Origin of the sequence: Oceanobacillus sp. AG, assembly GCF_009746545.1 — a bacterium.
In the GTDB taxonomy this organism is placed as follows: Bacteria; Bacillota; Bacilli; order Bacillales; family Amphibacillaceae; genus Oceanobacillus; species Oceanobacillus indicireducens.
In genome coordinates this window covers 1-113,975 of sequence record NZ_WOWT01000011.1, presented here as the reverse complement: position 1 = coordinate 113,975, position 113,975 = coordinate 1, and the positions used below count along the sequence as shown (strand labels likewise).

General features: G+C 40.4%; 127 protein-coding genes, 10 tRNA genes, 1 rRNA gene, 1 riboswitch and 1 other annotated feature (1 of these 140 running past the window's edge). Of the genes, 100 read left to right on the top strand and 38 right to left on the bottom strand.

Annotated elements, in window-relative coordinates; genetic code table 11:
- The 4 genes from GN217_RS07725 to GN217_RS07710 form a co-directional block, all read right to left on the bottom strand.
- Positions 1-387, bottom strand: the beginning of a protein-coding gene (locus GN217_RS07725) for a conserved virulence factor C family protein (protein WP_156856097.1). It extends 759 nt beyond the left edge of the window; only the first 387 of its 1,146 coding nucleotides appear in the window; it begins with the start codon at positions 385-387; the stop codon falls past the left edge of the window.
- Between the two features lie 350 nt (positions 388-737).
- Positions 738-1,181 carry a YueI family protein gene (locus tag GN217_RS07720; protein WP_156856096.1) on the bottom strand — a complete coding sequence of 148 codons (444 nt, stop codon included), beginning with the start codon at positions 1,179-1,181 and terminating at the stop codon, positions 738-740.
- Between the two features lie 138 nt (positions 1,182-1,319).
- Positions 1,320-1,496, bottom strand: a complete 177-nt coding sequence (locus GN217_RS07715; RefSeq protein WP_156856095.1) for a YfhD family protein — start codon at positions 1,494-1,496, stop codon at positions 1,320-1,322.
- 18 nt (positions 1,497-1,514) lie between these two features.
- Complete coding sequence (locus tag GN217_RS07710; RefSeq protein ID WP_370459745.1) at positions 1,515-2,147, bottom strand: spore coat protein; 633 nt, start codon at positions 2,145-2,147, stop codon at positions 1,515-1,517.
- 281 nt (positions 2,148-2,428) lie between these two features.
- On the opposite strand from GN217_RS07710, the gene GN217_RS07705 reads away from it, so the two are divergent.
- The 5 genes from GN217_RS07705 (at position 2,429) to GN217_RS07685 (ending at position 6,442) form a co-directional block, all read left to right on the top strand.
- Positions 2,429-3,376, top strand: a complete 948-nt coding sequence (locus GN217_RS07705) for an MBL fold metallo-hydrolase (protein WP_156856094.1) — start codon at positions 2,429-2,431, stop codon at positions 3,374-3,376.
- A gap of 150 nt (positions 3,377-3,526) precedes the next feature.
- Positions 3,527-4,027 carry a CBO0543 family protein gene (locus GN217_RS07700; protein WP_156856093.1) on the top strand — a complete coding sequence of 167 codons (501 nt, stop codon included), beginning with the start codon at positions 3,527-3,529 and terminating at the stop codon, positions 4,025-4,027.
- A complete protein-coding gene (locus tag GN217_RS07695; RefSeq protein ID WP_156856092.1) occupies positions 4,024-4,806 on the top strand; it encodes a hypothetical protein in 783 nt (260 codons plus the stop codon). Before GN217_RS07700 ends, GN217_RS07695 begins: the two co-directional genes overlap by 4 nt.
- Before the next feature lie 6 nt (positions 4,807-4,812).
- Positions 4,813-5,274, top strand: coding sequence for a hypothetical protein (locus GN217_RS07690; protein ID WP_156856091.1), 462 nt, complete (start codon positions 4,813-4,815; stop codon positions 5,272-5,274).
- Positions 5,275-5,677: 403 nt separating this feature from the next.
- Complete coding sequence (locus GN217_RS07685) at positions 5,678-6,442, top strand: glycosyltransferase family protein (RefSeq protein WP_156856090.1); 765 nt, start codon at positions 5,678-5,680, stop codon at positions 6,440-6,442.
- 56 nt (positions 6,443-6,498) lie between these two features.
- Positions 6,499-6,600, top strand: a riboswitch (purine riboswitch).
- 249 nt (positions 6,601-6,849) lie between these two features.
- Here GN217_RS07685 and GN217_RS07680 read toward each other — a convergent pair.
- Entirely contained in the window at positions 6,850-7,620 is a 771-nt protein-coding gene (locus GN217_RS07680) for an exodeoxyribonuclease III (RefSeq protein WP_156856089.1), read from the bottom strand.
- Between the two features lie 292 nt (positions 7,621-7,912).
- Here GN217_RS07680 and GN217_RS07675 point away from each other — a divergent pair, with 292 nt between their 5' ends.
- From GN217_RS07675 to GN217_RS07660, 4 genes are read left to right on the top strand one after another with little or no spacing between them, the layout of a single operon-like run.
- Complete coding sequence (locus GN217_RS07675) at positions 7,913-8,293, top strand: GntR family transcriptional regulator (RefSeq protein ID WP_156856088.1); 381 nt, start codon at positions 7,913-7,915, stop codon at positions 8,291-8,293.
- Complete coding sequence (locus tag GN217_RS07670) at positions 8,290-8,979, top strand: ABC transporter ATP-binding protein (RefSeq protein WP_156856087.1); 690 nt, start codon at positions 8,290-8,292, stop codon at positions 8,977-8,979. The genes GN217_RS07675 and GN217_RS07670 overlap by 4 nt, the downstream gene beginning before the upstream one ends.
- Entirely contained in the window at positions 8,976-9,818 is an 843-nt protein-coding gene (locus GN217_RS07665; RefSeq protein ID WP_156856086.1) for a hypothetical protein, read from the top strand. The genes GN217_RS07670 and GN217_RS07665 overlap by 4 nt, the downstream gene beginning before the upstream one ends.
- A gap of 12 nt (positions 9,819-9,830) precedes the next feature.
- Positions 9,831-11,084, top strand: a complete 1,254-nt coding sequence (locus tag GN217_RS07660; protein ID WP_156856085.1) for a hypothetical protein — start codon at positions 9,831-9,833, stop codon at positions 11,082-11,084.
- Between the two features lie 20 nt (positions 11,085-11,104).
- On the opposite strand, the gene GN217_RS07655 is transcribed toward GN217_RS07660, so the two are convergent.
- Positions 11,105-11,443 (bottom strand): thioredoxin family protein, encoded by a 339-nt coding sequence (locus tag GN217_RS07655; RefSeq protein ID WP_156856084.1) that lies wholly within the window; start codon positions 11,441-11,443, stop codon positions 11,105-11,107.
- Positions 11,444-11,568: 125 nt separating this feature from the next.
- On the opposite strand from GN217_RS07655, the gene GN217_RS07650 reads away from it, so the two are divergent.
- A complete protein-coding gene (locus tag GN217_RS07650) occupies positions 11,569-11,772 on the top strand; it encodes a hypothetical protein (protein ID WP_156856083.1) in 204 nt (67 codons plus the stop codon).
- Between the two features lie 328 nt (positions 11,773-12,100).
- On the top strand, positions 12,101-12,304 hold the full coding sequence (locus GN217_RS07645) for an SHOCT domain-containing protein (RefSeq protein WP_232334365.1): 204 nt from the start codon (positions 12,101-12,103) through the stop codon (positions 12,302-12,304).
- A 36-nt stretch (positions 12,305-12,340) separates the two neighbouring features.
- On the opposite strand, the gene GN217_RS07640 is transcribed toward GN217_RS07645, so the two are convergent.
- The gene (locus GN217_RS07640) at positions 12,341-12,889 is read right to left on the bottom strand and encodes a nitroreductase family protein (protein WP_156856082.1); all 549 of its coding nucleotides are present in this window, start codon (positions 12,887-12,889) and stop codon (positions 12,341-12,343) included.
- A 167-nt stretch (positions 12,890-13,056) separates the two neighbouring features.
- Between GN217_RS07640 and GN217_RS07635 the strand changes: the two genes are divergently transcribed.
- The 14 genes from GN217_RS07635 to GN217_RS07570 all read left to right on the top strand — a co-directional run bounded on the left by GN217_RS07635 (position 13,057) and on the right by GN217_RS07570 (position 25,019).
- Positions 13,057-13,515, top strand: a complete 459-nt coding sequence (locus tag GN217_RS07635; RefSeq protein ID WP_156856081.1) for a DUF2269 family protein — start codon at positions 13,057-13,059, stop codon at positions 13,513-13,515.
- 253 nt (positions 13,516-13,768) lie between these two features.
- Complete coding sequence (locus tag GN217_RS07630; protein WP_156856080.1) at positions 13,769-15,019, top strand: MFS transporter; 1,251 nt, start codon at positions 13,769-13,771, stop codon at positions 15,017-15,019.
- 243 nt (positions 15,020-15,262) lie between these two features.
- Positions 15,263-15,562: a hypothetical protein gene (locus GN217_RS07625; protein ID WP_232334364.1), complete on the top strand. Its 300-nt coding sequence runs from the start codon at positions 15,263-15,265 to the stop codon at positions 15,560-15,562.
- Between the two features lie 186 nt (positions 15,563-15,748).
- Positions 15,749-16,624, top strand: a complete 876-nt coding sequence (locus tag GN217_RS07620) for a phosphotransferase family protein (protein ID WP_156856079.1) — start codon at positions 15,749-15,751, stop codon at positions 16,622-16,624.
- A 170-nt stretch (positions 16,625-16,794) separates the two neighbouring features.
- A complete protein-coding gene (locus GN217_RS07615) occupies positions 16,795-17,340 on the top strand; it encodes a GNAT family N-acetyltransferase (protein WP_156856078.1) in 546 nt (181 codons plus the stop codon).
- A 131-nt stretch (positions 17,341-17,471) separates the two neighbouring features.
- Entirely contained in the window at positions 17,472-17,909 is a 438-nt protein-coding gene (locus tag GN217_RS07610) for a GNAT family N-acetyltransferase (protein ID WP_156856122.1), read from the top strand.
- Between the two features lie 218 nt (positions 17,910-18,127).
- On the top strand, positions 18,128-18,598 hold the full coding sequence (locus GN217_RS07605) for a DUF1648 domain-containing protein (protein WP_156856077.1): 471 nt from the start codon (positions 18,128-18,130) through the stop codon (positions 18,596-18,598).
- A 67-nt stretch (positions 18,599-18,665) separates the two neighbouring features.
- Positions 18,666-19,550 carry an aminoglycoside 6-adenylyltransferase gene (locus GN217_RS07600; protein WP_156856076.1) on the top strand — a complete coding sequence of 295 codons (885 nt, stop codon included), beginning with the start codon at positions 18,666-18,668 and terminating at the stop codon, positions 19,548-19,550.
- A gap of 233 nt (positions 19,551-19,783) precedes the next feature.
- On the top strand, positions 19,784-20,548 hold the full coding sequence (locus tag GN217_RS07595; RefSeq protein WP_156856075.1) for an ABC transporter ATP-binding protein: 765 nt from the start codon (positions 19,784-19,786) through the stop codon (positions 20,546-20,548).
- The gene (locus GN217_RS07590; RefSeq protein ID WP_156856074.1) at positions 20,538-22,487 is read left to right on the top strand and encodes an FtsX-like permease family protein; all 1,950 of its coding nucleotides are present in this window, start codon (positions 20,538-20,540) and stop codon (positions 22,485-22,487) included. The genes GN217_RS07595 and GN217_RS07590 overlap by 11 nt, the downstream gene beginning before the upstream one ends.
- Positions 22,488-22,593: 106 nt before the next feature.
- Positions 22,594-22,971 carry a VOC family protein gene (locus GN217_RS07585; RefSeq protein ID WP_156856073.1) on the top strand — a complete coding sequence of 126 codons (378 nt, stop codon included), beginning with the start codon at positions 22,594-22,596 and terminating at the stop codon, positions 22,969-22,971.
- Between the two features lie 158 nt (positions 22,972-23,129).
- Positions 23,130-23,591 carry a GNAT family N-acetyltransferase gene (locus GN217_RS07580; protein ID WP_156856072.1) on the top strand — a complete coding sequence of 154 codons (462 nt, stop codon included), beginning with the start codon at positions 23,130-23,132 and terminating at the stop codon, positions 23,589-23,591.
- Positions 23,592-23,988: 397 nt separating this feature from the next.
- Positions 23,989-24,399 (top strand): hypothetical protein, encoded by a 411-nt coding sequence (locus GN217_RS18920; protein WP_232334363.1) that lies wholly within the window; start codon positions 23,989-23,991, stop codon positions 24,397-24,399.
- 92 nt (positions 24,400-24,491) lie between these two features.
- Entirely contained in the window at positions 24,492-25,019 is a 528-nt protein-coding gene (locus GN217_RS07570; RefSeq protein ID WP_156856071.1) for a helicase, read from the top strand.
- On the opposite strand, the gene GN217_RS07565 is transcribed toward GN217_RS07570, so the two are convergent.
- Together GN217_RS07565 and GN217_RS07560 are read right to left on the bottom strand one after the other, a co-directional pair.
- Positions 25,016-25,327: a DUF2442 domain-containing protein gene (locus tag GN217_RS07565; RefSeq protein ID WP_156856070.1), complete on the bottom strand. Its 312-nt coding sequence runs from the start codon at positions 25,325-25,327 to the stop codon at positions 25,016-25,018. The genes GN217_RS07570 and GN217_RS07565 overlap by 4 nt on opposite strands.
- Before the next feature lie 12 nt (positions 25,328-25,339).
- Positions 25,340-25,606, bottom strand: a complete 267-nt coding sequence (locus GN217_RS07560) for a DUF4160 domain-containing protein (RefSeq protein ID WP_156856069.1) — start codon at positions 25,604-25,606, stop codon at positions 25,340-25,342.
- Positions 25,607-26,098: 492 nt separating this feature from the next.
- Between GN217_RS07560 and GN217_RS07555 the strand changes: the two genes are divergently transcribed.
- Positions 26,099-26,830: a hypothetical protein gene (locus tag GN217_RS07555; RefSeq protein ID WP_156856068.1), complete on the top strand. Its 732-nt coding sequence runs from the start codon at positions 26,099-26,101 to the stop codon at positions 26,828-26,830.
- Between the two features lie 78 nt (positions 26,831-26,908).
- Here the strand turns inward: GN217_RS07555 and GN217_RS07550 are convergent, their stop codons facing one another.
- Positions 26,909-27,505, bottom strand: coding sequence for an HAAS signaling domain-containing protein (locus GN217_RS07550; protein ID WP_156856067.1), 597 nt, complete (start codon positions 27,503-27,505; stop codon positions 26,909-26,911).
- Positions 27,506-27,530: 25 nt separating this feature from the next.
- Positions 27,531-27,863, bottom strand: a complete 333-nt coding sequence (locus GN217_RS07545; protein WP_156856066.1) for a PadR family transcriptional regulator — start codon at positions 27,861-27,863, stop codon at positions 27,531-27,533.
- A 422-nt stretch (positions 27,864-28,285) separates the two neighbouring features.
- Here GN217_RS07545 and GN217_RS07540 point away from each other — a divergent pair, with 422 nt between their 5' ends.
- The 4 genes from GN217_RS07540 to GN217_RS07525 all read left to right on the top strand — a co-directional run bounded on the left by GN217_RS07540 (position 28,286) and on the right by GN217_RS07525 (position 30,394).
- Positions 28,286-28,432 carry a hypothetical protein gene (locus tag GN217_RS07540; protein ID WP_198042610.1) on the top strand — a complete coding sequence of 49 codons (147 nt, stop codon included), beginning with the start codon at positions 28,286-28,288 and terminating at the stop codon, positions 28,430-28,432.
- Positions 28,433-28,635: 203 nt separating this feature from the next.
- On the top strand, positions 28,636-29,037 hold the full coding sequence (locus GN217_RS07535) for a VOC family protein (protein ID WP_156856064.1): 402 nt from the start codon (positions 28,636-28,638) through the stop codon (positions 29,035-29,037).
- 290 nt (positions 29,038-29,327) lie between these two features.
- Positions 29,328-29,867 carry an HD domain-containing protein gene (locus GN217_RS07530; protein ID WP_156856063.1) on the top strand — a complete coding sequence of 180 codons (540 nt, stop codon included), beginning with the start codon at positions 29,328-29,330 and terminating at the stop codon, positions 29,865-29,867.
- A 161-nt stretch (positions 29,868-30,028) separates the two neighbouring features.
- Positions 30,029-30,394, top strand: coding sequence for a hypothetical protein (locus GN217_RS07525; protein ID WP_156856062.1), 366 nt, complete (start codon positions 30,029-30,031; stop codon positions 30,392-30,394).
- A gap of 45 nt (positions 30,395-30,439) precedes the next feature.
- On the opposite strand, the gene GN217_RS07520 is transcribed toward GN217_RS07525, so the two are convergent.
- Complete coding sequence (locus tag GN217_RS07520; protein ID WP_156856061.1) at positions 30,440-31,462, bottom strand: D-alanyl-D-alanine carboxypeptidase family protein; 1,023 nt, start codon at positions 31,460-31,462, stop codon at positions 30,440-30,442.
- 184 nt (positions 31,463-31,646) lie between these two features.
- Between GN217_RS07520 and rpiA the strand changes: the two genes are divergently transcribed.
- Entirely contained in the window at positions 31,647-32,327 is a 681-nt protein-coding gene (gene rpiA, locus GN217_RS07515) for a ribose-5-phosphate isomerase RpiA (RefSeq protein WP_156856060.1), read from the top strand.
- Positions 32,328-32,591: 264 nt separating this feature from the next.
- Here the strand turns inward: rpiA and pepT are convergent, their stop codons facing one another.
- Positions 32,592-33,833: a peptidase T gene (pepT, locus tag GN217_RS07510; protein WP_156856059.1), complete on the bottom strand. Its 1,242-nt coding sequence runs from the start codon at positions 33,831-33,833 to the stop codon at positions 32,592-32,594.
- 185 nt (positions 33,834-34,018) lie between these two features.
- On the opposite strand from pepT, the gene GN217_RS07505 reads away from it, so the two are divergent.
- The 4 genes from GN217_RS07505 (at position 34,019) to GN217_RS07490 (ending at position 37,185) form a co-directional block, all read left to right on the top strand.
- Positions 34,019-34,858 (top strand): sulfurtransferase, encoded by an 840-nt coding sequence (locus tag GN217_RS07505; RefSeq protein ID WP_156856058.1) that lies wholly within the window; start codon positions 34,019-34,021, stop codon positions 34,856-34,858.
- A gap of 3 nt (positions 34,859-34,861) precedes the next feature.
- The gene (locus GN217_RS07500; RefSeq protein WP_156856057.1) at positions 34,862-35,434 is read left to right on the top strand and encodes a DNA-3-methyladenine glycosylase I; all 573 of its coding nucleotides are present in this window, start codon (positions 34,862-34,864) and stop codon (positions 35,432-35,434) included.
- A gap of 12 nt (positions 35,435-35,446) precedes the next feature.
- Positions 35,447-35,887, top strand: coding sequence for a MarR family winged helix-turn-helix transcriptional regulator (locus tag GN217_RS07495; protein WP_156856056.1), 441 nt, complete (start codon positions 35,447-35,449; stop codon positions 35,885-35,887).
- A 239-nt stretch (positions 35,888-36,126) separates the two neighbouring features.
- A complete protein-coding gene (locus GN217_RS07490) occupies positions 36,127-37,185 on the top strand; it encodes an LLM class flavin-dependent oxidoreductase (protein WP_156856055.1) in 1,059 nt (352 codons plus the stop codon).
- Between the two features lie 368 nt (positions 37,186-37,553).
- Here the strand turns inward: GN217_RS07490 and GN217_RS07485 are convergent, their stop codons facing one another.
- Positions 37,554-38,093, bottom strand: coding sequence for an HD domain-containing protein (locus GN217_RS07485; protein ID WP_156856054.1), 540 nt, complete (start codon positions 38,091-38,093; stop codon positions 37,554-37,556).
- 175 nt (positions 38,094-38,268) lie between these two features.
- Positions 38,269-38,697 carry a MarR family winged helix-turn-helix transcriptional regulator gene (locus GN217_RS07480; protein WP_156856053.1) on the bottom strand — a complete coding sequence of 143 codons (429 nt, stop codon included), beginning with the start codon at positions 38,695-38,697 and terminating at the stop codon, positions 38,269-38,271.
- Positions 38,698-38,901: 204 nt separating this feature from the next.
- Here GN217_RS07480 and GN217_RS07475 point away from each other — a divergent pair, with 204 nt between their 5' ends.
- The 10 genes from GN217_RS07475 to GN217_RS07430 all read left to right on the top strand — a co-directional run bounded on the left by GN217_RS07475 (position 38,902) and on the right by GN217_RS07430 (position 48,301).
- Positions 38,902-39,405: a CarD family transcriptional regulator gene (locus GN217_RS07475; protein WP_156856052.1), complete on the top strand. Its 504-nt coding sequence runs from the start codon at positions 38,902-38,904 to the stop codon at positions 39,403-39,405.
- A gap of 27 nt (positions 39,406-39,432) precedes the next feature.
- On the top strand, positions 39,433-39,663 hold the full coding sequence (locus tag GN217_RS07470; protein ID WP_156856051.1) for a hypothetical protein: 231 nt from the start codon (positions 39,433-39,435) through the stop codon (positions 39,661-39,663).
- Positions 39,660-40,712 carry a type 2 isopentenyl-diphosphate Delta-isomerase gene (gene fni / locus GN217_RS07465; RefSeq protein ID WP_156856050.1) on the top strand — a complete coding sequence of 351 codons (1,053 nt, stop codon included), beginning with the start codon at positions 39,660-39,662 and terminating at the stop codon, positions 40,710-40,712. The genes GN217_RS07470 and fni overlap by 4 nt, the downstream gene beginning before the upstream one ends.
- Before the next feature lie 59 nt (positions 40,713-40,771).
- Entirely contained in the window at positions 40,772-41,224 is a 453-nt protein-coding gene (locus tag GN217_RS07460; protein ID WP_156856049.1) for a DUF2188 domain-containing protein, read from the top strand.
- A 151-nt stretch (positions 41,225-41,375) separates the two neighbouring features.
- Positions 41,376-42,083 carry a DsbA family oxidoreductase gene (locus GN217_RS07455; RefSeq protein WP_156856048.1) on the top strand — a complete coding sequence of 236 codons (708 nt, stop codon included), beginning with the start codon at positions 41,376-41,378 and terminating at the stop codon, positions 42,081-42,083.
- 1,181 nt (positions 42,084-43,264) lie between these two features.
- Positions 43,265-44,218, top strand: a complete 954-nt coding sequence (locus tag GN217_RS07450) for an ABC transporter permease (RefSeq protein ID WP_156856047.1) — start codon at positions 43,265-43,267, stop codon at positions 44,216-44,218.
- The gene (locus tag GN217_RS07445; protein ID WP_156856046.1) at positions 44,208-45,158 is read left to right on the top strand and encodes an iron chelate uptake ABC transporter family permease subunit; all 951 of its coding nucleotides are present in this window, start codon (positions 44,208-44,210) and stop codon (positions 45,156-45,158) included. Before GN217_RS07450 ends, GN217_RS07445 begins: the two co-directional genes overlap by 11 nt.
- Positions 45,152-45,907 carry an iron ABC transporter ATP-binding protein gene (locus GN217_RS07440; RefSeq protein ID WP_156856045.1) on the top strand — a complete coding sequence of 252 codons (756 nt, stop codon included), beginning with the start codon at positions 45,152-45,154 and terminating at the stop codon, positions 45,905-45,907. Before GN217_RS07445 ends, GN217_RS07440 begins: the two co-directional genes overlap by 7 nt.
- 528 nt (positions 45,908-46,435) lie before the next feature.
- A complete protein-coding gene (locus GN217_RS07435) occupies positions 46,436-47,431 on the top strand; it encodes a siderophore ABC transporter substrate-binding protein (RefSeq protein ID WP_156856044.1) in 996 nt (331 codons plus the stop codon).
- Between the two features lie 156 nt (positions 47,432-47,587).
- The gene (locus tag GN217_RS07430) at positions 47,588-48,301 is read left to right on the top strand and encodes a SurA N-terminal domain-containing protein (protein WP_156856043.1); all 714 of its coding nucleotides are present in this window, start codon (positions 47,588-47,590) and stop codon (positions 48,299-48,301) included.
- A 200-nt stretch (positions 48,302-48,501) separates the two neighbouring features.
- Here GN217_RS07430 and hisC read toward each other — a convergent pair whose 3' ends face one another.
- Genes hisC through hisZ form a run of 8 tightly spaced genes read right to left on the bottom strand, consistent with a single transcriptional unit; the run spans position 48,502 to position 55,423 of the window.
- Positions 48,502-49,563, bottom strand: a complete 1,062-nt coding sequence (gene hisC / locus GN217_RS07425) for a histidinol-phosphate transaminase (protein ID WP_156856042.1) — start codon at positions 49,561-49,563, stop codon at positions 48,502-48,504.
- Positions 49,556-50,197: a bifunctional phosphoribosyl-AMP cyclohydrolase/phosphoribosyl-ATP diphosphatase HisIE gene (hisIE, locus tag GN217_RS07420; RefSeq protein WP_156856041.1), complete on the bottom strand. Its 642-nt coding sequence runs from the start codon at positions 50,195-50,197 to the stop codon at positions 49,556-49,558. The genes hisC and hisIE overlap by 8 nt, the downstream gene beginning before the upstream one ends.
- A 1-nt stretch (position 50,198) precedes the next feature.
- On the bottom strand, positions 50,199-50,963 hold the full coding sequence (hisF, locus tag GN217_RS07415) for an imidazole glycerol phosphate synthase subunit HisF (RefSeq protein ID WP_156856040.1): 765 nt from the start codon (positions 50,961-50,963) through the stop codon (positions 50,199-50,201).
- The gene (hisA, locus tag GN217_RS07410) at positions 50,953-51,681 is read right to left on the bottom strand and encodes a 1-(5-phosphoribosyl)-5-[(5-phosphoribosylamino)methylideneamino]imidazole-4-carboxamide isomerase (RefSeq protein ID WP_156856039.1); all 729 of its coding nucleotides are present in this window, start codon (positions 51,679-51,681) and stop codon (positions 50,953-50,955) included. The genes hisF and hisA overlap by 11 nt, the downstream gene beginning before the upstream one ends.
- A 17-nt stretch (positions 51,682-51,698) precedes the next feature.
- Complete coding sequence (hisB, locus tag GN217_RS07405; RefSeq protein WP_156856120.1) at positions 51,699-52,283, bottom strand: imidazoleglycerol-phosphate dehydratase HisB; 585 nt, start codon at positions 52,281-52,283, stop codon at positions 51,699-51,701.
- Positions 52,283-53,563, bottom strand: a complete 1,281-nt coding sequence (hisD, locus tag GN217_RS07400; RefSeq protein ID WP_156856038.1) for a histidinol dehydrogenase — start codon at positions 53,561-53,563, stop codon at positions 52,283-52,285. Before hisD ends, hisB begins: the two co-directional genes overlap by 1 nt.
- Entirely contained in the window at positions 53,560-54,195 is a 636-nt protein-coding gene (gene hisG / locus GN217_RS07395; protein ID WP_156856037.1) for an ATP phosphoribosyltransferase, read from the bottom strand. The genes hisD and hisG overlap by 4 nt, the downstream gene beginning before the upstream one ends.
- A gap of 1 nt (position 54,196) precedes the next feature.
- The gene (hisZ, locus tag GN217_RS07390; protein WP_156856036.1) at positions 54,197-55,423 is read right to left on the bottom strand and encodes an ATP phosphoribosyltransferase regulatory subunit; all 1,227 of its coding nucleotides are present in this window, start codon (positions 55,421-55,423) and stop codon (positions 54,197-54,199) included.
- Positions 55,424-55,651: 228 nt separating this feature from the next.
- Here hisZ and GN217_RS07385 point away from each other — a divergent pair, with 228 nt between their 5' ends.
- Positions 55,652-56,449, top strand: a complete 798-nt coding sequence (locus GN217_RS07385) for a histidinol-phosphatase HisJ family protein (RefSeq protein ID WP_156856035.1) — start codon at positions 55,652-55,654, stop codon at positions 56,447-56,449.
- Between the two features lie 255 nt (positions 56,450-56,704).
- The gene (murB, locus tag GN217_RS07380; protein ID WP_156856034.1) at positions 56,705-57,619 is read left to right on the top strand and encodes a UDP-N-acetylmuramate dehydrogenase; all 915 of its coding nucleotides are present in this window, start codon (positions 56,705-56,707) and stop codon (positions 57,617-57,619) included.
- 69 nt (positions 57,620-57,688) lie between these two features.
- Here the strand turns inward: murB and ehuA are convergent, their stop codons facing one another.
- The 4 genes from ehuA to ehuB form a co-directional block, all read right to left on the bottom strand.
- The gene (gene ehuA / locus GN217_RS07375) at positions 57,689-58,459 is read right to left on the bottom strand and encodes an ectoine/hydroxyectoine ABC transporter ATP-binding protein EhuA (protein ID WP_156856033.1); all 771 of its coding nucleotides are present in this window, start codon (positions 58,457-58,459) and stop codon (positions 57,689-57,691) included.
- Positions 58,460-58,477: 18 nt separating this feature from the next.
- Positions 58,478-59,179, bottom strand: coding sequence for an ectoine/hydroxyectoine ABC transporter permease subunit EhuD (ehuD, locus tag GN217_RS07370; RefSeq protein WP_156856032.1), 702 nt, complete (start codon positions 59,177-59,179; stop codon positions 58,478-58,480).
- A complete protein-coding gene (locus GN217_RS07365; protein ID WP_156856119.1) occupies positions 59,176-59,838 on the bottom strand; it encodes an amino acid ABC transporter permease in 663 nt (220 codons plus the stop codon). The genes ehuD and GN217_RS07365 overlap by 4 nt, the downstream gene beginning before the upstream one ends.
- Before the next feature lie 139 nt (positions 59,839-59,977).
- Complete coding sequence (gene ehuB / locus GN217_RS07360) at positions 59,978-60,853, bottom strand: ectoine/hydroxyectoine ABC transporter substrate-binding protein EhuB (RefSeq protein WP_156856031.1); 876 nt, start codon at positions 60,851-60,853, stop codon at positions 59,978-59,980.
- A gap of 596 nt (positions 60,854-61,449) precedes the next feature.
- Between ehuB and GN217_RS07355 the strand changes: the two genes are divergently transcribed.
- The 8 genes from GN217_RS07355 (at position 61,450) to GN217_RS07320 (ending at position 68,543) form a co-directional block, all read left to right on the top strand.
- Positions 61,450-61,932, top strand: coding sequence for a DUF456 domain-containing protein (locus tag GN217_RS07355; RefSeq protein WP_156856030.1), 483 nt, complete (start codon positions 61,450-61,452; stop codon positions 61,930-61,932).
- Positions 61,933-61,978: 46 nt separating this feature from the next.
- Entirely contained in the window at positions 61,979-62,812 is an 834-nt protein-coding gene (gene thiD, locus GN217_RS07350; protein ID WP_156856029.1) for a bifunctional hydroxymethylpyrimidine kinase/phosphomethylpyrimidine kinase, read from the top strand.
- 55 nt (positions 62,813-62,867) lie between these two features.
- Positions 62,868-63,094, top strand: a binding site (T-box leader).
- A gap of 340 nt (positions 63,095-63,434) precedes the next feature.
- The gene (gene proS / locus GN217_RS07345; RefSeq protein WP_156856028.1) at positions 63,435-64,874 is read left to right on the top strand and encodes a proline--tRNA ligase; all 1,440 of its coding nucleotides are present in this window, start codon (positions 63,435-63,437) and stop codon (positions 64,872-64,874) included.
- Positions 64,875-65,347: 473 nt separating this feature from the next.
- Positions 65,348-65,932 (top strand): hypothetical protein, encoded by a 585-nt coding sequence (locus tag GN217_RS07340; RefSeq protein ID WP_156856027.1) that lies wholly within the window; start codon positions 65,348-65,350, stop codon positions 65,930-65,932.
- Positions 65,933-66,089: 157 nt separating this feature from the next.
- Positions 66,090-66,341, top strand: coding sequence for an AbrB/MazE/SpoVT family DNA-binding domain-containing protein (locus tag GN217_RS07335; RefSeq protein ID WP_229782670.1), 252 nt, complete (start codon positions 66,090-66,092; stop codon positions 66,339-66,341).
- Complete coding sequence (locus GN217_RS07330; protein ID WP_156856025.1) at positions 66,342-66,734, top strand: type II toxin-antitoxin system death-on-curing family toxin; 393 nt, start codon at positions 66,342-66,344, stop codon at positions 66,732-66,734.
- Positions 66,735-67,124: 390 nt separating this feature from the next.
- Entirely contained in the window at positions 67,125-68,225 is a 1,101-nt protein-coding gene (ddlA, locus tag GN217_RS07325; RefSeq protein WP_156856024.1) for a D-alanine--D-alanine ligase, read from the top strand.
- A 132-nt stretch (positions 68,226-68,357) separates the two neighbouring features.
- Complete coding sequence (locus tag GN217_RS07320; protein WP_156856023.1) at positions 68,358-68,543, top strand: DUF6366 family protein; 186 nt, start codon at positions 68,358-68,360, stop codon at positions 68,541-68,543.
- 96 nt (positions 68,544-68,639) lie between these two features.
- Here GN217_RS07320 and GN217_RS07315 read toward each other — a convergent pair whose 3' ends face one another.
- Complete coding sequence (locus GN217_RS07315) at positions 68,640-69,119, bottom strand: glutathione peroxidase (protein ID WP_156856022.1); 480 nt, start codon at positions 69,117-69,119, stop codon at positions 68,640-68,642.
- Positions 69,120-69,288: 169 nt separating this feature from the next.
- Between GN217_RS07315 and GN217_RS07310 the strand changes: the two genes are divergently transcribed.
- The 4 genes from GN217_RS07310 to GN217_RS07295 all read left to right on the top strand — a co-directional run bounded on the left by GN217_RS07310 (position 69,289) and on the right by GN217_RS07295 (position 73,055).
- On the top strand, positions 69,289-70,896 hold the full coding sequence (locus tag GN217_RS07310) for a long-chain fatty acid--CoA ligase (protein ID WP_156856021.1): 1,608 nt from the start codon (positions 69,289-69,291) through the stop codon (positions 70,894-70,896).
- A 146-nt stretch (positions 70,897-71,042) separates the two neighbouring features.
- Positions 71,043-72,008 (top strand): oxygen-dependent tRNA uridine(34) hydroxylase TrhO, encoded by a 966-nt coding sequence (gene trhO, locus GN217_RS07305; protein WP_156856020.1) that lies wholly within the window; start codon positions 71,043-71,045, stop codon positions 72,006-72,008.
- A gap of 333 nt (positions 72,009-72,341) precedes the next feature.
- Positions 72,342-72,539, top strand: coding sequence for a cold shock domain-containing protein (locus tag GN217_RS07300; protein ID WP_156856019.1), 198 nt, complete (start codon positions 72,342-72,344; stop codon positions 72,537-72,539).
- Between the two features lie 216 nt (positions 72,540-72,755).
- Positions 72,756-73,055, top strand: a complete 300-nt coding sequence (locus GN217_RS07295; RefSeq protein ID WP_156856118.1) for a hypothetical protein — start codon at positions 72,756-72,758, stop codon at positions 73,053-73,055.
- A gap of 56 nt (positions 73,056-73,111) precedes the next feature.
- On the opposite strand, the gene GN217_RS07290 is transcribed toward GN217_RS07295, so the two are convergent.
- Positions 73,112-73,987: an NAD(P)-dependent oxidoreductase gene (locus GN217_RS07290; protein WP_156856018.1), complete on the bottom strand. Its 876-nt coding sequence runs from the start codon at positions 73,985-73,987 to the stop codon at positions 73,112-73,114.
- 144 nt (positions 73,988-74,131) lie between these two features.
- On the opposite strand from GN217_RS07290, the gene GN217_RS07285 reads away from it, so the two are divergent.
- Positions 74,132-74,821, top strand: a complete 690-nt coding sequence (locus tag GN217_RS07285) for a TraR/DksA C4-type zinc finger protein (RefSeq protein ID WP_232334361.1) — start codon at positions 74,132-74,134, stop codon at positions 74,819-74,821.
- 117 nt (positions 74,822-74,938) lie between these two features.
- Here GN217_RS07285 and GN217_RS07280 read toward each other — a convergent pair whose 3' ends face one another.
- Positions 74,939-76,306: a S1C family serine protease gene (locus tag GN217_RS07280; protein ID WP_156856017.1), complete on the bottom strand. Its 1,368-nt coding sequence runs from the start codon at positions 76,304-76,306 to the stop codon at positions 74,939-74,941.
- A 346-nt stretch (positions 76,307-76,652) separates the two neighbouring features.
- Between GN217_RS07280 and GN217_RS07275 the strand changes: the two genes are divergently transcribed.
- The 3 genes from GN217_RS07275 (at position 76,653) to typA (ending at position 80,852) form a co-directional block, all read left to right on the top strand.
- Complete coding sequence (locus GN217_RS07275) at positions 76,653-77,339, top strand: response regulator transcription factor (protein ID WP_156856016.1); 687 nt, start codon at positions 76,653-76,655, stop codon at positions 77,337-77,339.
- A 3-nt stretch (positions 77,340-77,342) separates the two neighbouring features.
- The gene (locus tag GN217_RS07270) at positions 77,343-78,701 is read left to right on the top strand and encodes a sensor histidine kinase (protein WP_156856015.1); all 1,359 of its coding nucleotides are present in this window, start codon (positions 77,343-77,345) and stop codon (positions 78,699-78,701) included.
- A gap of 336 nt (positions 78,702-79,037) precedes the next feature.
- Entirely contained in the window at positions 79,038-80,852 is a 1,815-nt protein-coding gene (typA, locus tag GN217_RS07265; RefSeq protein ID WP_156856014.1) for a translational GTPase TypA, read from the top strand.
- Positions 80,853-81,558: 706 nt separating this feature from the next.
- Here typA and GN217_RS07260 read toward each other — a convergent pair.
- Positions 81,559-81,792, bottom strand: a complete 234-nt coding sequence (locus GN217_RS07260; RefSeq protein ID WP_232334360.1) for a hypothetical protein — start codon at positions 81,790-81,792, stop codon at positions 81,559-81,561.
- A 319-nt stretch (positions 81,793-82,111) separates the two neighbouring features.
- Here GN217_RS07260 and GN217_RS07255 point away from each other — a divergent pair, with 319 nt between their 5' ends.
- From GN217_RS07255 to GN217_RS07245, 3 genes are all read left to right on the top strand, one after another.
- Positions 82,112-83,299: a CapA family protein gene (locus GN217_RS07255; RefSeq protein WP_156856013.1), complete on the top strand. Its 1,188-nt coding sequence runs from the start codon at positions 82,112-82,114 to the stop codon at positions 83,297-83,299.
- Positions 83,300-83,410: 111 nt separating this feature from the next.
- Positions 83,411-84,223, top strand: coding sequence for a DUF368 domain-containing protein (locus tag GN217_RS07250; RefSeq protein ID WP_156856012.1), 813 nt, complete (start codon positions 83,411-83,413; stop codon positions 84,221-84,223).
- A 48-nt stretch (positions 84,224-84,271) separates the two neighbouring features.
- On the top strand, positions 84,272-84,592 hold the full coding sequence (locus GN217_RS07245; RefSeq protein ID WP_156856011.1) for a thioredoxin family protein: 321 nt from the start codon (positions 84,272-84,274) through the stop codon (positions 84,590-84,592).
- A 278-nt stretch (positions 84,593-84,870) separates the two neighbouring features.
- On the opposite strand, the gene GN217_RS07240 is transcribed toward GN217_RS07245, so the two are convergent.
- Positions 84,871-85,500 carry a VOC family protein gene (locus GN217_RS07240; protein ID WP_156856010.1) on the bottom strand — a complete coding sequence of 210 codons (630 nt, stop codon included), beginning with the start codon at positions 85,498-85,500 and terminating at the stop codon, positions 84,871-84,873.
- A gap of 101 nt (positions 85,501-85,601) precedes the next feature.
- Between GN217_RS07240 and GN217_RS07235 the strand changes: the two genes are divergently transcribed.
- The 7 genes from GN217_RS07235 (at position 85,602) to GN217_RS07205 (ending at position 90,616) form a co-directional block, all read left to right on the top strand.
- A complete protein-coding gene (locus GN217_RS07235) occupies positions 85,602-86,294 on the top strand; it encodes a response regulator transcription factor (RefSeq protein WP_156856009.1) in 693 nt (230 codons plus the stop codon).
- Complete coding sequence (locus GN217_RS07230) at positions 86,291-87,655, top strand: sensor histidine kinase (RefSeq protein WP_156856008.1); 1,365 nt, start codon at positions 86,291-86,293, stop codon at positions 87,653-87,655. Before GN217_RS07235 ends, GN217_RS07230 begins: the two co-directional genes overlap by 4 nt.
- 108 nt (positions 87,656-87,763) lie before the next feature.
- A complete protein-coding gene (locus GN217_RS07225) occupies positions 87,764-88,147 on the top strand; it encodes a PepSY domain-containing protein (RefSeq protein WP_198042609.1) in 384 nt (127 codons plus the stop codon).
- Between the two features lie 25 nt (positions 88,148-88,172).
- On the top strand, positions 88,173-88,910 hold the full coding sequence (locus GN217_RS07220) for a PepSY domain-containing protein (RefSeq protein ID WP_156856006.1): 738 nt from the start codon (positions 88,173-88,175) through the stop codon (positions 88,908-88,910).
- A gap of 246 nt (positions 88,911-89,156) precedes the next feature.
- On the top strand, positions 89,157-89,408 hold the full coding sequence (locus GN217_RS07215; protein ID WP_156856005.1) for a glutaredoxin family protein: 252 nt from the start codon (positions 89,157-89,159) through the stop codon (positions 89,406-89,408).
- Between the two features lie 84 nt (positions 89,409-89,492).
- The gene (locus GN217_RS07210) at positions 89,493-89,852 is read left to right on the top strand and encodes a YppG family protein (RefSeq protein ID WP_198042608.1); all 360 of its coding nucleotides are present in this window, start codon (positions 89,493-89,495) and stop codon (positions 89,850-89,852) included.
- A 71-nt stretch (positions 89,853-89,923) separates the two neighbouring features.
- On the top strand, positions 89,924-90,616 hold the full coding sequence (locus tag GN217_RS07205; RefSeq protein ID WP_156856115.1) for an alpha/beta hydrolase: 693 nt from the start codon (positions 89,924-89,926) through the stop codon (positions 90,614-90,616).
- Positions 90,617-90,746: 130 nt separating this feature from the next.
- On the opposite strand, the gene GN217_RS07200 is transcribed toward GN217_RS07205, so the two are convergent.
- Together GN217_RS07200 and GN217_RS07195 are read right to left on the bottom strand one after the other, a co-directional pair.
- On the bottom strand, positions 90,747-91,610 hold the full coding sequence (locus tag GN217_RS07200; RefSeq protein WP_156856003.1) for a DegV family protein: 864 nt from the start codon (positions 91,608-91,610) through the stop codon (positions 90,747-90,749).
- A 20-nt stretch (positions 91,611-91,630) separates the two neighbouring features.
- Entirely contained in the window at positions 91,631-92,539 is a 909-nt protein-coding gene (locus GN217_RS07195) for a DMT family transporter (protein WP_156856002.1), read from the bottom strand.
- 499 nt (positions 92,540-93,038) lie between these two features.
- On the opposite strand from GN217_RS07195, the gene cshA reads away from it, so the two are divergent.
- A complete protein-coding gene (gene cshA / locus GN217_RS07190) occupies positions 93,039-94,472 on the top strand; it encodes a degradosome RNA helicase CshA (protein ID WP_156856001.1) in 1,434 nt (477 codons plus the stop codon).
- 59 nt (positions 94,473-94,531) lie between these two features.
- Here the strand turns inward: cshA and GN217_RS07185 are convergent, their stop codons facing one another.
- The 3 genes from GN217_RS07185 to GN217_RS07175 form a co-directional block, all read right to left on the bottom strand.
- Positions 94,532-95,953, bottom strand: coding sequence for a PH domain-containing protein (locus GN217_RS07185; protein ID WP_198042607.1), 1,422 nt, complete (start codon positions 95,951-95,953; stop codon positions 94,532-94,534).
- Positions 95,943-96,422 carry a PH domain-containing protein gene (locus GN217_RS07180; protein WP_156855999.1) on the bottom strand — a complete coding sequence of 160 codons (480 nt, stop codon included), beginning with the start codon at positions 96,420-96,422 and terminating at the stop codon, positions 95,943-95,945. Before GN217_RS07180 ends, GN217_RS07185 begins: the two co-directional genes overlap by 11 nt.
- A gap of 87 nt (positions 96,423-96,509) precedes the next feature.
- Positions 96,510-97,283, bottom strand: a complete 774-nt coding sequence (locus GN217_RS07175) for a rhomboid family intramembrane serine protease (RefSeq protein WP_156855998.1) — start codon at positions 97,281-97,283, stop codon at positions 96,510-96,512.
- 121 nt (positions 97,284-97,404) lie between these two features.
- Here GN217_RS07175 and acpS point away from each other — a divergent pair, with 121 nt between their 5' ends.
- From acpS to GN217_RS07105, 14 genes are all read left to right on the top strand, one after another.
- Positions 97,405-97,767 (top strand): holo-ACP synthase, encoded by a 363-nt coding sequence (gene acpS, locus GN217_RS07170; RefSeq protein ID WP_156855997.1) that lies wholly within the window; start codon positions 97,405-97,407, stop codon positions 97,765-97,767.
- 63 nt (positions 97,768-97,830) lie between these two features.
- A complete protein-coding gene (locus GN217_RS07165) occupies positions 97,831-99,345 on the top strand; it encodes an NAD(P)H-hydrate dehydratase (RefSeq protein ID WP_156855996.1) in 1,515 nt (504 codons plus the stop codon).
- 48 nt (positions 99,346-99,393) lie between these two features.
- On the top strand, positions 99,394-100,404 hold the full coding sequence (locus GN217_RS07160) for a LolA family protein (RefSeq protein ID WP_156855995.1): 1,011 nt from the start codon (positions 99,394-99,396) through the stop codon (positions 100,402-100,404).
- An 824-nt stretch (positions 100,405-101,228) separates the two neighbouring features.
- On the top strand, positions 101,229-101,513 hold the full coding sequence (locus GN217_RS07155; RefSeq protein WP_156855994.1) for a CopG family ribbon-helix-helix protein: 285 nt from the start codon (positions 101,229-101,231) through the stop codon (positions 101,511-101,513).
- A 3-nt stretch (positions 101,514-101,516) separates the two neighbouring features.
- Positions 101,517-101,876 (top strand): type II toxin-antitoxin system PemK/MazF family toxin, encoded by a 360-nt coding sequence (locus GN217_RS07150; RefSeq protein ID WP_156855993.1) that lies wholly within the window; start codon positions 101,517-101,519, stop codon positions 101,874-101,876.
- Between the two features lie 572 nt (positions 101,877-102,448).
- On the top strand, positions 102,449-103,318 hold the full coding sequence (locus GN217_RS07145) for an RsbT co-antagonist protein RsbRA (protein WP_156855992.1): 870 nt from the start codon (positions 102,449-102,451) through the stop codon (positions 103,316-103,318).
- Between the two features lie 15 nt (positions 103,319-103,333).
- Positions 103,334-103,690, top strand: coding sequence for an STAS domain-containing protein (locus GN217_RS07140; RefSeq protein ID WP_156855991.1), 357 nt, complete (start codon positions 103,334-103,336; stop codon positions 103,688-103,690).
- Between the two features lie 3 nt (positions 103,691-103,693).
- Entirely contained in the window at positions 103,694-104,095 is a 402-nt protein-coding gene (locus GN217_RS07135) for an anti-sigma regulatory factor (RefSeq protein WP_156855990.1), read from the top strand.
- A gap of 112 nt (positions 104,096-104,207) precedes the next feature.
- A complete protein-coding gene (locus GN217_RS07130; protein WP_156855989.1) occupies positions 104,208-105,221 on the top strand; it encodes a PP2C family protein-serine/threonine phosphatase in 1,014 nt (337 codons plus the stop codon).
- A gap of 87 nt (positions 105,222-105,308) precedes the next feature.
- Entirely contained in the window at positions 105,309-105,641 is a 333-nt protein-coding gene (locus GN217_RS07125) for an STAS domain-containing protein (protein WP_156855988.1), read from the top strand.
- Positions 105,641-106,117 (top strand): anti-sigma B factor RsbW, encoded by a 477-nt coding sequence (gene rsbW, locus GN217_RS07120; RefSeq protein ID WP_156855987.1) that lies wholly within the window; start codon positions 105,641-105,643, stop codon positions 106,115-106,117. Before GN217_RS07125 ends, rsbW begins: the two co-directional genes overlap by 1 nt.
- Positions 106,089-106,880 carry an RNA polymerase sigma factor SigB gene (gene sigB, locus GN217_RS07115; RefSeq protein ID WP_156855986.1) on the top strand — a complete coding sequence of 264 codons (792 nt, stop codon included), beginning with the start codon at positions 106,089-106,091 and terminating at the stop codon, positions 106,878-106,880. Before rsbW ends, sigB begins: the two co-directional genes overlap by 29 nt.
- A gap of 1 nt (position 106,881) precedes the next feature.
- Positions 106,882-107,472: a SpoIIE family protein phosphatase gene (locus GN217_RS07110; protein ID WP_156855985.1), complete on the top strand. Its 591-nt coding sequence runs from the start codon at positions 106,882-106,884 to the stop codon at positions 107,470-107,472.
- A 104-nt stretch (positions 107,473-107,576) separates the two neighbouring features.
- Positions 107,577-109,736, top strand: a complete 2,160-nt coding sequence (locus GN217_RS07105) for a Tex family protein (RefSeq protein WP_370459742.1) — start codon at positions 107,577-107,579, stop codon at positions 109,734-109,736.
- A 232-nt stretch (positions 109,737-109,968) separates the two neighbouring features.
- On the opposite strand, the gene GN217_RS07100 is transcribed toward GN217_RS07105, so the two are convergent.
- On the bottom strand, positions 109,969-111,459 hold the full coding sequence (locus GN217_RS07100; RefSeq protein ID WP_156855983.1) for a catalase: 1,491 nt from the start codon (positions 111,457-111,459) through the stop codon (positions 109,969-109,971).
- A gap of 405 nt (positions 111,460-111,864) precedes the next feature.
- Here GN217_RS07100 and GN217_RS07095 point away from each other — a divergent pair, with 405 nt between their 5' ends.
- From GN217_RS07095 to GN217_RS07040, 12 genes are all read left to right on the top strand, one after another.
- The gene (locus GN217_RS07095) at positions 111,865-112,311 is read left to right on the top strand and encodes a SprT family protein (protein ID WP_156855982.1); all 447 of its coding nucleotides are present in this window, start codon (positions 111,865-111,867) and stop codon (positions 112,309-112,311) included.
- 224 nt (positions 112,312-112,535) lie between these two features.
- Positions 112,536-112,610: transfer RNA gene (locus GN217_RS07090), tRNA-Asn, on the top strand.
- Positions 112,611-112,613: 3 nt separating this feature from the next.
- A tRNA-Ser gene (locus GN217_RS07085) sits at positions 112,614-112,705 on the top strand.
- Positions 112,706-112,716: 11 nt separating this feature from the next.
- Positions 112,717-112,788 (top strand) — tRNA-Glu (locus GN217_RS07080).
- 155 nt (positions 112,789-112,943) lie between these two features.
- Positions 112,944-113,020 (top strand) — tRNA-Asp (locus GN217_RS07075).
- A gap of 8 nt (positions 113,021-113,028) precedes the next feature.
- Positions 113,029-113,103, top strand: a tRNA-Gln gene (locus GN217_RS07070).
- Between the two features lie 114 nt (positions 113,104-113,217).
- A tRNA-Leu gene (locus GN217_RS07065) sits at positions 113,218-113,302 on the top strand.
- Between the two features lie 39 nt (positions 113,303-113,341).
- Positions 113,342-113,415: transfer RNA gene (locus GN217_RS07060), tRNA-Arg, on the top strand.
- 8 nt (positions 113,416-113,423) lie between these two features.
- Positions 113,424-113,500 (top strand) — tRNA-Pro (locus tag GN217_RS07055).
- A gap of 10 nt (positions 113,501-113,510) precedes the next feature.
- Positions 113,511-113,584 (top strand) — tRNA-Gly (locus GN217_RS07050).
- A 7-nt stretch (positions 113,585-113,591) separates the two neighbouring features.
- A tRNA-Ile gene (locus tag GN217_RS07045) sits at positions 113,592-113,665 on the top strand.
- Positions 113,666-113,915: 250 nt separating this feature from the next.
- Positions 113,916-113,975: ribosomal RNA gene (locus GN217_RS07040) — 16S ribosomal RNA — on the top strand; the annotation flags it as partial.

Sequence of the window (113,975 nt, the reverse complement as noted above, 5' to 3'; positions counted from 1 at the left end):
ATCATCGCCTTCTTCTAGCTTTACTTGGATTGGAATACCACGGAAAAATTGGACGAACACGTTTATTTCCCCGAAATCTTGTGTCGGTTCGCTTGCATCTTCCATATGTAAGTCCTCGACAGTTTCTTCCGACCCAAGCACTTCACGCACTTGAGGAAGGAGTTCTTCCCAAGGAACTTTCGGAGCTCGTGCTAGTGCAATGAAATCAACGACACGATAAATATTTTTAACACCTTCAATTTGAAAGAGCTCTTTCACATATTCAGGAGCATTTGTTAAGTCATCACCAGCTTTATAATTATAATTTTCACCAGCTGGAAGTTCCTCACTCACATTGATTTTCATGGAGTGGGGGCTTGGCGTCGGTTCAATTGAAGTAATTCTCACCGTAAAAAACCTCCTAAGACTTCTCGTTGTATAAGAAACTATAAAATAAAAATGCTATGGCAACTTAGGTATCTAGGGCTAGCCGCGTCCGGCTCAAGCGCCCAGCAACTATCAAACTTCACACTCCTCCAATCGATAAGTCAACATCAACTCAAAGAGAAAAGGAAGGCCGACTAAGAACGGGCCAAGGCCCAACATCGGCATACCCCTAAAGGGGCATGTTTCCTTTATCTCATTCCGGAGTGCTCCAGTTTGTACGTTGCTACGACGCACAGGATGTGCTAGTACAGGCGTTGCGACAGGACGTCGCGTACTTAGCCTGTAAGGGCGCTTACGCCTTTGCTTCCCGTTTACCGGAACCAGTTTTTTATTTTTGAACGCAGGGTTTCTTCTTTTTTCTCTTCCTCGTTTTCTTCTTCTGGTTCTTCTTCTTTTATGAAGATTTCTTCTTTATCGATGGCGTAATCATACGTTAAAACAGCGCCAATATCGGTAGCATTTTCTTCGTTGGTGATTGTAGTATAAGGGATGTTGTACTTTGTGGCGAGTGCTTTTTCCTCTGTTAGAAATCGGTAGGCAACATGTCCATTCATAATGAGCCTAGTACCGGGATGTTGCTGCATCGCCTCTTCTAATTTTTCGAGTCCGGAGTCACTCATGACCTGACCGATTGTAAGGGCAATGACAACCCGTTCGCGCAAGGTACCGAGAAACCGGATTCTTTCATCTTCTTTTGGAAGACGGACACCGTGTATCCCTTCTGTTATATAGTCATCTACATTTTTTTTGCTCATTGTTAATCATCCTTTAGAAGATGTTTTCTTACTTTAAATGTACGTGAATCATGGCTAAAAATCAACTAAAGGCAGTTCTACCTGCAATCTTTTCCAAATGAAAAATCAGGTCTCCACCATGTGAAGACCTGAAGTTTGTCATTTATTCTTAATTCTTCGGATGGCTGCTCGATCCCTTGCTTGAGCTTCCCAGTCGTCCGCGTCGGCAAACTCATCGGAAAATTCGACATCCATTCCGTCACTATATTTTAATTGGTGCTTCGGTGTTTGACCTAATGCGGCATTCTTCCTTCTCTTGTGTTCATCTCTACCCATGATAAGTCTCCTTTACGTTTAATGAGGCATTTGCCCTTGGACTTTACCAAAGCTGTTTATATAATTTTGCATGTCTTCTTGCTTCAATTGTGGTACCTGATAATATTTATTTTTGTTTTGGTAAAGGAAAATTTCGTATGCCATTTCAATGAGGTTCGGGATACTGTCAGCAAATACACGGCGCAGGACTGGATTTGTTGCTTCCAGTGCTGTCGTTGTGAAGTGGGACGCACAGCCCTTTAAATGTCCCATCATAAAACTGGAGTAACAAGCGTCATTGATTTCATTCATCGATTGGGCAGGAGTCTTCGGTTGGCTTGGTTCCATGCCATAGGTTGTATCATTTCCATATGGCATATTATACGTTTGTGTTTTTACAGCTGGCTCCTGACCGGTTTGCAGGGCATCTATAATCGTATTGTACATTTGAGTCAAATACGATTTCTGTCTGGAAAGAAGTTGCTTTAATTCTGGGTCTTGAATATGCTGTTCGTATATAACAGAATGTTCAAGCGCGCCGACTAAGCCATCAATCGCCTCATGAGAATCAAAAAGCTCATGTCCTCCATGACTTACTTGGGCCGGCATTTGGGATGATTCGTTAAAATTTTGATTTTGTTGTTGATTGAACAATTGGATGACCTCCTTCATATGATCGGTATTATTTTCTTCTGATTGAGGAATGTTATGCATGATAAATTTTATCCAAGCGATTTGTGTTCGATTTTTCACGGGAATCATTTGTAATTCCCCCGCCTAAAAAAGAAGTAATCTTTTTTAAGCAGGAGCTAACGGACGCTAACCCCCTGATTGATCCAACTAACATTCCGTGAGAAAAGTACAAAGCTTCAATAAAATGAGTTTTGTTTTATACAGCTTATTGGAATTTTGATATGATGGGGATAGTTGAAGAATAAGGGGGAAGATGTACCGTGAAGGAAAAGCAACCGATCCAGTTGGATGAACGGATTTCGTTGATTGATGGGTTTGATATGGACATACCAAGCAGGACAGGTACATATGTCATTCAGGAAGAGGAATTGACATTGATTGAGGTGGGGCCGAGTCCGTCGGTGAAATATATTAAGCGCGGGCTTGAAAACTTAAGTAGATCGCTTGCGGAAGTGAGGTATATTATTGTTACCCATGTTCACCTTGATCATGCGGGTGGCGCAGGCTTTTTACTTCAGCAATGTCCAAATGCGACGTTGATTGTCCATCCACGCGGCGGGAGACATTTGATCGATCCGACGAAGCTTGCGGCAGGTGCGCGGGCGATTTATGGTGAAAGTTTCTCGGAAATTTATGATCCGATTGTTCCGGTTCCGGCGGATAAAGTAGTTGAGAAATCTGAAGGTGACACGCTTGATATTGGACCGAATTGCACATTGGAATTTTGGGACACACCGGGACATGCGAAACACCACTTCAGCATTTTTGATCCGGTAAGTAATGGAATTTTCACAGGGGATACAGCGGGAGTCCGTTATGAATTATTACTGCAAGATGGGGTGGAGTTATACTTACCAACGACATCACCAAACCATTTCAATCCGAATGATATGCATGCATCAATTAATCGCTTTGCGGAAAAAGATGTCGACCGAATTTACTTCGGCCATTTTGGTATGACGGAAAATCCAAAGGAAGCGTTAAAGCAAGTGGCACAGTGGCTGGATATTTACGTGGAAATCGCGGAAGAAGTTGTAGACGAAGGCGGCGACTATAATGAAATCGCTCGCAGAATTATGAAAAGGGTAAAGGAACATTTAAGAGGTCTAGGCATCCAGGATGATCATGAGGTGTACATTATTATTAACTTGGATGTACAGATTAGTGCGCTAGGGATGATTGATTATTTTCAGAAGATAAAACAGTGAGGATAAGTAAGGCAAGCGGGTGGATTGGGACAAGTTCCTGGTTCACCCTTTTTGGGCAGAGGCCCCTTAATTAAAAGTGATCATGGGAGCTCGAATACTCCATGATGAATTAGCAAAGAATAATCTTTAAAGAAAAGGAGATTATTCTTTATGCTTGGACTTATTATTGCCATCATTGTGTTAAACATGGGTGCATTTTTATGGGTGAAGCGACTCGCTAAAAGACATATTGTTCACATCTGTGTTTTTATTATCCTTTTTCACTTATCAGTTGATCTCTTTTTGAGTGTGAAATACGGGGCATATTGGTATTTCGACAGGGGACTTCAATGGTTGGATGTTCTTCCGGTTGCTCTGTTATCCCCGCCAGCTGCTCTTCTATTTTTAAATGGATATCCAACTCAAAGCTCTCGATTCAAGCGCGTACTATATATTCTGCTCTGGTCCCTAATCATTACGGTTTTTGAAGCTTTAACCATGCTGCCTGGACCATGGGGATTCTTTCATCATGGGTGGTGGAAATTGACATATTCCGCTCTCGTTTACCCCGTATTATTCTGCATAATATTGCTTTATTATAAATGGATCCGTGGAATCGACGAGAAAGAGAGCAAGGGGTTTGATCATTTCCCTAAGGAGCCACGAAAATGAACAATTATAATAATGATAATACAGCGAGACGTTATAAAGCGCATGTTAGTTTATATGGCACTACGCAACTTCATCTGAGAAATCCTTATATTATTGCCTGGTGGTCTGCCGCGTTCCCAGGGTGTGGTCATTTACTCTTATCCAAGTACCTGAGAGGGTATTCCTTTTTCTTCTGGGAAATTATCGTGAATAATATGTCTCATTTGAACCTGGCTATTGTGTATTCTTTTACCGGTAACTTTCAGATGGCAAGGGAGGTTCTCGAGCCAAGAGTACTTCTTTTATACTTACCGGTCTATATTTTCGCTATATGGGATAGTTACCGAACAACAGTAGATCTGAATAAGATTTTCATATTAGCTGAACGTGAAAATGCCAGCTTTAATTCTTATGCCATTGGCTCTGTGGGAATTAATTATTTGGATAAAAGAAGTCCATTGATGGCGGTATTATGGTCTATTTTCACCCCGGGATTGGGGCAATTATATATACACCGGGGGTTAACAGCTGCTCTTATGCTAATTTTTTCTATCATTTTTGTTTATTATTCAAATGCACTTATTGCTGTCCATTTCCTTTTCCTAGGAGAAATTAAACAGGCGACAGCATCACTTAACCCGCAATGGTTTTTATTTATTCCTTCGTATTTCTCGTTTGCCGTGTATGATGCTTATGTGAATACAGTGGAAAATAACAAGTTGTTTGAAAGCGAACAACGAAAATTTCTCCAGCAAAATTATCAACAATCTCCGTTTAAAATTCCAGATCTTACGAGGTGAAATAGATTGCAAATTTTTTCTACATTTGAGCATTCAATATATCTTGAACTAGTGATCACCGCAATCGAGGAAATGGGAATACGTAGTGAAAATATTCTTGCGGTACCACTGATAAACCGTATGCAAGAAAGAAAACTACTCGATACACTTCACCGAGCAGATGGTTTTAGTTTATTTGATAAGGCGGCCGCAATTGGAACAGCATTTTCTGTGATTGGAACAAGTATCGGCTTTGCATTGGAGTGGGGCCCGATTTTTTGGGGATTAATTTATGGGGCAATCGGATTTATGATTGGATTTATAATTGATTATATTCTTAATAAGGTTGTATATAAAAGAAAAAGGGTTTCGAGGGGAAAGTATGCTGAAGTAATACTAGTGATTAATTGTCCGGATGACCTAGTGGAGAGAGTTGAAGGGCTGCTATGGGATCACCTTGCTTTAGGGGTGGCTAAATTAAAAATGTGATTTTTACTGAATAACAGTGTGAATTTATAAGGATGAGATCATTGTATGATGATCTTATTTCTTCGTTATTCATTTTTAAGATCATTCAATTTTTGCAGCCTGTAGAAGTAGGGCGAGGGTTAAATCTTAAATCGTCCGTTTGAACCAGATTTGAGGGTTCGGGCAAATTAGGTGCTGTAATCATCCGTTAGAGCTGGATTCGAATTCGTTTGAGTGAATAAAAATGCTCTAATCGCCTGTTTATTCCGGTCTCTAGTTCGTTCGGGATTTATGAAGTCTATCAGTGAAAAAATTGTGTGAAATAACAAATAAAATTTAAGGTATTATGATATTATTTATGAATAGAGTGCAACTAAGAAAGGAACTAGCTCTCCATACAGAATTTAGATGTTAGGGGATATGTATGAAAGGGGGGACAAGAATACTTATTTTTAGGAAGTTAACTACGACTTTTGTTACGACTTCGCTTCTTTCCATTTTTTTCGCTCTTTTCACGATCAATTTTGGCTCTGAAATGGAATATAATCAAGGAAATCAGTTCCTCGGTTGGTTCTATGTTTATACAATGTATATCGGATTAATCATCCTTTTATATGGAAATATTGTATCCGTGGTGATTGAACTTTTACAGAGAAAGTGGTTTCAACAGTATGATTGGTTGTATGTAATGCTTCTTGGCTTATTTGGATTAGCCAATGGTATCCTGTTTCATAATCTATTGGCCGCTTTGTATGGAATGATGGCTGCGATTCTCTATGGGATTATCGATAAATGGTTACAGGGCAGAAGGAAAAAGGCAAAAGGTATGAAAGCCGCCTTCCTTATACCAATCGCTACCATTGTTATTTGCTGGGGTTATTTACAGATTATCTCACCTCCCCTGCCACCATTTACAGAGGAAGATGCCATTCTCGAGGCAACTTCTGATGAAGATTCAATTACGGAAGGCTTCCCTAAGTTTGTTGGAAAGTGGGAAGAAAGAATTGAGGATTATCGCGTTATAAAAGAAACGAGTGTAGAAGAAATTGGCAAAGAAACGTATCTCGTTACCTTCACGGAAACGTGGGAGAAAGGAGAGGAAAGGGATACGTGGTCGTTTGCTTATAAAGTGGATAGGAACAGTTTAAGTGCTCAAGGTCTGCAGGGTGGTTTTAAAGAGGATTTGTGAGAAGATTGACGTAAATTCATTCGATGAATGCTTTGACAAAAATCTGCGTAATGCTTTAGGTTCAAATTACTGTATCAATGTATAAACTTGGGAATATGGCCAAGCGTTTCTATCAAGTGACCTTGAATCACTGAACTACATGATACAGAAGTTGTTAGGTCAGTCTTGAAGTAACCGAGCTTGAATAAGCGTGGAAACAAATTGGCTCAAGTGTCTATGCACCATTTATGAATGTTTTCTCATTGCCCTACTTGTTATCCCTGAAATTCATATAACGAACCGAGGGACTGCCGATATAACGAATTTTGAGTTGATTAAAACGAATATTTATTAAAAAAGCCATTTTGACTAATAAATCAAAATGGCTTTTTTCTTTAGAAATGAATGAGGATAGACACGATTGTTTTTTATTTGTTTAACAAATCCGTGTCCAACTCCAGCATAATCGGACAATGGTCACTCCCCATCACATCCGGATGTGCCACGGACTGAACGAGAGCGTTTTTTAGCCGCTCCGAAACGATGAAGTAATCGATCCGCCAGCCAATGTTCCGCTCCCGAACCGTCTTCATGTACGACCACCAGGTATAGATCCCTTCCGTATCCGGGTGAAAGTATCGCAATGTATCAATGAAACCATTAGACAGGATTCGCGTCATTTTACTCCGTTCCTCTACTGTAAAGCCGGAGTTACCTTTATTCGTCTTAAAGTTTCTAATATCGATTTCTTCATGCGCAACATTTAAATCGCCGCAATAGATGACAGGTTTTGCTGCATCAAGTTCACGCAGGTATTCAAATAGTTTATCTTCCCATTCGAGGCGTTCCTCAAGCCGTGTTAAATCACGTTTTGCATTTGGGGTGTACACATTAACGAGATAGAAATCTTCGTATTCGAGCGTGAGAATGCGACCTTCAATTTCCGAATCCTCACTACCAACTCCGTAACGGACGTTAATTGGTTTAACCTTCGTAAAAACAGCCGTCCCAGAGTAGCCTTTCCGCTCGGCATAGTTCCAATATTGATGATAGCCTTTTAAGTCCAAATCTATTTGACCAGCTTGTACTTTCGATTCCTGAATACAGAAGATGTCTGCATCTATCTCCTCGAAGTAATCCAGGAACCCTTTCCGGACACAAGCACGTATTCCATTTACATTCCATGAGACCAACTTCATTTTATATTAACTCCCTTTAATTCTAATTGTTTCATCTTGCATAAAGCTTATTGTAACATAAACCTCTGTGCCCCATGGGATAGTAGAAAGGGAAATATATTTGAAAAAGGGATTGACAGTTACGTGTATTAAGCATATAATACAGCATATCGGGTGTATTGTGTGCTTAATACGCTCTGTTTACACCTCGTGTACTAACTTCTTAATACACAATTATACCCTCAGTGTATTAAGTGTTTAATACATAAAAGGCCATAAAAGATATTAACTTCAAGAAATGAGGAGGGTTATATTGAAGATTACGTTTAATAAACGGGATCCCGTTTACGTACAGGTCGTGCAGCATTTCAAAGAGCAGATTGCGAGTGGCAAGTATGAGTTGGGACAAGAAATTCCATCCCGTCGTGAGCTGGCGAATCAGTTGAAAATTAATCCGAATACGGCACAACGAGCATATAAGGAAATGGAGGAAGCGGGCTTGATTTTTACCGAGGGAAATAATCCGAGTCGCATTACGAAGGATGAGCAAGTATTACGTGATCTTCGTACAGAGCTAATAGAAGGTGCAGTGGATCGCTTGATTGCGGCTGTGGAACCGGTTAATATTCCGATCGATGAATTGATTGGGCTAATTCAAGAGAAATATGAAGAACAGAGGAGGGGACAGGTTTGATCGAAGTGAAGAATGTGACGAAGAAATTTGGCAGGAAAAAAGTACTGCAAGGAGTCTCTTTCACAGCGAATAAGGGGGAGATCACTTGCCTGATTGGTGTGAATGGGGTCGGGAAAACAACGATTTTAAATGGTATTGTAAACCTCACACCTATGTCGAGTGGTGAAATTTTGATTGATGGAGAAAAGCTTACGAAGGAAACATATGAAAAAGTGGCTTTCATTCCAGATGCGATCACCATGCTCCCTCATATGCGAGTCGAGGAAGCGATGCAATTTATGCAGGACTTTTACAATAGCTGGAACAACGAACGGGCAGAGGAATTATTACAGTTTTTTAAATTGAAAAAGGAAGATCGCATTTCGAGTTTATCGAAAGGGAATGTGGCAAAAGCGAATCTATTACTAGGGCTTGCTCTTGATGTAGATTATTTATTAATGGATGAGCCTTTTTCCGGAATCGATATATTCAGCCGGGAGCAGATTGCTGATGTATTCACGAGCCACTTAGTAGAGGACCGTGGTGTTATCATCACGACCCATGAAATTAACGATATTGAACATCTTATTGATAAAGTTGTTCTTCTTGATGACGGGATTGTGTTTAAGGAATTCGAAACGGAAGAGATGCGGGAAGTGGAAGGAAAATCGGTAGTTGACGTGATGAGGGAGGTTTATCGCGGATGAGTAATTATCTGAAGTTAGTGAATTTCGAGCTTGGCCGGTTTATCAAAGTATATTTCATACTTGCAGGAATTACGATTGCTTCTCAGCTAATCGGTACGGTGCTCGTTGCAAATAATTATATGAAGCTATTTAACGAAGAAATATATACGAACGGTATGACGACAGAGCAGTTCGTTGAGACTCACGGGGAGTTTAGTTTACTTCATGTGCAGTATTCTCAATTGTTTGATTTTCCCATCATTTTTGCTGCGGCAACCTTAATCATTTATTCCTTCCTCATCTGGTATCGGGATTGGTTGGGGAAGAATACGTTCATCTATCGGCTGCTCATGCTGCCGACAGCAAGAATCAATATATATTTAGCGAAGGCGAGTGCTATTTTTCTGATGGTGCTTGGGCTTGTCGCTTTGCAGGTTATTTTATTAAATGTAGAGTCTAATATTTTGAAATGGATGGTTCCCGCTAATTTGCGAGTGGATCTAGGAATTATGGAGTTTATCGGTAATGCAGTCGGTGGGTTTTCAGTGGGATTAATTATTCCGACGAGCTTCATTGAATTTTTAATCCATTATGGGGTTGGCTTTATGGTTGTGTTTATTTTATTTACGGCAATTCTTTTTGAAAGAAGTTACCGGTTTAAAGGAATTGCGTATGGGATTGGTTATGCAATTATAGCGTTCGTTGTCTTTTTTGCGCCGTTTGTCGTGGAGATGATTTTAGGAAAAAGCTATTTATATCCAATCGAATTATTTATTCTTGAGGTTTTATTGTGGGTTGTTGTTACAGGGGTGAGCATTTGGGTCAGCAATTATTTATTGAATAAAAAGGTCACGGTATAGGAGGGGAGCTTTGTGAAGAGGTATTGGAAAATCGTAATTCTGCCACTTTTTATTGTTATAACATTTGGCGTTTTATATGTGCATCACGCAATTGCTAAGGAAAGTTTGCCGCAGATTGAGTTGGTGAATGTTTCAGGTAATGAAGAGAACAGGGAAGATATCATCGTTTACGGTGATTATGTGACATATGAGAGTTCCGTTTGGGAATCGTTTAGACTTAGTACAGATGGGGTTAAATATTCTAGGGATCAAAATTTCTTAGAACAATTTAATGCATTCTTCCAACCACAGGAAATAGAGAAGTTGATGAATGAAGAACGGAATTTTATGAGAGGGAAGGAAGAAGATCCAGCTCTATTTGTTGATGATGGGGAGCGGATAGCATATGCCGGACCATCAAATATTTACTTTGAGTCAAACGAACTTGAGGTGGATGTACTGGATAGAGAAAGTCGGGAAAGAAAATCGTTTAAGGTGGATATACCGGATAATGAAAGAACGGATCACTCGTATGTAGAACAAGTACAGCTCCTTGATGATACACTTTATGTGGCAACTGTTAATTATATTATGGAGGAACAGGAATTACATGTCTATGAAATTTCGCTGAGTGATGAAACAATTGAGGACCAGGGTGCCATTGTGAGTGATTCAGTTCATAGTTATTTTGATGTATTAAATGATGGTTTGGGGATTCAACAACCAGGATATCTCGTTGTTAGAGTTGAGGATATCGAATGGGATGAAGGTATGTATACTTCAGAGTTAGTTGGTGAAGAATACTTTATTTATGATTTAGAGACAAAAGAGAAGCAGGTCATTGAAGTTCCAGAAGAGTTTGCAGCTGCAGAGGAAGAATACAGGACGGCAGAGCAAGACTACATGGAGGAAGAGCAAGAATTGGATGAAGAAGTGATCTATCCGATGAACTATACGAGTATCGGAAAGGAAGAACTTTACTTTATAACCTTCACGTCTGATGGGCTGAAATACTATCCATATCATTTGAAAGAAAATAAGCCTGGTGGGGAAAAGGAAATCAGCTTTGACGAGAACATTTTAAGCGGGCTTTCCGGAGTTTACCCTAAAGGAGATCATCTGTATTTCCATAGTAATACAGGAGAAGATGGGAACCAGAAAAAGTTGTTTAAGGTTGACCTCGAAAGTGGTGAAACCGTCTATGAGGGAGAAATCAAGCTTACCGATGTGCCGAAAGAGACGCATGCTTATAATGTAGAAATCTATTCAATCGAAGAAAAACGGTAAAGAGAAACGTGGCTTTAGCATTAGTCTAGAGCCACGTTTTTATATATTTTATCAAGCTTTTCCTCGAGTAAATCCATATGGACGATTCTTGCTTCCCGAATATATTCTTTCCCTTCCACAAACAATAAGAGAACGGGAATGGTGAAGATGGAAAAGCGCCCAGCCACTGCTTCCACATCATCTGCATTAATGTGAGCGGGATGAATCTGGGGATAGTTCTCCAGCAAGCTTTGCACCTTCGGGAGTAAGGCATGACAGACACTGCAGTTGGTCCGAGAAATATATAGGAAAGATAAGGGATGGCTTTCGATGAAGTCGTCAATTTCTCGAATGGAATGAAGCTCTTGGAATACGCGCATGCTATGACCTCCAAATGTAAGATTTATTTTATTATTATAACAGGGAAGTGTGCTTAAACCACGTTTAATGTTTATGTGGACTTGAAGCGGGAAATGATTAGAAAAAAGAATATGAGGTGAACGTAATGAATGATAAGGATAAAAGTTTTGAAAAAGTCCCAGAAAAGAAGCCGAAATGGAATGAAGAGCGCCGCAATGAGCTTGATGAATTCAAACAACAGCAACATGTTGATGACATCCCTCTCGAAGATTTGAAAATCGAACAAGAAGATGAAAAAGACAAACACAAAACAAAAGACAACTCCCAAAGCGAACAGAAATATAAATAGCGGGACATGGGGTCAGAGCATTTGTCCCATTTTGGGTCATCCGAGTTAAGGCGTAAATTCACATAACCAGTTCCAGTTGGTGCTAGTATTTGTTGAAGAGGGCAGTGATAGTCTGGATAAGTCCCCACAAGCAATAAGCTATTTTCGGAAAAGTTATTGACAAGCTCGCTCACTGCCCTTCAACGAAAAGAACTGATAACAGTCATCACTTCCCCAAATATTAGACACAAAAACGACCACTGACATATGAACATACATGTACTATTCACCGCTCCATTAATACCCGAACAAGTACACTATGTCCTATTGAAACAGGAGGTATACGATTATGCCCGAAGCTATGATTATCCGATTGATTGTTACTGCGGTTGTACTCGTAATCATTGTTGTTATTCTCATCCGCTTTCGAAACGGTAATTCAACGGAGGCGGGTCCTTCTGATTCGCTCGACATCATGAAAAGGCGTTACGAAAAAGGTGAGATTACGAAAGAAGATTATGAAGAAGCAAAAAGGCGTCGAGGGAAAAAATAAACTGGGACAGGGTCTGACCCCATGTCCCAGTTTCATTTACGCTTTGAAGCGGGTGAATTTTTCTTCGAGTGGTGTTCGTTCTTTTGGTGTTGGTTTTTCGTCAAAGTACCCGAGGTGGATAAAGCCGACAATTTTTTCATTATCTTTAACATCAAGAATCTCTTTTACTTTCGGATCGTATATATGCGGATTTGTTTTCCAAACGACGCCAAGCTGTTTCTCCCAGGCGAGCAGCCAGAAATTTTGAATCAGCGTTGCAATCGCTCCGAAGTTTTCATCCCACTGTTTTTCCAGTTCCGGAACATCCATCACAGCGACTAATATTGCATTCGGTTCGTTCAAATAGTTCTCCCGGTTCTCCTGTCTTGCCTCTGGATATGTTGCTGCTACCCGCTTTGCAAATACCGGCAGCTCTTCCTCTCCAACGAAAATAAAGCGCCACGGTTCGCGCATCCCATGAGTCGGTGCCCAGCGCGCATCCTGCAATAATTCCCGCACGATTTCTTCTGTGACCGTTTTATCGTTATACCCTTTCTTAATCGCCCGTCGCTCCCGAATAATATTCGCTAAATATGTCTTCTCCATTTTTTCAGGTCCCCTATTTGTTTAATATATTCTCTCATTGATTGTAGTTCAGGATGAATGATAAAGCAATTCACATGGAAATCAAATAGTTTGTGAGGTTCATCACTGACTTTTCCTAGAAATGCAGATAAAATAGAAGGTAGGTAAAAGAATTGGAGGCTACATAAATGACGCTTTACGACGCACTTGTGTTTATACATATTTTCTCAGCTATTCTCGGGATGGGGCCGGGCATGGTAATGACTGCTGTCGTCACGCTATCGAAACCAGCTACGATGACGGAGTTAAGGCATTCTTTTAAAGTAAGAAATTCGTTACATATATTTACAATGGTAGGCGGAACGTTACTGCTTGTCACCGGATTATGGATGGGCGCTCTGAATCCGTTTTGGTTCAGCCAAGGCTGGTATATTGTTAGTCTTGTACTCTTCCTTGTTGCGCTTGTGATGGGACCGGTCGTGCTCAGTCCACGTTCGAAGCCAATCAAGCAATTGTTTGTCGATGTAGAGGGAGACGAGATCCCTCAGTTGTATTATGATTTATCGAAGGAATTATTCTTTTATGAACGGATTATTAATGTGATTTTCCTTATCATTATAGCGTTGATGATTTTAAAGCCGTTTTAGGAAAATAAAAAACGGCTCTTCCTATTGTGGGAAGTATTTGAAAATAGCTATCTCGCACCGATGAAATATGTTACCCTTTACTTAAAAGGGAATGAGTGTAGTGAGCGTTTCAAGACCCCGATTGATTTTAATATGCTTGCTGCTTCATTATTGACCCTCATTTTATTTACTTACACTAAGTCTTCTTATCTTATTATAATTTTGATTGTCGGTATATTTCATACTTAATAGATAAAATAATTACCTTAAGGGAATGGATAACATAAAAAATCTAAAAAGCTGGAAACATCCTGCACTGCTACTAATAACAATCGGAATATCAAATATCGGAGACTTTATTCATCTTGTTGCGATAAACATCATGGTGTACCAGCTCACTGGTTCCGCAGCGGCAGTGGCTGGTCTCTGGATCATCGCACCGTTAACAAATATCGTTACGAAGTTTTGGACAGGAAGTTTCATTGATTACCGGAGTAAGAGAAAAGTAATGGGAGCCACGTTTATTTTGCGGGGATTGTTCATCTGTTTAATCCCATATGCTCCAAACATGGTAGTAATTTATGGCATTCTCGTAATTTTAAGTGTCGGGAAAGCTTTCTATAATCCTGCATCCATGACGTATGTTGCGATTCTTATACCGACAGAAAAAAGGAAGCGCTTTAACTCTGTTCGGTCATTTGTCGATTCTGGAGCTTTTATTATCGGGCCGGCCATTGGAGGGGCATTGATCCTATCCACCTCAGTTGAAGCTACCTTGTGGATAAACGCAGTATCTTTTATCTTCGCAGCAATCTTATTATTATTCTTACCGGAAAAAGAAGAGATTGATAAAGAAGCTATCCCCGCATTAACTATTTCCCAAGTCGTCCGTGACTTTACGGTTGTGCAAAAGTTCATGAGGGAAAATAAGTATGTAACTTTTATTTATCTCGGATCCATTATCATTATGATCTTTTCTTTTGCGATGGATGCTCAGGAGGTTGTTTTTACGCAGCAGGTCATCGGTCTTTCGGAATTGGAATACAGTTTATTGATTAGTATTACTGGCATTGGATCGCTCGTAGGGGCAATGCTTTTAACGATTTTTTCTAATAAAATGTCATTGCGCCATATGATAGTGATCGGATTGATTATGTGGACGGTCGGTTACGTGATTTATGCATTTTCCTGGTCGTTCGCTTCCATAATTGTTGGCTTTGTCATCTTAGGGTTCTTCAATGTTTTCCTTAATGCAGGAATCATGACCTTTTATCAAAATAACGTTCCGATCGAGGTGATGGGCAGAGTTACAAGTATTTATCAGCTTATTCAAAGTGCGATCCAAGTAATATTTATTTTAGCAATTGGTGTTGTGGCAGATCTTGTTTCCTTACGAATGACGATTGTTACGTTGGCCCTCGTGATGTTAGTTGCATCGATAATTTTTTCCGTTTCTGTATTGAAACCTGACAAGCAAGGGTTTTATCGGGAGGATGACGGGGAGGCGAATTTGGAAATTAAATAAAGATTAAGGAGTTGTTTAAAAGAACCATTAGGAATAGTAATTTTAATCATAGTATCTAAATTGGTTAGGGGGACAGCCGTGCTCAAATTTATCGGAATGGATCTAAAAAAGCATCATAAAGAAGTAGTTGAATTTCGAAAAGATTCATTTAGAGTAAGCTTCGGTGATGCCTCAAACTTTGTTGCAACGGACTATTTAAGATGAATAAAGAAATTGATGTGAATGAATAAAATTTTTGACAAAATGATAATAAGAAATTTCTATTTCATACGAGGGGGAGTATATATGTTATGGGAAGAAGTTCGAAAAGCATATCCTGATAAATGGGTTGTATTTGAAGCAATCGAAGCTCACTCAGATAGTAATTATCGCATAGTAGATGACATAGCCGTAATAGATACTTTTGACGACTCGATGGACGCATTCCGTCGCCACAATGAATTACACAAGCAAAAGCCTAATCGGGAACTATACTTCTTTCGTACATCTAGAGAGGATCTCGATATACATGAGAAAAAATGGACTGGACTTAGAAAAATATGATTAAGATAAAGGAAATATCAGAATTACCATTTATAGAGGTTACAGTTACTTTTCGAGGACGAAGCTTAAAATTAGAAAATGCTTTAATTGTTTGAGTACTATTGTCTTTTCTAACAAATGGGGTAGCTTCATTCAACAAGAGTTTTTGCAATTTTAAATAAAAAGTGACTAAAAGGGTGGGGCTGCATGAAGAATAGCTTTATTGAACACATTCAAAAGGTTTATCCTAACCTCCCAATTGAACAGTTTTATCTTAATGAAATTGGCCAAAATAACGACGTGTTCATTGTAAACGAATCTTTGGTTTTTAGATTTCCGAAATATAAAAATGGAATCCTTCAATTAAAAAGAGAGACGGAAATTTTGAATTACATTAAAGATATCATCTCGACCCCTATTCCGAATCCAATTTATCATTCCTTTGAAGGGTTAGAACCAGGTAAGGTCTTTACTGGTTATAATCTAATAGCTGGTGTTCCTTTGTGGAAGGAAAGTTTAAAAGGTATTAAGAATTATGAATTGGTTAAAGGAGTAGCAAAGCAATTTGTTTCTTTTCTTATAGAATTACATGCGATTTCAGAAGAAAAAGTAAGTCGAGATTTGAAACTAAAGGTTCGTAATCCTCGTATAGAAATGTATAACTTGTATGATAGGATTCAAAAAAAGCTATTTCCTTATTTTGGAAAAGACGCTCAAGAAGAAATAACATACACATCTGAAACGTTCCTAAAAGGGGAAGCGTTCTCAAAAGTAGATATCACACTGATACACGGAGATTTTGGTGCATCTAATATCTTATGGAATCCGGAAACAAGTAGAATTTCGGGGATAATAGATTTTGGTGGGTCTGGATTAGGAGACCCAGCTTATGATTTTGCGGGAATACTCTCCAGCTATGGTAGAGACTTTTTTGATATGTGTATAAGCCTATATCCTAACGGTGACCAGCTATCAGAACGGGTTAAATTCTATAAGCGTACGTTTCCTTTGCAAGAAGCATTGCACGGGATTGAGAATGACGATAAAGAGGCATTTGAAAGTGGAATTAAAGATTTTAGATAGATTCCTGTAAGCTATCTGGTGCATGGTTTGGTTATCGTATTAACAGGACAGGATTGTTTAACAACAGAGAAGTTGTTCTTAGTGATATTTAACAAATAGTTGCTGTGATTTTCTGCTAATACTATCAGTGAATTGAGAAATTTATAAAAGCAATTGCAGGAGGAGAAAATATGTTTGAATATAAGATTGATAATGATGTTTCTTTGAGAATGTTTACGGAGGATGATGCAGAGGAGTATTATCATTTAATAGTTGACTCAAAGCAACATTTAAAACAATGGATCACTTGGGTAGAAGCTGTCGAAAGTCAAAACGATACAAATGAGAGCTTAAAACAAAGAATCGAAGGATTAGTGGAGAACGGTGGATATCCTAAGTGGTTTGCAATTATATATAAAGGAAGAATAGCAGGTACGATTGGATTTAATGAAGTTGATAAATTTAATAATGTAGGGGAATTAGGTTATTGGCTAGGTAGGGGCTTTCAAGGCAAGGGCGTAATATCTAGGGCCTACAAAACGGTGATAGATTATGGATTCAAAGAACTTTCACTCAATCGGATTGAAGTTTATATAGCTGCTGGAAATGAGCGAAGCAGAGCTATACCCGAAAAATTTGGTTTTATTGAAGAAGGTAGAATAAGAAAAACAGAATGGTTAAATGACCATTATGAAGATCAAATAATTTACGGGATTTTGGCGGAAGAGTGGAAGTGAAAATTCACTAACGGGTGCAATCCTGAAAAAGGAGAAGCACCTTTTTTGTCGAATATATTCAATAGGGCATGTTTGTTAAAAAAGGAATAAATTTAACCGAAATCGGATTGAAGGGAGTGAAATACTTTAGAATGGATATTAGAAGACCAAATGGTTCTGAACTTGAAAAGATTATTCAACTATCTCCGCAAGCCTTATTCGATGGCACATTAGGTGAAGTAAGACCCACAAATGAAAAAATTAAAAGTCTTATTGAACCATTATTGGAAAAAGGAAGCTATTATTTAATAGCAATTGAAGAAGGTAAACTAATGGGGTGGATCCTTATAGGGGAAAGTAGAGACCAATTTACTGATAAGATGAATGGTTTTATTTATGAGTTATTTGTTTTGGAAGAATTTAGAGGAAATGGAGTTTCTAAACAATTATTGAGAACTGCTATTGATGAACTAAGAGAAAATGGATACCCTGAGGTTCGTCTAAGTGCATTTGCGGGTAATCAAGCCATTAAACTTTATGAGAAATTGGGCTTTAACCTTAGAACAGTCACCATGACTTTCCCCTTATAGATATGGATTTGCACTAATGGATGGTTACTTCAATATGAAATAATATATTTTTTATTATTTCGCCTAAACTCAAAACCGCACTGTAACAAAGATTATTAAATATTGGATTTTTTGTATACTGGAGGAGAAATTCAGGCAGCAATTTTTGTGAAGTTTGTCAGTGCGAAGATTGGGTTGATAGAGCCTAGGAAAATGTCTAAAACGGGGGTAAAAGTAAAATGAGAAACAAGCGTTTTAAAATAACCCTTTCCACCATCTCCATTTTACTTTTCGGTTATCATATATTCAATTTATTTTATCTCTGGTCAGATATCCCAAGTCAGAACGCCATCCATTTCACTGGTAAGACTCCAGATAATTGGGGTTCCAAATACATTTTATTCGTAATGCCAGTTTTAAGCATCCTCATTTGGTTCCTCATTGGCTTATTAGTCAAAAACCCGGAAAAAATGAACTATGTTAATTTAACAGAAGCGAATAAAGAAATCCAGTTTGCCAGAGTTGGAAAAGTGATGTTGCTTATTCAAAACCTGGGCTTTATAGCCTTTGTTATGGCTAACGAAGCGTTGTTAAGAAATGCAGCAGGACTTGAGTCTGCCTTTCCTTTTGCAGTTTCACTCTTTCTTTTAGCGATTTGCCTTATAGCACCTTTTTATCTTTTGTTCTGGGCATTTTTGTTGAAGTACTGAAGAAGTTAATTGAGGTGTTGGACATTATTATGTAAGTTTATGGAGGTTCTATAGGAGGGAATAACACATGAGAACTGAAAAAGAAATGTTTGACCTAATAATAGATACAGCTCAAAAAGACGAACGCATCCGAGCCGTTTATATGAATGGATCAAGAACCAATCCTAAAGCCCCAAAGGATATCTTCCAGGACTATGATATTGTTTACGTAGTTACAGAAACAGCTTCATTCATAAAAAATGAGAAATGGATCGATATTTTTGGGGATTTAATTATGATTCAAAAACCCGATGAAAACGATAAATGTATAGGGCTAGATGTTGAATTTGAAAAGTCTTATGGATATTTAATGCTTTTTACAGATGGTAATCGAATCGACTTACATATTGAGACAAAAGAAGCTATGATTGAGAACTATACAAAGGAAAAACTTACGATTCCTTTATTGGATAAAGACAGCATCCTTCCTGATATTCCAAAACCTATAGATAAGGATTATTGGGTAAAGAAGCCATCAGAACCTCTCTTCATGAGTTGTTGTAATGACTTTTGGTGGTGTCTGCAGAACGTAGGAAAAGGAATATGGCGTGATGAGTTGCCATATGCAAAACAAATGTTTGAGTTTGTAATAAGGGATAGATTAGATGGAATGGTTTCTTGGTGGATTGGCATAAAATATGATTTCCAAATTTCGGTGGGAAAGATGGGTAAGTATTTTAAACAGTACCTCCCTGATCTCTATTGGGAAATGTATAAAAAGACCTATTCTGACTACAACTATAAGAATTTTTGGAACTCAATTTTTGTAGCTTGCGAATTATTTAGAGTGTTAGCAAAAGATGTTGCAGAACAATTATTATTTACATATCCAATGAATGACGATAAGAAAATGACGGAATTCCTTAAACATATTAGGGAATTACCAGTTGACGCACAAGGTATATTTGAATAATGCGAAATACGATTTGAATTTTACAATAATTTATTATAATCTTGCAAAAAGGAATGGCAGATTTGAAGGTTTTGGAGTTGATTTATGTAGTAAATAATTTAGATAATTACTTTACTTGAGCTTAATGAAGTTGATTATTCAAATCCCATTTTAAAACGAAGGCTAATTTAACTTATAAAGAGATAAACATACCACATAACAGGAATTCAGAGGAAGAAAAGAAGGGAATAGCGATGAAAATTTTAGAAGCTAAAAACATCGTCAAAGTTTATGGGAAAGCCAATGATGAAGGGTCAACGACTGCATTAAATGGTATCAACCTTTCTGTGTCGGAAGGAGAATTCGTTGCGATTATGGGGCCTTCAGGCAGCGGGAAAACAACCTTGCTAAACATATTGAGTGGAATTGATAAGCCAACTTCTGGAGAGATCTTTATAGAAGGTCAAAAGTTGAATGAAATGACCGGAGATGCTTTGGCGCAGTTTCGTCGTAGAAAGTTAGGATTTGTCTTTCAGGACTTCAATCTATTAGAAAGTTTAACGGTAAAAGAAAATATTATACTGCCGATGATACTCGAAAAGAAAAGCGGACCAGAAATGGAAAAGAAGGTACAAGAACTGGCAAGTCTCTTTGATATTGAAGCGATTTTAAATAAATATCCCTACCATATCTCAGGTGGACAACAGCAACGAACAGCCGTTAGCCGTGCATTGGCAAATGAACCACAGATTATATTTGCGGATGAACCGACAGGGAATTTGGATTCCAAGTCTTCTACCGTCATTATGGAATGTTTGAAAAAAGTGGTACAAGAGTTGTCAACCACTGTACTTCTAGTAACACACGATGTTTTCGCTGCAAGCTATTGCGAGAAGGTTATCTTTATAAGGGACGGGTCCGTTCATTCACACCTAGAGAAAAAATCGGATCGGAAAGCTTTTCTAGATGATATCATGAATCATCTCGCTCTCTTAGGGGGGAGGCAGCATGACATTTAACCAAGTCGTCTGGAAAATGGCGAAGTATCATTACAAGAAATATCTTTTTTATCTTGCATGTAATAGCTTGGCTATCCTTTTTTTCTTTATGTTTATGACAGTTTATTTTAATGAACAACTTGTTGCATTGAAGGAAATAGAAGGAATCCAAAGTCTTCTAGCAATACCGGGCGCTGCACTTATTGTGTTTACCGTATTTTTCATTAGCTATGCTCATCAAATTTTCATGAAGAAAAGGCGGAGTGAGTTTGGTCTACTTATGACATTAGGGATGACGAAACGTGATATTAGCAAACTATTGCTAATAGAAAATAGCATAATTGCTGTAATAGCGATCATCATTGGAATTGGAGCAGGGACAATTTTTTCTCAGTTCTTTTTTTGGTTGTTATTGAAAGGAACAGGTATTCAGGAAGTTGCCTTTCATCTTAATGCAGACATGTTCATCTATTCCATCGGTGCTTTCATGCTCGTCTTTATTGTATCGATAGCACAATCCCTTTACTTAACGATGAATAGAGATATTATGGAGAACTTGAAAACGGAAAAAATGACGGAAAATACGGCGTTTAAACATCCGGCTATCGGAGGGATTGGAGTAGCATTTGTCGTTGGTTCAATTATTGGACTTTTTGTTACGTATACCGATCCTGATGGCGGTGAATATCTAATGCTTTGGGCAATGATAACTTTTATCGGTCTGTATATTGCTTTAAAACATTTGACCTCTTTTTTTATCGGACTCATTAAAAAGAATAAGAATCTTTACTATGGTAGGTTGCTTTATTGGACGAGCATTGATCATAAATATAAACAATTTACCTCGATTATGATACTCGTTACTATTATGGTGATGACCACACTTCTATATAGCACAATTGTATTTTACGGCTATACGGAGACTGGAAAAGAAGCCATCGAAAGAAATCCTTATACAATCGCGTTTATTTCGACGGACAGTAAAAATAATTTACCTGCAGATGAAGTTTATGCGATTTTTGATGAATATGAAAATCCTGTAGAGGAGCATTTTACTATCCCAGTCTATTTTAAATTTGAATGGGATGATGATGGTTATCCTTATACGGTTACCTTTATGCCTCTTAGCGCATTCAATGAGGTGACTGCAAGTGGATTTGAATTGCAAGGTAAGGAATTAATCTATCATTTAAATATCAGTACGGAGGATCCTGAAAGTATATCCTATGGTAGGGAATTACGTTTCTCAATTGATGGAGAAGAGATCCTCTATGATTATACTAAAGTAATTGGGGAGAAACGCTTTAATTATTTGGATGAGTTTTTTATTATAAACGATGCGGAACTAGAAACGTTGAAGGGTAATTTAGATGGGCTTGAAGCAACAGCCCATTTCATTAATGTTAAAGATTGGAAGGACTCGGAAGAAGCAGTTTTTACATTGGAACAAGCTTTTAAAAGTTATAACGCCACTACTCCGGATTTGAATGTTGAAAATATTCTTCCGGAAGAGGAGCTTTTTTACGTTGATTCTCTGGTGAGTGATTATGCAAACCGCATGAATTCAGAAGGTATTCATTTTTTCGTGGCGATCTTTTTAAGCGTTTTATTCTTTATCGGTTCCTTTCTTCTACTGTACATTCAATTATTTTCAGAAATTGATAGAGAGGAACTGAGAATCCGTAAGCTGTATCGCATTGGAATTACAAGTAAAGAAGTGAAGGGATTAGTATCCCGGGAAATCACGACCATATTTATGCTGCCGACCTTACTCGGGTTAATGATTGCATTGTTATATCTTATTGCGATGGCAACAGATATAGGAGGAGTGTTAGCAAACCCGGGGATTTTGTTCCAGTTTCTCTTGATTGCCGGAATTTACTTTGTGATTTTAATAATTTTTCTTATTTATGCCAAGCGAAAGATGTTTATGGAGATTGCTGGTTTTAGGGAGGAATGATTCTAATTTTTCAACAAGTGTTATTAAATAAATGAAGCCCATTTTTAGTAACTAACAATATTTTGAGGAAATTTAATTAAATAATTTGAGGAGGAATGAATGAAAAATGAGTATTCTATTTAGGAATGAATTGTACGTAAAGGACATTGAGGAATCCTTAAACTTCTATGAAAACGTTATTGGGTTAGAGTTGTATGGCAGGAGTAAACGGGGTGCACGGTTTAATTATGATTGCTTTTCATTGTTGCTTACTGCTGAAGAGGTGTTGGGAGATAAGCATTACTTTAATAATAAGGCTAAAAGTGAGATTAAAGGAAATGGCTTTGAAATGATTATTGTTGTAGACGAACTGGAAGAAGTGTACCAGCGATGTCTGGACAACAATTACCCAATTGAGGTGGAAGTGGAGAAATATCCGTGGGAGATGAGGGGCTTTAAAGTGGCTGATCCGGATGGGTATTTTATAAGGATTACTTCTAAGTGAGATTTGTGAGATCGTATACTTAAACGAGTAGGATGGAATTGTTCAGTAAAATAACAGGATTGTTGAATAGTTTTTATCATGAAAAGACTGAAGTACAGACGTTCGTGAATGTATGTTCTGTATGTTAAGATATAGAAAAAAAGAGGGGAATACCGACTATGGTTACATTAAAACCTTTTTCAAGTAAGTATGTAGAGGAGTTAAATTCTTTTGAGCTACCTGAAGAACAAGCACAATTCACTGCATTACCAAGTAAGATTTTAGAGGAGATTGAAGGGCAACATCGAATTGTTATACTAGATGAAGATGAACCTGTAGGCTTCTTTTTATTACACGAGACGGAACGTGTAAAGGAGTACTCCGATAATCCTAACGCGATGTTGTTAACTGCATTATCGGTTAACTATGCAAAGCAAGGGAAAGGATATGCTAAACAAGCTATGTTCCTGTTGCGTGATTTTGTTAAAACTGAATTTCCGGATTGTGACGAGATCGTATTAGCGGTTAATCATAAAAATATTCCTGCGCAGAGCCTGTATGCAGGAGTTGGGTTTACAGATACAGGCAGGAGAAAAAACGGTCCTATTGGTGAACAATTTATTTTGAAATTATTGTTGTGAAGTAACTGATTCTTTAGCGGGAGTTATTACTGTCGAAATTATTAGGTCAGTTTAAAAAAATGGGGTATAATATATATAGAAAAGCATAACATGATAGAAACCGTCTGGCGCGCCAACGCCAAACGGTCTAGTGCAATAGCCCTTCAAGGGGGCGACTCAATATACAGTGATAAAATAACTACCTTAAATTAGCTCGTCAGGCTAGGGTGGTTATTTTTTATTTGGAAATGACAGAATAGCTACGATTAGCGCTCTATACTTTTAGATAAAGAAAGAAACAAATTAAATTATCTTGTTGTAAATCCTTTACGGTTAAGTTAAAATTATCAGATTAAGAGTACTATTAATGTTGGTCCAAATTTATGACGGTTTAATAAAATTTATATTGAGGAGAAAAATGAAAAAGGGAATAATCACGCTACTAGTTTTGATAATCGTAACATTAGGGTTTGCAACAGTTAAACTAGCACAAGATGGCATTGATATTCGAGTGGAAAATGAAACGGATGAGAAGGTATCCGATTTATATATCACCTATGGCAATATAAAATCGGATATAAAAATACCGTCGATCGAACCGGGTAAAGCATACAAACTTCATGTGAATCCAAAGGAAAATTCAAATGATGAGTTTGATGAAGCAGCCCTCCTATTAGAGTATGAAGACAACAAAGGTAATTTACACACCGAATATATTATTGGATATTTTGAAAAAGGTTATTCGGGTAAGGCAGTAGTCAATATAACGTCTGTCGATGAAAAAGGGAAGCTTGATGTGGAAATAAAAGAAGACATCTTGTTGTATTAGGGAATAGCACTTATTTTATCGTAGTAGTTTTATGGGAGATTTTAAAATGTCTTTTCTTCTAGAAGAAAACATCTGATAGGAAGTGAGCTATAATGCGAGTCTATCCTGATTGTCATTATATTACTAGAAAAGTTGAGGTTGGTGGGCTTTCAAAATCCCAGCTCATTCAGAAATTGAAGCAACATTTCTTGATGAATGAGTACGCAGAAATCCTACTATCTAATGATAATTTTACTCCATCTGCTACAAAGTACAGCCTCAAAATCGTAGAACTAACTGTTCAAGGTCTTGGTTTTCCGGATGGAGGTACAACATCGCAGCTTTTCAAAAAGGCAAACGAACTTGGTTTGGAATTGTGCCCGCTTGAGTTGGGACCATACCTGAGAATAGACTACCTTAATCAACCTGAAGGTAATAAGGAAAATCCTTCACATCACCATCAAGCTCCCCCTGGTTCTATCACTATAGCCTCAGAGATTTTAAATGATGATGATGGTTTCCCGAAAGGTTTTTACCTTAGAAATATTAATGACGTACTATGGTTGCGTGTATACATTGCAGATGATTTGCATGTATGGGACCCTGATGATCATTTTGTTTTTTGTCTACCAACAGATTAGCAGGCTTTGATAAACTCAGAAAAATCATCGTTATCTTTCATCGCTTGGATGAGATTCTTTACTATTTCTACATCTATTCCTTGTTTGTACAAATTATCTGGATCAAGATCTAGTTCTCCAGGCCAAGACACGGTTTGTAGTTCACTATCTACAAAAGCTTTTTCAAAAAATGCATCTTCTTTTAGTTTTTCTAAAGTCCCAAACATCATAGGGTTAATATTAGTTAATTTCTTCGTATTATCATCAAATTGAATCAATAGCCATCCTTTTAAGCCTGGAACGACGTTTACCTTATTTATTAACACCATTACAAACACCTCCTAATATAAAGGTGGAATTTTACTAGGCACTCGGTTTGCCCTACAATCATTCCATGCCCTCATTATATCATTCCTGTGTAATTCAAGCCATTTAAGAGCTTCCTTTTCTTTTGTTTTTGGTAATTTTTGATGTCCTGACATATACTTCCCACTTTCAATTAAAATACGGCAGCGTACTTCATTATAGATTATATGAAAATGTGGAGGATTATGATCGTTATAATATACTACAATAGTCATACCGCCAAAATTGCTAATTCTAGGCAAGGCAAACACCCCTATTTCATTTATACATTAAAACATTTTCTATTTGGTTAGAAGAAAGATAAATGAACTACTATATGATTGTCAAAAAGTTCTTTTAAAGAAATCAATGTAACTTTGGGTGTTATTTTCGTAACTTGCTGTAGAAGGAATTGCATTTTTAAGGGCTGACTATAAGGTGAATTGGGGTTTTGAATCTTTTTACATCTGTAGGTGATTATTGCCACTCTATCCCCTGTTCATATGTGAATAATAATTAAAAAAATGCCGTTGAAATAGGATTAGTGGTGTTTTTTGCGTTTATTTATAAAAAATGAATCACAGAATTAAGATTCCATATATTCTATAAATTCCCTTTACAGGTTTATTTCGTAATGTTACAATTATTTTAGAATTTTGATATTAGCTTTTCTACTAGAAAGGAGGGAGATTATAGAATAGAGGTGGTATCAAAATGCTAATATTGGAACAAAGGAAAGGATGTAAAAAGTGTCTATGCTTACAAAACATTCAAGAAGTAAGGGTATCAAGGTTCTGTTGCTGCCGTCTATTATTTCTTTACTGTTTTTTAGTCCTCTAACAACCTTTGCTAGTTATCAGGATGGTGAGGATTGTAACTGTGGAGCACTCGAGGAAGATTTAGACGAAATCGAAAATGATGTAATCTATATCGAAGGCGAAGAGAAAATTGATATTTTAAGAGCATTAGAGACGAATTCCACCTTTGAAAACAATGTTAACCACGACTCTATTAATGATGATCACAGTATCATTATTAATCTAGGAGAAAATGATTATGCAGACGGAGATGTTCTTCAAGTAACTAGCGTGTTTGAAAAATCATCGGATGGTAATTACTATGACTCAATAACGGCTTTTGTTGACCAAGAAAATAATGAAGTTTTGAAGTTGAGTTATTTCGAAATTGATTCTGAAACAGTTCATTATAAAGATTTTGATGAGAAAGGCCAACTAATGCTTCACCAAGAATTTACTTATGAAGATTTCTCAGAAGGTAATTTAGATAATGCCATTACTCATCATAGTGTATATGAGGGAATTCACTCCCTCATTGATAGAGATAGCTTTTGGTTTAAATTCGCCTGTGGGTTTTCAGGGTGGGTAGCTTGTTATTCAGGATGTGCATTCGCCTTAGTTGGTGGACCAGGAGGGTTTGCATTATGTACTGCTGCTTGCGAACTTGTTTGGGGAGCAGGTCTGTGTTAATATAAAATGAAAATATTCTAGGAAAGATTAACAGTTGCAGTTATTATCTTGGAACTGTTAATCTTTTTTTCATATCTTCTAACATTCTTCATATTGAGAGACTTTTTTAGTAGTTTTTTTGGTTACTATATAATAAATTAGCAGAGTCAACCAGTAAATTAGCATGTAATAAAACGAAAAATCAACGAATCCGTCTTCTTGATTAAAAGTTATCCAAAGAAATAGTAACGATACAGGAAAATATAATGATAATAAAATCTTAGGTGAAATTTTTAAGATACTTGTTATAGATTTATTTTGTTCCTTCAACAAAAAGAGCGTAATAAAGCCACAAATAACTAATGGAACACCTAAAGCAATCCAAGCAAGCTCAAGTTGTTTCTCTAAAATTGGTAGGCTTAAAAAAGCAAGTCCCGTCAATCCAGCATTTAATAGGTAAAATGTTATATTTGGTCGCTCTTCAATTTCAAGTTCCTGATATTCCTTTAAGTAATCTTTAGCAAGCGAATCGGGAGACTTGAATTCACTCAACATTTTACTGACTGCTCCTTCATTCGAGTATCCCTCATTCTTCAGTGAATCCACTTTGTCTTTTAAATGAATTTCAATTTCTTCTACAATGCTTTTTCTTTCCTCCTCCGGCAACGACTTTAGATTATCTGATAGTTTACTCAAATATTCATTAATGGTTGCACACAAACTAATCAGCTCCCTCTATTTTTTTAATTACCTGTAAAGATTCATCAAAAACTTGGAAACGACTTTCTAAAACATCTTTACCCTTTTCTGTAAGTTGATAAAATTTTCTTCTTGGGCCATCCTCTGGATTATCCCAGAAAGAATATGTCCAATTGTTTTTTTCTAACCGTTTAAGAATGGGGTATATTGCTCCATCAGACAAACTTAGATAAGAAGTATTCTTTAATGTAGATGTTATTTCATAACCATACTTGGGTTTCTTTTGAATGAGTAGCATAATGGTTAATTCAATAATTCCCTTTTTAAACTGCAATTGCCATTTATCATTTTCCATTACTCTCACCTCTTAATTTTTATAATACATGATTGAGTACTATATGTCAATGACACATATAGCGTTAATGCGATATATGTAATGATCGTTATGAATTAGATTGTTTATTCTTAGATAGCAGGACATTTCCTTCTTTTTAGAAGGGTACCTAAGTAAATACTTCAGCCTATAATGGTGGGATTTTTCCTTCGTATGAACTTATGTGGTCAGTTTTTCCACGCCATCAAAGATTAGTAATGGAACAACCGGGAGAGTTTGGTGATGTGATTCAATTTGGAGGGATTTGGACGAGTTTAAGTTTAAAGAAGTTGTAGTAAAGATCGTCTTTGATCAAGAGGGGACAAGCAGAAGGAAAGGTTTTCTATATCCGTTAGTATGAAAAATGTAGTATTATTAATTTAACTTCAATGGTGGGGAAGATGATGAAATTGATGTTTATTCTTGCAGCTGTGACTGGCCCTTTATTTGCTTACATTGATAAAGGGGCTACTGGAACTTTACTTGCTACATTATTTATTTTTCTTGCAGCTTTTTTTAGTAAGCCTAGATTTACGAGAAATGAGCAGTGATTGAGATGGTTACCGGGGAGAGTAGTTAAGATGAAAAAATACTTTACCAAAAGTAATATTGCGATATTTGTATTAGGGATGATAACTTATTTTGTAATTTCTACGATAATAACACTCATAAAATAAGACAGATTGTTTAAGATTTTAATTGATTTGGAATGAAAATTTCTTATTTACTTAACCGGCAATAGGGGGGACTTTCCATGTCAAAAGGATTGATACACCACATTGAACTATATGTATCAGATTTAAAAAAGACAGTAGATTTTTGGGGCTGGTTTCTAAAAGATTTAGGCTATACTTCTTTTCAAGAATGGGAAAATGGACAAAGCTGGAAAATAGATCAAATCTATATTGTGTTTGTACAGGCGGAAGATAGGTTTCTTGATATCCCATATCATAGATGCCGGGTGGGACTTAATCACCTGGCGTTTTATGCAAGCTCACGTCAGCACGTAGATGAAATGACGGATAAATTACAAGACAGAGGAATAAATATTCTTTATCCGGAGAAACATCCTTTTGCTGGGGGAGAAAACCACTATGCCGTGTACTTTGAAGATCCGGATAGGATTAAAGTAGAGCTTGTGGCCCCCGATTATTGAGGTAACGCCGATTACGGATATGATTGTACAACTATTTAAAAACGGTTCGAACGTGTTGAAAAGCACCAGAATAATGAAAAGGTAAGCGTTTAAAAATCACCAATCATGGATAAGTGATTTTTCCGTATAAAACGTTTCTGAATAAAAGATTACTTCTCATAGCTGCTCCAGGCATGTGCCTATTGAAAAATGATGCAAAATATGATATAGTTGCAGGAATTTAGCATTAAAACGTTAAAGGATTTAAGGAAGATACTGGATGATATTTAGTAATAGAAGGAGGTTATCCGATGAGAAGAATTACACTAGAAGAAGTCTTCCTGCATCCAATTACCCAGAAGTATCTCGAGCGTTCAGGGATTGCTCACGCTGTAGCTGTAACGGAGTATGCTTATATTTTTGCAAAACGGTTTGAAGTGGATGCGGATTATGCAACAAAAGCGGCGCTCCTTCATGATATTGGTCATTACACCTGGTATCGAGATGGTGAATGGGATTATGACCTTTATAAAGAAAATGATATCCATGCGATAAAGGGTGCAAGCCGGGCGCATAAATTATTAATCAGACTGGGTGAGGATCGTCACGCAGCGAAGAAAATAGCGATTGCTATCTTGCTCCATACGGATTCATACTTGCCGAATGGACAGCTGGAACTTGAACCGCTTCAGCGAGTTGTCGCCATGGCTGATGAAGCGGATGAAGAGGGTGGAGGCAATCATCATTATAGGGAGATTGACTTTGAAAATGCACTTCTGCGAATTCGTGCGCTTGATGTACAGATCAACAAGGATTTGCATGAGGGGAAAGAGGCTCGAGGTGTTAGTTAAATTAGAATCGAATAAAGTGATAAAAAGTCCGAATGAACAGGATGCGTGACGCATAAGGTAAACTGTTTGTTCGGGCTTTTTATTTTGATTGATACAACTCCCGTAACAATGGTACAATTTTATTGGTGGTATAAGTAGTGAAATTTTGGGGGTTAGTAGGTATGAAATCTTCCGTTCTAAAGAAGCTTTTCATTTATATAATTTTTCCTCTGCTTATAGTTTTCGTTGTTTTGCCACTTTTATCCAGTGATAGTTCCTACTTCGGAATGGTGCGGGTAGAAGAGAAAGAACTGAATGATGACGGCTACAGAATATCCGTCACGAGATTAGATACAGAAGAAGAGGTAAATGTTCATCTCAATGATGCTATTTTTTTTGATGCTGATAACAAACGAGTGCCTATTAATATTGTTTGGGAAGATATATATATTGGAGATGAATACTGGGTTTCTATGCAGAAGAAGAGTGTTCCGTACCGGTGGTTCAGCAAAGATAATTATAACTTATCAGCTTTTTACATGGAATAAAGCTCGGAGTGCCTTCTGACGGACACTCCGAGCTTTTCGTTTTCTTTATTCATTTTCTGCAAAATATTCTTCCATTGTTAGGTTATTCTCGACCATTTCCGTTGCCGCTTTTACTCCGACGTAACGTAAATGCCATGGTTCAAATTGGTATTGTGTTACATCTTCCTTACCTTCCTCGTAGCGGATGATAAAACCGAATGTGTGGGCATTTTCGGCGACCCATTGTCCTTCAGGAGTTTCTCCAAAATCGGTTGTCAACTGATAGGAAACACTTTCACTCGTAATATCCATGGCAAGCCCGGTCTGATGTTCGGATTCTCCAGGGCGTGCACTGAAGATGTTCGCTTCCTCTTCACCATGTTCATCCGCATATGCCTTGAACAGGGAGACTTGGGTATCATAGCCTCGATAACCGGACTGGGCAAACAGTTCATATCCCGCTGCTTCTGCTTCACTGAACAATGCTTCTAACGCTTCCGCAGCCGGTGCGCGTAATTGCTTTTTCGGTAAATCTTCTTCAAATGGGAACCTTACATCCGGGACAACAAGGTCATGGGGCTCATAGTCTTCCGGCAAAGCATTCTCTTTATTTATGATGGCAAGCTGGTCATATGGATTACCAACGACAAGCGATCCACTGCCTGTTGTTACTGGTTCGGCAAGTGGTGGGAGGCCCGCTCCTACTTCGATTGTGAGTTTTCCTTCTAAGATATTTTCCAAGGCAGCCTGAGTTGCTTCATCATATACACCTGTTACATATAAATCATCCAGTTGTAATTGAATATCTGTAATTGCCCAGGTCGTTACATCCGAATAAACGCCGTCTATTGGGAGTGTGTAGCCGATTTTTTCCAAGTCTGCTTGCAGTTGAGCTACAGCTTCTCCTTCATCCAGTTTTTGCAATTCACCAGCTGGGGATGCAACATCCTCATCATTCACTTTAACATCTTTTTCCGTTTCTTTTGCTGCTTCTGAATCAGATGAATGATTAGATGTTTCTCCGTCAGTACAAGCGGCTAGTAATAATAGCAATGTAAATAAGGCAATTATAATAGACTTCCGTTTCATTCTAATCCCTACAATCTACGTAATTTAAGTGGTTAGCATCCTACATTTTCTCATAGGAAACGAGGGAGAGCAAGGTGGGAAATGGATGTTTTAAGATTAGAAAGCTTAAAGTAATCTGCAATATATTTGAATGCTTGTTCTACTAGTGATAATTTTGTAGAAACAGTTGCAAGGAGGCAATGCAATGAATAGGATAAACCAATCAAAACAACTAGTAGGACAAGAAGCAGTAAAATATATTCAAGATGGAATGAAAGTAGGGCTCGGTTCAGGCTCGACTGTATATTATATGGTGAAAGCGCTTGGAGAAAGAGTGAAGGCGGAAGGATTAAATGTTGTAGCTATTTCCACCTCGGAAGTCACGGGTGAGTGGGCAAAGGAATTCGGCATTCCGCTTACTGATTTTTCCTATACCCAAGAACTCGATGTTGCGATTGATGGTGCGGATGAAGTGGATGACAATCTTCAACTCATTAAAGGCGGCGGTGGAGCGTTATTCCGTGAGAAAGTTGTAGCTGCAGCGGCAAAAGAGTTTATTGTCATTGTGGATGAATCAAAAATTGTTTCCACTTTAGGTAAGTTTCCTTTGCCAGTGGAAATCGTTCCATTCGGCTGGGAAGCAGTCGCTCGAAAGATTGAAAAATTAGGCGGCGCACCAAAGTTGAGAGAAAAAGCTGGTGAAATATTCGTTACGGATAACGGGAACTATATATTGGATTGTGCATTTGAAGAGATCCATGATCCGGTAGCGACACACGAACAACTAATCGCGCTTGTTGGTGTTGTTGAAACGGGTTTATTTGTGGATATGACGAAGAAAGTGATTGTCGCAGATAACGGTAGCACGAAACTGATAACGAAATAATTTATGAATTCATTTTTAATCGGTTGGGACAGTGCCTCCGACCCTTTTGTCCCAGTTTGGGTAAGTGGGACAAAAGGGGCGGAGGCACTGTCCCAAAAATAATTGATTATCGCTTCTGCAACAAATGCACACCCAAAAGGGCACTGACCCATAGCATTACAGCCTTAGAAAAAAGCATTCGTTCCCGGAACGAATGCTTTTTTCTAACGATTCATTTAGGCAACGAGCCAATAAAAATCATACAATAGGATTCAAACTGGGACACTACCTCTGACCCCTTGTCCCGGCAAAGAGTCTGCTGATTTCAATGATTGTTTTGGTTGCTTTTTCCATGTTGTCGATGGAGATGTATTCGAATTTGCCGTGGAAGTTTTCGCCGCCGGTAAAGATATTTGGAGTTGGCAGGCCCATGTAAGAAAGTTGGGAGCCGTCTGTTCCGCCGCGGATTGGTTCGATGATCGGTTCGATATCAAGGTTTTTCATCGCTTGACTTGCGATTTCCACTACTTCTTTTACCGGTTCAATTTTCTCACGCATATTGTAATACTGATCTTTCATTTCCAGCAAAACATTTTCCGCGCCGTGCTTTTCTTGCATTTCACTGACGAAACGCTCTACAGTATTTTTTCTCTCCGCAAATTTATCTTTATCATGGTCACGGATAATATAGTACACTTTTGTTGTTTCGATATCACCTTCTATGGAAATCAGATGATAGAAGCCTTCATAGCCCTCCGTATGTTCCGGTGCTTCTTTTTCCGGGAATTTCTGAATGAATTCAACAGCGAGCTTACCGGAGTTTACCATTTTATTTTTGGCGGTTCCTGGATGGACACTATTTCCTTTAAAAGTTACTTTCGCAGCTGCTGCATTAAAGCTTTCATACTGCAATTCGCCGAGTGGACCGCCATCGACGGTGTAAGCATACGTCGCATCGAAACGCTTTACATCAAAATGTTGTGGACCGCGCCCAATTTCTTCATCTGGTGTAAAGGCGACGCGAATGCGGCCGTGCTCGATTTCGGGGTGTTGCTTCAAATAATTCATCGCTGTCATGATTTCTGCGATTCCTGCTTTGTTATCCGCACCAAGCAATGTTGTGCCGTCTGTGGTCATTAATGTATGCCCTTTATAACTAGGGAGCTCGGGAAACTCCTGTGCAGATAGCACTACGCCAAGTTCTTTATTCAGCGTAATGTCATTGCCATCGAAATTCTCGATAATTTGCGGATTAACATTTTTGCCTGTAAAGTCGGTTGCTGTATCTAAATGAGCAAGGAATCCAATAGTAGGAACATCTTTATCTGTGTTGCTCGGAAGTGTTCCCATTAAATAACCATTTTCGTCGGCTTCCACGTCTTCTAGTCCAATTGCTTTCATTTCGCGGATTAATACGTCGACAAGTTCGAGCTGGCCTTTTGTCGTTGGGATTGTCGTTGAGTTCTCATTCGACTGGGTGTCAATTTTGGCATATGTAGTAAGTCGTTCAATTAGTTCTTCTTTCATCCTGCATCCACTCCTTTAATAATAGTCTGATTAGCAATCACATTACCCATAGTTTAGCATACATTTACGGAAGCGCCGAATGCGACTCCGGTTAAGTATCGGAAAATTTGAATAAAAATCTTTCTTGTTTATAAAGAAACGGCTACAATGAAGATAAGGATGAAATGATTTGGAGGGAATTTTTGATGACGAATTTAATCAGCGTGGAACGCTTAAAGAAACGATTAGAGAATAATCAAGATAATACGGTGATTGTGGATACAAGATTCAAGCTTGATGATGAAGATGCAGGAAGGAAATTGTATCTGGAAAGTCATCTTCCTGGTGCAGTGTATTTGGATTTGAATAGAGATCTTTCAGGAAAAATACTCAAACATGGTGGTTCACATCCATTGCCGGACTTCCCGACTTTCATTGAAAAACTTGGAAATATTGGGATAGATGAAGATACAACAGTTGTTATTTATGATGAAGGCAATGATATGTTTGCAGCGAGGCTCTGGTGGTTGCTTGATGCGCTTGGCCATGACAAGGTATATATTTTAGAAGGTGGCTATGCCCGCTGGGTGGAGGAAGGGAATGAAGTGACGGATGCGATTCCTTCCCTTAAACCGAAAAAATTCACCGCAACCTTTGATGAGGATAAAATTGTTGATATGCAGACGGTGAGAGAGAAGTTGGATACAGACGCGGTATTGATTGATTCACGTGCGAAAAATAGATACTTAGGAGATTATGAACCGCTTTATAGTAAAGCAGGTCATATTCCAGGAGCGAAAAATTATCCGTGGCAAGCCGTTCTTTCTGCAGATGGGAAGTGGCTTAAGGGAGAAGAATTGCAACAACATTTTTCGGACTTGGATAAAAACGATGAAATTATCGTCTCCTGTGGTTCCGGTGTTTCTGCTTGTGTTAATATAATAGCATTGAAGGCTGCTGGGTATGAGAATGTGCGGCTTTATCCAGGGAGCTTCAGCGATTGGATTTCTTATGATGAAAATGAAATTGAAATCGGGGAAGATTAAGCGATGGATGTAACACGTTGTTCCTGGGTAACGGATGATCCGCTTTACATGGAATATCATGATCAAGAATGGGGTATACCTGTACATGATGACCGGAAGTTTTTCGAAATGCTTACACTTGAAGGTGCTCAAGCTGGTCTAAGCTGGATTACAATTTTAAAACGGCGGGAAAATTACCGAAAAGCATTCGATGATTTCAATGTGGAAGTGATCAGCCAATATTCCGATTGGAAAGTGGAGGAGCTGCTGCAGGATTCTGGAATCATCCGTAACCGTAGAAAGATAGAATCTGTTAGGAAGAATGCGCAAGCCTTTTTAAAGATACAAGATGAATTTGGCAGCTTTGATGCTTATATTTGGCGGTTTGTCGGTGGAAAGCCAATCATTAATCATTGGAATAAACATGAAGAAGTCCCCGCGAAGACAAAGGAATCAGAGACGTTAGCTAAAGATTTGAAAAAGCGGGGCTTCAGTTTTGCTGGACCAACTATTTTGTATGCCTTTATGCAGGCGACAGGCTTGGTTAACGATCATGTGAAAGGTTGCTTTCTTTACGGGAAAGATTTAGCGAAATAATTGGAGGAGGAAATGGCAATAGGCTCTTCAAGGTCTAACTCAAATAGACATAGGAAATTGAGTGTTTTACTCTGGTACCGGATTTACCGGAATTATAAAAATAATACAGCACGATCAAGCAGAATTTTAAAGGATTGGAATCTAACCAATGCCCAGTACGATATCCTAAGTAGAATTGCTGAGGCGAAAACCTTATCCCAACAAGAGCTCGCCGATCAACTGTTGGTAACCAAAGCGAATATCACACAGATTATTAAGAGACTGGAGCAGCTTGATTTAATAAAAAAGGAAAAAGATTGGAAAACAAATTATATTTCCCTCTCCGAAAAAGGGACAACCGTCTACAAGGAATCCAATCAAGTACTGGAGGAATTTCAACAAGACTATTTCAAAAAGCTAACAATCGAGGAAAAAAAACAACTCCTCCATCTCCTTAGAAAAGTTGAGAAATAGCAGGTTCAATGGTGCCCTTCATCGCTATTTTGGAAGGGCGTTTTTCTGTTTATAAGAAGCTATAAAATATAAATGCTATGGAAAACTTAGATATCTAGGGCTGGTCACGCCCGGCTCCAGCGCCTGTTCTTGAGCGGGAAGATTGACTCATTCTTCAGTTAAGGTTTAAACTGATGGTAAATATCAGTTAAGTTATTAACTGAAGTGCTAATGGATAATTGAAGGGAAGACAGATAAATATGGAAAAATATCGCATAAATCCTAATAATGGATTGGAGTTCGGGATTTTCACATTAGGGGACCATTTATATAACCCGCATAAAGGAGAACGCATCTCTGCGCAGCAACGAATAAAGGAAATTATAGAAGTTGCCGAGCTGGCGGAACAAGCGGGGTTAGACTTTATTGGAGTGGGGGAAAGCCATCAAGAGTTTTTCGCAACTCAAGCCCATGCTATTATATTGTCAGCAATTGCCCAAGCGACGGAAAAGATTAAACTTGGCAGTACGTCAACAATTATCAGTACATCGGACCCAGTTCGTGTCTATGAAGATTTTGCCACGATTGATTTAATTTCAAACGGACGAGCGGAGATTATTGCTGGGCGTGCTTCAAGGGTCGGGCTTTTTGAATTATTAGGTTACGACTTACGTGATTATGAAGAGTTGTTCGAAGAGAAGTTTGAATTGCTACTGGAGATTAATGAAAAGGAAATAGTGAATTGGAGCGGGGAACATCGAGCGCCTTTACGAAATGCGAAAGTTTTGCCACGGCCGCAAGATGGATCACTTCCGATTTGGCGAGCGGTTGGCGGCACACCAGCGAGTGCCATTAAAGCAGGATTACAGGGTGTGCCGATGAGCCAGGCGATGTTAGGTGGAGCGGTTTCTTCCTTTAAACAGCCGATTGATGTGTACCGTAAGTCATTACAGCAAGCAGGCCACAATCCAGACGATTTCCCGGTTGCGACGACAACCTTTTTCTATGCGGCGGAAACTTCACAGGAAGCTTTACGAGAGTATTACCCGCACATCAATGAAGGAATGAAGCTGACCAATGGTCAAGGTTTCCCGAAACAATTATTCGCTCAAGCCGTTGACCCTAGGAGTGTAATCAATGTCGGTAGTCCGCAACAGATCATTGAGAAAATCCTGTATCAACATGAACAGTTTAACCATCAAAGATATATGGCTCAGCTCGACTTTGGCGGTGTTCCACTAGAAAAGATGAAGAAGAATATTGAAATTATCGGGAATGAAATTTTACCAGCTGTTAAAAAATACACTACGAAAAAATAAGGTTGAAAAAACGTGAAGATAGTTGCGCTATCAGGATCCAATGCCGGGACGTAGATACGGTTATGTTGAGAGAGGAAATCCAAGTAGAAAAAAAGGATATGGTTTTAAAAAGATAAGAAGGTATAAAATAAAAATGCCTTAATAACTTAGGTATCCAGGGCTAGCCACGTCCGGCTCCAGCGCCCAGCAACTATCAAACTTCACACTCCTCCAATCGATAAGTCAACATCAACTCACTATCGTTCGTTGTGTTTCCTATATCTCATTCCGGAGTGCTCCAGTTTGTACGTTGCTAAACGGGCGCTTGCGCCTTTGTTAAGAAGATACAAATAATAGCCTAGTTCAGATAAGGAACTTAGGCTATTGTTTTAATGGAATATTCGTTTTACAGCAGCTGTAAAATCATCAAAAAATGCTGGCCGATCCTCTTGGGCTAGACCTTGGTCCATGTTCGCTGCAATTCCTTCGTTATACCATTTCTGGTCTTCATATCCTGCGTTGAATATATCCCAAATGGCTTGTCCCTGTTCTTTGATGTCTTTCTCAAGTGACAATAGATTATCAAATCGGTCCGCAACGATGAGTTGCTTTTCTTCACTGCTGGCCTTTTTCAATATATCGAGGGTATGCTGCTTCCGTTCTTTCCATGACTTGGATTTATCTTCGGTATGGGACCGTACAAGGTCTGCTACTGCTTTACCAAACTCTTTTTCAATTTCTTCTATTTCTATTGGCGTATCCTCAACTACATCGTGTAAATAAGCAGCACATATGAGTTCATCACTTGCGCCGTTTTTTTCCAAAAAGGTTGCCACGCGAATAGGGTGGGTGACATAGGGAACATTGCCGACTTTCCGGTATTGACCTTCGTGGGCTTTTTCTGCAAATCGTTTTGCTTTCTCCTTCAAAAGGATTCTCCTTTCATAACGTGAAACTTCATTCAGTGGGGGTTTCCTTCCCTCCCTGAATGTTAGTTGAACAGAATCAGGTATTTACGGACTGTATATCCCCCACTTCACATATTGGGCTTCCTTCCATGTTTAGAGGTGAGGGGTATTACAGACCGTTAATACGTAATAAACGTTACAATTCCCAATCTGTTGAGAGTATGTTTACCATTTCTCCGTATTTTTCATCTCCAAGGACATGGCGGATTTGTTCTTCGAGTGCCGTTTTCAATTCTTTATTTTCTTCGTAACAAATGACTCCCAGTGGTGTTAATTGTACGTATTTACTCCGCTTATTATTCTCAGTCGGCTCTGTTTTTACTAGTCCACGCTCTTCAAGCTTCCGAATTAACTTGTGGGTTCCTTGGCGCGTGAACTTTCCATTTCTTCCGACGTCTGCAATCAGTTCTCTTCCATAATTGATCCAATCCAAAATGAACCATTCGGAACTTGTAAGTTGAATTTCATTTCGATCATTCCATCTGCTTTCAATAGCATCACGAGTCTCTTGATGTTTTTTTCTTAGTAAATCAAATATATCTATCGTAACGATTTCTCCTGTCATGTATGAACACCTCTTATTTCCGTACCATGTTATAAAGTTTAATTACCTATTCCAGAACCGTTCAAACAACTGTATAGTTGAACACCCGAGCTATACTATACAGAGCTTGACGAGGGGTTGTCAACAAGTTGACAAATTGTTGAAAAAGTAGTAAAATTAAAGTGTGACTCGATTTGATGAACGAGAGAAAATGGAGGTTGGCAAATGTTTAAAGTTGGAGATTTAATCATCTACTCTTCACATGGTGTATGTAAAATTGATGACATTTGCGAAAGAAGCTACCGGGATGTAACACGTGAATATTATATTCTGCATCCAATGGAGGATCCGAATTTAACAATCAGTGTACCGGTGGATAATGAACAGGTCGTCATGTTGGATATTATGGGTAAGAAAGAGGCAAAAACAATCCTTGAATCCTTTGAAGAACCTGGAATCGAATGGATTGAGGATGCCAAACAACGTAATAGAAAATATAACAGCTTGATCAATAGTGGTGACCGCGATGAGATTGTTAAGATTGCCAACACTCTCATGCGTAAACAGAAAGAAGCGAAAATAAATAAAGAACGAATGTATGACCAAGACCAGAAGATGCTTGAAGAAATTCAGCGGATCATATTCCAAGAATTAGCAGCATCTCTTGATACAACAGTTGAACGTATCATCGAACGGATTAACAAGATTATCCCTTCGAAGGTATCCTAATATAACGGAAGAAATTGACCTTGACGTATGAAACAAGGTCAATTTTTTGTTTCTTCAGACAAAGGGGGTAGTGTTGATTGGTTTGCATTTACCGTTCCCTTGTTTTTTGCCTGGTGTGATGATCGAGCTCCTAATCCCTCGAATCATCCAGTCCTGGCTTTGTTCAATCAACAAGAGAGCTTCTTCTTTTATTTACCAGATGAAACAAGTAAAATAGCTAATAAGGCAAATTATTTTCTCGGAGGTACTATACGATGACCAAAGGAATTAACCAAAGAAAAACCGAGCACATCCGTTTATGTTTAACGGGGAATGTGGAAGGTGTAGATAAATCGACAGGCTTAGAAGGCATTCATTTTATACATAATGCATTACCGGAGATCAACTTCGACTCCATCTCAATGGAAACGAGCTTTTTAGGAAAGCAGTTGAAGGCTCCATTTCTTGTAAGCTCGATGACCGGTGGTTCAGAACTGGCGACAGAAATTAATCAGAACTTGGCTCTAGCTGCTGAAGAGCGAGGCTGGGTGATGGCGATTGGTTCTACGCGTGCATTCTTAGAAAGTGACCAACATAAGGAATCCTTCCTGATCCGCAGGCAAGCTCCTACCGTTCCATTAATCGTCAATATCGGAGCGGTGCAGTTCAATTACGGTTATGGAGCAGAAGAATGCCAGCGGATTATTGATAAGACTGACGCAGATTCAATTGTCCTTCACTTAAATAGTATGCAGGAAATCGTACAGGATGAGGGCGATGTCAACTTTGAAAATCTGCTACCTAAAATTGAAGAGGTATGTAAGACGCTGGAAGTACCTGTTGGCGTCAAAGAGGTCGGCTTTGGAATTGACGGAGAAGTCGCTGAAAAATTATACAATGCAGGAATTGCTTACATTGATGTCGCAGGTGCTGGCGGTACATCTTGGAGCCAAGTGGAGAAACTACGCTCCCGGAATAAATTGAAGAAGGCAGCTGCCGAGGCATTTAACAATTGGGGACTACCAACGAAGGACTGTCTCGTGTCTGTCCGAAACAAGTTACCTGACGCGCCTCTTGTAGCGAGCGGCGGAATGAGTACCGGGGTGGATGCTGCAAAAGCAATTACAATCGGTGCTGATATAATCGGGTTCGCTCGTCATTTACTAAAAGCAGCGACTGAATCGCCGGAAGCTGTTCACGAGACAATGGAACAAATTGAACTGGAACTCCAGATGACAATGTTTGGAATTGGTGTGAAGAACCTAGAAGAACTCAAGAATACGAAACGTGTCAATATTATGGGCACATCCCTTATGGACGAAATGTAAAGCAAGTTTCATCTCTTTCCAACCTGGGTAATAGAATTAACAGACTGGGAGGGATGAAAATGGTTTGGACAATAGAGGATTATCCTCCATCCATGAAAAATTTACCCGACGTCACAAGGAAGAAAGCGATAGATATTGCCAACGCCATGATTGATGAAGGTTATGAGGAAGGACGCGCACTCCCGATAGCCATTAGCCAAGCAAAAGAATGGCGCGAAAATGCCACGGATGAGGAAGTGGAGCATTACCGGAAATATGGAAAAGTCACGACCCGATCCCCGGAGGACCGCAAGCATAAAAGTAATCCGGAACGAATGGAAGAAGGAGAAATTGTGCGGGCGCATGAGGACGGCTGGGCAGTCGAATCCAAAGGAGCAGAGCGTCCGAGCAATGTTTTTGATGCGAAGCGTGACGCCATAAAACGGGCAAAAGAAATTGCAGATAATAAAGGAACCTCTGTCACTGTCTACAAGAAAGACGGAACCGTTCAGGAAAAATATTCATTTGATTAATATAATGAAAAAGCAGCGGAGCTTGAAAATAGGCCCGCTGTTTTTTTGTGTATTATTCAGGCAGATTATTTCAACGATACCCCCCTCTATGCTACAATTAATGCAGTCTTAAGCGAATTGGAAATTGTACGATTAAAGGAGAACCATTTAAATGAAAATCGAAATTTGGTCAGATTTTGTATGTCCCTTCTGTTATATCGGGAAAAGAATTTTAGAAAAAGCGTTGGAAGGGTTCCCGCATAATGAATCTGTGATAATTGAATATAAAAGTTACCAGCTTGATCCGACCGCCGAGCACATTCCGGGAAAAGACTTTTATAAAACCTTTTCCGAACTAAAGGGAATCCCATTAGATGAGGTAAAAAGGATGAATGAACAAGTCAGTGCCCAGGCGAAATTAGTTGGACTCGATTATCGTTTCGATACGATGCAATATGCGAACTCCTTTGATGCTCACCGCCTGTTTCATTATGCTGAGCAGAAAGGGAAGGGAGAAGCGATGACAGAACGTCTCCTGCACGCATATTTCACCGAATCGGAATTATTGAGTGATATCGATACATTAGTTAAGCTAGCGGCCGAAGTTGGTCTTGATCCAAAAGAAACAAGTAGGATGTTACAATCGAAAAAATATTCCCAGAAAGTGAAAGAAGATATTGCTGTTGCCCACGAGCTTGGTGTGCAAGGTGTCCCGTTCTTTGTCTTTAATGAGAAATACGCGTTATCCGGGGCCCAGCCGAGCGAAGTATTTTCACAGGCACTCGCTAAAGTTTGGGAAGAGGAAGAAAAATCCCCAGCAGCAAAAAAGAAGAAATCAAAGACTTCTTATTGTACGGATGAAGGCTGTGTAGAACAATAAGGAAAAAACATACCGCAAAATAATGTGGTATGTTTTTTTATCGTATAAGAAACTATGTTATTTTCCCTTTTGGAGAGGTCGAGCGCCGTAATAGGGAAATAAACGGCGATTACTTTCCCATGAGATGAGATGGAGCGCCGGAATGGGAAAATAAACGGCGATTACTTTCCCATGAGATGAGATGGAGCGCTGGAATGGGAAAATAAACGGCGATTACTTTCCCTTGAGATGAGACGGGGCGCCGGAATGGGAAAATAAACGGTGGTTACTTTCCCATGAGATGAGATGGAGCGCTGGAATGGGAAAATAACCGACGATTACTTTCCCATGAGAATAGATGGAACCCTGGAATGGGAAAATAACCGAGGATTATTTTCCCTTGAGATGAGATGGAGCGCTAGAATGGGAAAATAACCGAGGATTACTTTCCCTCGAGAATAGAGGGAACTCTGGAATGGGAAAATAACCGACGATTACTTTCCCTTGAGATGAGATGGGGCGCCGGAATGGGAAAATAAACGATGATTACTTTCGTTTGAGATGAGATGGAGCACCGGAATGGGAAAATAACCGACGATTACTTTCCCTTGAGATGAGATGGGGTGCTGGAATGGGAAAATAAACGAGGATTACTTTCCCATGAGAATAGATGGAACTCTGGAACAGGAAAGTAAACAGTGATTATTTTCCCTTTTCAAGAGCTGGAGCACGGAATAGAGAAATTAACAGCGATTAACATTCTCCCACCAACTATAAAATAAAAATGCTGTGATAACTCAGGTATCCAGGGCTAGCCACGCCCGGATCCAGCGCCCAGCAACTATCAAACTTCACACTCCTCTAATTGATAAGTCAACATCAACTCAGAACTAAAGGAAGGCCGCTTAAGTACGGGCTAAAGCCCAACAGCGGTATCCCCCTAAAGGGGCATGTTTCCTTTTTAATTCTCAATAACTTTTTAAGCTAAGCTAAATTCTTTTATGCCCAATCATTGACTACCCTTACAAATCTGATATACTGTAATTAACACCTAATTGATAATGAATATCATTCTTATTTAGAGTTAGTTGCAGGTGATAATAATTATTAATTAATCTCAACATAAAACAAAGAGGGAATAGGAGAAACATGATCCATACATATTTGTGAATGGACTTGTTTTTTGAAGAGAAGGGCAGTCTATGAAAATACGGTACTTAATTATACTTTTATTTGTTTTCTCACTACTTTCCGTATTTGTCGGTGTCTCCAATGTGAGTCCACTCGATTTGTTCAGCTTAACGGAAACACAAAAGCAAGTTTTACTAGTTAGCAGAGTTCCACGATTGATCAGTATTATTATTGCGGGGATGAGCATGAGTATTGTCGGTTTGATCATGCAGCAGTTAAGTAGAAACAGATTCGTTTCCCCGACAACTGCAGGTACCTTGGATTCAGCAAGACTCGGAATCCTCGTATCGATGATGGTCTTCACGACGGCAACACCTCTGCAAAAGATGCTTGTATCCTTTATCTTCGCTTTACTTGGCACCTTGCTCTTCATGCAGATCCTAGACAGGGTGAAATTCAAGGACGCGATATTCATACCATTAATTGGTTTAATGCTTGGTAATATTATAAGCTCGATATCAACTTTCTTTGCTTATCAGAATGATTTGATCCAAAACATGTCATCTTGGATGCAGGGTGACTTTTCCATGATTATGAGCGGGAATTATGAGCTGATGCTTGTCAGTGTGCCCCTTCTACTAATTGCATATTTCTATGCAAATAAATTTACGATTGCGGGCATGGGAGAGGATTTCTCGAGGAGTCTAGGGTTGAATTATCGCCAAATCGTCAATATCGGATTAATCATTAGTGCACTTGTGACAGCATCGGTTGTGTTGTCGGTGGGAGTCATTCCGTTTCTTGGCTTGATTATCCCGAATATAGTTGCCATTTACCAGGGAGATCATTTGAAAAACACATTAGTTCATACCGCATTGTTAGGGGCAGTGTTCGTCCTCTTCTGTGATGTGATCGGCAGGTTGATTATTTATCCATATGAAATTCCAATCAGCTTAACCGTTGGTGTGATAGGTAGTGGAATTTTCATCTACCTGCTGCTAAGGAGAAAGAAATATGGGTTATAAATCAAAAACAATCATTCTAGCCATCATCTCCGTATCACTCGCGTTATTATATGTATTTTATGATCTGACTGGAAATATCGATTACATCCTCCCGAGACGAATTATGAAAGTAGGAGCGATCATTCTGACTGGCGGAGCGATTGCATTTGCTACCGTCGTCTTTATGACTATTACGAACAACCGGATTCTAACACCAAGTGTACTTGGACTAGATTCCCTGTACATGCTCATACAAACCGTTATTATCTTTATCTTTGGTGCTAATTCTATCGTCATGATGAATAGTGGCCTGAATTATTTAATATCTATAAGTGCAATGATATTATTTTCTCTTGTGTTGTATCGCTTCCTATTTAGAGGCGAAGGTAATAATATTTACTTCCTTCTATTAGTCGGAATGATTCTCGGTACATTCTTTGGAAGTTTCACTGACTTTATGCAGGTCTTGATTGATCCGAATGAATTCGGAATTGCCCAGGACCGGATGTTTGCGAGTATCAATAATGTGGATCGCAACCTCGTCTATATTTCGATTCTCATCATCGCACTTGTGCTTTTATATTTTAAGAGATTTTACAAGTATTTGGATGTTCTCGCTTTAGGGAAGGACGATGCCATTAATTTAGGTGTACCGTTCGACTATGTTGTGAAACGGCTCCTCATCGTCGTAGCGATTCTCATCTCTGTCGCAACTGCATTAATTGGGCCGATTACATTCCTTGGCCTACTCGTCGTTAACGTAGCTTATGAATTGATGAAGACGTATCGTCATTTTTACATTATATTAGGTTCTGTATTCATTAGTATTATCGCTTTACTTGGTGGGCAGTTCCTTGTGGAAAAAGTATTCACTTTCAGTACGACTGTAAGTGTCATCATTAACTTTATTGGTGGAGTTTACTTCATTTATCTTTTGTTAAAGGAGAATAAATCATGGTAGATTTGAAAAATGTTTTTAAATCGTTTGGTAGCAGGCAGATTATAGAAGATGTGTCCCTGAAGATTGAAAAGGGCACGATTACCTCTTTCATTGGCCCGAATGGTGCAGGTAAGAGTACGCTTATTTCAATGATTAGCCGCTTAATTGCAAAAGATGATGGTGACATTACCATTGACGGGAAAGATGTATTCAAAACGAAGAATAATGAATTAGCGAAGAAGATTTCGATTTTAAAACAGTCAAATACAATCAACTTGAAACTTACTGTTCGTGAACTTGTCTCCTTTGGCCGCTTCCCTTACTCACAAGGAAAGTTGAAAAAAGAGGACTGGGAGAAAGTCGATGAAGCAATTGCTTATTTAGAACTTGAAGAGATTCAAGATAAATTTTTAGACCAGCTCTCTGGAGGTCAGCGTCAACGTGCACATATCGCGATGACGGTTGCCCAAGATACTGAATATATCCTGCTTGACGAGCCACTGAACAACTTGGATATGCGTCACGCAAGCCAAATCATGAAAACCCTGCGTCGCTTAGTCGATGAGATGGGGAAAACAATTGTGATTGTCATTCATGATATCAACTTTGCTTCCTGTTATTCTGATCATATTGTTGCACTAAAAGACGGGAAGATTGTAAAGCAAGGCCGTGCCTGTGATGTCATTGACCGATGTGTCCTGAAAGAAATTTACGATATGGACATTGACATTCGAGAAATTGACAGCCAGCGAATTTGTTTTTATTACTAATAGTTATATTTGAACATGAAGCATGGGGTAGAAAAGGTGAAAAAAAATCCCCCTGACACAATAGGCGGCAACCTAAAAATTCGTGTCAAGGGAACATGACTATCTTTATCTTATCGTATTTTACGGATGAGGTAAATGATTTTGCTTCAAATAAAATGATTACTCCTGTTCCGATTTCGAATGTATGAGAGAAAAGGGGGCAAGGATGTATAGTAATGATTTATGTTTATAGAGAAACGGACATGTGGAGTCGAATGAAAAATAAATATTACCCTTATCATGTATTAACGGTCTGTAATACCCCCTTCCTCTAAACAAGAGGGAAAACCAAAATATCAAGGTGGGGATATACAGTCCGTAAATACCTGATTCTGTTTAACTAACATTCAGTGGGGGTAAGGAATTCCCCACGGAATGAAGTTTCACTTTATCTCCCTACTACTGCATGGAATGATATAGCTATAGTTAATAATTATATATAAGCTTTTTAAATAAGCTTAAAAATTGTACAAAAGGGAGTAACTACTTATGAGGAAATTTACGTATGCTTTAATGATTGGATTGATCCTTCTATTCCTAGCCGCTTGTGGTTCGGATGATGATAATAAAGGTGCTGAAACAAATACAGACACCGATACAGAAGAAATAGGAGGCGGAGGGGGAGAAGCCGCCGCTGGAACAGTTACAGTTGAGCATGAACTAGATACAACAGAAGTTCCTGTAAACCCAGAATCAGTTGTAGTATTTGACTTTGGTATCCTAGATACATTAGATAAACTTGGTGTTGAAAATGTTACAGGTGTGGCAAAAGGTGGTACACTTCCAAGCTATTTGGCTACTTTCGAATCAGATGAATATGAGAATATTGGTAGCCTGAAAGAGCCAGATTTTGAGAAAATCTCTGAGATTGATCCAGATTTAATCATTATTTCGGGTCGTCAAGCTTCCCTGTATGATCAACTTGCTGAAATTGCACCAACCATTCACCTTGGTGTAGATGATGGAGATTACATGAATTCATTCAAAAATAACATGGAAACGGTAGGTCAGATTTTTGATAAAGAAGCAGAAGTAGAAGAGGAATTGACAGCAATTGATGACATTATTGCCGATTTGAACGAAAGAGCTGAAGCAAGTGACGAAAAAGCATTAATCATCTTAGCTAATGATGACAAAATCAGTGCCTATGGTCCAAGCTCTCGTTTCGGTATTATCCACGATGTATTCGGAGTTAAACCGATAGATGAAAACATTGAAGCATCGACTCACGGTATGAATGTTTCCTTTGAGTACGTTATGGAACAGAATCCGGATATTCTTTATGTCATTGACCGTGGAGCTGTTGTTGGTGGTTCCGAGTCAGAAAGTGCGAAACAACTTGTTGAAAACGAGCTTGTAGAAAATACAAACGCATATAAAAATGACAATATCCATTATTTGAACCCAGAGTTCTGGTACCTATCAGGCGGCGGACTTGTATCCGTATCTGAAATGGCCAAACAAATCGACGAAACAATCGAATAAACAAATATCCATTTCATTACAGGGTTTTTCTTAGTTATTCAACCCATTACTTGAAAAACAACCTCTTCTATCGATGAAGAGGTTGCTTTTTTAATTGAAATCAGGTACCGATTTGTGGTTTACTAGAGAAAGACCAATTAGGAGGGAAATATTTTTATGAAGAAAAAAATGCTGCTCATCTTCACGCTTGTTCTAACACTTATGTTAGCAGCTTGTGGTAAAGATGACGCAGATAAAGCCGATGACCCAGCAGCTGAAAAAGAAAATGAAGCACAGCAACAGGAAGAAGTTGAAATCACCGAAGACGAGAAAGTTGACGCCGATACAGTCGTTGTGAGCATTAATGGCGACGAAGTTACTGGCGAGCAATACAATAATATATATAGACAACTAAAGACAATGTACCATATGTATGGGCAAGATGTCAGTGATCTTGATACGCTAAAAAATGAGACGATTGACATTATCACAGAACAGGAATTAATTCGCCAAGACGCTCTTGATAGTGGAATTGAAGTAACCGAAGAGGATACTCAAGAAGAAATTGACAGTATCATTGAGACAAATGGAGAAGAAGCAATTGATACACTGCTTAAGGAATATGATCTATCCGAAGAAGAATTCCGTACCCAGTTGACGAATGATTTAATTACAATTAAGTACATTGAAGAGGAATTTGAAGCTGAAGTAACGGACAAAGAAGTAGAAGAACAGTATAATCTGCTGAAAGAAGAAAGTGAAGAAGTCGGTGAACTGGAAGAAGTTGAAGATATGATCAGACAGTCACTTGCTGAGCAAAAGCAAAGTGAACTTCTTGAAAACCGAATTGCTGAACTGAAAGAAGAAGCAGAAATTGAAAAACATATCTAAGAAAAAAGATGCAGCACTTGAATCATAAGAGTGCTGCATCTTTTATCACGTATTAACGGTCTGTAATACCCCCACTTCTAAACATGAGGGATAACCAAAATGTTAAAGTGGGGGATATACAGTCCGTAAATACCTGATTCTGTTCAACTAACATTCAGTGGGGAGGGAAGGAATTCCCCACTGAATGAAGTTTCACTTTATTAAAAGTTTTCCAACCGATTTAATACATGAAAGAATGTCTTCATCTCTTCATCTGTCCCGATGGTAATACGGATGAAGTTCGCGATTTCCGGTTTGTTGAAGTAACGGACTAGTATAAGATTTTCTTTTAATTGTTCGTACAGCCGCGCCGCATCTTTCTCCGGATGGGTGACAAATAAAAAGTTCGTCTGGGAAGGTAGTACAGTGAATCCGCGCTTTTCCAATTCTTCTGTTACCCAGCTTCGGGTCGCAATAACCTTTTCCTTCTTCTCTGTAAAATATGCTTTGTCTTTTATTGCTGCAACCCCGCCGGCAATAGCTAAACGGTCGATCGTATAGGAGTTGAAGGAATCCTTGATACGCACGAGTCCTTCAATCAATTCGGGTGAGCCAAGGGCGAATCCTAAGCGCAGACCAGCAAGGGCACGGGATTTTGACATTGTTTGGATGACGAGTAAATTATCGTATTTCTTGAGCAATCCAACCGCCGATTCTTCGGCAAAATCGATATAAGCTTCATCCACAATTACGACGCGGTCTTGGTTATGTCGCAAAATCTCTTCAATACCTGCCAAGTTAAGGTACAAACTCGTCGGTGCATTCGGATTCGGGAAAATCACACCGCCTTCTGAATCATAATAATCACTTGGCTTGATAGAAAAGTCGTCCTGTAAGGGAATTTCTTCAACCGGAATATCAAATAACTTTGCATAAACCGGATAGAAGCTATAGGAAATATCCGGATAACGAATCGCTTGCCCAGGTTCAAAGAAGGCCATAAAGGAAAAAGCGAGCACTTCATCGGAACCATTTCCGATAAACGCATTTTCCTTCCCTAAGTCGTAAAGGTTAGCAATTTCCTCCCTCAACGTATCAACAGTCGGGCTGGGGTAGAGTCGAAGTGATTGACCGACTTCCTTTTTAATCGCTTTAAGAACGAGTGGGGAGGGAGGATATGGATTCTCATTTGTATTCAATTTGATGATTTCCGGATTGTTCACTTGTTCACCTGGTATATATGGGTTACTTCGTTTTACTGCATTACTCCAAAACTTACTCACGATTTTGTCCTTCCTTTTCTAAATGTCTTTCCATGAGTTCCGCTTTAATTTCACTTAGTGCCACACCAGACTCTTCCATCACTACGAGCAGGTGATAGAGGAGGTCGGAAATCTCTGCCGTCAGTTCACGTTTATCCTCATTTTTCGCCGCGATAATGACTTCACTCGATTCCTCCCCGACTTTTTTCAGCATCTTATCGATTCCTTTATCAAATAAATACGTCGTGTAAGTTCCTGGTACGGGATTGTTTCTGCGATCTTTAATCTTTGCAATCACTTGTGGGATGATATCAAAAATTGGTAATTCCGTCTCGGTCATTGTTTGATAAAAGCATGTATCTTCACCCGTATGACAAGCAGGTCCTAAAGGCTGTACCTGTACTAATAAGGCATCTTTGTCACAGTCATAGCTGATTTTCTGTACAAGTTGTTTGTTACCGGATGTTTCTCCTTTATTCCAAAGGGTTTCTCGGGATCTTGAATAAAACCATGTTTCTCCCGTCTCTAATGTTTTCTCAAGGGATTCCTTATTCATAAAGCCAAGGGTCAGTACTTTCCCGCTTGCTGCATCCTGTACTATGGCAGGAAGGAGTCCTTGATCGTCATAGGTTAAATCATCTGGTTGCACGCTCATTTTAGTTACCTCTCCTTACGTCTATATTTTCTTGTTCGAGATATGCTTTAAGTTCTGGGATATCAATTTCACCGTAATGGAAGACTGAAGCTGCAAGGGCACCAGTTGCTCTGCCATCGGTCAAAGCATCTTTAAAATGTTCGTATGTTCCCGCCCCGCCGCTAGCAACAACGGGAACAGCCACGGCTTCCGCAATTTTTTTCGTTAGCGCGAGATTATAACCTGTTTTTGCACCGTCGTCATCAATCGCATTGACAACAATCTCACCGGCTCCGAGGTTCGCTCCTTTGATGGCCCACTCGATCGCATCGATTCCGGTATCGCTTCGTCCTCCGCTGGAAAAAACGTTCCATTTTTCTGGAGAGACTTCTTTTGCATCAAGGGCAAAGACGATTTTCTCGCTGCCGAATGCTTCTGCTGCTTCCTGAATGAATGCTGGATTTTCAATGGCTCCACTATTGATCGATACTTTATCCGCTCCAGCTTGTAAAACTTTTTCAATATCCTGGACGGTGCGTATACCACCACCTACTGTAAACGGAATATCGATGACGGCGGCGATGTTTTCAACGATATCAAGGAAAATATTTCTCTTCTCAACGGAGGCTGTAATATCATATAAAACAAGCTCATCTGCTTGAGATTTGTTATAGCGCTTAGCAAGTTCTACTGGATCGGCGACTTCTTGAATGTTTTGAAATTGTTGTCCTTTGACGACTCGGCCGTTTTTCACATCAAGGCAAGGAATGATTTTTTTAGTCGACATATTCTTTACCAACCGGATCGACTAAGCGAGTAAAATCAAGAGTGCCGTCATATAGAGCTTTGCCGATAATCGCTCCGTACATTTCTTTCTCTGCCAATTTACGTACATCTGCTTCCGTCGTCACCCCGCCGGAAGCAATGACATCAATGGTAATTGCCTCATTGATTGCCTCAAGCTCCTCGAAATTCGGTCCTTGCAGCATTCCGTCTTTTAAAATATCCGTATAAACGATCGTCTTCACACCGGTTGCCTCAAGCTCCTTCACGAGGTCGAGTGCTTTTACCGTACTTTCCTTTGTCCAGCCATCTGTTGCAACAAAACCATTACGGGCATCGATGGAGACAGCAATTTTCTCACCGAACTGCTCAACCGCCTCTTGTAAAAACACTTTGTTTTGAATGGCGGCTGTGCCGATGATGACACGACTCACACCATTTTCTAAATAATCTTCAATGACTTCGATGGAACGAACGCCACCACCGACTTGAATGGGAATGGAAACAGTTCGGGCGATTTCAGCAATCAGTTCCTTGTTAACAGACTTTCCAGTTTTCGCACCGTCGAGATCGACGATATGGATGAATGCTGCCCCTTTTTGCTTCCAGTCAGCTGCTACCTCGACTGGTTGTTCACTGTAAATTTTCTCTTTATTATAATCACCTTGCGTAAGGCGGACACATTTGCCGCCAAGAATATCAATAGCTGGGAATAAAATCATGAATAATCTCCTCTCCTCTATAAGACACCTTTAGTTGATGGAATTCCTTCAATACGTGCATTTTTCAATGTTGCTTGATCTAGAGCACGGCCGAATCCTTTAAAAATTGCTTCAATAATATGGTGGCTGTTCCGTCCATACGCCAGATTGATATGTAGCGTAATTCCAGAATTACTTGCAAAGGCCTGGAAAAACTCTTCCACCAGCTCCGTATCAAAATTACCGACTTTGTCCTTTAAACCTTCTACATTATAGACGAGATAGGAACGGTTACTAATATCGAGGGCAACAGTTGCTAATGCCTCATCCATTGGCGATGTTACGTGCGCATATCGCGTGATTCCTTCTTTCGTTCCGAGTGCTTCCCGGAATGCTTGGCCAAGCGCGATACCGATATCTTCTACAGTATGGTGCTGGTCTACTTCCAAGTCTCCATCACATTTTACTTTTAAGTCAAATAATCCATGCTTCGTCATCGCGGTTAACATATGGTCAAAAAAGCCGATACCGCTATCGATTTCGCTATTTCCTTTTCCGTCGATATTCAATTTGAGGTTGATTTTTGTTTCTGATGTATCTCTTGATATTTCAAATGTGCGCATCATAATTCGTCCTTTCTCACTTGGATGGAATTGGCATGGGCTGTTAATCCTTCTACTGTTGCTAATGTCTTAATCGGCTCACTTGCAGCAACGAACGCCTCTTGTGGATAGCTGATGATTGTTGAGCGTGTAACAAAATCATAGACACCGAGTCCGGAGGCGAAGCGGGCTGTTCCACTTGTTGGTAACGTATGGTTCGGTCCGGCGAAATAATCTCCGAGCGGTTCGGGGGAATAGTTTCCTAAGAAAATTGCTCCGGCATGCTTAATTTTTGGCAAGAGTTCCATAGGGTGCTGGACCATCAATTCTAAATGCTCTGGGGCGATTTTATTGGATACATTTGCCGCTTCAGTCAAATCTTTCGCAATGATTATTTTTCCGTTCGTTTCAATTGATGCTTGGATAATCTCTTTCCGTTCTAATTTTTCCGTTTGCTCGGCAACTTGCTTTTGAATAGCCACTGCCTGTTCTTTGCTTGTCGTAACACAAATGGCACTTGCAGATTCATCGTGTTCTGCTTGAGATAACAAGTCAGCCGCGACATAACGGGGATTCGCTTGCGCATCAGCAATAACGCAAATTTCACTTGGTCCGGCAATCATGTCGATGCCGACCGTGCCGTATACCCATTTTTTCGCCCGGGCGACATACGCATTTCCCGGTCCGACGATTTTATCGACTCGTTTTATAGTTTCTGTCCCATAAGCGAGCGCTGCAATAGCCTGGGCACCGCCAACTTTATAAATCATTTCGACCCCAATAAGTTTCGCAGCAAGAAGGACGTACGGATTCACTTTTCCGTCTTTGTCCGGCGGCGTCGTAATTGCAATCTCTTCCACTCCGGCGATTTGCGCTGGAATAATCGTCATTAATACCGTCGATGGGTAGGCGGCCTTTCCACCAGGGATGTAAGCACCAACACGTTCAATCGGGGTTACTTTCTGACCGAGTAGAATCCCTTTACCCTGTGAAATCATCCATGACTTTTCCTTTTGCTCTAAGTGGTAATTGCGGATATTTTCTGCGGCTTCTTTTAAAGCAGTGACAAGTTCTGGCGCTGCAATTTTTTCAGCCTCGGAAAATTCTTCTTTGGATACGAGGAGGTCATCAAGCGTTGCTCCGTCAAATTGCTCCGTATACGCATATAAAGCAGCATCTTTTTTCTCTCGAACCGTGCGAATAATTTCGAGCACCGTTTCATCGAGAGCCACTTCATTTATGTCAATCGCTGTTTGGTCGTTCCATTTTTTAGCAAACTCTTCTGCAGTGATTATTTTCATGGTGTTCTCTCCAATGCATTGTTTAGTTGATCGATAAAGCTTCTTACTTCCGTCGCTTTTGTCGCAAAGCTAGCTTTATTTACAATTAAGCGGGTACTAATATCATCAATGTTTTCAAGTACCGTGAGTCCATTTTCCTTTAACGTGTTGCCGGTTTCGACGATATCGACAATAACATCAGCTAGACCGATAAGAGGAGCCAGCTCAACGGAACCATTTAATTTCACTGTTTCAATTTCTTGCCCCTTTCGGCTGAAATGCTTTTCGGCAACATTGGGATATTTCGTTGCTACGGTGAGTGGCCGGTTCGCGTCTATCGAATAATTGGGGAAGCCCGCAACAGAAAATTTACATTTTCCGATACCAAGATCAAGCAGTTCATACACTTCTGCTCGCGATTCTAAGATATTGTCTTTACCGACAATCCCGATGTCAGCTGCACCTCTTTCCACATAGGTCGGCACATCGACCGCTTTTACAAAGATTAATTTAATTGACTCGTCGACATTGTAGAATACGAGTTTCCGACTCTTTTCATGAAAATCAATGAACTGCATGTCAGCCGCTTCCAGTGTTTCGATTGTATGTTTTGCTGGCCTCCCCTTTGCAAGGGCAATGGTGAGTTTTTCCATATTAGACACCTCCTGTTGCTAGTTCTGCAAGGTTAAGCAATTCCTCATTTGTTTCCACTTGCTGCTCATTTCCATTTACAATAACTCTCCCATTTGATTGAAAGAGGATTCCAGCCTGTTGTGCATTCTTGGCAAATGGCTTTGTAATGACAGCATAGCCTTGTTCCCTGAGTAGTTTTGCCGCCGAAAATGCATTTCGTCTTTCTTCTGGAACATAGTAAATTTGTAATGGCGGGTTGTTATCGTCTTTGATTAGTTGATGCTGCTTAAGTGCTTCAAGGACGACGTCGACCTTATAGGCAAACCCGATCGCCGGCATTGCTTTACCGAATTGTTCCGCAAGCTGATCATAACGCCCGCCCATTAGGACTGGTTTTCCAATGTTTTCAACGAATCCTTGGAAAATAACGCCGGTATAATAATGCATATTATTGATTAACCCGAGATTTAGTGTCAAATGCTCTAACAGGTCGTAATCGGTAAGGACCTCTATTACATCTTTTAAATTATTTAAAACTTCTTGCATGCGTTCGTTTTTAATAATCGCTTTCGTTTCCTCCAGAACTGCTTGCGGATTTCCATAAAGTAGGGGAATCGCGTAGAGTGCTTCTTGTAATTCATCACGAATCTGGAGCTGCTTTAAAAATGGTTCCATTTCCGCCAAGTTTTTTGACTGGATTAATTCCTGCAATTGCTGTAATTCATTTTCCACAAGGTTTGCCTGATCCACCAATTCCTTGAAGAATCCTGCATGCCCGACTTCCAGTTTAAAATTGTCAAAACCGATTTCCTTTAATGTATGGACGGCTAAGGCGATGACTTCCGCATCCGCTTCTGGTCGCTTGTTACCGAACAACTCGGCGCCAGCTTGTGTGCTCTCTTTATTCGTTCCATTACTATTCTGTTCCCCGTATACATTGAAAATATAAAATAGCCGCTGTTCACTCCCATTAATCTCTCGGTCTAAGGCAGTCAATCGAGTAATTGGTATTGTGCCGTCAGGGCGGAGAACGAGCACTTTCCCGCTGCGGTCAATCACCTTAATCATTTCATCCTTATTCACTGTCTTCTGAATGGAGGCATACGTATCATAGTCTTCAAAAGCAGGTGTATGCACTTGTTCATAACCGTACGTGGCGAACCTTGTTCTTAATTTACGGATGAGCTGGCTTTTGATTTTATAACTCTGGACCGCTTGGTTGCTTAATTTCTCCTTATTTTGTCGCATGCAAATCTCCTTCCCTCTGAAACTTTATTATTTATTGTATCAATTTAATGCTTTATCACTTCATCTAATTAAAGTTATATAGTATTATAATAATTATGAAGAAGAAAGTCAATTCATTCTTTCGTAAATTATTATAAAGTGAAACTCATTCAGTGGGGTATTACAGACCGTTAATACGTGATAAAATAATAGATTAACAGAAGGACAAGAATAAAGGAGCGAGGATTCGTGTTTGATTATCACATGCATAGTACGTTCTCCGCAGATTGTGACACACCAATGGAGAAAACAATTGAAAAAGCGATTGACTTAGGACTTCAAGAAATTTGTTTCACCGATCATATTGATTATGATTATCCAGATAAAGATTGGATTTTCGAATTTGACTTAAAAGAGTATGATAGGAAGATTAAAGAGCTCCAGGAGAAATACGAAGGAAGGATGCGGATTAAAAAAGGAGTGGAAATTGGACTCCAACCGCATGTTCTTCATCAATATGAAAGCATGATGAAAGAAGAAGTGTTTGATTTCGTCATTGCTTCGGTGCATGCGACAGAAAGGAAAGATTTACACTCTGGAGCGTTTTTCGAAGGGAAGACAGTGGACGAGGCATATGAGATTTACTACCAGGAGCTGCTTGACTGTATAAAGGAATATAAGCATTTTAGTATTCTCGGGCACCTGGACCTGGTGAAACGCTATACGACGGAGAAAAGTAAGCGTAATTTCCATGAAATTATCCGGGAAATCTTTGCGGAAATCATTCCGGCAGGGAAAGGAATTGAGATTAATACATCCGGTACAAGATACGGGCTTGAGAGCGGTATGCCGAGCTTTGATATATTAAAGCTGTATAAAGAATGTGGCGGGGAAATCATTACTTTAGGTTCCGACTCCCACGTGCCGGATACGTTGGCTTTTGCATTTCCGGAAGCACTTCTGAATTTGAAAGAGGCCGGATTTGAATATGTTGCAACGTATACGGCTGGCAGGCCTGAATTTCACCCGATTGATCAAATAATTTAATGATTTTTGTGGCAAGATTTATCACAATATCTTACACTATAGAAGCGAGTAAAATTTGATAAAGTGAAACTTCATTCAGTGGGGTATCCTTACTACCCCCGCTGAATGGTAGTTGAACAGAATCAGGTATTTACGGACTGTTAATCCCCTTTACATTTTGGGTTTCCCTCACGTTTAGATTAGGGGATATTACAGACCGTTAATGCGTGAATAACGTAAAAGGAATTTGTGATAAAAGGATGAGAGGCATTGACGATGAAGGAATCGATTTATGATAAATTAATTCGTATAACAGCAAAAGAAAATGTATTAAAAGATGAGCCATTAAAGGAACATCTGTATACAAAACTTGGTGGGAAAACCGATTATTATGTGACGCCGGAGAACTATGGTGAAGTGCAGGAGATTGTGCGCCTTGCGAATAAAGAAGATGTCGATTTCACCTTACTTGGCAATGGGTCGAACCTGATTGTCCGGGATGGTGGCATCCGTGGGATTGTCATGAACTTGCAGAAACTTTCTTCGATTAAACGAGAAGGTGACGCGGTTATTGCGGAAAGTGGTGCAAGAATTATTGATACTTCCAGGTATGCATTACAAGAAAGGCTTTCTGGACTTGAATTTGCTTGCGGTATCCCTGGTTCTGTCGGTGGTGCGTTGTATATGAACGCAGGTGCTTATGGCGGGGAAGTGAAGGACGTCCTTAGAAGTGCCCTCGTCTGCACGAAAGACGGGGAACTGAAGACATTGCAAGCGGACGAACTGGATCTGAATTATCGTACAAGTAACATTCCGGATAACGGCTATATCGTTCTTGAGGCGACTTTTGATTTAAAGGAAGGCGCTTATGAGGAGATAAAAGCTGTAATGGATGATTTGACGGAGAAGCGGGAATCGAAGCAACCCCTCGAATATCCATCTTGCGGGAGTGTTTTCAAGCGTCCGCCCGGTTATTTCGCTGGAAAGCTTATTCAGGACAGCAATCTCCAAGGCGTCCAGATTGGCGGCGCACAGGTTTCCACAAAGCATGCCGGTTTCATCGTGAATGTCGATGATGCAACAGCAAACGAGTATATTAAGCTGATTGAACATGTGCAAGCGACAGTACATGAGAAATTCGGAGTAGCCCTTGAAAGGGAAGTCCGGATTATTGGAGAAGAAAAACAGTAACATAACGATAAAAAACCACCGGATGCCTTATTATTGCTAGCATCCGGTGGTTTTGTGTTCGCAGTCAAGTTAGCTGCGGAATCTGCTTAAAAAGCTTTGTAATCGTTCATTTTGTGAATGCTCGATTACTTCTTTTGCTGATCCTTGCTCTGCAATGACGCCTTCATCAAGGAAGAGTACTTTATCCGCGATATCTAATGCAAAGTCCATTTCATGCGTCACGAGCACCATCGCCATATCCTCATGCTGGGCAAGGTCGCGGATCACTTCCAGCACCTCGCCGACAAGCTCGGGGTCAAGGGCTGAAGTGACCTCGTCAAAGAGCATGATCTTCGGACGCATGACAACAGCCCTTGCCATCGCGACACGTTGCTTTTGACCACCAGAGAGCTGGCTTGGGTAATTATCAATTTTGTCCCCAAGGCCTACACGCTCAAGCATTTCAATTGCACGCTTTCGTACTTCTTCTTTGTTTTCTTTCTTTACATGTATCGGAGCCGTCATACAGTTTTCCAGAATTGTCATATGCGGAAATAGATTAAAATGCTGGAAAACCATGCCAATGTCACCACGTACTTTACGTAAATGGTGCTCATTAGCGCGTACCATATCCCCGTTCTTTTCCATTTTCCATAAATTTTCCCCACTAACGATAATATCTCCTGAGGTTGGTTCTTCGAGTGTCATCAATAAGCGGATGATCGTTGTTTTACCGGAACCACTCGGTCCGATTACTGCAACTTTTTCCGCTGGATTGATATCTAAATTAATACCTTTTAATACTTCAACATCGCCAAATGATTTACAAACATCCCGATATTGTACAATAGGTGCAGTCATTTTCTCATCACTTCTCCTCTATGAACTTTTGGCTAATGCATTTTTATCGAATCTTGTGTTCATCCTATCTTCCAGCTTCCGAATCAGTATGGAGGAAGGATAGCTTAGAAGCAGGAATATAATACCTACAATTGTAAGTGGCTCTAGATAAGCCCAATTCCTCGCTCCGTATGTGTTCGCTAACAATAAGATTTCAGCGACACTAATTGTTGAAACAAGTGGTACCTCTTTAAATAAAATAATAAAGTAGTTTCCAAGCATCGGTACTGTTGGCGGAATCGCCTGTGGTAAAATGACTTTTCTCCATTTATCGAGGGTGCTAAGGTTAAGTGCCTGAGCTGCTTCCCATTGTCCTTTTTCAACACTTTCAATTCCTGAGCGATAGATTTCGGAAATATAGGTGCTGTAGTGAAGTCCTAGACCAAGAATAGCACTTTGCACTGGGCTTAATGTTGTACCGACTACAGGCATGACCGGCCATGCATAATAAATGAAGAATAACTGTACAAGTGGCGGGGTTGTACGGATGAATTCCATGACCCACGATACAATCCAGTTAAATGGTCGATTCGGTATTCTTCTTAAGAATGTCCAAACGAATCCAAAGACGAGCGCAAATATGAAACAGGAAATGGTTAGGAAAATTGTCAAGCCTAAACCATCTAAAATGAAAGGGAGTGCTTCAAAAAATCTATCCCAACTCCAATAGGTTGTGTTCATGAACTAGCTACCCCTTTCTTTGCAATACCTTCTCCTTTCCTTGTCAACCAAATTAATGGTAAAGCAAGGAGGAAGTAGAGCACGAGTACTAATGTATAAACAAGCGGGGTAATCGATGCATTCGTACTTCGGATAATATCTCCATAATAGAGGATATCCCGTAAACCAATCAAGGAAACGAGCGAAGTACTTTTCAACATGAGTATCGTATAATTACCAAACTCAGGGAGCATCATGCGAACTGCTTGCGGAAAAATAATAAGTCGCATACGTTGGAAACTTGTCATGTTAAGGGCAATAGCCGCTTCTGTTTGTCCCTTATCTACTGCAACGATGGACGTGCGAACCACTTCTGAAAGATATGCACCATAGTTCAGTCCGATTGCAATGACCCCGATCCACCAGTTGGTACCGAGTGGTATATTAAATAGCATCGGAATTGCATAGTAAAGCCAAAACAATTGAACAATAAGTGAGGTTCCACGGAAGATTTCCACGTAAAACCCGGTCGCTTTACGAATGAATACATTATTTGATAGTTTAGAGAGTCCGGCAACAAAAGCCATTATATAGGCTAATAGGGACGCAGCAATTAGAACTGTAATGGTTACACCAAGACCTCGTGCAATTTGAGGAAAAACCTCGATTATTGCATTAATGATAATCACTCCTTATTTATCTTGTAATAGATTGTTGTACGCTTCCATATTCACGCGAAAAAATAAAGGTCCAGCCCTGGATAGGAACCGGACCTTATGAAGTTACTGCATTATTCGTTCTTGAAGTGAACGGATACGTTTACTCTTCACCATTACACACTTGCTCTGTCGTCACTTCTCCATCTGCTACAAAGTTTGTTTCACCATTAAATCCATTCGCTTCAAGTAGCTCTGCAACGGTTCCATCTTCTTTCAATTCTGCTAATACCTCATTGTAAGCATCACGTAATTCTTCATTATCTAGACTAAAGGCAGCAGCGCCGTAACTTGGCACACCTTCAATATCGGGTTGTTCAAATGATTCTACAAACTCAAGATCATCGGAATCAAACGATTCAAGCGCCATTCTTACCGTCATTTCGGTGCCGGTTGTTGCATCCGCTCTACCAGCTTGAACGGCCGAGAAAGTAGATGGGATGTCTGAAGCAGTCGTGATTTGATCTTCACTAACACCTTCATCCAGTAAGAAACCAATCTCTGTTGCGCCTTCCATGACCACGACAGTTAAATCTGGATTATCCGCTATATCTTTGTAACTATGAATATCATTCGGGTTTCCTGCTGGTACAACTAAGCCTTCCCCGTATTGCATTTCCGGTTCGGCGAATAGTGCGTTCTCACAGCGTGCAGGTTGTATTGCCATGCCGGCTGTTACAACATCAAATTGTCCAGCTTGAACACCTGGAATCAATTGACTGAAATCAGCTAACTGTGAATCCATATTTTCAATACCAAGCTCTTCGAATACTGCTTGTGCAATATCTACGGCAGCCCCTTTTAATTCACCATTATCTTCATAAGCATATGGTGCTTCGTTAGCGAAGCCGACTGTTACGGTACCGCTTTCTTTTAATGCCTCTAATTTACCTGCACCGTCACCATTTCCATTATCAGAACCACATGCTGCAAGTAAAACTAATAAGCCCGCTAAAATTAAAACCCCTAATCGTTTCACGTTGCTATTGACCTCCTAAGAATTTTGATACTTCTATTCCCTTTTGTTCATAATAAAAACATCGGGTAAAAAAGCACTCTATATTTTTATGTTGTTACAATGGTACCGATAAACATGTTTTCTCTCAAACATGATAAAATGAGAAAAAAATCGGTTAGCCTTCAAATTTCGGAATAATCCATACCTCATTTGGATATACAAAAACATCCTTCCATATCATCTCATTTACGCAGGTTTACCCAAGATTTACTTTTAAGAGAATAAAAATAATATGGACAGAGAAGCTAAGAGTCATTAAGATTGAAATAAGAAAAAAGTTAAAGTGAAACTTCATTCAGTGGGGGTTTCCTTATCTCCCCCGGCTGAATGTTAGTTGAACGGAATCAGGGATTTACGGACTGTATCTCCAAACCTTCACATCTTGAGCTTAACCCATGTTTAGAGATGGGGATATTACAGACCGTTAATACGTGATAAATTGGACTTTCATTTTTAATGTGCATTTTTTAATCCACTGAAGTTTGTTGAGTTGAACCAATCGGGCTGTTACTAGTCAGTTACACTGTAGTTAATAGATAGAATGGGAGTGTCCTTTCATGGAAATTATCCTTTGGATCGTCATCGTCTTATTATTTATCGGTAGCTTCATCGGGATTGTATTTCCGATTATTCCATCCGTACTACTTATCTGGTTAGGTTTCATAATTTTTCACTTTGGTATTGACAGTGGCGAACTGAATACGTTATTTTGGCTTGCAATGATTGTGATAACGATTCTGCTAATCAGTTCCGATATCATTGCCAACAGTTACTTTGTGAAACGGTTCGGGGGTAGTAAAGCTGGCGAACGCGCGGCTGCTGTTGCTGTTATTATCGGTTCCTTTATTACACCGCCCTTTGGAATTATTTATGTCCCATTTCTTGTCGTGTTCATCGTAGAAATGTTGATGAAGCGCACGGTAAATGAGGCATTTCGGGCTTCGATTGGATCGTTGATCGGATTTTTGGGCGGATCGTTCGCAAAAGTGATTTTACAGTTCGTAATGATTGTCTGGTTTTTTATTCTCATTATTTTTTAGCGTGTGTTAAAATAATTGATAGTTGAAATTAAAGGAGTAATGCTTTATGGAATATCCTGCTAGAGTTATTACGATCGCGGGTTCTGCAGCAGGCGGGAGTGCGGGGATCCAAGCAGATTTGAAAACATTCCAAGAACTTGATGTTTATGGAATGAGTGTTGTTACAGCTATTGTTGGGAAACACCCGGAAACAGGGAAAAACGTCCATCCGCAGACGATAGAAGCAATCGAAGCACAATTTGATACTGCGATGCGCCAGGTTGGAACGGATGCCTTAAAAACGGGGATGTTATTCTCTAAAGAAGTAATTGATTTGGTCGCAGGGTTAATTGAACAATCGGATATTAAATCGGTTGTTATTGATCCGGTTATGGTCGGGAAACTTGATTCGAAGCTTTTGAAAGATGATGCAATTGAGGCGTTGAAAAAGCGGCTTATCCCACTTGCAACCATTATTACACCGAACATTCCAGAAGCGCGATTTCTGCTGGGTGAGCGAGAGATAACGAATGTGGAAGCATTGAAACAAGCAGCGATTGACTTATATGAGCTTGGTTCTAAGTATGTGCTCGTGAAAGGTGGCCGGCTGGATGGGCCTGCTGTCGATGTATTATATGACGGGAAGACACTTACTTTATTTGAAGCGCCGCGTATTGACACAGTTAATACGAGCGGAGCGGGTTGCTCTTACTCTGCGGCAATTACAGCTTACCTTGCGAAGGGCGAAACCGTGGAAGATGCAGTGGAGCATGCGAAGAAATTTGTAACAACAGCAATCAATCATGGGTTCACGTATACCGAAATGGTTGGGCCGACCTATCATGCTGCCCAGCGGAAATACGGCGATGCGTTCGATATTAAAGTAGAGAAGGTTCAGTAGGGGGGATAGCTTGACTTTACCCCCTACTTTCTATATATTAGAAAAGAGAAAATATGTGGAAACGTTGATGCGGAATAGTATAATTTGCTGTCTTTTTCAGAGAGGAAATGGTCGGTGCGAATTTCCGGGAGACAGAAGTTAGAACCTGCCGTCTGAGTTCGCACTTCGTATAGACGAAGAGACAGTCTGTAAGATGTGCGCGGTGTAGAGCCGTTATTCGAAGGAAGTGTGCATGACTTTTCATGCAAATAAGGGTGGTACCACCACACGAAGGTCCCTTTTTATAGTGATAGGGGTCTTTTTTTATTGGTAAAAGAGGTTGTTCAAAAAGTCCGGTAAAAATGAAACTTCGCGAAAGGGGAGGTTCTACTAAGATCGTCCACGTCCTGTGGACAACGTAGAACTCACCACCTCCTGTGGAAGCTCGTTGGCTCGCTTTTCCGCTCCTCATGTACCTACTAACGTACATTCCGGTGCCGGGAGCTTTCGCCGCCTCGAATTTCGACGCACAGGACGTGCTAGTGTCGGCATTGCAACAGGACGTTGCGAACTTAGTCGACCTCGGTCCTTTTTATCCTCCTTTTTGAACACATACTTAAAATAACGTAAAGAGGTGTTTCATTTGTCTAAAAAGAATAAAGATTTTGTGGAAAAGATTACCGCGATGGAAGATGACTTTGCACAGTGGTATACCGATGTTGTGAAACAGGCCGAGTTAGTCGATTACGGTTTAGTTAAAGGGACGATGATTATCCGCCCATACGGGTATGCGATTTGGGAAAATATTAAAGATGAATTGGATCGCATGATTAAAGAATCGGGCCATACGAATGTGCAGTTCCCATTGTTTATTCCGGAGAGCTGGCTGCAGAAAGAAGCGGATCACGTGGAAGGATTCGCGCCGGAAGTAGCTTGGGTGACTCATGGTGGAGATGAAGAACTGCAAGAAAGAATCGCTGTCCGCCCAACGTCTGAAGTGTTGTTCTGTGAATATTATTCAAGGCATATTCATTCGTACCGCGATCTTCCGAAGCTCTATAACCAGTGGGCTAACGTCGTGCGTTGGGAGAAGACAACTCGCCCATTCCTGCGTTCTTCTGAATTCCACTGGCAGGAAGGGCACACGGCACATGCAACAGACAAAGATGCGGAAATTGAAACAGCGAGAATGCTTGATACTTATGCAGACTTAGTTGAGAACTATATGGCGATCCCGGTATATAAGGGAAAGAAGACAGATAGTGAAAAATTTGCTGGAGCAAAATATACGTTAACGATTGAAGCGTTAATGCATGACGGGAAAGCATTGCAGTCTGGAACGAGCCATCATTTCGGTTCTGGCTTTGCGGAAGCTTTTGATATTACGTACTTGGATGAGAACGGGGATAGTCAATTCGTTCACCAGACATCTTGGGGGCTATCCACAAGAATTATGGGTGCATTGATTATGGTTCACGGGGACAACCGCGGCTTAGTTGTACCTCCGAAGATTGCTCCGACACAGGCGATGATTATTCCGGTTGCACAACATAAGGAAGGCGTACTAGATAAAGCGTATGACTTGCGTGATCAGCTCAAAGGTCTTGTTCGTGTCGATATTGACGCAAGCGACAAGATGCCAGGCTGGAAATTTAATGAATATGAAATGAAGGGAATCCCAGTTCGTATTGAACTAGGACCGAAAGATATTGAGAAGGAGCAAGTTATCCTTGTGCGCCGTGATACTGGAGAGAAGGAATTTGTCGCACTTGTTGATCTGGAAAAGCGTCTACCGGAATTGCTTGATGAAGTCCAGCAAAACCTTTACGACAAGGCACTCGCACATCGTAACGAGAAGACAACTTCCGTTACAACGATGGAAGAATTTAGAGAAATGCTTGAGGAAAAAGGCGGTTTCTTAAAAGCAATGTGGTGTGGAGACGAAGCGTGTGAAGAGAAGATCCAAGAAGAAACAACCGCAACCTCCCGCTGTATTCCTTTTGAACAAGAGAAGTTAGCGGAAACTTGTGTGTGCTGTGGTAAACCAGCCGAAGATTTGGTTATTTGGGCGAAAGCTTATTAAATCAAAGGTGACATCGCCCGTTTAGGAACGGCCGAACTGGACTGCGGCGCAATGAGATAAAGGAAACATGCCCCTTTAGGGGGAGACGTGAGTTGGGCCTTGGCCCGTTCTTAGTCGGCCTTCCTTTTCTCCTTGAGCTGATGTTGACTTTCACCACAAGGGTATAAGGGCGACTAAGCCTCATACAGATCATTCGGCAAGTCTTCTTTATCGAATGAAGGTGCAGGAAGTTCGGACAGTTCCTGGTCGATGGAGCTGAATGTAAATCAAAAGTGACATCGACTGTTTAAAGGTGAGTCAATCAGGTTTTGACCTGGTCGGCTTACCTTTTTTGTTTACAATGATAATCTCTAACCGCTATGATAATTATACGAGCTCTCACCGCTCTGTCATTGTTGGTGGAGAGGATAACTTTTAATATTTTCAAGCAGTAAAGTAGAAAACGGAAACGAAACGAAGGATGTGATTCTCTAATGAAAAAACTTTTGGGAATTCTGATGTTTATTTTGTTAGTAGGAACATTGAGTGCTTGTGATGACAACGCTTCTAATATTATTGCAGCAGTTGATGTAAGTGATAGGGAGGAAACTATACTCTCTACGCTAACAAACCAATCGTTCCTGTTTGACTTCAATAACGAGGACTATGAGGAAGTATCCATGTGGGTAGAAAAATATGAGCAAGGGGAATTAGTCGATGATCAGCTAGGTTATCTAACGTCACCGGTAGACGAAACGGGTTTGATTATTTTCGCAACCAAAATAGATGGAGTTGACGAGCAGCAAACATTCCATATTGGGGTAGGTGATGAAGATGGTGTCTCTTCTCTCACAACCCGAGACGAAAATTTTGAATTTTTACCAGCAGTTTATGGCGACATACCTGAAGAAAAAACACTGCATGAAGGCGAGCTTGTGTTGGCGGATATTGCATACTCTGATGATGAATTTGGAATATCTTCTATTTCAAACTCGTTTTATGAAGACCCCGAAGCGAATATGGAGGAGTTAAAGGAGTATGATGTCGTTTATTTATTCAAAGCTGAGTTTGCGGAATAAAACTTCCATTTAAAATACTTGACAAATCTTAATAAAAAAATTGTGTTTTTTGCACTTCTGAGTTATAATTTAGATATAATGTTATTACAGTAAGTACTGTAAAGCTTTTTTTGCGGTTTAAACTTTGCCATTTTCGAGAAGAATGGGAGGAGAAGAAATGGCGGTGAGTGAAGTGGAGAGGAAAATTACTAAAATTGGTAATAGCGTTGGGGTAACGATTCCACAGGAAGTATTGAATCACTTAAAAGTAAAGCAAGGTGATGATGTTAAATTTATATTGGAGAATGACGGCAGTGTGTCTATAAAAAGACCTGTAAATATGGATTTTTTAGACCAGGAGTTTTTAGAAGGGTTAGAAGACCTTTTTGAAAACTATGATGATACACTGAGAAACCTTTCAGACAGATAAATGGTCCGATATCTAACTGACAGGGAAGTTATTTTTATAAATGCTGCCGTGATAAAACGTTATACCCCAGAAGAACAAATAGGCGTAAAAGATACAAATATGCTGTTTAGTGCAATAGAAAGACCAAAACAAACAGTGTTTGGTAAAGATGCATACCCTACAATATGGTTAAAGGCTGCGGCTTTGTATGCTAGTATTTCGCAAAACCATGCTTTCCATAATGGTAATAAAAGAACGAGTTTCGCATGCATGAAACAGTTTTTATGGGTAAATGGATACCAATTTAAAGCTAGTCAAAAAGAAGCTGAAGATTATACTGTTTATTTAGTGGTTAAAAAGCCGGAAATTGAGGATATTGCGGATTGGATAGAAAAGCACATTGAACCAAGGTAATTAAGAATATAGATGGTAATTAACCGTCTAGTCCGAATGATTAAATACTGTATTAGATATTAATATGGAGTTAACCACACTAATTGATACTAGGTGGTTATTTTTTTTATCACGCATTAACGGTCTGTAATATTCCCACCTCTAAACATGAGGGAAGCCTATCATGTGAAGGTGGGGGTATACAAGTCCGTAAATGCGTGATTCTGTTCAACTAACATTCAGTGGGGAGGAAAAGATTCCCCACTGAATGAAGTTTCACTTTATTCCCCTTTGTCACTTAGGTCACCTAATGATAAAATATAAAAGTATAATTGTGTTAAAAGATGCATGCACGTATAGCTGGGCTATAGAATAAATATAGCTAATGAAATCATTTTGGAGGATTAGAGCATGAAAAAAAGAGTTGGCTTGATTTTTGGCGGGAAATCAGCGGAACATGAAGTTTCGTTGCAATCGGCAAAAAATGTATTAGAAGCAATGGATAAAGATAAATATGATGTGACATTAATCGGAATCGATAAAGAGGGAAGATGGCATTTGCATGATTCATCGCAGTTTCTGTTAAATGCCAACGATCCGAAGTTGATTGCCTTGAATAAAACAAATGAAGGGGTTGCCTTCGTACCGGGTGAAGCGGATAAAAAGTTAATGAAGGCTAATGGCATGGCAGCCCTTGATCAGCTCGATGTTATTTTTCCAATCCTGCACGGAACGCTCGGGGAAGATGGAAGTATTCAAGGAATGCTGCGTGTTGCAAATATTCCCTTTGTCGGTTCGAACGTATTAGGCTCAGCAATCAGTATGGATAAGGATGTTGCAAAACGCCTTCTAAAGGATGCAGGTCTCAAAGTTGCTAGGTCTTACACGTTCACCCGTGCAACAAAAGGAAATATCTCTTTTGCAGAAATAGAAAAAAATCTTGGCCTGCCATTATTTATTAAACCAGCGAACCAAGGTTCTTCGGTAGGTGTCAGTAAAGTCGAGTCGGCGGAAGAGTTTGGAGAGGCTGTAGCTGAGGCTTTTAAATATGACCATAAGATTTTAATTGAGGAGGCAATCCAAGGCAGAGAAATCGAATGCTCTATCTTGGGAAATGAGTATCCAGAAGCTTCCATTCCAGGCGAAATTGTTGCGACCAATGATTTCTATTCCTATGAAGCGAAGTATATCGATGAAAGTGGAGCAACATTGGAAATCCCGGCAAAATTAGATGACAACCAAGTGAAAGAAATCCAGGATGTTGCAGTTAAGGCTTTCCAAGCATTGGGTTGTGAAGGAATGGCGCGGGTTGACGTATTTTTAACGGAAACAAATGAAATTATTATTAATGAAATCAACACGATCCCTGGATTTACTAAAATTAGTATGTACCCTAAATTATGGGAACTCTCCGGCATTCCGTACAGCGAGCTTATCGACCGATTGATTGAGCTGGCGATAGAGCGCCAAGAACGTGACGCAGGACTAGAAAGTTCGTTTGAAACGGAATGATAATTTAAATTATTTAAAGCGAAGAACACATCTTAGATAGAAATAGGGTGTGTTTTTTTTGTTGGAGTTATTGGATTTTGAAACTTAAGTGGTAAGGCTAACGTATAAGTGGATAGGGAGGGTGAATTTAATATGAACAAGGATAAAGAAACTCCTGAAATGAGAAGAGAAAAGCTGAGACAAGAGGAATTAAAAAAATCATCCAGCAGTATACAGGGGAGCAATCTCGCTGATCTTGTCGGTGGTTTAGGCTGGAAGGGTACTGGAATTCTTATCCTCATTCTCATTCTTGTTGGTGCTTATTTTTTATTGAGATGAATGTTCATATAAAATACAGTCCCTTCCGAGATACAAAAGTGCTCAGAATGTAATCGGAGCACTTTTGTAAAACAGGCTATTTACACGATGCAAAAATTAAGCATCAATTAATTCCTCGATTTCCTTTTTCAATTTCGCCGGTTCTTTCTGAGGGGCGAAACGATTTACTACTTCACCATTCTTATTAACTAGGAATTTTGTGAAGTTCCATTTTATATCTTCTGTTAAGATTCCCTTTTGCTCACTTGTTAAATGCTTGAATAACGGATGAGCGTTTTCTCCTTTTACATCAATTTTACTAAACATGGGGAAAGAAACACCGTAATTGGCGGAGCAGAATTCAGCAATCTCGTCGTCTGATCCAGGGTCCTGACCACCGAATTGGTTGCAAGGGAAACCTAAGATTTCAAAATTATCATTGCCAATCTCATCATACAGCCTCTGTAAACCTTGAAGTTGTGGCGTGAATCCACACTCACTTGCTGTATTTACAATAAGTAGCACTTTTCCTTCATAGTCTCTGAGGGACTTATCCTCGCCGCGAATTGTTTTTGCACGGTATTCATATACACTCATGAACATCAGCCTCCTTACAAGAAGGATAGCAAGCACCATAACAACTGTCAAAAACAGCTTAATCTATTTTAAAGAACATTTCCAACTTGACAAATTGTAATGAATACTTAGAATAGGTTTTGTAAGCGCATTCATTTAGGTTGTATTAAAAAAGGGGGAAATGAAAATCATGATGGATATACAATTAACTTTACCAGCAATGCTGCAGCACACTGAAAAATATTTTCCGAAGAAGGAAATCATCTCTCGAACCCAGAAAGAGATACGTACATTCACATATGGAGAATTTGTCTCTCGCACACGGTCACTAGCCAGTATATTGGACAGATTAGGTGTTACGAGAGGGGACAAGGTCGGTACGATTGCTTGGAATCATCACCGTCATTTGGAGGCATATTTTGCAATTCCGAGCATTGGTGCTGTTTTGCATACCATCAATTTGCGTCTATCGAAAGAACATTTAATCCACATTATTAATCATGCCGAAGATAAAGTATTGCTGATTGATGTTGATCTTCTTCCATTAATAGAGCAAATTAAAGATGACATTAATACAGTAGAAGCATTTATCGTCATGACTGATGACGATACACTCCCAGAATCTGCTTTAGACCCGATTTATTCCTATGAGGAATTGCTTGCGGGTGGTGATGAGACATTCCCGTTCCGCGATGATATTTTAGAAAATGATCCGGCCGGATTATGTTATACGTCCGCTACAACTGGCAAGCCGAAAGGGGTCATCTATTCGCACCGGGGACTTTACCTTCATAGCATGGCTCTGTCCCTTGCAGATACGGCAGGACTGTCCGAACAGGATATTGCGATGCCAGTTGTTCCGATGTTTCACGTCAATGCTTGGGGAATCCCCTTTGCAGCGACTTGGCTCGGGGCATCACAAGTTCTCCCTGGCCCAATGCCGACGCCCCAAATACTAGCTGAATTGATTGAAGATAACAAGGTAACGATCACAGCGGGAGTACCGACGATTTGGTTAGGACTTTTAAAAGAATTGGAACAAGGAAATTATAATTTAAACAGTTTACGTGCTGTGTTATGTGGTGGTTCCGCTGCACCAGAAGGAATGATTCGAGCATTTGAAGAAACACACGGTATTCCTTTTATTCATGCGTATGGTATGACAGAAACGACCCCGGTTGTCACGGTTGCTAAATTAAAGAGCTACCAGGCAAATCTTTCTTATGAAGAAAAATTAAAATTGCGGGCGACTCAAGGAAGGGTTGTTCCAGGTGTTGAAGTAAAAATTGTTAATGATAATGGCGAGGTGAAGGCGGATGGGCAGGATATGGGCGAGCTACTCATTCGCGGGCCGTGGATTGCTGACTCTTACTATAAGGATGACAGAAGTGAAAGTTCTTTTGTTGATGGTTGGCTCCACACTGGAGACGTCGTAACGATTGATGAAGAAGGCTACGTGAAGATTGTTGACCGAACGAAGGACTTGATTAAAAGTGGTGGCGAATGGATTTCATCGGTTGATTTGGAAAATGCGCTTATGGCACATCCCGATGTATTCGAAGCAGCAGTTGTCGCCATCCCTGATCCAAAATGGCAGGAGCGCCCTGTCGCGTGTGTTGTATTAAACGATGGTGTACAGCTTTCGAAAGAGGAGATGCTCGAATATTTAGAGCCACAATTTGCCAAGTGGTGGTTACCGGATGAAGTATTGTTTATGGATGAAATACCAAAGACTTCAGTTGGAAAATTTTTAAAGCGGGCATTACGAGAACAAGTTGAAGAGCAGCTTGCATTATAAGATGGTGGGTTGGCACGAAATAGCAGTGCTAACCCACTTTTTATTTTTCCTTATTTTTGTTATACTAGTTCTTATGCAAGATGATAAATAACACAAACACCAAACATTTGTATCTTGCAAATATAAATGATAGGTGGTAACACACAATGGAGAAATCAAAATATCAGGTCTTGCTGTACTACAAATATGTATACATTGAAGACCCCGAAACCTTCGCAGCAGAACATTTGAAGTTCTGTAAAAAAGTAGGATTGAAAGGCCGGATTTTAGTTGCCGAAGAAGGAATCAACGGTACAGTATCCGGAACAGTTGAACAAACTCAAAAATATATGGATATGATGCATGCAGATGAACGTTTTCAAGACATGATGTTCAAAATTGATGAGCATGAAGGTCACGCGTTTAAGAAAATGCATGTCCGCCCACGTAAAGAACTGGTGACAATGCGTCTTGAGGATGATATTGATCCGCATGAGCTTACTGGCGAATATTTGGAGCCGAAAGAGTTCCGTGCGGCAATGGAACGTGATGACGTGGTCATTCTTGACGCGCGTAACGATTATGAATATGATCTCGGTCATTTCCGCGGCGCTATTCGTCCGGATATCGAAACTTTCCGCGAACTGCCTGAGTGGGTCCGTGAGAACCGCGACATGTTCGAAGGGAAGAAAATATTGACGTATTGTACTGGTGGAATCCGTTGTGAGAAATTCTCAGGTTGGCTCGTTCGTGAGGGCTTTGAGGATGTTGCTCAGCTTCATGGCGGAATCGCTGTATATGGGAAGGACCCGGAAGTGCAGGGTGACCTTTGGGACGGAAGAATGTATGTATTTGATGAACGAATTTCTGTTCCAGTCAACCAAAAAGAACATGTCATTGTCGGAAAAGATTTCTTTGATGGGAAGCCGTGCGAACGCTATGTCAATTGTGCTAACCCGGAATGTAATAGACAAATGCTCTGCTCTGAAGAGAATGAGCACAAGTATCTGCGCGGCTGCTCCCATGAGTGCCGTGTCACTCCGCGCAACCTTTACGTGAAAGAGCATAACCTGTCTGAAGAAGAAGTCGCAGAACGCCTGCGTGCACTTGAAGAAGAAAAACAGCATGCTTAATAAAAAATAAGAACTTCCTGATATAAGGGAGTTCTTATTTTTATCACGTATTAATTCCTTTGCAATAAGTACACTATGGTTAACGCTATTTAATTAAACGGTTTTCCAAAAAAATGGTAATAACTCTGGCGTGACAAATGCAAAAAATCTGAAATGTTAACGGATTCTTAAGGGAGAGTAATAAAAAATACTTGCTTTTTTCCGAGCGACCATGTAAAGTAGAAGGTGCAAATGGGAATTGGAATAAAAATACTTTACGATCTCTTTTTCAAGTGGTGTAAAAGTATTACAGATTCAATTACTTTGCACGATATTGAAAAGGAGGTCATTTAAATGACTGGTAAAGTAAAATGGTTTAATGCAGAAAAAGGTTTCGGTTTCATCGAGCGTGAAGATGGCGATGACGTATTCGTACACTTCTCAGCTATCCAAGCTGAAGGCTTCAAGACTTTAGAAGAAGGTCAAGAAGTTGAGTTCGAAATCGTTGAAGGCGACCGTGGTCCACAAGCGGCTAACGTAGTTCGTTTATAATTCAAATACAAAAGCTTACTTCCAGTGGAGGTAAGCTTTTTTTAGTATAAGAAACTATAAAGTGAAACTTCATTCAGTGGGGGTATTACAGGCCGTTAATGCATGATAAAATAAAAATACCGTGAGAACTTAGGTATCAAGGGTTAGCCACGTCCGGCTTTAGCGCCTTTGTTAATATTGATAAGCAGGTGAATGAATATTATGGATGCGAAAGACATGAATGCAAAAGAAATGGAAAAACGTGTCATTGAAAATTATCAGAACGACGAACGGATGATGATTCTTATTTTCGCGCAGTGGTGTGTGAATAATAATCTGGATGCCCAGGAATTATATAATAAGGCCTATCCAAATCAGCTGAATAACGCAATCTTGGATGAAGTGGTAGAGGAAACCGTCCCCAAAAATGAAGCAGATGAGATTCCAACTGTAACGGTTCTCCAAGTCCTTCAGCTGTTCGGCAATGATGATTTAGCATTCGTTGTTCAAGAGGAGAGCGAAAAACTGGATAATTGAAAGACATGCAAAGAAGCGGGTGAAATAGAACTGGCTAATTCACCCGCTCGTGATTGTTATTCAAATAGCTTTATCAATGCTTGTGTGCCGCTGTCTTCTTCCCCTTTTTCCGCTAGTTCTTTGTACAGTTCGAGGGAGAGTTTAAGTCCTGGTGTAGACAATCCCATTTCTTCAGCAGCCTCAAGTGCAATCGTCATATCCTTAATGAAGTGCTTTACGTAAAAACCTGGTGCGAAATCGCCTTTTAACATACGCGGACCAAGTTGTGATAGGGAGAAGCTTGCTGCCGCTCCGGTACTGATGCTGTCCAGAACTCGCTCTGGATTGAGACCGGCTTTTTTCGAATAAACAAGTGCTTCAGCTACACCGATCATATTCGTTGCAATTGTAATTTGATTGGCAAGTTTCGTATGCTGCCCTGCTCCAGCTTCCCCTTGGTGGATAATATTTTCACCCATCATCTGAAAAATCGGCAGCACGTTGTTAAATGCAGCTTGGTCTCCTCCGACCATAATCGCTAACTTCGCGTTTCTCGCCCCAATGTCACCACCGGAAACAGGTGCATCAAGCGCATGGATGTTCCGCTTCTTTGCTTCTTCATAAATTTTTACTGCTAGAGATGGCTTTGATGTAGTCATATCAACGACGTATGTATGTTCACGCGCATTTTGTAAAATACCTTCCTCTCCAAAATAAACCTCCTCGACGTCACTTGGGTAACCAACCATCGTGATAACTAGATCAACAGTTGCTGCTAGTTCTTTCACGGTATCCACCCAAGTTGCACCCTCAGCAAGCAGTTCTTCAGCCTTATGCTTGGTCCGTGTGTAGACGGTTACATTGTAGCCAGCTTTTAAGACATGAGAAGCCATACTTTTTCCCATAACTCCTGTTCCGATAAAACCAATATTTTTGAGTGTATTTTGTGTCATTCGTTCTTCCCCTTTCCATCATTTGGGCAGTAGTTAACCCGAATCATTCTGTTCATTTTACATATAGTATATGTAGCTCATTATAACAAAAAAAGCATCAATTTTTATGAAATTTACTAAAAGGATAGGAATTTTCCGTAAAAAATGAGAAAGATGGGAGCTATGCATATGCTAACCGACAAACAACTTTCACAAATGTTTGATATCTTACATGAGCGAGAACATGAATTAATCGATCAATTGAAAGACCAGCTTGGTTTGAAATATGAATTTTCCCAGGAGATAAGCGGGGAACTGTCTAATTATGATAATCATCCAGGCGATCAGGGAACGGAATTATTTGAGCGCAGTAAAGACCTTGCCTTGAATGAACATGCGGAAAAAGAACTGGAAGATATAAATAAAGCGTTTCATGCGATGGAAGAGGGTACATACGGAATTTGCGCCGTTTGTGGCCAAGATATTCCGTATGAGCGGTTGGAGGCTGTTCCGACTGCGGACAAGTGCATGGAGCATGCGAGTGAACAGACTTTCTCACGGGAGCGACCGGTTGAGGAAGAAGTGATGTCGAGTAACATCCGTTCCGAGGAAGCAAGGGATGTGGATAATACTGCTTATGATAGAGAGGATGCTTGGCAGGAGGTAAGCAGGTACGGTTCCTCAGACGGGCCTTCTGATTTATATGACGATCAGGATAGTTATAACGAAATGTATCCGAATAGTGATGAAAACAATGCGGGACCTGAGGGTATAGAAGGTTATATATCAGCAGGTGAGGACGGTAAGTATGATGAGCAAGCGTTAGATCATTTCAGGAATCAGAAGTCGGAGTGAGATACTGAAATGTTACGAGGACTGTTTAAGTTCACAGTTTTCGCTATCAACATCGTACCGCAATCATCACAAAAAGAGACCGCACTCGAAACCGAGGCGGTCTTATGTCTTAATTAATTATGCAGCATTTTCATCAAGCTCTTGTAGCACAAGCTCTGTCGTCTCTACTTTGCCATCGCGGATAAATTCGATTTTTATCTCTTCACCTACTGCTGTATCAGAGTATAAATACTTCCGCAGTTCAAGAATTGAAGTTACTGGCTCATCGTTGATCTTCGTAATTACATCGAACTGCTGCAAACCGGCTTTATCAGCTGGGGAACGGGGTTCGACACTAGCAATCACCATGCCACCTTCTACATCATCGGGAAGATCAATGTTCCCGCGATATTCCGGTGGTACTTGGTATAAAGCAGCTGTACTGATTCCGATCAGCGGTCTTGTGACTGTTCCTTCCGTTTCCAGTTGTTCCATAATCGGTAAAGCAGTATCAGCTGGTATGGCAAAACCGATTCCCTCAACGGCACTTTGAGCAATTTTCATCGAATTGATCCCAACCACTTCACCGTTTGTATTAACTAGAGCCCCACCACTATTACCTGGGTTGATGGCAGCATCTGTCTGTAACACTTCTGTTACCCAGTCCGGTTGTCCGTCACCATTCGTATCAACTGGAACCGAACGATTTAGACCGCTAATAATTCCTTTCGTTACCGTATTGGCAAAATCTAATCCGAGCGGGTTGCCGATTGCAAGCACGGTTTCACCAACGGCAAGGTTTTCCGACGTACCGAATGTCGCAACAGTATCGATTAATTCGCCGTCGACCTCAAGTACAGCAAGATCCATCAATGCATCCTCGCCAAGCACAGTCGCTGGAATCCGTTCCTCATCACCAAGTACGATTTCCACATTTTCCGCACCGTCAACAACATGTTGGTTCGTTACGATATATGCTTTTCCATCTTCTTTTTTATAAATAATTCCAGATCCGGTTCCAGCTTCTTCATCGCCATCCCAAATGCTTCGTTGTTGCAAATTAACGACTCCAACTACTGCATCGGATACTTCCTGGATGTTTGTTGAGCTATCCGCGTCTTCAGAGGAAAAAGTATCGATGATTGCTGCCACTTCACTGCTTTGATTTTCCGTCACCGGGCTCGTTTGTGTGTTACCGTCCAGTGGGATAATATTGTTTACAAACAACATTGCGACAATCACTGCTGCAACTGCCCCACCGATTAGTCCGCCGGCAAGTGCGCTCCAGCCGCTCCATTTTTTATTCTTTTTCCCGTTCTTCCCATCTAATGGAGCTTGCGCCGGGCTCGTTTCGGATTGCGGCGGGGGAGAAGTTTGCTCGTTGTCACTTACATCTTCATATTCTTGCTCTTCTAGAACATTTTCTGTTTCCGGAGATTCGTTTGAAGGCTGCTTATATTCGCCGCTCTCCTGTGAATGATTTGGTCTTTTGTCTTCAAAATTCATCAAAATCACCCTTTCTATTAAGTATTCTATCAATTATTATGAATATAAGTAAAAGAAAAGAGAGAGCTGCTGAAAAGAAATCTTGACCTCAGCAACTCTACATAGGAAGACCGCAATAGGGATGTGATTGCGGCTTCCAAATATATCAAATAAAAGGGGAAGTTCTAAGGAGTAGATGGTGTCAACCACTTCCTTACATTTCTTATTATACCCATTAGAAAAGGGAAAGCTTAGGCGTAATTGTGGAAAAAATGTGGAAGATGATTTTTGACAGCTTTTTAGTATAATTTTAATACATTCTATGTGAAAATGAAGATAAGTAAAACGAATGAAAAGGTGACAAGAAATGAGTTACACAATTGGTGTAGTAGAAGATGATAAAAATATCCAAAATATTGTGCGTGCCTACCTCAAGAAAGAAGGCTATGATGTCATCATCATGTCAACTGGGGAAGAGGGATGGGAAGTGTGGCAAACGAATCCGCCTGATATGTTGATTCTTGATATTATGCTTCCAGGGATGGATGGCTATGAATTCTGTAAACGAATCCGCATGGAAAGTGAAGTACCAATCATCATCATCTCTGCAAAAGATGATGAAATCGATAAGATTCTTGGTCTTGAGCTCGGTGGGGATGATTATCTCACAAAACCTTTTAGTCCTAGGGAGCTTGTTGCTCGTGTAAAGCGGCTATTTAAACGAACGAGCCTCGGCAAGCAAATGGAGCAACAGCCTCTCGAGCGGATGAAGGTAGGGGAGTTACTGATTTACCTTGATGAACGGAGGATATTCTGGGCTGGTGACGAATTTGAGGTAACGACAAAAGAGTACGATATGCTGCTCTTATTCGCGCAAAATCCGAACCGGGCTTTTTCAAGGGAAGAATTACTCCTAAACATTTGGGGCAATGATTATTTCGGAAGTGACCGGGCGGTGGATGATCTTGTGAAACGGATCCGTAAAAAAATACCGGATATCCCACTTGAAACCGTATGGGGCTATGGATATCGATTGCGAAAAGATGAGGAATAAGTGATGAAACTACGCTCACAATTAACCCTAGCATTTACTGGGCTGCTTATCGTCGTTTTAACGGTGACCGGCTATCTCATTTATTCTTTAATATTAGATATTCTCGTGCAGGATGAGCAGAGACAGCTGGAGGAAACCGGTGAACTGCTTGCAAATTTTTTAACCGAGCAGTACGGAACGACAAAGGATATCCATGAATTTAATCAATTTTTAAATGACCAGGAGCTTCAATTGTTCCTTTATGACCGGAATATGGATACCGTATTGTTCTCCACGATGCCCAATTCGGTCGTTGCTGGATTTTTCCAGGAAAATAATTTTGCCAACACGAAAGAGACGATGTGGCAACTTGGCAATGACCGTTTTGTCACATCCCGCATCCTTTTTAACCCGGACGCTCTCGGCCTCGAATTAATTTTATTGACACCGATGACTGACCTACATGAGATTCAGCGAAACTTCATCAAGAGGTTATTTCTCATCTTTCTTATCGGTGCTTTGCTCGCAATTTGGCTAAGTTATTATTTAACAAATACACTTGTAACACCACTAACACTTCTCCAGCGGCAATTGAAGAAGATTGAGAAGCGTCAGTTCGATGACGTCGAGCGGATTAAGGCAACAGGGGAAATTAAAGAAGTGGAACAAAGTGTGTTTGAAATGGCGAATGAACTACAACGTTATATGAGTTCCCAGCAAGTATTTTTCCAGAATGCGAGTCATGAATTGAAAACACCGCTCATGACAATTCAAGGCTATGCGGAAGGGATTAAAGACGGTGTGTTTGAAGGGGAAGAAAAAGATAAGGGACTAGAGCTGATGGTTGAGGAAGTGAAGCGGCTGAAAGTTATTATTAATGAAATGATTCTGCTCGCCAAGCTTGATACGGAGAAAACGTACGAGCCCATCATGCTGTCTGGGGATGTTTTAATTGATGCAGTCATTGATCGGCTCTTCCCAATGTTAACGGAAAATAATATCAGAGTGGACAAACAAGTTAAAGAGGATATTCAGATTTATGCAGATGAGGAGAAAATGCTGCGCGCCCTTTCCAATATTGTCGTCAATGCAATCCGCCATGCAAAGAGCCGGATACGTATCCATGCATATACCGAGCATAAGCAAATCATGATTACAGTAGAAGATGACGGAGACGGTGTTGCAGAAGACTTAATTCCACATATTTTTCACCGTTTCATTAAAGGGAAAAGTGGCGAAAGCGGGCTTGGCCTCGCTATTGCCCGGGCAATTATTGAACAATCGGACGGCAAGATTAGTGTCGACCGCTCGCCGGATTTAGAAGGAGCGAGATTTATCATTACGTTGCCAGTAGTGAGTAATAAAAGAGAGAAACAGGGCTAAGAAAAATGCAAAACCTCGGGGATATCCTCGGGGTTTTTTTGACCAATATTGTATTATTTTGTTATAAAAGGGTAGAGATAAGGGAGAACAGTTCCTTACGAAGCCTTTTTCTGTTGCTGAAAGATATAGATCGAGCTTATCAGTTTCCTGGCAAGACGACTCCTAGAGATTTAGAGGGACAGACTCGAATCCCTTTCCAGAAGTTGAAGTTGTTTTTACTTTTTAGGTCACTAACCCTTTGCAAAAAAGCGTTATAATTCCGATAAATATACTCGAACTCGATAATATGTTATAATAAGGGCTTGATTCATCCCTTAAAAAAGAGGAGCGGACGTTATGCAAAGAAAAGATATACGTAATATTGCAATTATTGCCCACGTTGATCACGGGAAGACAACGCTTGTCGATCAACTGTTAAAATACTCTGGAACATTCCGGGAAAATGAGCAGGTCGATGATCGTGCAATGGACTCAGGTGATATTGAACGTGAACGTGGAATTACAATATTAGCGAAGAATACTGCTGTTAAATATGAGGATACAACGATAAATATTCTCGATACACCAGGTCACGCGGACTTCGGTGGAGAAGTCGAGCGGATTATGAAAATGGTGGACGGGGTAGCACTTGTCGTTGATGCTTACGAGGGAACGATGCCTCAGACCCGTTTCGTGCTCAAAAAAGCACTCGAACAAAAACTGCGGCCAATGGTCGTCGTGAACAAAGTTGACAGACCTAACGCACGACCGGAAGAAGTAATCGATGAAGTGCTTGACTTGTTTATTGAGCTAGGAGCGGATGATGAGCAATTGGAATTCCCTGTCGTCTATGCATCAGCTTTAAATGGTACGTCAGGTCTTGAACCGGATCAACAAGAAGAAACGATGGATCCGATTTTCGAGACGATTATGAAACATATCCCTGCCCCTATTGATAACTCCGATGAGCCATTACAATTCCAAGTGACATTGCTTGATTACAATGATTATGTCGGAAGAATTGGTGTCGGTCGGGTTGCTAGAGGGAAAATCCATGTCGGCCAGCAAGTCGTTCTAATGAAACAGGACGGAACGAACAAGTCATATCGGATCTCCAAGCTGTTCGGTTTTCTCGGTTTAAAACGGATTGAAATTGAAGAAGCAAGTGCCGGTGAAATTGTAGCTGTTTCTGGATTAGAAGATATTAATATCGGGGAAACGGTCTGCCCGAAAGATCATCCGGAGGCCCTGCCATGGTTACGAATCGATGAACCGACACTGCAAATGACGTTTCTTGTGAATAATAGCCCGTTTGCCGGTAAAGAAGGAAAATATATTACCGCTAGAAAAATTGAAGAACGGCTCATGAAGGAACTTGAAACAGATGTAAGTCTGCGTGTTGATCCGACTGATACGCCGGACGCTTGGATAGTTTCTGGACGCGGAGAACTGCACTTGTCGATCCTGATTGAGAACATGCGAAGAGAAGGCTTTGAACTCCAGCTTTCGAAACCAGAAGTAATTATTAAAGAAATAGATGGTGTAGATTGCGAGCCGGTGGAACGTGTGCAGATTGATGTTCCAGAAGCATATACAGGAACGGTGATGGAGTCCCTTGGAGAGCGTAAAGGGGAAATGCTCGATATGGTGAACTATGGAGATGGCCAAGTTCGTATTGAATTTAAAGTGCCATCAAGGGGTCTGCTTGGGTATACGACTGAATTCATGTCCCAGACGAGTGGTTATGGAATTTTGAATCATACATTCGAAGCCTTTGAACCAGTTATTAAAGGTAATGTCGGTGGAAGACGCGAAGGTGTACTAGTTGCACTGGAAAATGGTAAAGTTTCCACTTATAGTATTTTACATTTGGAAGACCGTGGTACTATTTTCGCGGAACCGGGACAGGAAGTATATGCTGGTATGATTATCGGCGAGCATAACCGGGATAATGATTTAACCGTAAATATTACAAAAGAAAAGCATTTGACGAATATGCGCGCATCAACAAAAGATCAAACAGCAAATATCCGAAAAACGAGAAAGATGTCATTGGAGGAAGCATTGCAATACTTGAACGATGACGAATATTGCGAAGTTACCCCAGAATCCATCCGCCTCCGGAAAAAAATCTTAAATAAATCCGAAAGAGAAAAAGCAGCGAAAAAATAAATAAAACTCCCCGACACAACCCAAACATATTAATTCATGGGCAGTTAGATTCAAGAGACAGGATGAAGAAATACCTCACCCTGTCTCTTTTTGAACAGGGACAATGGGGTCAGAGCAACTGTCCCAGTATAAGATCAGGGAAGGGACATTGAGGTCAGAGCAACTGTCCCGGTATAAGATCAGGGAAGGGACATTGGGGTCAGAGCAACTGTCCCAGTTTAAGAGCAGGGACATTGGGGTCAGAGTAACTGTCCCAGTTTAAGAGCAGGGAAAATGGGGTCAGAGCAACTGTCCCAGTTTAAGAGCAGGGACAATGGGGTCAGAGTAACTGTCCCAGTTTAAGAGCAGGCACACGAGGGTCAGAGCAAGTAACCCAGTATATTGTGAAATTCTGGAATTTCCTCGTGAACTTCAGAGATTTATTTGGAACTTCGATTCTTTTATTAACTTCAGAATTTACTGGAGTTTTAGAGACTGCACTGCATACCCAATTGTGAATTAGAGCATTTTCATTGTTAACATGAACTATTCTCCCGTGAACTCAGAGCTTTTTATCTATGAACCTGAGCAGATCCTCTGTGAACTCGGGGCTCCTCTAACTCCCTATTCCAACTCCACCGTTTTCTATCTTCCGGGCATAAAAAAACCACCCTATTTTAAAGGATGAATTTTTAACAGGATTAAAACTACTTCACCCAGCATCCCTTCACCGCTCTTTCGGCTTTTTCTTTTTATCATTCGGGATGTGTTTTGTAAAATAGGCGGCGAAAACAAGTAAGATGATGGCAACTCCCCATGCTGCAATGCCGCTCCAGTATCGGTCCAACATATTGCCAATAATAATGATGAGAACACTTGCTACAATTAAAATTCCAGATAAATATCGTTTCACCACGATTCCCCCATTAAATAATCCCTTTGTTAATAATCCGCACATCATAAACCGAAATGTCTCCTCTTATTATACTATATCCAATTCCATCCAGTTTATCATTATGAAGCTAAAATTTATTGATATTTTATTTTCCTCCCTTCTATTGAGCAAATAGCCTATAAGCAGTAAAATAATAGTTGTTCAGTCATATGCTTAATAAAGTGAAACTTCATTCAGAAGGGGTATCCTTACCTTCCTCACTGAATGTTAATTGAACCGAATCAGGGATTTACGGACTGTATATCCCCACCTTCACATGTGGGGCTTCCCTCTTGTTCTTTAGAGGTGGGGGTATTACAGACCGTTAATGCGTGATAAAAAATGAATGGAGAAAAGAAGTTTGAGAATAAAAGATTGTATGATCGTTGGACTCATTCTATGTCTGGTTAGTTTGCTTAGCGCATGTAATATGACGATAAAAGTTACAGGTACAGGGAAAACGGTAACCGGAATGGAAAGCGAGTTGATATTCAAAGAGACAATCCCAGGTGTGATTGTGGAAGAGATTACGATTTCTTCTATTGGAGATGTATTATTACATGAACCAGTCTATGTCGATGCTTGGACAGGGAGCACATTTAATTTTTCCCCGATGCTTGAAAAGGTGGAAGCTTATTTAAGTGAGGCGACGATTACGACGGCAAACCAAGAGTCGATGATCGGCGGGGTAGAACTTGGGTTATCCACCTATCCGGCATTTAATAGCCCGAAAGAGATTGGTAATGCGTTGAAGGACGCCGGGGTCGATGTCGTCATGCTGGCAAATAATCATACACTAGACCGCGGGGAAAAAGCGATTCAGCAAGCAATTAACCATTGGGAAAATCTTGATATGATGTATGTTGGTGCCTATAAGGACGAAGCAGATCGAAAAAAGGTGCGTGTAATCGAAACGGATGAGGGGATTTCCGTTGCATTCCTCAATTATACGTACGGGACAAATGGAATTCCAGTACCAGAGGATAAGCCTTATCTGGTCAATCTCATCGATCAAGAGCAGATGGCAGAAGATATCGCCGAGGCGGAAGCTGAAGCAGATATTATCGTTTTAAACCTGCATTTTGGAAATGAATATGAGCGGATGCCAAATGAAGAACAGAAGGAGCTCGTCCAATTTGCGGCTGACCATGGTGTCCATGCAGTCATCGGCCATCATCCACATGTTTTACAGCCGGCTGCATGGGTGGAAGGAAAAGATGGAAACGAAACGCTCGTCATTTATAGTCTAGGTAATTTCCTTTCGAATCAACAGGGGTTATATAAGCGGATTGGCGGGATGTTTACCTTTACCGTGACGAAGACAACTTATAAGGAAAAGGAGAGTATTGAAATTCATTCACCCACTCTCTTGCCGACGTATGTCACATTCCATGAGGACTTCGAAGACTATGAGGTTGTACCGATGTATTCCTTAACAAATAAGGAATTGAAAGAAGCAGATCGGCATTATGAAGAAATAAAAATGCATATGTCTCAGTGGATGCCAGAGCTTAGATTCATAGAAGAAAAGTAAGGGAAGTGTGGCCTGTTCCAAGAAAGGTCACACTTAAGATAGGCATGCCAAGTCTTTTTTGGTATGATGTAAAATGTATTTAAATTTACATACGTTAAGGAGATTCATCGCATGGAATGGAAAAATATATATCGAGGGATATTGATGGGTGCTACAGAGGTCGTCCCGGGAATCAGTAGCGGTACCATTGCACTTTTACTTGGAATTTATGAGCGGTTGATTGAAGCAATTAACGGCTTTTTTAGTAAGGACTGGAAGAAGCATTTAGGATTTCTCATTCCGCTTGGGATTGGCATGGTAGCAGCGTTGTTCGTGTTTGCGAAAGTGATCGAATGGTTGTTTATCCACCATCCGATGCCGACATTATTTTTCTTCCTCGGACTGATCCTTGGCGTCCTGCCTTATTTATTTTATAAAGCTGATGCGAAGAATTCATTTCGTCTGCAGCATATCGGTGTGATGCTGGTCGGTGTTATCATTATTGCTACAATAGGGCTTATGAATGTTGGAGAAGGGGAAATTATTACGAATATTACCCCGAAAACATATGCATATCTATTTGTTTCAGGTATAATCGGCAGCTCGGCAATGATTCTTCCAGGGATAAGTGGCTCATTCTTGTTTCTTGTTCTTGGTGTATATCCGACAATCATTGCTGCCGTCAGTAATTTAAAATTTGATATCATCATTGTGACTGGACTTGGGATTGCGATCGGCTTTGTCATCATGAGCAGAATTGTCGGCTATTTTTTACGAAACTATTTCACTATTACATTTGCCGCCGCAATAGGACTTGTTGCAGGTTCAGTTTTCGTCGTTTTCCCGGGAATACCACAAACGGTTGGTATGTTCTTTGTTAGTGTTCTTACATTTTTCACAGGGCTTTTAACAGCGTATATCCTTGGACGAATAGAGTATAAATAGTTACAATATAAGAAAATAATTTAAAGAGGGTATAAAAGGAGAATTCAGATGGAACTAATCACAACGCAAGCCAGATTTGATGAAGTTATACAAAGTGCGGAGCCGGTCATTATTAAGTTCTTCGCTAATTGGTGCCCGGATTGCAGACGCTTTGATATGTTCTCGGGCCAGGTAATGGATGAGTTCAACAATTATAACTGGTACGAAGTGAATATTGATGAGATAGAAGGAATTGCTGAAAAGTATGAAGTAATGGGAATTCCGAGCGTACTAATTTTCCAAAATGGGGAAAAACTAGCGCATCAGCACAGTGCTTATACGAAGACTCCAGAAGAAGTAACGGAATTTTTACAACAACAATTAGGGTAATATTAAACAAAGGCGGAAGCGCCCGTTAAGCAACGTACAAACTGGAGCACTCCGGAATGAGATAAAGGAAACACAACGAACGGCAGTGAGTTGATGTTGACTTATCGATTGGAGGAGTGTGAAGTTTGCTAGTTGCTGGGCGCTGGAGCCGGACGTGGCTAGCCCCGGATACCTAAGTTATTAAGCATTTTTATTTTATACTTTCTTATCATTTATTAAAGAAGCTTGCGATTAACAATTGAGTTGATTGCAAGCTTCTTTATTACGATTTCTTCTCTTTATTCACATAAATTAAAATTAAACTGCTCCTCGTTTGTAAATAGAAGTCTTCCATTCTCCAATTGGATTGTATCGTCACGCACTTTCAGCTGAAAGACATCCTCGTACTTGAATGGATCAGTTGGGATTGTGATCTCATTCAAATTACGCGGATTAATTTTCGCAGCGTCGTCTGGCTTGTTCTCTGTTGCGCCCCATTCAATTAGAAATGGCAAATTCTCCGCGTTTTCGGGAAAAAGCATTTTCCAAGATAGAGTTGAACCGTCAATCTTCTTCCGCATTCCTGGATACGGACCACTATACGGGATCTGATTTTCTTTAAAATAGGTCAGCTGGGCATCTAGATTACTCGTCCGTAAAGCAAAGGTAAGGAGCCCGGTCCTTCCTTGATCGAGGAAATCAACTGCATTTCTCACTAATGGGAGATTGCTTTTCCTAGCAAGTTCCTCATCGAAAATTCCGAGCCATTCGATATAACTGTCATTTTGGAAGTGAGCAAGGAAGTTGTACGTTCCCCATTTCTCATGTTTTCCACCTTCAATAGCGATTGCATGATGCTGTTCAACAAACTGCTGGGCATCCTTTTCGGGATTCTTTGAAACGATTACCAGATGATCAATTGCTAGCATGCTAATCCTCCTTTGTAAAATGAAAACTTCTGCTTATCGTCATGATAAGCATTTATGCGTATAATAGAAAGTAATTAATCTTAAAATTGGCAGGTGTGAATATGGCAAAACCTAAAATCCTGATTATTGAAGATGAACAAAAATTAAGCCGAGTGCTGCAACTCGAACTCGAATATGAAAATTATGAAACAGGTGTCGCAGATAATGGAAAAGATGCGTTGCGACTTATAGAAGAAGAGAACTGGGATCTTGTCTTGTTAGATATTATGATTCCTGAATTAAGCGGTCTTGAAGTGTTGCGGAGAGTCCGTCGTTTCGATGAGGAAACACCAATCGTTCTACTTACAGCAAGGGATGAAATCCATGATAAGGTAAGTGGGCTCGACCTTGGGGCGGATGATTATATTACGAAGCCTTTCCAAATTGAGGAATTATTAGCGCGGATCCGCGTTCTTTTACGCCGGCCGAAAGCGAAGAAGGAGAATAACGAGGACCTTACTGTTGCTGATTTGAGAGTGAATGCGAGCGCCCGAGAAGTTTCAAGAGGCGAAGTGCAAATCGATCTTACACCAAGGGAATTCGATCTGCTCGTCTGTTTATTGCAAAATAAAAACATTGTCCTGACAAGGGAGCAGCTGATTGAACAAGTTTGGGGGTTCGATTATTACGGTGATACAAATGTTGTCGACGTCTATATCCGCTACTTGCGGCAAAAAGTGGATAAAGGTTTTGAGGCCGCGGTTATTCAAACAGTGCGCGGGGTAGGCTATACGATAAAGGACCTTGAACAATGAAATTAAGGACGAAAATCCGCTTGTTTTCCAGTGTTCTCATTCTAAGTATGCTCATCCTTGTCAATACATTCATCTATTTTCTCTTTTATAAAAATGCAACGGATGGCCAATTAACGGAACTATCCTTGCAGACTGATGTTCTGATCGAGCATCTCTCACAGACGACGAGCGGGGAAGAGGCGAGTGAAGTAATCAATGCTTTTCTACCGGCAAATGGGATGGTGAAGGTGTTCTCGAGTGACCAGCGGGCAATAGAATTTAAACGTAAAGGAGAGGCTTATCGGACATTGGAAGGTGCGTTCCAGACTGCGGAGACTCATGAAATTGAACGGCCAGAGCGCGGTGTCCATGTCGCTGTTGTAACTAAGCCGATCATTTGGCATGATGGGAGTGTTGTCACGCTGCAGATGTCTGACAATTTAGTGGCTCTTACGAATACGATGCGAATTTTATTTTACGTACTTATCATCGTATCACTCGTTATCCTCATCCCGACGGTTATCGGTAGTAATATCCTGAGCCGTTTCCTTCTCAATCCTATTGAAGAACTGACACGGACGATGAAAACGAACATTAAGGAACGGAAATGGGAGAAGATCGATCACAGAGACCGTTCCAAGGATGAGCTCTATGAAATGGAAGTTACCTTCAACGAAATGATTGATCAGCTAAAGGATAACTACGAAAGACAGGAAGACTTTGTATCCAACGCTTCCCATGAATTGAAAACTCCGATACAGATTGTGAAGAGTTACGCCCAGCTGCTTGCAAGAAGAGGGAAGGACAACCCCGAACTACTGGACGAATCAATTGAAGTAATTGATTCGGAAGCCGACCGGATGAAACGGCTTGTGGAGCAACTTTTATCTTTGGCGAAAAATAAAGAAAATGTTGTCCACGAACGTGTCGAACTTGTTCAACTGATCGAGCATTCGATTACAACTTTCAAGCAGGCTTATAATAGGGAAATCGAATTTCATAAAAATACCGAAACGATACATGTTTTAGGGAATGCTGGGCAGCTCGAACAAATTATTTATATTTTAATTGAAAATGCCTTGAAATACAGTGAAGATAAAATTACAGTAAGTCTATTTACTTATAATGGTGACGTGATTTATTCTGTGAAAGATTATGGAAGTGGAATAGCTCCAGAAGATCAGGAACGGATATTCGAGCGGTTTTACCGGGTCGATAAAGCAAGAAGCAGAGGGACCGGTGGCAGTGGGCTCGGCCTGTCTATCGCTAGGGAAATTGCCGAAGACCATCAAGGAAAGCTAACTGTGGACAGTACCCTAGGGGAGGGCTCGACTTTTACAATGGTTTTACCGGTTATGAAAGAAGGGCCCGATGAAAAATAACGTTTACTTTCCGTAAAGATTCATTTCTCAGCATTTTCTAATCTTCCTCACATCCTCCTATTATCTGCCCGAGCTATGATAAAAGCAGAGATCAAAGGAGGAAATAAAATGAATAAAAAATTAGGATATGGAATTGGAGCATTGGCGATAGCATTGGTCATTGGTTTTACTGCTTATCAATCGAATGCTGCACCGACAGAGCCGATTGTTGCAGCGAGTGAAACGGAAGAAGTACAAGAAACGAAGGAAAAAACAGGGGAAAACCAGGATCCATTTGCAGGTGTGCTTTCGATTGAAGAAGTAAAGCAAATTGCTTTAACCGAATTCGAAGGTAAAGTGACGGAAATTGAACTCGACAAGGATGACGGCGGATTGATTTATGAGGTTGAATTAAGAGATGGTACGCATGAAGCAGAAATCGAACTTGATGCAATGACAGGTGAGATTATCGAGGTGGAAATCGAACAAGATGATGACCGTTGGGATGACTAATTAGCTAAGCTAGGAGGGGGTCATAATGAATAAAAAATTGCTAATGGCAATTGGAGCTATGGCGATTGCAACTGTATTAGGGCTTATTTTCAGTCAAAATTTATCGGTTTCAGCCGGACCTGACCTAACCGAGAAAGAAGTTACGGAAAAAGTGGAGGCCCAATATCCCGGGGAAATCACTGCACTTAAGTTAGATGAACAAGAGACAAATCCTATCTATGAAGTGGAAATTGTCATCGACGGGCAAGGATATGAATTAGTAATTGACGGGAACTCAGGTGAGGTATTAAAGCTGGAAGAAAAATGGCTAGCTAAAGCAGATGAAAAGAAAGATATGACTACGGATAAGCAGAAGGAAAATGGAGATAAGAGAGAAGCATCAGCTACAAATAAAAAAGAAACAGACTTGGAAATGAAAGAAAAAGCAACTGAAGATACAAAAGAGACCGAGCGTAAAACGGTAACTGCACCAAAACAAGAGGATGCAGAAGAAGCGAAAAAAGAAGATAACGAAGCAAAAAAAGGTCCCAATGATGATTCCAAGAAGCAATCCGATGAGCGGAAATCAACAATCAGTCAAGAAAAAGCAATTGAAATTGCATTAAAACAGTTCTCCGGTGTGGTGGATGATATAGATTTGGATAGAGAAGATGGTCGCTTAATATATGAAATCGAAATTGAGAGCCCCGAAGGAGAGGCAGAAATCGAAATCGATGCCTACACAGGAGAAGTGCTCGTTGTTGATATAGATTTAGATGATTAATTGCAAAAAAGAAGAAAAGCACGGTGCAGCAACTTAGTACCGTGTTTTTTGTTACCCTTTTATGCAACGTATAGGCGTTGACTATTGTTTATTTGATGAGTTTTAAGCGAAATATTTTCTGTTCAACTAACATTCAGTGTGGGAGATAAGAAACCCCACTGAATGAAGTTTCATTTTATATTTAATCGGGTATCAAAAAGGTATAAAAAAGAAAGAAATAAGGGAAGTTTTTTGGAGGAATTTTAGATGGACAACTATGATGTAATCATTTATGTGAGTGACAATAATCAGTATTGCACAAAAGTAGTAAATCTCGTCAAAAAGTACGACGTTACTTACAAAATAAAAAATGTAACCCAGAATAGGGATTATATGACAGAAATGCAGAAGAAAGGGGTTTACGGTACACCAGCAATGTTTGTAAAAGGGGAGAAACATTCGATATTAGGTTTTCAAAAAGAACGGATACACCACACGCTTAGGAAAGTCGAAAACTAAACGAATAACAAAAGCTCCCCTAGCTGCATAATTTATAGTATGAATCAATGTTTGGATAAAGAGGTGTTCCAAATGGACGATAGAATGAGGCGGCATCCGTATCTGTACGCTAATCGAAACACACCACCATTTGCTCGCCAGCAACCACACAATATACCAAACTCTCCCTATACACCTATATCACATATAACACCTTATGAACGCTATGCAAAACCGCCACAACCACTTAATTTGATGAGTCAAAGTCAAAGCCAAAGTCAGGAAGCGTATGGCAATCCGTCGTCGGAACAGACGCAAGCCGGCCTTCTTCGTGCTTTTACCGATGCAAATGGACAAGTGGACTTTAGTAAAACGATGACAACCATTAATCAGTTAGCGAGCACATATCATCAAGTTTCTCCGATTGTGAGACAGTTAAGCTCCTTGATCAGGACGTTCAGATAAGTTAGGTCGGATAAATAGGGGTCGATGAGCAGATAATAAAAGAAAGGAATGGTTAGAACGAGGGGATGCGGATGATAGGATGTTTATTGATTCACGGATTTACAGGTGGTCCTTATGAGCTTGGCCCGTTAGCGAAATATTTGCGTGAACATACGGATTGGCATGTTGAACTGCCGACATTGCCAGGACATGGGATTGAACTACACTTAGAGGACATCACTTACAAGGATTGGATTTCTGCGGCAGAGGAAGCTTTGCAGCAGCTATCGGAGAAATATGATGAAATTTATTTAATCGGCTTTTCGATGGGTGGGATGATTGCTGCTTATCTAGCGGCGAAGTATAAGGTAAAAAAATTAGTATTACTGGCAACCGCGGGGAAGTATTTGGATTTCAAACAGATTGGAACGGATGTTCAGGAAGTAATCCGTGATGGGTTGAAGGGCGGATTGGAAAACAATCAAATGTACAATCATTATAAGCGGAAATTTGGTCAAGTGCCGATAAAAGCGAATATCGAATTTGTAAAGCTTATTAATTTCACGAGACGATTTTTGAAAGAAGTCGAGACCCCTGTATTGATTGCGCACGGCCAACTTGATGGGATGGTACCTTATAAGACAGCTTACTATTTGGATAAGGAGATTGATTCGGAGCACAAGGAGATTGTGCTCTTGGATCAATCGAGACATCTGCTTTGTTTAGGTGAGGATAAGGATACGATCAATCTGATGGTCCATGACTTTCTTGAAAAGAAAAAATAAACCGGATGGATACAAAATTACGTCCATCCGGTTTATTTTACAGTAAGAAAGTATAAAATAAAAATGCTGTGATAACTCAGTTTCTAGGACTAGCCACGTCCGCTCTGAGCCCAGGGTGCTTGCGCTATTGTTATTTTTTTCTGTCTTTAAAGAAAGCTATTACGATAGCGCCATCTCCGCCGTGAGTTGCGATGATGGGACCGGTGTCTGTTAGGAACGTTTCTTTAAAGGAATATTTTTCTTTTATTTCGTTCAATAGTTTTGTTGCCCGGGATTCACTGTTGCAGTGGGTCATGAATAAGCTCTTATTTTCCGCATTTTTCGTATACTCTCCGATTTGTTGGATAAACCGGTTCACTGCACGTTTTTCTCCACGTATGCGTTCTGTTACTTCTATTTCTCCTTGTTCACTACCACGCATAAGCAATTTAATGCTGAGCGTCTTTGCAATCTTACCGGTTACCTTTGAAATCCGGCCACCGCGGACAAGGTTATCTAACGTCTGGAGGACAAATAAAGTAATCGTATCTCCAACTCGTTCTTCCGTATGCTGTACAACTTGTTCAAATGTATATCCTGTTTGAATTTTATTGTATAAATCATGAAGCAAAAGGGCAATTCCGCCTGAAGCTGTTTTCGTATTGATGACAGCGATTTTACGCGCTGGTTCTTCTTTTTCAAGCATGTTTTTAGCGGTGACCGCATTTTGATACGTACTACTTAATTCCTTGGAAAGGCTCAGCATAATAATCGGCTTATCTTGCGGCACCTTTTTATAAGCTTCGTAAAAGTCGTTCGGGCTTGGTGCAGCGGAAAGTGGAACTTCATTAAGCTTCTTTACCTTCTGATGGAAATCCGCAAGCTTCAATGAATGACCAGTTTTATATTCGCCATCGCTGAAATTTAAATAAAGAGGGACAATTTCTAATTGCATTTGTTCGATTAACTGTTGTGGAATGTCTGCTCCACCGTCTGTCATTAGTTGAATTCTCATCCTGATTACCGCCTAACTGATTATTTTTTCCTTTGAGAAATGGTGACGCGCGTTTTTTTCGATGTGCTGATGATGAATAAATACAAGCCGAAGATAACGATCGTTCCACCTAAAAATTGAGACCAAGTAATAGCTTCATTTAAGAAAATATATGCTAAAAGGGCAGCTCCAACGGGCTCCAATAATCCGGCCATGGACACTGTTGTTGTACTTAACCAGCGTAAGCACCAGTTGAAAATTGAATGGCCGAAGAATGTTGGAATGATGGCAAGTGCAAGGAATGCATACCAGTTCGTTGCACTATAACCGGTGAATGAGTGCTGTAAGCCAAGGTTGTATATAAATAAAGTGACGGAAGCAACCCCATATACGATGAATGTATACGTCATTAGAGACAAGCTCTTCCTTGCAGATTGTCCAATCAGAAAATATCCTGTGATACCTATTGCTCCTAAAATGGCGAGCACATCACCGAGTAGTTCGTTTCCTCCGAGTTGGAAATCCCCCCAACCGATAATCAGACTTCCAAATAGTGTAATGATCATACTGATGATGGCACCATAGGAAAAGCGTTCCTGAAACAATAAATAAGTCCCGAGGAAGGCAAAGACCGGTTGGATGGAAACAAACACAACGGAACTTGCAACGGATGTATGACTTAATGATTCAAACCAAAAAATAAAATGCGCGGCGAGAAATATGCCTGCTAGTATAGAAAGTATCCAGTTTCTTTTAGAGATTTGTTTGAATTCATGTCGGTAGTTGATCAATATAAATGGCGCCATCATGATAACGGCGAAGAATAAACGATAGAAAGCAGTCATAGCTGCAGGTGCATCTTCAGCAAGTCGAACGAGTATAGCAGAAGTGGATACAGCAGTTACTCCAATAAAGAGAGCTGCTTTCGGATTAAATGCAGGAAGACGCATAGAAAAACTCCTTTAATTGACACCTTTTCCAGAGGGGATGACTAGGTCCATTACGCCCCTCTATTTTCAATATATTATCATCTTATATTACCATGATTCATGGAAAAATTCATTTATTTCACGCCGTTTGAAAGATAATCTGTAATCCATAATGTTGTTTTCATTCAGCGTAAATGCAAAGTCTAATTTAGATCACTATATATTAAATAAGTATTTATGACGGAGCATTGTGGAAAATGGTGACAAAGATGTGGTATCATAAGACAAACAGTAATTTGAGGCCCCGAAGATGGAAGGGAAGCCTAATTGTTCTTTTAGAGAAACAATAATTGGTACGTGATAAATCTTTTCCCGGTTGAATGATAAACCCTTGTACGTTTTAACCGTGCATATCTGATAATGGCAATGGGTATATGTATAGATAGGATTTATAAATCTGAAGTAAAGGACTAGTGGCCTCTTATAACTAAATATTTTTTACAGAAGGAGTAGACATTAAGTGGCAAAATTTAATGAATTAAATATCGCGGCCCCGATTATGAAAGCTTTGGAAAGAATGGGCTTTGAAGAAGCAACGCCAATCCAAACGGAGACCATTCCTCTTGCGAAAGCGGGCAATGACGTAATCGGTCAAGCTCAGACAGGTACAGGGAAAACCGCTGCGTTCGGTATTCCGATGATTGAAAGAATCGACACTAAACTTCGCAAGATACAGGGGTTAGTTGTAGCTCCGACGCGGGAATTGGCTATCCAGGTCGCAGAGGAAATCAATCGCATTGCAAGATTTGTCGGCATTCGTGCATTGGCAATATATGGTGGTCAACATATGGACAGGCAAATTCGTGCACTGAAAGATGGCCCGCAAATCGTCGTGGCAACACCAGGAAGATTGCTTGACCATATGCGGAGAAGAACTATTCGGACGGATCAAGTACGAGTTGCAGTTCTGGATGAAGCGGATGAAATGCTGAACATGGGGTTCATCGATGATATTCGTGATATCTTAAAAGGCATTCCAGAAGAACGTCAAACGTTGCTATTCTCCGCTACGATGCCAAAGGAAATTCGCGATATCGCAACAACATTGATGAAGCAACCGAAAGAAGTAAAAATTAAAGCGAAAGAAATGACGGTTGAAAATATTGATCAGTACTTCATTGAAATACCGGAGAAATTCAAGTTCGATACGTTGAACAACCATGTCGATATTCATTCTCCAGAGCTTGCAATCGTGTTTGCAAGAACGAAGAAGCGGGTCGATGAAATTACGGAAGGTTTACAGGCTAGAGGCTATCGTGCTGAAGGGATTCATGGCGACTTGACTCAAGGAAAGCGGATGTCTGTATTGAACAAGTTTAAAAACGGCCGTGTCGACGTGCTAGTTGCAACAGACGTAGCTGCACGTGGATTAGATATTTCCGGCGTGACTCACGTTTATAACTTTGATATCCCGCAAGATCCGGAGAGTTATGTACACCGTATCGGGCGTACAGGGCGCGCGGGTAAAACAGGTGAAGCGATCTCCTTTGTAACGCCAAGAGAAATGGCACATTTACATTTAATTGAAAAGACGACGAAGAGTAAGATGAAGCGTCTCGCACCACCGACGATTCAAGATGCTAGACGTGGACAACAGCAACTTACAATCGAAAGAATCCAGAAAACAATTGATAAGCGTGATTTAACGACATATCAAGAAGCTGCGAAGGACCTGTTGGAAGATCACGATTCGGTAACCGTTATTGCAGCGGCAATTAGCCTGTTGACGAAAGAAAGAAGAGACACACCAGTCCGGATTTCTTCGGTTGCACCAGTGAGTGTGAAAAAAGCACTCCATTCAAAAGGCAAAGGCGGACATCGCTCGAAAAACAAACGCTTCTACGGTGGACGTAACCGTAAAGGTAATTTCCAAAAACGTCGTAAAAGAGACTAACTAAGAATAAAAACGGTTTGGAGCACTATAACTCCAAACCGTTTTTTAGATACTAGCGTTTATTCCAATTTATTTCGATAAGCAATTCTGTCCCCCAGTTGGTTAACTTTTTCTTCTTCTAAATTTTTCACGTGATAGTGTTTGCCGCCGGTGTTGCTCAGAATAGATATTTTCATGGAGGCGAGGCTCCATTTTCTTTCGAGTGCATGATTCTTTTTCTCGAAGGCTTGTATTCGTTTTTGCTGAATGAGTACGGTAGTGCGCTTCACGTGTCGGTATCGGAGTAACAACCTGTTCCCTTTAAGGTAAAAGCCCGCATCCTTATAAGAAAGCCAGCCCAAGCCTAGAGAGAGCGCGAACAAAGCAATCGGAATCCAAGCAAACGACCGGAAAAAGATAAAGACGGCGATACTGGCCAGTAAGAATAATACACTTGAACGAACATAGTAATACGGTAATGCAGCGGGTGGTGGCTTCGTCCATTCGACTTCTTCTTCCTGCCAGCTGAAGTCTGGAGCAAATTCATCAAGAAAGGCGGCGATTTCTCGTTTATGCAGCAATGGGAATAGGATCGTTGAATCCGCTAATTTCCCATCTGTATTTCCGCCGGCAATTTCTGCAAAAATAAATGCGTAACCGAATGGCTGACGTAAGATGTTTTCTTCAATACCAATCGCCTGAATCCGGTGCAAGGGAATTGTCAATTGCTTTCTTTCAAGCAATCCCCGCGTAATGAATAATTCATCCTCCGTTCTTCTGATAGTGAATTTCCCGTAGCGAAGGAGTGTCCAGAGAATACTTAATAGCCAAATGATGGCAAGAACACCAAGAATAATAAGAACAATGAATATAATACTTGCAGTTACCAACCACTCATAGGTGTAGTTATACACCATTTCAGGTATGAGTTCGTCAAATTCCGAGAGCCCAACGACGATGAAACCGATAATAATGCCAAGACCACCGGAAGTGATTCCGGCTAGGAGCAAGCGGGAAAAGGAAATTTCTTTCTGTGCAAGATACATTTCTTCAAGAACTAAGGTACCTGCTTTTCCGCTATTTTTTAACACTTCCCGGAGTTCTTTCGCATCTTTAAGCGAAACAGCTGAAAGGGCAGCTTCTGCCTTCTCTCCGCCACTTGCTGTTTCAATTTGGACCCGGGTCAGTTTGAATATACGATGAATCACACTTTCGGTTAAATCAATCGATTGGATCCGGTTTTTCGCAATAGACCGTTTCGTTCGTTTAAATATACCGTACTCAATCCATAGCTCATCATCGGTAACATAATAAGAAAAACGGTACCACGAGAGAATGCCATAAACCGAAGCGAGTATACTAAATGCCCCAAGTGCAATAGAAAATATGAGAAAGTTTCCAGCGACTAAAACGATTAGCAGCGAGAAAAATAATTCTTTGATTACTTTTAATATGTTAAAAATAATGGCTGCAGGGTGTAGGCGTCTTTCCTCAAACATCATCTTCGTCCACCCTTGCAAGTTGTGAAATCCGGTCCCGCAAATCAGAAGCATTTTCTTCTGACAAAGCAGGGATGATGTGCGTTGTCGCTGCGGTGGAAATCGACACACTCGCAACATGAAATCTCTTCATAATCGGGCCTTGTTCTGTATCGACGTGTTGTACCCGTATCATCGGGATTAATGTTCGCGTACGGATGAAAATTCCGTGCTGGATATAAATTTCCTGTTCAAAGATCTCATAGCGCCAGCGCCGATACCTAAGTTTAGGAAATAAGAAAATGAAAATGTAACTTAATAAAACAGTTATAATTATTGCTCCGGTTATATAAATGAACGACCAAGCCCAGAGAATCGCAAAGACTACCGACGTAAGAAGAATCAGCCAAAGTATGCCAAGGTAAATGGCGGCGCTGATTTTCCAAACGTCGACTGCCCGCGGGTCGATTGCATGCTTCGGTGGTTGTCTCATTGTGCAACATCCTTCCATTACGATGGTTACTAGTAATACGATTAGGTGCTAATTAAGTTTCAAAAGAAGAAGGAAGTTAAGTTAAATTCAGTTGGAAAATCTGCTGAAAAATCCAATGACAGCAAGAATACCGATGATAATCCAGAGCCAGTTTTTACGGATGCTTTCAGGTATTACTCTTTTTTTATTCCAACGATTCGGATTAAATTGTATCTCCCGGTCATCATCTGGATAGCTGCGCTGATAAGCATGCCACGGCGAGAAAGGGCGGATGTTTTTCAAAAAGAGTGGTGCTATCGCGAATCCTCCAGCAAAGCCTGCTAAGTGAGCGACGATATTAATTCGCGTTCCGACGAAGGACATAAGTACTCCGATGATGAAAATAGTTTTGATCATTTGCGAACTACCTTGGTCAATGAGATGCTTGCGGAAAGCAACCATGAATATATACATACCAAATAATCCGTAGATCGCTCCAGAAGCACCTAAATGTGTGTATTGTAAAGGTTCAATTAAAAACGTCGCTATATTTGCAATAACCCCAGCGGCTAAATAAGCAAGGATGAATTTGAATTTTCCAAGCATCAACTCAAGCGCTGGCCCAAAGATGACGAGGGCAAAGGAATTGAATAACACATGTGTCAATTCTCGGTGGAGGAAGATTGGGGTAACTAAGCGCCAATATTCGCCCATTGCAACGGATAAGTTATTGCCAACTCCAAATACATAAACAATCCAACCGATCCCAGACTGAAAAAATTCCATCACTAACCAAAGGACGATGTGAATTATAACAAGGGTCGAGACGACGGGGTAAAGATTTATAAATTCTTTTAAACTTCTTTCGTTCCGTATAAACAATAGAAGAAGCCTCCTAAATAAGTTTAGTTTCCTATAATGTTCAGGTACTATTATAATAATTAATAATACGAGTTATGACCAACATTAGCTATTATCATTCAAGGAGAGAAGGCAAAAGCCAATGATTAAAGGAATTGGAATAGATATTATTGAACTAGGCCGAATAGAGTCAAGCCTTAAAAAGGGAGACCGACTTGCGGCACGGGTGTTGACTGATTCGGAGTTGACAATATATAAACAATTTGCCAACCGGAGACGCCAGATAGAATATTTAGCTGGAAGATTTGCGGCAAAAGAGGCATGTGCAAAAGCGCTCGGGACTGGGATCGGGAAATTGAGCTTCCGGCACATGGAAATAATCCATGATGAGAGCGGGGCGCCACAACTTATGGTGCAGGGCTATGAAGGGTATGTTTTTCTATTATCAATCAGCCATAGTAAGGAATATGCCGTAGCACAAGTCGTTGTTCAAAAGAATGGGTAAAGAGAATCTGCATAAACGGAGTGGTTGTCTCATAGTATTTTAATGCGGGCAGGAGGGGACTTCATGTTTATAGTCACCGCGAAGGAAATGTACGATATCGACAGGCATACGATGAAGGAAATTGGTTTGCCGGGGCACGTGCTTATGGAAAATGCCGGAAGGGAGATATTTCGCAACATCATCTCTCTTTTTGAGCGAACAGAGCGGATAACAGTATTCGTTGGAGCAGGAAATAATGGTGGAGACGGTTTTGTCATTGCAAGGTATTTGATGGAACATGATTATAATGTACGGGTTTTCCAAGTGGTTCCTGATGAGTTGATTCAAGGAGATGCCTTGCTGCATAAGAAAATTTATTTGAACAGCAATGGGAAAATATTTTCTCTCATAGACCACGGTGTAGAAGAAATCATCAAAAACTCAGACGTTATTATTGACTCTTTACTTGGAATCGGGAAGAAGGGTGCGCTGCGTGAGCCGTATCAAGACGTGATCAAACGGATAAACGAATCTGATGCCCGGGTCGTTTCTGTTGATATTCCGTCCGGGTTACCGGCTGATGAAGGAGTGCCATTTACTGTGGCTGTACAAGCGGATTACACGTTTATTGTCGGAGCTATGAAAATGACTGCGGTTTTACCTGACACGGCCAGCTATTACGGGGAATGGAAAGTCGTTGAGATTGGCTTCTCCAAGCGGACGATGGAGAAATATACGACCCGCCGCTTATACGGTAGCGATCAGTTCCAAGCAACCCTTCCAAGGAGACGGGCGTACGCACATAAAGGAGACCATGGTAAGGGTTTTATCATTGGTGGGAGTGCAAGGATGCCAGGAGCGATTACTATGGCTACGGAGGCAGCGCTTGTCGCAGGGGCAGGCTTAGTGACTGCAGGAACGTTGCAGGAAATTATCCCAATTATCGCTTCCCGGATACCAGAAGCGATGTTTAAGATATTGAAGGAAGAAGACGGGCTGTTAGTCTGGGATAATCACTTGGATGTATCAGCGTATGACGCAATCGCTGCCGGTGTCGGAATGGGCCGTAGTAAGCAGGGGGAGGAGCTAATAAAGCAGGTGCTAAAGGCAGCGACTTGTCCTGTTTTGGTTGATGCCGACGGATTATATCATTTAAGCAATTTACTCCCCATACTGAAGTCGAGAGATGCTGTGACAATTGTAACGCCTCACGCTGGAGAAATGGCCAGGCTTCTCGAGCTGCGGATAGAAGAAACGTTAACATCCCCTTTTCAGCATGCGAAAGACTTCGCAGAGGACTACGGAGTCTATGTCGTGTTAAAAGGGAAGTACACCATTATTACGAGCCCGGACGGTAAGCAGGTGGTTGATGCAACCGGAAATCCCGGTCTTGCAAAAGGCGGTAGCGGTGACGTACTCACAGGGATAATGCTCGCCATGATTTTACAAAACCAAACCATTTTTTCCGCCATCTGCAATGCTTGTCACCTTCATGGTACGAGTGCTGATTTAGCAGTACAGCATAAGCATAGTGTCTATGATCTAACGGCGACAGATATCATCGCCTGGATTCGTGAAGTATATCGTATGATTTCCTGATAAACGTGATTTGTTCCCTTTGTTAATTGAGACAAGGGAGATATGTGTATGAAGAAGCGCTATCTTGGAATATTCCTCATCGTCATCAGTATTGTCATCCTTTCAGCATGTGGAGAGAAATCGGAGGAAGATGTTGTCGAAAAACTGTCCGACACGTTGGAGGAAATGGATGGTTATAAAGCAGAAGCAGAAATGACGATGAAGACAGGACAGGAAGAACAGCGGTTTACGATTGATATTTGGCATCAGAAAGAGGATTATTATCGCGTGAAGCTCGGTTCTCAGGAAGATGACAAGGGTAGTCAAATCATATTGAAAAATGAAGACGGAGTGTTTGTGTTAACTCCAGCCCTTGAAAGAAGTTTCAAATTCCAATCGGAATGGCCGGAAAACAGCAGCCAGCCTTACCTTTACCACTCGCTCGTCAAAGACATATTAGATGACGAGGAAGCAAGCTTTGAAGCAACAGAAACCCATTATGCGTTTAAGACAAAAACAAATTACCAAAACAATACGAACTTGCCGTACCAGCAGATTCTTTTTGACAAGAAAACATTCTATCCAACTGCAGTGCAAGTATTGGACGTCGATGATAAAGCAGTCGTAGAAGTCCAGTTTCATGCATTTGATACAGCAGTAAGCTTTGAGTCCGATGATTTTGCCATGGAGAAAAATATGGAAACAAACAGTGACGCTCCGACATTCAGTAGTAATGAAGAGGAAGTCTTTACCGTACTTCATCCGCTTTATACAGCCGGTGCAGAAGCAGTTGACCGGAAAGAAATGGAGCTCGATAACGGAAAACGAGTCATTTTGACGTATGGCGGTGAGAAGGATTTCACCCTCGTTCAGGAGATGCGTACCGACGTTCCAACACTAATGACACCTGAAGCAGTAAATGGGGAAATTGTGAATCTCGGTTTTACAATCGGGGCATTGACGGACGACACACTCCATTGGAATCATGAAGGCATTGATTACACATTGGCAAGTGACAGTCTAACGAAAGAAGAATTAATTGAAGTTGCCCAGTCCGTCCAAGGCCAAGAAATAAAATGAATCCCAAATGCACTTGAATAATCCCCTTAAGATTGATACAGTAAGACAAACTGTTACTCATCTTAAGGGAATATTTTTGCAAAATACACCGCTTCCATGCCCAACATTCATAATTAGCGAAATCTATAGCTAGACATGCCAAACACTTTCATACAGCGTAAGTATTTTGTGTATTCATTTTATTGGCGTTCTAATTACCGTTCAGTTGCCCGGCGGACGGATGCTTTCCACGAGCACGGCCTCAGCCTCCTCGGAAGAAAACCGCTTCCTGCGGGGTCTTCGGACTCGTGCTATTCCCGTAGGAGTCACCGTCCGCCGGGCAACTGAACTGGTCTAAAGGATTATTTTAAAAAGAAATTATTCCGTTATGATAAGGATTGTACTTCTGGAATATTAAACAGTAATCCAAATCACGCTTTTCCTCGGAGCAGTCCAGACACCTCGAGACTCCTGCAGGAGGAAAGGCATAGGTGAGACCCCGCAGTACGCAAAGCGTACGAGGAGGCTCACCAGCCGCCTGCGGAAAGCGAGAGGTGTCTGGACTGCGGACTTCCAGATGAAAGTTGCACTTACGCTGAATGAAAGCAATATTAGAGCCTTTTTAAATATTATTCGTCTAAATGTTTAAGGTTTGAGGTTGGGAGAAATAATTGTATTTACATCTGCCAATATGAACATATACCCTAATTTGCAAGGGAAAAAACGAAGAAAATTTGTTTTTTTGTAAGAAAACTATCGGAATCCCTTTGCATTCAAGCGTATTCAATGATACTATTAAGTAGAAATTATATTATATGTTCATCAGTTGGCGGAGGTGCATCATTTTGTCAGAGGGTTTACAGGAAGTGATGGTTAAATTACCTAAAAATCTTCTTAACGAGGTGGATGGTTTGGTGAAAAATGATAATGGTGATTTAAGTGAGTTCATTTATCAGGCAACGAAGAACTATTTAGAGCAGAAGAAACAGGCGCATTTCCAGCAATTTATGGAAACGATGCGACGCGGTTATGAAGAAATGGGCCACATTAATCTTAACATAGCTTCAGAGGCTTTCCAGGCTGAAGAGGAGGCTGATGACACCCTAGAGCGCACTGTGATCGGGGTGTAGCATTTGAACGTGCAAAGAGGCGAGGTATACTTCGCTGACTTATCTCCTGTGGTTGGATCCGAACAGGGAGGAGTGCGTCCGGTATTGATTATCCAGAATGATATCGGAAATCGTTTTAGTCCAACGGTAATTGTAGCAGCTATCACAGCACAAATCCAAAAGGCTAAGTTGCCTACCCATGTTGAAATCGATGCCAAAAAATATGGTTTTGACCGAAATTCTGTTATTCTCTTGGAACAGATTCGAACGTTGGATAAGCAGCGATTAACAGATCGAATAACAAGACTAGATAAAGAAATGATGGAGAAAATTAACCGGGCGATTGAAATAAGCCTAGGGCTGAAGGATATATATGATCATTGATGAAACCTTTCAACTATAATAATTGGAAGGTTTTTTTGTGCTTTCCTTACTATTGAAATAGTCCTTCTTTCTCTTTTTGGCGGGGAGTTGGTATGGTACGATTTTTAAAGAATGGTTTTTTTAGGCATTTTCGTACAAAATACGATGCATTCTTAATTAGACGCGAATTATTGGATGATAAAGTGAAACTTCATTCTGTGGGGATCTTTACCCCCACAGAATGTTAGTTGAACAGAATCAGGTACTTACGGACTGTATATCCCCTCTCCTCTCACATGTTGGGCTTCTCTCCTGTTTAGAGATGAGGGGGATTATAGACCGTTAATACGTGATAAAGTGAAACTTCATTCAGTGGGGGATCTTTACCCCCCACAGAATGTTAGTTGAACAGAATCAGGTACTTACGGACTGTATATCCCCTCTCCTCTCACATGTTGGGCTTCTCTCCTGTTTAGAGATGGGGATATTACAGACCGTTAATACGTGATAAAATGGTTTCGCAATAGTCTAACGATGAAAAAGCATGTTATTATAGGGAATAAGCATGAATATAGAAGACGGGGGTATTAAGAGTGGAGACAAAGTTTAAACGAATTGTTCTTGAAAACAGTGATGCTATTGTTCAGATGTGGATGGATAATGTTCGCAATCTGAAGGATGAAAATTACACAACAAATATCGGGGACGAGCTTTACGAAAGCACGAACCGCGAATTTATGAATGTGATTTTTACAAGTATTCAAAGTCAAGGATCGATGGAAGAAGTTGAACAATTCTCCGAGAAAATTATTAATCTTGGCTGGCCACTAAGCTATATTACGGATGGCTTACAAGTATTTAGACGGGTGACCGTTGATTATATCTTGTCTAATCTGGACGATATGGACGATACGGAACAGATTAAAAGTGTATTTCAAAGTGTGGATGACTGGGTGGAACCGATTATTCGCAAGTTGGTAAATGAATACACAGGCAACTGGGAACAGATCGTTTCCTTGCAGCGTGTTGCGCTTCAGGAATTGTCAGCCCCCCTTATCCCAGTAATGGACAGGATTACAATCATGCCGCTTATCGGGACGATTGATACCGAACGGGCCAAGTTAATTATGGAAAATTTGCTGCAAGGTACGATCAACCATAACTCGGAAGTTGTCCTTATTGATATTACAGGCGTACCAGTTGTTGATACGATGGTTGCGCATCATATTATACAAGCAGCGGAAGCCGTCCATTTAATCGGGGCGAAATGTATTCTAGTTGGTATCCGTCCGGAGATTGCCCAAACAATCGTGAATTTAGGCATTGATTTAAGCGATTTTTCGACAAAGAGCTCCTTGAAAAAAGGGTTCATGTCTGCACTGGAAATAACGAACAGGAAAATTGTTCCGCTAGAAGGGAAAAGCAGGGAAGAACAGATAAAGAATATTATTGATTCGATATAAAGGAGAGTGAGATCTTTGCGTATACCAATTCTTAAGCTGAATAATTATCTGCTGATATCGATTCAAACAGAAATAGATGATCAGACAGCTATACAGTTCCAAGAAGATTTATTGGATGAAATATATAAAACAGAGTCTTCTGGAGTAGTGATTGATTTAACATCGGTCGATATCATCGATTCATTCATTGCGAAAGTTCTTGGAGATGTGGTTACAATGTCAGATTTAATGGGGGCGAAAGTAGTATTAACGGGTATTCAACCCGCTGTTGCAATGACATTGATTGATCTAGGAATAAATATGAAAAATGTACCAACCGCATTGGATCTTGAGCAAGGGCTTCTCAAACTCCATAAGGAATTGGGGGTATAATAGATGAATCCTCAGTCCTGTGTGAACATTCATAAAGAGTGGGATATTGTAGGGGCGCGTCAGCTTGGTAGGGAAATGGCGAAAGAAATCGGCTTCAGTACCGTTGATCAAGCTCGAATTGCGACTGCAATATCGGAACTCGCTCGAAATATATATTTATATGCCGATCAAGGGAAGATATCCTATGAAATAATCTATAATAATAGTAGGACAGGGCTGTGTTTAATTGCTGAAGACGAGGGCCCAGGGATTTCTGATATAAGTCAAGTAATGGAAGATGGCTTTACGACATCTGGAGGACTAGGCGCTGGATTGCCTGGAGTAAAACGCTTGATGGATGAATTCGAAGTTTATTCCGAGATAGGGAAAGGTACAACAATTAAAACGGTTAAGTGGCTGCGCTAATTACGAAGCGTACTAGATAATCTTGAAGAGTTATGGAGTGTTTGCTATCAGCTTGCACTCCATCCTTATTATATAAGGTAAGAGAGATGGAGATCGAGATAGGGGGAATACAATGGAGAATTTTTTCGAGGAAAAAGCAGATGAATATAAAAAACTGCTGGCGGAATATATTGAGTTTCAAGATGAAAAAGCACTCTACGGTGTTGAATTGGTCAGCAAAGCTTTTATCAAGCATAATATCTTACCGGAGGAAATTGTCAATATACATATTAAAGCGCTGAAAGAGTTATATCCGGACTTATTCGCTTCCTTTGAACATTCACTTGATTTCCTTTTGGAAGCGATGATATCTTATGGACTTGCCCATCAAGAAATTCAAAACCTCCGAGAACAGCAAATTGCTTTAAAATCGGAAATATCGGTTGCTGCACAGATGCAGAAGACATTATTAAAAACGAAGAAGCCGGATATAGCCGGGCTCGATATCGGTGTTATCAGTGTTCCGGCTAACCAGATGAACGGTGATTACTATAGCTTTTTGCAAAACTTGGATGGTACAATCGGGATTGCAATGGCAGATGTGATTGGAAAAGGTGTACCGGCTGCACTGTGCATGTCGATGATCAAATATTCGTTAGATAGTTTGCCGAAAGAGTCTACGCCACCACCGGTCATTTTGGGGAATTTAAACCGGGTCGTGGAAAGGAACACCGAGTCCAATATGTTCATTACCATGATGTATGGCGAATATAACCCAGAAACGGGCAAACTTGTTTATTCCTTTGCCGGACACGAACCGGGCTACTATTATTGTGCTGATGAGGACCGTTTTACAGAGTTTTCAACAGCTGGTCTTGTTCTCGGTGTTTCCGAAGATGTAGAATATGAACAAGCGGAAATTGAAATCGCAAAAAACGACATGATTGTCTTAATGACAGATGGTGTCACGGAATGCCGGGATGGTGACCGGTTCATCGAAATCGATGAGGTGTTTGATGTGATTCGACAATACTTGCATCTGTCCGCTCAAGATATGGTGCAAGAAGTTTATCGTTATTTTGAAAGGTTGCAAGATTTCCAGCTTCAAGATGATTTTAGTTTATTAATTTTACGAAAGACGGTTTAAGACTTTTTGCAACCGGGTAATAAAGATATGTGTCTAGAAATAGTAAATCCATACATTTAGAATATATTATTAGATGGGGGGATTACCTTGAATCTTGAAATTACACTTACCGAAGAAGGAAACCAATCAATTATAACACTTGCTGGGGAGATAGATGCATATACCGCTCCTGACCTGAAGGAAACATTTGGAATTGTAACGAAAAAAGCCGGACAGGAAGTCATTGTTGATTTGGAACATGTTACATACATGGATAGTACTGGCCTTGGATTGTTCATTGGTGCGTTGAAGTCCACTAAAGAGAATGATAGTGAGCTAAAGTTGGTGAACCTCCAAGACCGCGTTTACCGTCTATTCCAGATTACCGGGCTGGATGAAATTATGGATATTAAGGCAGCGATTAGAGGTGGAAATGAATAATGGAGAAGTTTGAATTTGTTGAAATGACAATCCCGGCTAAAGCAGAATATATTGGTGTCATTCGATTGAGTCTCTCTGGTATTGCGAACCGAATGGGCTTTTCCTATGAGAGTATAGAGGACTTAAAAATTGCCATTTCAGAAGCGATAACAAACGCAGTCACCCATGCCTATGAAAAGGATGAAAAAGGTGAGATCCAAATTGGCTTCGGTATCTATGAAGATCGTCTTGAAGTGATGGTTGCAGACCGAGGAGTTAGCTTTGATGTAGAAGAAGTCCGTAAAAAGGCAGGTCCATACAAGAAATCAAAACCAGTGGAGGATTTACAGGAAGGTGGGTTTGGTCTTTTCCTAATCGATGCACTAATGGATAAAGTAGAAATACATGATCATAGTGGAATTATTATCATTATGACTAAATATATAAATGAAGCAGAGGTGGGTCTAGATGGCGACCGAATCTCAACCACATCATAAAGGAAGAGATGAGGTATACCAATGGATAAGACATTTACAAGAAAACCCCACTGATGAAGCAGTTCAGGAAAAGATTGTATTACATTATAAAGACCTGGTGGGATCCATTGCAAGAAAATATTCAAGAAACAGCATTATTTATGAAGATCTCACGCAGGTTGGGATGATTGGTCTTTTAGCCGCTGTGAAGAGGTATGATGAAACGTTCGGGAAATCGTTTGAATCCTTTGCGATTCCGACGATCATTGGTGAAATTAAACGCTACTTGCGTGACAAAACATGGAGTGTCCATGTCCCGAGGCGAATTAAAGAACTTGGGCCGAAAATTAAAAAGGCAGTTGATGAGCTGACAAGGGCGAATCAGAAATCTCCTACGGTGGAAGAAATTGCAGATTACCTGGAAGTTTCTGAAGAAGAAGTGCTGGAAACGATGGAAATGGGTAAAAGTTATAAAGCACTTTCCGTTGACAGAAAAGTTGAAGCGGATTCGGAAGGAAGTACAGTTGCAATACTAGATCTCGTCGGAGATGAAGATACGAGTTATGATACAATCGATCAGCGAATGATCCTCGAGAAAGTAATGCCGATTTTATCCAAGCGGGAGCAGCTTATTTTACAATACACGTATTTTGAGAATAAGAGTCAGAAGGAAACGGGTGAAATATTAGGTATTTCGCAGATGCACGTCTCCAGATTACTTCGGAAAGCCTTATTAAAATTAAGGGAAGCAATCCAAACGGACCAATCCGAGGTGTTGGATTAATATGGGACAATCAAATGTATTTGTTTCCGTGTACCAACAGCCAAAGCAAGGGAATACTTTTTGTGGAGACAGTTATTTCTACAATGAGACAGAGGATCATTTTATTTGTGCGATCGCTGATGGGCTCGGAAGTGGAGAGTATGCTATGGAATCTTCCCAGGCGGTCATTGACATTATTAAAGAGAACAATCATGTTAGTGTGGAAGAACTCGTTAGAAAAAGCAACGAAATTTTATATGGGAAGCGTGGGGTAGTCCTCGGTATCTTGAAGATGGATTTCCGGTCCGAGGTCTACTCTTTCTCTTCAATTGGAAATATCGGGATTATGACAGTGACTGATGATCGAGTGAAAAAGCGTAATATCCCGAACACTGGCTATCTGGCGGGGTATAAGCGCTCCATTAAAGTGGAAAACTATAAGTTGAACAAAGGCACTAATTTTATTATGTTTTCAGATGGTGTGAAGGATAAAGAGTTATCCCACTGTTATTTCACCGATAAAGATGTAAATAGAATTACCAAATCCTATGAATTAACTTCTGAACCAAATCGCAGCGATGATACGACGCTAATTGCGATAAGGTATGATTGAGGAGGAATATGGAGAACCGGTGCTAGGCGCCGGTTTTTTCGCGTGAAGCTGACGCTATATCCTGAATTCTGGTAAAATAGAGGAATAAGGAGGAAGATATGTCGATGAGTTATGATAATGAGTTATTTCAATTGGTAGCTAGAGAAACAAATATAAAAACGCCTGTAATTGAAAAAGTTATTGCTTTATTTGATGAGGGAAACACTGTACCTTTTATTGCGCGTTACCGAAAGGAAATTACAGGTGGACTTGATGAAGTAGAAATTAAATTGATTCAAGATAAATGGACGTACGCACTTCAATTATCCCAGCGTAAAGAAGAAGTGTTGCGCATTATTAAGGAGCAGGGCAAGTTAACGGAAGAACTGGCATTGGAGATTAAATCAGCAACCCAGTTACAGCGGGTGGAAGATTTATATCGGCCATATAAACAGAAGCGAAGAACCCGGGCAACGAAGGCGAAGGAGAAAGGTCTTGAACCGCTCGCAACTCTAATTTGGGAACAAAACGATATTGATTTACATAAAGAAGCGGAAAATTATTTGTCCGATGAGTATGAATTAACTACAGTGGCAGAAGTGCTAGAAGGTGCGAATGATATAATCGCTGAATGGATTTCTGATATTCCAGAGTACCGGGAATATATTCGAGAGGAGACATGGAAGCGTGGTAAGCTCGTTTCCGAAGTGAAGAACGAGGAACTCGATGAAAAGAAAGTATATGAAATGTATTACGAATACGAAGAAAATATCCGTTCGCTTGTATCGCACCGTATCCTCGCGCTTAATCGCGGAGAAAAGGAAGATGTTTTAAAAGTATCCATTCAGCCACCAATCGAGAAGGTTGTCGACTATTTGAACCGGAAAACGGTGAAGCGTTCTACTACTGGTGCGGTTGCTGAGTTTTTAAAGCTTGCGGTAGAGGATAGTTATAAACGATTGATCCAACCCTCAATTGAAAGAGAGATCCGGAATGCACTGACTGAAAAAGCGGAGGACCAAGCGATTGACGTCTTTGCCGTAAATTTAAAAAACCTACTCCTCCAGCCGCCATTAAAAGGAAGAACAATCCTTGGTGTCGACCCTGCATTCCGGACAGGCTGCAAGTTAGCTTTAGTTGATGAAACAGGGAGAGTTCATGACGTCTCTGTGATCTATCCTACAGCTCCGAGACTCGACGTGAAAGGTGCAGAGGAAACAGTCCTTCATTTTATTGAGAAATATAAGGTGGAACTAATTGCGATTGGGAATGGCACGGCATCCCGGGAGACCGAGCAATTTATTTCTGATTGTATTCAAAAAAATGGGCTCGACATTCCGTATATTATTGTGAATGAAGCAGGGGCGAGTGTGTACTCTGCATCAGAACTTGCACGGGAAGAGTTTCCTGATTTACAAGTAGAGGAACGGAGTGCTGCTTCAATTGCCCGCCGTGTGCAGGACCCGCTTGCAGAACTTGTAAAAATCGATCCCAAGTCGATTGGTGTTGGTCAATATCAGCATGATGTCAGTCAGAAAGCGTTGAATGAGTCTTTAACATTTGTCGTAGAAACAGCTGTTAACCAAGTTGGTGTTAATGTGAATACCGCCTCTACTTCTTTATTACAATATGTATCTGGTCTAAGTAAGACCGTAGCCAATAATATCGTAACAAGACGAAATGAGGAAGGAAAGTTCACGAATAGGAAACAATTGAAGAAGATTCCACGGCTCGGGGCTAAAACTTATGAACAAGCGATTGGTTTCTTGCGGGTTATTGATGGAGAAAACCCGCTTGACCGGACACCGATTCACCCGGAGAGCTATAAACCGACAGAAGAACTTCTGAAATTATTAGGCTATACAATAGAAGATATCGGAACAGACGAATTGCGTGAAAAGTTTAAGACAATCAGTAGTAAAGAGATTGCTGAAGAACTAGCTATCGGTGAACCGACATTAAAGGATATTATCGATGCACTAAGCCGTCCGGAAAGAGATCCGCGCGATGATTTCCCGCAACCTTTATTGAAGCGGAATGTTTTATCTCTCGAAGATTTAAAACCGGGAATGGAGATGCAAGGTACCGTACGTAATGTTGTCGACTTTGGTGTCTTTGTCGATATTGGAGTAAAGCAAGACGGACTCGTGCATATATCTAAAATGTCCACTAAATTTGTGAAGCATCCAATGGACATTGCTTCTGTTGGGGATGTTGTGACGGTTTGGGTGGAAAATGTAGATGAAGAAAAAGGGCGTATAGCCCTTTCCATGGTGACAAACTAAAAAATCTGCTGAGGAGCACTTGATGCTCCCAGCAGATTTTTTCATTCTTGCCGTCCAGCGATTAGCGAGACTTTCTTCACCCCTGTACCATCCTAGGAGGCACATTCCGTACGTCGCTGCGACTACTGGATGTGCTCGTGCAAATGCTCCTCGGTGGAACGAGTAATTGCAGTCTCAGGTGTTGCGAAACGAATCGCGTTTTAAACCTACATGGGCGCTTTCGCTTTAGAATTTATTCTTTATCAACAGCTGCTTCAACTTCGCTTAGAGAGATACCGAGTGCTTTTGCTACTCCTTCTCCGTAAGCTGGATCAGCTTTGTAGCAGTTGACGATATGTCTTAACTGTACGTCTTTAGATACACCGTCCATGTTTCTTGCAGTGTTTTCGAATAGACGTTGTTGTGCTTCAGGAGACTGAAGACGGAATAACTTACCAGGCTGCTCGTAGAAGTTCTCATCTTGTTCATCGAAGTCCCAGTAATTTGCATCTCCGCCAAGCTCTAATGGTGGCTCCTGATGCTCTGGGCTGTCTTCCCACTCACCATAGCTGTTCGGGTTGTACGATACGTGTCCTCCTTGGTAAGGAACGATACGCATTGCACCGTCACGGTGGTATGGGTGGAAGTTCTCAGCGTTTTTCGGATAGTTAACTGGAATTTGCCAGTGGTTAACACCTAAGCGGTAACGTTGTGTATCACCGTAAGAGAATAGTCTTCCTTGAAGCATTCTATCTGGTGAGAATCCGATACCAGGTACAATGTTAGTTGGAGCAAATGCCGCTTGCTCAACTTCTTCAAAATAGTTTTGTGGGTTACGGTTTAGCTCTAATTCACCAACTTCGATTAGTGGGTAGTCACCTTTATACCATACCTTAGTTAAGTCAAACGGGTTGTCTGAATGATTTTTCGCTTGCTCATCTGTCATTACTTGGATGTACATTTTCCACTTCGGATTTTCACCACGATCAATTGCTTCACGTAAATCACGGATACTGCTGTCACGGTCTTTTGCAATTACTTCTTCCGCTTCTTCATCCGTAAGGTTTTCGATACCTTGTTGAGAATAGAAATGGAATTTAACCCAATGACGCTCATTATCAGCGTTGAACATACTATACGTATGACTTCCAAACAAATGCATATGTCTGAAGTCTTTCGGAATACCACGGTCAGACATGATAATTGTTACTTGGTGTAATGCTTCTGGAAGGCTACTCCAGAAATCCCAGTTTGCTTGTGCGTTATGCAAGTTTGTTACTGGGTCTTTCTTCACGACGTGGTTTAAATCAGGGAAACGCTTAGGATCTCTAAAGAAGAATACAGGGGTGTTGTTACCAACTAAATCCCAGTTACCTTCTTCTGTATAGAATTTCAAAGCTGCTCCGCGGATATCACGTTCTGCATCAGCAGCACCACGTTCACCAGCTACAGTAGAGAAACGTGCAAACATTTCTGTCTTCTTACCAACTTCAGAGAAAAGTTTAGCTTTGGTATACTTTGTGATGTCGTTTGTTACAGTTAATGTACCATAAGCACCGCCACCTTTAGCATGCATACGACGCTCTGGAATTACTTCTCTATCAAAATGTGCTAGTTTCTCTAAGAACCAAAAGTCTTCCATTAATAAAGGACCACGGGGACCAGCTGTTTTGGAATCATAATCGTTAGGAACTGGTGTACCAAAAGCTGTGGTCATTTTCATATTCTTTTTGTTGTTTTCCATACTTTTAATTCCTCCCTAATCTATTAACTACAATTATTATAATAACACAATTATTAGCAGATTACTATTAATATAGCCTAATATTTACTGCTTGGAAATACTAAATGCATCAATTAAAGCTAAGCCTCGCTTCAGAATCGAAATGACAGATTATTCCCTTAAGAAGAAGGTTAGAAGAAGATTATTTGGTTATTCATCTTCTTTTTCTCAATTAATAATATTAAATGAGAAAAAGAGGGGATGTAACAGAGTGTTTGGGTCTATTGATAGTCATTCATCTGTATATCTTATACTAGAATTAATTAGAATAACAATAAACTTGCTTTTTAAAAGCAGGACATAAAGATGCGAGCGCTTATTATGATATAATGGGAGAAAAATAGGATAGTAAGGAAGTTATTTACGATGAATGAGCAGAAATTAAAGGAGTTGGTTCACCATCTTTCGGTTACTTTTTTCCATAAACCGTTTAAGGACCAGGTGCGCTTCAATCATAGACTTCGGACAACCGGAGGAAGATATATACCAACGAAACGATTAATAGAACTAAATCCGAAATACGCGCTTGAAACGGATGAAACTGAATTTCATGGTATTATCAAACATGAATTATGCCATTACCATTTACATATTGAGGGAAAGGGATATAAGCATGGTGATCGGGATTTTAAAGAGTTATTAAAGAAGACAGGATCCCCTCGGCACTGCAAACCACTTCCATCTGAAATTAATTCTTTTAAATATAAATATGAATGTTCCCGTTGCGGAAGGTTATATAAAAGGAAACGCAAGGTCGATACTAAGAAATATGTCTGCGGAAAATGTAAAGGGAAATTGGTTGCTATACAATAGGAAGAAACTGAAAAAATGGCCGAGCCGAATCAGCATCTCTTCAGCAGTAAAACATGAAACTTGTAAAAATGCGTTGACGAAATGTAAAAACCATGTTAAATTATATAAGCTAACGTTTTTGGTTGTCCCAAATCGTTAGTTTGAAACATTAAAAAAAGTAGTTGACAAGTGTTCAGCAATAAGGTATTATATTTCTCGTTGACATTATTTAACAGTTCAAACATTCCACAGTAGCTCAGTGGTAGAGCAATCGGCTGTTAACCGATCGGTCGTAGGTTCGAATCCTACCTGTGGAGCCATTCGGAGAAGTACTCAAGAGGCTGAAGAGGCGCCCCTGCTAAGGGTGTAGGTCGGTTTTACCGGCGCGAGGGTTCAAATCCCTCCTTCTCCGCCATTTAAATATATGGCCCGTTGGTCAAGTGGTTAAGACACCGCCCTTTCACGGCGGTAACACGGGTTCGAATCCCGTACGGGTCATCTTTTATAAAAAGATTGAAACGATCGTTTAGAAACAAATCCACAAACAATTTCCCGAAAACGCATAGTATTTGAGAAGCATTTGTTTGCGGAGGGAGTTTCTGGGAGTCGGGGTTAGATTCTAAACTTCTAACTCTATAATATAAGATGAAGTGGGTCCGGTAGTTCAGTTGGTTAGAATGCCTGCCTGTCACGCAGGAGGTCGCGGGTTCGAGTCCCGTCCGGACCGCCATTCGTTGTTGGGCTATAGCCAAGCGGTAAGGCAACGGGTTTTGGTCCCGTCATTCCTAGGTTCGAATCCTAGTAGCCCAGCCATTTATTTTCCCAAACTACACAGTAACGATTTGTGATCAATCGGGATAAAATGATAGACAGACAATTATTAGAAACAATAATTTTATCCTTTTGTTAAAAAACATATTTTATTATGCGGTCGTGGCGGAATGGCAGACGCGCTAGGTTGAGGGCCTAGTGGGAGTTAAATCCCGTGGAGGTTCAAGTCCTCTCGACCGCACTTTTTTTATTTTCTACTATATAACATAAAAGAAATTCTGCGCCCGTAGCTCAATTGGATAGAGCGTTTGACTACGGATCAAAAGGTTAGGGGTTCGACTCCTCTCGGGCGCGTTGGTCGGCGGGAAGTAGCTCAGCTTGGTAGAGCACTTGGTTTGGGACCAAGGGGCCGCAGGTTCAAATCCTGTCTTCCCGACCATTTCGATTATGCGGGTGTAGTTTAGTGGTAAAACCTCAGCCTTCCAAGCTGATGATGAGGGTTCGATTCCCTTCACCCGCTCCATTAAAAGGGGCCTGTAGCTCAGCTGGTTAGAGCGCACGCCTGATAAGCGTGAGGTCGGTGGTTCGAGTCCACTCAGGCCCATCCATCCCTTTCTAAAAAAATAAAACTTTTTCGAGAAAAAGGTTGACTTAAAATGAAATGGATGATATTATATAAAAGTTGCCTCGGAAAAAATGAGGCGGCCAGAAATTTGCTCTTTGAAAACTGAACAAAACAACCAGTATGAAAAGAGGTAAGAAGAAACGTTGGATTTATCTAACGAGAGCTTTTTATCCCTTGAATCAATTTTTGAAGCTAAGAATAGATGACGGTGTCATCTATTACAAACACTTTTATGGAGAGTTTGATCTTGGCTCAGGACGAACGCTGGCGGCGTGCCTAATACATGCAA

Bases quoted from the DNA above. Each gene is read 5' to 3' on its own strand.
- GN217_RS07720 (WP_156856096.1), bottom strand. From the start codon at position 1,181: ATGAGCAAAAAAAATGTAGATGACTATATAACAGAAGGGATACACGGT.
- GN217_RS07715 (WP_156856095.1), bottom strand. From the start codon at position 1,496: ATGGGTAGAGATGAACACAAGAGAAGGAAGAATGCCGCATTAGGTCAA.
- GN217_RS07710 (WP_370459745.1), bottom strand. From the start codon at position 2,147: ATGAAGGAGGTCATCCAATTGTTCAATCAACAACAAAATCAAAATTTT.
- GN217_RS07700 (WP_156856093.1), top strand. From the start codon at position 3,527: ATGCTTGGACTTATTATTGCCATCATTGTGTTAAACATGGGTGCATTT.
- GN217_RS07695 (WP_156856092.1), top strand. From the start codon at position 4,024: ATGAACAATTATAATAATGATAATACAGCGAGACGTTATAAAGCGCAT.
- GN217_RS07685 (WP_156856090.1), top strand. From the start codon at position 5,678: ATGAAAGGGGGGACAAGAATACTTATTTTTAGGAAGTTAACTACGACT.
- GN217_RS07680 (WP_156856089.1), bottom strand. From the start codon at position 7,620: ATGAAGTTGGTCTCATGGAATGTAAATGGAATACGTGCTTGTGTCCGG.
- GN217_RS07665 (WP_156856086.1), top strand. From the start codon at position 8,976: ATGAGTAATTATCTGAAGTTAGTGAATTTCGAGCTTGGCCGGTTTATC.
- GN217_RS07655 (WP_156856084.1), bottom strand. From the start codon at position 11,443: ATGCGCGTATTCCAAGAGCTTCATTCCATTCGAGAAATTGACGACTTC.
- GN217_RS07650 (WP_156856083.1), top strand. From the start codon at position 11,569: ATGAATGATAAGGATAAAAGTTTTGAAAAAGTCCCAGAAAAGAAGCCG.
- GN217_RS07645 (WP_232334365.1), top strand. From the start codon at position 12,101: ATGCCCGAAGCTATGATTATCCGATTGATTGTTACTGCGGTTGTACTC.
- GN217_RS07640 (WP_156856082.1), bottom strand. From the start codon at position 12,889: ATGGAGAAGACATATTTAGCGAATATTATTCGGGAGCGACGGGCGATT.
- GN217_RS07635 (WP_156856081.1), top strand. From the start codon at position 13,057: ATGACGCTTTACGACGCACTTGTGTTTATACATATTTTCTCAGCTATT.
- GN217_RS07630 (WP_156856080.1), top strand. From the start codon at position 13,769: ATGGATAACATAAAAAATCTAAAAAGCTGGAAACATCCTGCACTGCTA.
- GN217_RS07625 (WP_232334364.1), top strand. From the start codon at position 15,263: ATGATAATAAGAAATTTCTATTTCATACGAGGGGGAGTATATATGTTA.
- GN217_RS07620 (WP_156856079.1), top strand. From the start codon at position 15,749: ATGAAGAATAGCTTTATTGAACACATTCAAAAGGTTTATCCTAACCTC.
- GN217_RS07615 (WP_156856078.1), top strand. From the start codon at position 16,795: ATGTTTGAATATAAGATTGATAATGATGTTTCTTTGAGAATGTTTACG.
- GN217_RS07610 (WP_156856122.1), top strand. From the start codon at position 17,472: ATGGATATTAGAAGACCAAATGGTTCTGAACTTGAAAAGATTATTCAA.
- GN217_RS07605 (WP_156856077.1), top strand. From the start codon at position 18,128: ATGAGAAACAAGCGTTTTAAAATAACCCTTTCCACCATCTCCATTTTA.
- GN217_RS07600 (WP_156856076.1), top strand. From the start codon at position 18,666: ATGAGAACTGAAAAAGAAATGTTTGACCTAATAATAGATACAGCTCAA.
- GN217_RS07595 (WP_156856075.1), top strand. From the start codon at position 19,784: ATGAAAATTTTAGAAGCTAAAAACATCGTCAAAGTTTATGGGAAAGCC.
- GN217_RS07590 (WP_156856074.1), top strand. From the start codon at position 20,538: ATGACATTTAACCAAGTCGTCTGGAAAATGGCGAAGTATCATTACAAG.
- GN217_RS07585 (WP_156856073.1), top strand. From the start codon at position 22,594: ATGAGTATTCTATTTAGGAATGAATTGTACGTAAAGGACATTGAGGAA.
- GN217_RS07580 (WP_156856072.1), top strand. From the start codon at position 23,130: ATGGTTACATTAAAACCTTTTTCAAGTAAGTATGTAGAGGAGTTAAAT.
- GN217_RS18920 (WP_232334363.1), top strand. From the start codon at position 23,989: ATGAAAAAGGGAATAATCACGCTACTAGTTTTGATAATCGTAACATTA.
- GN217_RS07570 (WP_156856071.1), top strand. From the start codon at position 24,492: ATGCGAGTCTATCCTGATTGTCATTATATTACTAGAAAAGTTGAGGTT.
- GN217_RS07565 (WP_156856070.1), bottom strand. From the start codon at position 25,327: ATGGTGTTAATAAATAAGGTAAACGTCGTTCCAGGCTTAAAAGGATGG.
- GN217_RS07555 (WP_156856068.1), top strand. From the start codon at position 26,099: ATGCTTACAAAACATTCAAGAAGTAAGGGTATCAAGGTTCTGTTGCTG.
- GN217_RS07545 (WP_156856066.1), bottom strand. From the start codon at position 27,863: ATGGAAAATGATAAATGGCAATTGCAGTTTAAAAAGGGAATTATTGAA.
- GN217_RS07540 (WP_198042610.1), top strand. From the start codon at position 28,286: ATGAAATTGATGTTTATTCTTGCAGCTGTGACTGGCCCTTTATTTGCT.
- GN217_RS07535 (WP_156856064.1), top strand. From the start codon at position 28,636: ATGTCAAAAGGATTGATACACCACATTGAACTATATGTATCAGATTTA.
- GN217_RS07530 (WP_156856063.1), top strand. From the start codon at position 29,328: ATGAGAAGAATTACACTAGAAGAAGTCTTCCTGCATCCAATTACCCAG.
- GN217_RS07525 (WP_156856062.1), top strand. From the start codon at position 30,029: ATGAAATCTTCCGTTCTAAAGAAGCTTTTCATTTATATAATTTTTCCT.
- GN217_RS07520 (WP_156856061.1), bottom strand. From the start codon at position 31,462: ATGAAACGGAAGTCTATTATAATTGCCTTATTTACATTGCTATTATTA.
- rpiA (WP_156856060.1), top strand. From the start codon at position 31,647: ATGAATAGGATAAACCAATCAAAACAACTAGTAGGACAAGAAGCAGTA.
- pepT (WP_156856059.1), bottom strand. From the start codon at position 33,833: ATGAAAGAAGAACTAATTGAACGACTTACTACATATGCCAAAATTGAC.
- GN217_RS07505 (WP_156856058.1), top strand. From the start codon at position 34,019: ATGACGAATTTAATCAGCGTGGAACGCTTAAAGAAACGATTAGAGAAT.
- GN217_RS07500 (WP_156856057.1), top strand. From the start codon at position 34,862: ATGGATGTAACACGTTGTTCCTGGGTAACGGATGATCCGCTTTACATG.
- GN217_RS07495 (WP_156856056.1), top strand. From the start codon at position 35,447: ATGGCAATAGGCTCTTCAAGGTCTAACTCAAATAGACATAGGAAATTG.
- GN217_RS07490 (WP_156856055.1), top strand. From the start codon at position 36,127: ATGGAAAAATATCGCATAAATCCTAATAATGGATTGGAGTTCGGGATT.
- GN217_RS07480 (WP_156856053.1), bottom strand. From the start codon at position 38,697: ATGACAGGAGAAATCGTTACGATAGATATATTTGATTTACTAAGAAAA.
- GN217_RS07475 (WP_156856052.1), top strand. From the start codon at position 38,902: ATGTTTAAAGTTGGAGATTTAATCATCTACTCTTCACATGGTGTATGT.
- GN217_RS07470 (WP_156856051.1), top strand. From the start codon at position 39,433: ATGAAACAAGGTCAATTTTTTGTTTCTTCAGACAAAGGGGGTAGTGTT.
- fni (WP_156856050.1), top strand. From the start codon at position 39,660: ATGACCAAAGGAATTAACCAAAGAAAAACCGAGCACATCCGTTTATGT.
- GN217_RS07460 (WP_156856049.1), top strand. From the start codon at position 40,772: ATGGTTTGGACAATAGAGGATTATCCTCCATCCATGAAAAATTTACCC.
- GN217_RS07455 (WP_156856048.1), top strand. From the start codon at position 41,376: ATGAAAATCGAAATTTGGTCAGATTTTGTATGTCCCTTCTGTTATATC.
- GN217_RS07450 (WP_156856047.1), top strand. From the start codon at position 43,265: ATGAAAATACGGTACTTAATTATACTTTTATTTGTTTTCTCACTACTT.
- GN217_RS07445 (WP_156856046.1), top strand. From the start codon at position 44,208: ATGGGTTATAAATCAAAAACAATCATTCTAGCCATCATCTCCGTATCA.
- GN217_RS07440 (WP_156856045.1), top strand. From the start codon at position 45,152: ATGGTAGATTTGAAAAATGTTTTTAAATCGTTTGGTAGCAGGCAGATT.
- GN217_RS07435 (WP_156856044.1), top strand. From the start codon at position 46,436: ATGAGGAAATTTACGTATGCTTTAATGATTGGATTGATCCTTCTATTC.
- GN217_RS07430 (WP_156856043.1), top strand. From the start codon at position 47,588: ATGAAGAAAAAAATGCTGCTCATCTTCACGCTTGTTCTAACACTTATG.
- hisIE (WP_156856041.1), bottom strand. From the start codon at position 50,197: ATGAGCGTGCAACCAGATGATTTAACCTATGACGATCAAGGACTCCTT.
- hisF (WP_156856040.1), bottom strand. From the start codon at position 50,963: ATGTCGACTAAAAAAATCATTCCTTGCCTTGATGTGAAAAACGGCCGA.
- hisA (WP_156856039.1), bottom strand. From the start codon at position 51,681: ATGATTTTATTCCCAGCTATTGATATTCTTGGCGGCAAATGTGTCCGC.
- hisB (WP_156856120.1), bottom strand. From the start codon at position 52,283: ATGCGCACATTTGAAATATCAAGAGATACATCAGAAACAAAAATCAAC.
- hisD (WP_156856038.1), bottom strand. From the start codon at position 53,563: ATGAAAATAATCACTGCAGAAGAGTTTGCTAAAAAATGGAACGACCAA.
- hisG (WP_156856037.1), bottom strand. From the start codon at position 54,195: ATGGAAAAACTCACCATTGCCCTTGCAAAGGGGAGGCCAGCAAAACAT.
- hisZ (WP_156856036.1), bottom strand. From the start codon at position 55,423: ATGCGACAAAATAAGGAGAAATTAAGCAACCAAGCGGTCCAGAGTTAT.
- murB (WP_156856034.1), top strand. From the start codon at position 56,705: ATGAAGGAATCGATTTATGATAAATTAATTCGTATAACAGCAAAAGAA.
- ehuA (WP_156856033.1), bottom strand. From the start codon at position 58,459: ATGACTGCACCTATTGTACAATATCGGGATGTTTGTAAATCATTTGGC.
- ehuD (WP_156856032.1), bottom strand. From the start codon at position 59,179: ATGAACACAACCTATTGGAGTTGGGATAGATTTTTTGAAGCACTCCCT.
- GN217_RS07355 (WP_156856030.1), top strand. From the start codon at position 61,450: ATGGAAATTATCCTTTGGATCGTCATCGTCTTATTATTTATCGGTAGC.
- thiD (WP_156856029.1), top strand. From the start codon at position 61,979: ATGGAATATCCTGCTAGAGTTATTACGATCGCGGGTTCTGCAGCAGGC.
- GN217_RS07340 (WP_156856027.1), top strand. From the start codon at position 65,348: ATGAAAAAACTTTTGGGAATTCTGATGTTTATTTTGTTAGTAGGAACA.
- GN217_RS07335 (WP_229782670.1), top strand. From the start codon at position 66,090: ATGGCGGTGAGTGAAGTGGAGAGGAAAATTACTAAAATTGGTAATAGC.
- GN217_RS07330 (WP_156856025.1), top strand. From the start codon at position 66,342: ATGGTCCGATATCTAACTGACAGGGAAGTTATTTTTATAAATGCTGCC.
- ddlA (WP_156856024.1), top strand. From the start codon at position 67,125: ATGAAAAAAAGAGTTGGCTTGATTTTTGGCGGGAAATCAGCGGAACAT.
- GN217_RS07320 (WP_156856023.1), top strand. From the start codon at position 68,358: ATGAACAAGGATAAAGAAACTCCTGAAATGAGAAGAGAAAAGCTGAGA.
- GN217_RS07315 (WP_156856022.1), bottom strand. From the start codon at position 69,119: ATGAGTGTATATGAATACCGTGCAAAAACAATTCGCGGCGAGGATAAG.
- GN217_RS07310 (WP_156856021.1), top strand. From the start codon at position 69,289: ATGATGGATATACAATTAACTTTACCAGCAATGCTGCAGCACACTGAA.
- trhO (WP_156856020.1), top strand. From the start codon at position 71,043: ATGGAGAAATCAAAATATCAGGTCTTGCTGTACTACAAATATGTATAC.
- GN217_RS07300 (WP_156856019.1), top strand. From the start codon at position 72,342: ATGACTGGTAAAGTAAAATGGTTTAATGCAGAAAAAGGTTTCGGTTTC.
- GN217_RS07295 (WP_156856118.1), top strand. From the start codon at position 72,756: ATGAATGCAAAAGAAATGGAAAAACGTGTCATTGAAAATTATCAGAAC.
- GN217_RS07290 (WP_156856018.1), bottom strand. From the start codon at position 73,987: ATGACACAAAATACACTCAAAAATATTGGTTTTATCGGAACAGGAGTT.
- GN217_RS07285 (WP_232334361.1), top strand. From the start codon at position 74,132: ATGAGAAAGATGGGAGCTATGCATATGCTAACCGACAAACAACTTTCA.
- GN217_RS07280 (WP_156856017.1), bottom strand. From the start codon at position 76,306: ATGAATTTTGAAGACAAAAGACCAAATCATTCACAGGAGAGCGGCGAA.
- GN217_RS07275 (WP_156856016.1), top strand. From the start codon at position 76,653: ATGAGTTACACAATTGGTGTAGTAGAAGATGATAAAAATATCCAAAAT.
- GN217_RS07270 (WP_156856015.1), top strand. From the start codon at position 77,343: ATGAAACTACGCTCACAATTAACCCTAGCATTTACTGGGCTGCTTATC.
- typA (WP_156856014.1), top strand. From the start codon at position 79,038: ATGCAAAGAAAAGATATACGTAATATTGCAATTATTGCCCACGTTGAT.
- GN217_RS07260 (WP_232334360.1), bottom strand. From the start codon at position 81,792: ATGATGTGCGGATTATTAACAAAGGGATTATTTAATGGGGGAATCGTG.
- GN217_RS07255 (WP_156856013.1), top strand. From the start codon at position 82,112: ATGGAGAAAAGAAGTTTGAGAATAAAAGATTGTATGATCGTTGGACTC.
- GN217_RS07250 (WP_156856012.1), top strand. From the start codon at position 83,411: ATGGAATGGAAAAATATATATCGAGGGATATTGATGGGTGCTACAGAG.
- GN217_RS07245 (WP_156856011.1), top strand. From the start codon at position 84,272: ATGGAACTAATCACAACGCAAGCCAGATTTGATGAAGTTATACAAAGT.
- GN217_RS07240 (WP_156856010.1), bottom strand. From the start codon at position 85,500: ATGCTAGCAATTGATCATCTGGTAATCGTTTCAAAGAATCCCGAAAAG.
- GN217_RS07235 (WP_156856009.1), top strand. From the start codon at position 85,602: ATGGCAAAACCTAAAATCCTGATTATTGAAGATGAACAAAAATTAAGC.
- GN217_RS07230 (WP_156856008.1), top strand. From the start codon at position 86,291: ATGAAATTAAGGACGAAAATCCGCTTGTTTTCCAGTGTTCTCATTCTA.
- GN217_RS07225 (WP_198042609.1), top strand. From the start codon at position 87,764: ATGAATAAAAAATTAGGATATGGAATTGGAGCATTGGCGATAGCATTG.
- GN217_RS07220 (WP_156856006.1), top strand. From the start codon at position 88,173: ATGAATAAAAAATTGCTAATGGCAATTGGAGCTATGGCGATTGCAACT.
- GN217_RS07215 (WP_156856005.1), top strand. From the start codon at position 89,157: ATGGACAACTATGATGTAATCATTTATGTGAGTGACAATAATCAGTAT.
- GN217_RS07210 (WP_198042608.1), top strand. From the start codon at position 89,493: ATGAGGCGGCATCCGTATCTGTACGCTAATCGAAACACACCACCATTT.
- GN217_RS07205 (WP_156856115.1), top strand. From the start codon at position 89,924: ATGATAGGATGTTTATTGATTCACGGATTTACAGGTGGTCCTTATGAG.
- GN217_RS07200 (WP_156856003.1), bottom strand. From the start codon at position 91,610: ATGAGAATTCAACTAATGACAGACGGTGGAGCAGACATTCCACAACAG.
- GN217_RS07195 (WP_156856002.1), bottom strand. From the start codon at position 92,539: ATGCGTCTTCCTGCATTTAATCCGAAAGCAGCTCTCTTTATTGGAGTA.
- GN217_RS07185 (WP_198042607.1), bottom strand. From the start codon at position 95,953: ATGATGTTTGAGGAAAGACGCCTACACCCTGCAGCCATTATTTTTAAC.
- GN217_RS07180 (WP_156855999.1), bottom strand. From the start codon at position 96,422: ATGAGACAACCACCGAAGCATGCAATCGACCCGCGGGCAGTCGACGTT.
- acpS (WP_156855997.1), top strand. From the start codon at position 97,405: ATGATTAAAGGAATTGGAATAGATATTATTGAACTAGGCCGAATAGAG.
- GN217_RS07165 (WP_156855996.1), top strand. From the start codon at position 97,831: ATGTTTATAGTCACCGCGAAGGAAATGTACGATATCGACAGGCATACG.
- GN217_RS07160 (WP_156855995.1), top strand. From the start codon at position 99,394: ATGAAGAAGCGCTATCTTGGAATATTCCTCATCGTCATCAGTATTGTC.
- GN217_RS07135 (WP_156855990.1), top strand. From the start codon at position 103,694: ATGAATCCTCAGTCCTGTGTGAACATTCATAAAGAGTGGGATATTGTA.
- GN217_RS07130 (WP_156855989.1), top strand. From the start codon at position 104,208: ATGGAGAATTTTTTCGAGGAAAAAGCAGATGAATATAAAAAACTGCTG.
- rsbW (WP_156855987.1), top strand. From the start codon at position 105,641: ATGGAGAAGTTTGAATTTGTTGAAATGACAATCCCGGCTAAAGCAGAA.
- sigB (WP_156855986.1), top strand. From the start codon at position 106,089: ATGGCGACCGAATCTCAACCACATCATAAAGGAAGAGATGAGGTATAC.
- GN217_RS07110 (WP_156855985.1), top strand. From the start codon at position 106,882: ATGGGACAATCAAATGTATTTGTTTCCGTGTACCAACAGCCAAAGCAA.
- GN217_RS07105 (WP_370459742.1), top strand. From the start codon at position 107,577: ATGAGTTATGATAATGAGTTATTTCAATTGGTAGCTAGAGAAACAAAT.
- GN217_RS07100 (WP_156855983.1), bottom strand. From the start codon at position 111,459: ATGGAAAACAACAAAAAGAATATGAAAATGACCACAGCTTTTGGTACA.
- GN217_RS07095 (WP_156855982.1), top strand. From the start codon at position 111,865: ATGAATGAGCAGAAATTAAAGGAGTTGGTTCACCATCTTTCGGTTACT.